This is a genomic window from Bdellovibrionales bacterium (assembly GCA_016714165.1).
In the GTDB taxonomy this organism is placed as follows: domain Bacteria; phylum Bdellovibrionota; class Bdellovibrionia; order Bdellovibrionales; family UBA1609; genus JADJVA01.
The window spans coordinates 2,190,794-2,306,136 of sequence record JADJNU010000001.1; the positions used below are offsets into that span (position 1 = coordinate 2,190,794).

Below are 115,343 nucleotides of genomic sequence, written 5' to 3' on the forward strand. Positions count from 1 at the left end.
TAGGAGTCGTTTACCAGGACTTTCGCTTGTTAAAAAGGCGCACCGTTTTTGAAAATGTTGCTCTCCCTCTCGAAATCAGAGGAGATCGAACACAGTACATACAAAGAAGAGTCAGTGAAATCCTAGATGAAGTGGGCTTAGCTCACAAAATCAGGCAATGTCCTGAACAGCTCTCCGGAGGGGAACAGCAGAGAGTGGCAATTGCCCGCGCTTTGGTCCATCATCCAGACGTCCTTGTCGCAGATGAGCCGACAGGAAATTTGGATCCAGATCTCAGCAAGGAAATTATGAATTTACTTGAAAAAGTCAATGCTCAAGGGACAACCGTGTTTGTCGCCACTCACGATTATTCATTGATCAATCGCCATACCCGTCGAGTCGTTGAAATTCGCGATGGTCATGTCATAAAGGATGCTTAACAAAATATGAATACAATCTGGATAAATGGATTTTTGCGTTCCTGGAAGCAGCAAACTGCAATGCAGCTGGCTACTTTGTCGGTTCTGACAGGAACTTTCGTTGTCGTTGCTATTTTTTTGCTTGTTCATCGAAATCTAAATCACATTCTTACCAACTGGGGAAATTCGGTTCGAATGAGCATTTTTTTAAGAGATTCCATTGGCACTGAGGAACTCAACAAAGTTCAGAAATTCCTCAATGATCTTCAGAAATTTAAAGAGATAAAATATATCTCTAAAGACGAGGCGGCCCGCCAATTCCTGACTCAAATGGCATCGCGCTCACCTGACTTCTTGAATGATCCTGATTTTGGCAATCCCTTACCCCCCAGTTTTGAAACAAGCCTCATCGACGAAATACCCAACCAGGCCCGCCTCTCCACTATGATGGAGCTCAAAGAGTACATTGGTCGACTGGAGGGTGTCGAAGAAATTTACTACGGTCAGGGCTGGGTAGAAAACTATGCAGCCCTCGTTCGCGCCTTTACCCTTACTAGCTGGGTTCTCGTCATTGTGCTATTAGGTGGAAGCCTTTTTGTTGTCGGAAATTCCATTCGCAGCATTTTCTTTCACAGACGTGACGAGATCGAAATATTGGAGCTGGTGGGTGCGACGCCCGAAATGATTCGCATTCCGTATGTGGTTGAAGGCGCACTGATGGGATTGTTAGCTGGGCTTTTAGCTATATTCGTTGTGTATATTCTTTTTGTAGTTCAAACCTCAGTGATCAAATCCCAAATGGGACTCTTAAATTTAGGACGGTATTTGGGATTCCTGGAAATCAAGGATGCTTTTCTTTTGATCTTTCTCGGGGGATTATTTGGTTCTCTCGGAGCCTTTTTCTGCGTCAGAAAAATTTGCAATGGTTGGTCAGCAGCTCAAAATCAGGAGCTATATTTTTGACCCCTGCCCTTCTCATATTCATGGCAAGCATTGCTCCTGCATTGACTTTGGCAATTGGGGGAGAACCTCAAGAATTGACGACGCCTGCAAAAATCGAATCCGCGAATACAATCGAAGAATTGGCGATTGATCTTCACTCTACAAAGGAAAAATTTGTCATTTCAGACGAAAACAGTCGGAAATTGCTTGGAAACCTCTACGATGTTAACGTTAAAATCAAGGACATGAGTAAAAGGAGGAACAGACTGACGGATGAGATGCTATCCGCAAAAGGTGATACGAATAGCCTCGCAAAATCAATTGTTAATTTGGAGGATCGCATAAAGAAACAGCGCAAACTTCTCTCGCGCAGACTGCGGACTCTCTATAAAATGGGAGAGCATGGAACCTTGGAAACCATTTTTTCTTCTCAGACGTCCTTTGAATTGGATCGTAACCTCGCTTTTTTGAGGCGGGTTGCAGACAGAGACTATGAGATTATTCAAGACTTTGAAAGTAATATCAAATCCCTTGAATCCCAGCGCTCAAAGCTAAAACGCAACATCCAAAATCTGGTCCTGGCACAACATCGACTCAAGTCACGAGAATCCATTCTCGAGACCGAACAAAAGTCTAAAAGCAAACTTTTGGTTCAGCTTCGCCAGGTCCGACAAGCTCATCTGGCCCATCTGGCTGGACTGCGCAAAAGAGCAACTGAAATCTCGCACCTCAATGAGATTCCCTCGCTGCTTGATGAAAGTTTTTTTGAAAGGAAAGGAACCCTACCTTTGCCCATGCAAGGCGAAGTCCTGCGAGAATACGGAGTTAGCCAAAATGATCGTTATAGATTCAAAACAAGCCACAAAGGTATATTTTTAGTAGGTGTAAAGGGACTGCCAGTAAAGGCTGTTTTTGATGGACTGGTCCAATTTGCAGGTCTAATAGACGGATACGGAAATACGGTGATCATAGACCATGGAGACCGGTATTACTCTGTTTACAGCCACCAAAGTTCTATTAATGTTAAGATAGGTCAAAAAATTTCCGAGGAGCAGGTGATTGGTCTCTCTGGTGTGAATACACATCAAGAGGCAGGTGTTTACTTTGAAATTCGGCATTTTTCAGGTTCGATTGATCCGAAACCTTGGATGAAGTGGCATGATGATATCGAAAAATTGCGACGATGAGGGACTAAATGAATAGAAGAGCAAACGGCCCGAAATGTGGATCACGAAAATATTGGTTGCTTATCGGTCCCATTTTTTTGGTTTTGTGGCTTGTTGGGTTTTCTGTCGGAGGGATCGGATCCTGGGCTAAGGAGCGCTACGCCGATCTCCAGCTATTTGCCAAGGTTCTCAATTTGGTTCAGCAATACTACGTCGAAGAGGTTGACACTCAGAAACTGATTTATGGCGGCATTAAAGGGATGCTGAGAGAACTTGATCCTCACACCAATTTTCTTGAACCCGACATTTTCAAGGAATTTGAATCCGAAACTTCAGGTGAATTTGGCGGGCTGGGGATTGAAATAACAGTCCAGGATGGCATCCTTACCGTCATCTCGCCAATAGAAGATACACCCGCATATGTGGCGGGAGTGAAAGCTGGAGACAAGATTGTTGAAATAAACGGTGAATCCACGAAAGGAATGACCTTGGTCGAGGCCGCCCAGCACATGAGAGGAAAGAACGGATCAAAGGTAAATCTGGGGATTTATCGCGATGGATTTGAACGCCCAAAAGTATTTTCAATTGTCAGAGCAACCGTCAAAATCAAGAGCGTCAAAACGGCGGACCTCGAGGACGGATATTTCTATGTAAAACTAACAAGCTTCATTGAAAATTCAGCAAAGGAAATGCGCAAAGCAATTGAAGGTCACATCAAAACCAGAAATGCAGTGGCTGGCCTGATCCTAGATCTCAGACGCAATCCAGGTGGGTTGCTTGAGCAGGCAATTGAAATTAGCAATATGTTCTTGGATAAGGGAACTATTGTGAGCACAATGGGACGAAATAAAAAGGAAAAAGAAGTGGTTTATGCAAAAAAATCGGGCGCTCTTCCCACTTTCCCTCTTGTTGTCCTGATTGATGAATACTCTGCCAGCGCCAGTGAAATTTTGGCGGGCGCCTTACAAGACAATAAGAGAGCCTTGATCATGGGGCAAAGAAGTTTTGGCAAGGGTTCCGTTCAGTCCGTGGTTAAATTGGGAGACGGGTCGGGTCTAAAGCTAACCGTTGCTCGCTATTACACCCCAAAAGGAGTTTCCATTCAAGCAGAGGGCATTACTCCTGATGTTATCGTAGAGAATTTCAGCACAGAAATATTGGCAAAGGCGAAAGTCAATCGAGATATCCGACGAGAAAAGGACATGAAGGGACACTTGTTGGGAGAAAGGGAAAAATATCAAAAATAGCAAATCCAAGGAAGGACAATAAAGGCGGAAGCGCATCAGAAACTGAAAGTGCAATTAACTACTGGTGGACAGAATCGAAAGAGGACTCAGCCGAAAAGCTATCATCCAAGGATTTGCTTTTAAAAGAGGATTTCCAGGTCCTCCAAGCCTACAATTATCTGAGGGCATGGAAGGTGATGAATAAACCCGACGAGGTTCCAACAAGTAAATAGGTGATACCTTATCGTTCATCGTGATTGATTATTCTTCAGAATTTCTGCTAATTCGTTGAGTCCGCTTATAATTGGCTTAAGCTCGTCATAATGACGAAGATGACGATTGCCTTCATAGTCGCCCTTTTTCAAATCTTCAATAAATCGACATATAACCAGAGTTGGCCCCGCGATTCGGTGTGAAATTATTAAGGAATAGAAAAAGGAGATAGTAGAAAAGCCCAATAGAGTCAAAAACCCTATCATCGTTATTTCAAATATAGCCCCATCCATATGAGCCTGAAGAACAGTGTCTTCACCGTAGAACTGCAAAATGACCTCACGAAGATCCTGCAAGCGAGTAAAAATGAATGCCACCATCACGCCAACAACTGCGAGAACGCTCACGATAAAATAAACGCTGAACTTCAACTGAAACTGCGGATTAAGAAGGTAATTCCTCCATCTGCGTTTGGGAAATTCTCGCTTTGACGAATCGCTGGCTCCAGTGTTCTGATTATTCATAGTATTCATTTCGACGTCCTTCCGTGGAATCAAAGTTCAGTTTCTATGCTAGCTGTCGATCCTCGCTAGGGCAAGATTTCGAGAGGGGGTTTTTATGTTTCGTCTCTTAAAAATCATATTTTCCATTTTTTTGCCATTTTTGGTCGTTCTTCATTCCTTCGGAAATGAAAGGCCTGGTTTTGGCGACGGAGCGGATTATGAGGCCCAACATTTGGACGCGTTGGTTCAGATCAGCTGCCATGAGAAGGGACACACAGAAATCGTCCATTTCAGATGTCAGGATTGGGTCCTAGATCCTGCCGAATTCACCTATTTCCTCGGGCCTTTAGGCCTACAGGCCGACTCCCTTATCTTAGAATCCGTTCGAGCGGACAGATCATCGGAAACAAAAAAAATGGCATATGATTCTGTCAAAGGTCGAACCTCAAGGCGAATCAATCTTTGGGTAACGACGCTCACACAGCGACCTCTTCTCAAAATTGGAACGAACAAAATTGAATGGGTCCTTTACTCAAAGGGAGTTGAAGTGGCCCATGGATATTTCACATCTGAGGTCAGCTCTGGTCCCAACCTGAGCTGCCCTCCAGGGCGCTATGTATCATATGATCTAAACGACTGTAGATCTCCAAGCAATATCTGCCGACAACACTTTGAAAGGCACAACTACTGTCAAGCCACACCAGCCATCAAGTAAGTCTTTGCTCATTCAGTTGCAGCACTTTTTGGAACTTCTCTGATAATGGCCTTGTCTATCAGATGGGAAACAACTTTCTCTTCCATCAGCTGAAATGAGAGCCGAGACTGATTCTCAGGCTTGTGGTAGTACTCATTCAAGCGGGATTCTTCGAGCCCCGTCTGTTTAGCAATTTCATTGATCTTAGCGTGCAAATCTTGGTGACTGGGACGCAGCGAGAGCTTATCCGCAATCGCGTCGACCAGAAAACTTGATTGCACAATAAACGTGGCCGAATCATTAAAATCCTGATCCCATTTTGTCTTGTATTCCTCAAAATCCATTTCTGAAAGACCTTGCTGATGCATTCTCTTTTTCACGTCCTCGATGAGCAATTCCTTTTGGCGCTGATGGAGGGAGCGAGGAACTTCCACCGGATTTTCAGCCACTAGGGCCTTGAGAATTTTATCTTTTAGCCCGCTTTTAATGTTCTCTTGCTCAGCCTCCTCAAGATCCTTCCGAATTTGAATTTTGAGAGCCTCGAGACTTTCGAAGGGTCCTGCTCGCTTTGCCAGATCGTCGTTAATTTCTGGTAATGCCTTTCTCTTTAGCCCCTTAAGGGTGACGTGAAAAACAACTGGTTTTCCTGCCACATCCGTATTGTGATATTCAGCCGGAAAGGCGAGATTAAGGGAAGTCGTTACACCCACCTTCATCCCAATGACACCCTCCTCGAAACCTTCAATAAACTGCTTGTTCCCAAGTTCCAAAAGATGTTGGTCGGATTGAGCCCCTTCCAGTGGCTTGCCATCAACAAAGCCTTCAAAGGCCACCTCAGCAACGTCGCCACTCTGGGCTGGCCGATCTTCAAAAATTGGAATCATCTCGGCATTGCTTCTTTGAATATTCTCTAAGACTTCTTGAGTTCGAGAATCTTCAACAACGGCTATTTCCTTCTCCACACTCAAACCCTCAAATTTCTTCAGATCAATTTGAGGTCGAATTTCAAATTCAGCGGAGAAAATAAATTCTTCATTATTTGCAAATTTATCAATGCGAATCTGCGGATAACCAATAGGGTCCAAAGAGTGCTCTTTCAGAGCTGACTCATAGGAGTCCGAAACTAGATTTTGGAGGACGTCATCTTTGACGCGGTCGCCATATTGTCTGCGAATCACGCTTATCGGCGCCTTGCCTTTTCTGAATCCCTTTAAGGAAACACTCTTTTGCAATTCCTTGTAGGCCTCTTCAAATGCTTCACTCACTTTATCGGCCGCAATTTCAAAGCTAAACCTGTGCGCCAGACCTTCCAACTTCTCCAAATTCACTTTCATGGACTCTCCTTATTTCCTACCGCTTTAGGAGTTTGAGTTCTTCCAAAACCAACTATATAATACTCGGGTCAGACTGAACCTTTTAAGTGATGCGGCAGCCCCAGGCAAGGAATTAATGCTTCACGTTAATATTTGAGAGGGCAATATCCCCATGAATCGTATCGATCAGCAGATCCTCTTCATCTCTGGCAAAGGCGGAGTGGGTAAATCTACGGTTGCGGCCAGCCTGGCTTTGCGTTTGGCGCAATCAGGCAAAAAGGTGCTTCTAGTCGAACTCAATGAGCAGAGCCATTTTCAGATTCTTTTGGAAAGGCCAATTACCTACTCTCCCATGGAGTGGAGACCCAATCTTTGGGTTTCTTGCTGGAATGGAGAAGCCTGTTTACGAGAATATTTCAAACACTATGTCCGAATCGAAACATTGGTGGACTTGTTCTTTAAAAATGTTGTTATGAGGACCTTTATTCAGGCCGCCCCCGCTCTCAGAGAAATATCCATTCTAGGCAAAGCAACCAGCGGAATTAGAGGCGTCGGTCCGGCCTTTGAGTACGACATCGTCGTTATTGATGCCTTTGCGACCGGACACTTTCGTGCCCTCTTGAGGGCCCCAAAAGGTCTCGCAGAGGCTGTTCGTTTTGGACCCATGGGTGAACAGTCCCGACAAATTGAAGCGATTCTCAAAAATCCAAAAAACTGCCAATACCGGGTGGTCACGCTCCCCGAAGAGCTGCCCGTTTCTGAGTGCCAAGATCTTGTTGAAAATTTGAGAAGCGAATGGGGAATTGCCCCAAAGATTATTTGCAACCGATTCTGGGAAATTCCTGGCACCAAAACAGACCTCAGCGCGCTCAAAGAGGACCTCAGCGCCCGAGAAGAGGAAGGAATTGAATTTTTAAGGTACCTCGAAGTGATTATAGATCGCCAACAAGCAGCCATCCATAAGCTTCGATCCTTTGCCGAAGGCTTTGATATCTTGCCTTTGCAGTTCTGTTCAACAGGCACTAGATTGATTGATGAGCTAGCAGAAAGGATCAAGATCAATGACTTCTTCGTTTCTTGATTCCCACAAAATTATCGTCTGTGCGGGCACGGGAGGCGTAGGCAAAACAACGCTGTCCGCCTGTTTAGGGATTTTTGCCGCAAAACGAGGCCGTCGCGTCCTTGTTCTAACCATAGATCCAGCACGACGCCTTGCTGATGCTTTGGGTATTAGCGCCCAAACAGATCAAGAAATGAAAATTGACCTCAAGGAGGCCTCCGGTTCTCTCACAGCGGTGATGGTAAATCCTTCCTTTATTTTTGATCGTTTTATTGAACGAGCCGCCCGTTCTCCCGAACGTGCACAACGAATTTTAAAAAATAATCTCTACAAACAGATGGCAACCACCTTGAGTGGATCCCAAGAGTTTACCTCTCTCGAGAAACTTTCTCTTAGTCTTGAGTCTGGTCTCTACGATCTTATCATCCTGGATACTCCACCAGCCCAGCATGCAGTTGATTTTCTCTATGCCCCACAGAAGATTTATTCCTTATTTCAGAATTCAATCTCCCAGTGGTTCATTAAGAAACCGGGTTCCATCGGACTGTTGCAAGAACTTTTTAGTCGAGGAACAAAAACTACGTTGACAGCACTTGAAAAAATAACCGGATCCTATTTCATCACTGAGCTATCTGACTTTTTTGAGGGAATGGCTGAGATTCAAAACGAGGTGTGTGCGAGGAGCATTGCCATCCATCGTTTGTTAACTGGGCCCGAATGCGCCTTCCTTCTAATTACCGGATTTGATCGAGCAAATTTGGATGCCACTGAATATTTTGTTTCAGAGTTACGCAAAGGTGGCTACAGCCTGCATTCAGTTATCGTAAATCGTTGCTACCCAAAATGGTCGCCAAGTGATCAGACCAAAGCTGATCCACGCTTTCAAGGAATTGTCGACTTCCACAGAAAACTCTCGTTCTTTAATCAACAAAAGGAGATCGAACTTGAAAAGTTCAATCGGACTCTCGGGCCATCCACAGCGGTTGTTCGAATCCCGGACTTAACAGCAGACATCACTGGAATCGAGGGTCTCGTTCGACTCGCAAACCTCATGGAACCTTATTTGAAGGGATCAATAAAATGAATTTTTTTTTGGTCAGTGTTTTTCTATTCAATCTTGCAATGGCCATCGGCTGCTCTAAGGTATCCCGGCCAGATACAGAAGACCGCTTCGAGAGCCCGACAAAAGACACCGATCAGACAATATTTGGAACAGCTTTAAAATACATGGCGAGCGAGCATTTCGAAGCGGCAATTGTCGAACTAGACAAAATTTTGAAAGGCGATCCGAATTCTGAGTTTGATTTGGTGGCTCTTTTCAACAAAGCTTCCGCCTTGGAAGGATTAGGAAAATGTCAGGAGGCCTCCGTTGTTTATCGTCAGGTCGTGAATCTTTCCGGAAAAAAATTCCCCCGAATTGAGGCTCAGTCTCTTTTTCGCCTGTCTTATTGCTTTGAATGTTTGGATCAAACTGTCAAACAGATAGCAAGCCTCAAGGATGCTCTCAAAAGAAAAAAGTTTTTGTCTTCAGATATCGCTGAAGCGGAACTACCCGCCCGACTGGCCGCTGCATATGCAAAGAATGGAGATCTGAAAACAGCCGAAAAATATTTTTCTCTTTCTCAAAAGGGACTCAAAGACGTCTATCGAGATGGCGAGAGCCCTTCCAATCGCAAAGAACTCCTCGCCAAAACTCTCTACTTTATGGGAAGAGTGCAGCCAAATCTTGAAACACTCCCTCAGCACGCAAATGCTTACGTTGGATCTCTTAGGTATTTACAGGGCTATTTACTTAAAAGCTCGGAGATGGGAAGTCGTGATTGGTCGCCTCGCGCCTCTAAAAACCTCAAGGAGGCCTACGGGGCAATTTGGCAGGCTCTCAATCGCCCTCCAAATTTTTCTCATAGTAAAGATGAAGGAGAAATCGAAAATAATCTCCGATTGTGGAAGACTCGGTTAGCGAGGGGCATCCTGGAGAATATCCAGATCCTTAAGGCGATGCGATTTCCTGACCCAGCAGAAGCCGCCGAAGTCCAAAGCATTTTTTCAGAAATTGAACTACAAGAAAGGAAGGTCGAAATTTACTTGGCCGACTTGGCGATTGGAAACGATTTAACTCCAGATGCAAAACGACGAGAAGGGCTTCGTCGACAAGGACGATTCAAAACCTCTCGATCAATTTTAGAGAAGGCCTCCAACTCTCAAGGTCCTCTCCCCAAAAAAGTGGGAGAAAAATAAATTGGACTCTTTGAAGAGATTTGCTCAAGGATTTTCATTTCTATTTAAAGGGATCGTCTTGCTTATGACCACACCTGATCTCCGGCGCTGGACCTTTGTCCCATTTATCGTCAATTTCGTTTTGTTTGTCCTCGGGTTTTATCTGGGAATAGCTTTTTTGCCTTCGATGGTCGCCTCTGCAATGGCTCTGATTTCTGCGGATCCGACAAGTATTATTGTCACAGCTGCATACTACCTTGCATTTGCTCTTTTCTGGATTGCCTTTGTTATTCTATGGACCTACGTGTTTTTCCTCATTGCAGGTGCTGTCGCTAGCCCCTTCAATTCTGTTTTGGCCGAAAGGGCCCTTATCTCTTTGGGACTTCTCAGCAAAGACGCCTCACAACCAAAGGGATGGTTGGGAACATTCTTCAGAGGCATACCCACTGCGACAGCGAAGCTTGTTTTTTCCTTGCTCCTTGGCGGCTTTATTTTTTTAATGTCGTTTATTCCTGTCTTATTTTTCTGTTCCTCATTCTTAGCTCTTTTGATTCTTGCAATTGACATCCTGGACCATTCGTTCGAAATCTATGAAATGAAATTCTATGAACGCGTTAAATTTGTTCGGACAATTTTTCCAGAACTGCTTGGCATGACTGCTGCCTTGGCTCTGAGCCTCGCTTTTCCAGGTATGATAATTCTGTTAATGCCAATCGCCGTTGTTGGAGGAGCTGCCGTCCTCAAGTCCCTGCCATCGGCAATAAGGAGCCCTCTTGATTCACGATACCATTCACCGTAAAATTGTAGAGAACCGCGCTCGTGTTGACTCCTGGTTTCGAACAAAAAGCACAGGGCTTTCGTTTCCATTTTATTCGAGTTTCGATATTCGTGATTCGGGTGTCATGATTGCCCCTGTCGACGCCAATATTTTTCCGGCAGGTTTCAATAATATTTGCCTAGTAGACAGGGAGCGGGCAGTTGATATTGTGCGTAAGTATTTGGATATTCATTACGGTCCCAAAATCGAAAAGATAGCTCTTTTGACCGAAGAACATACAACAAATCTTTTTTATTGGGATAACGTCGCCGTCCTTTTTGATTTTTTGAATCAATCGGGACATGTGACAAAAATTGCTTTTCCTAGAGCATTAAAGGAGACCATCTCCTTAACAAATGCAGCCGGAAGAAACTTAAAGATATTTGGCGCCGAAGTAGTGAATGGTCAGGTTGTGGTTGATGGAGAAAAGATAGACCTCGTTATTTGCAATAATGACTTTTCTCATTCCTATGAGGGATTCGTCAAGGATCTGAAGACCCCCATGAATCCTCCTCATACTATGGGCTGGCACAGAAGGCGGAAAAGCGAGTTTTTTGACCTCTATAATCGCCTCGCCTTCGAATTCGCCGAGATTATAGACATTCCCACTAAATTCATTCAAGTCGACACAGAACTCTTTCCCCATTTCGATCTCGCAAACAGTGAGAACCTGGAAAACTTGGCTACCTCTGTTGATAATTTTCTTGAACGCCTTGCAATTAAATATGAGGAATTGGGAATAAAACAAAAACCTTTTGCCTTTATTAAAAATAATGCAGGAACTTATGGTTTGGGGGTCGTTCATGTTAACTCTGGAAATGATGTAAGAGAGTGGAATTATAAAGCACGAAAAAAGATGAAGGCCGCAAAGGGAGGACGCGAGATTGTGGAAGTCATTATTCAGGAAGGAATCCCCACTCGAATTGTCACAGAGTCTGAAACCGCCGAACCTTCTATTTACATGATTGGATGTCATCTCGCCGGAGGATTTTTGCGTGCTCACAGCAAGAAGGGACCAAACGAGAGTCTCAACTCTCCCGGAGTCGTTTTCAAAAAACTCTGCGTTTCTGACTTGAGAGTAGCTATCGAGGGAGCCTCAATGGAAAATGTCTATGGTTGGCTCGCAAAATTGGGATTTTTAGCGATCGCCTACGAAGCTAAGCAGTCAAAAGTCGAGTTTGTGGGTTACAAAGCCGGCTGTTCTCTTTAGGGCAAGTTTTTTTGATTCCTTTGGCACGGCCTTTGGTCATGGTTTTTGAGGGGCCCTTATCGAATCTGTTTTTCTTCCCGATAAAAAATCTGTCAGGAGCAACTACGCTCAATGACTCATGAGGGATTTAGGGCAGATGAGAGATTCTAAGATTCTAGTAGGCAGCGCGATTACCATTGTGGCGACAATCGTCGGCATTTGGATTTCGAGCGAGTCTTGGAATGGGATTACCTACTACTATTGGGGCGACAAACGGCAACCTGCCGCCATTCACAAAGCTTTTGATTTTTCGCACCTAGAGGGAAGTGCTCTCCAACTGGCCTCTCAAAGGCGGGTTTTGTCTGAAGCCAAGGTGACTAACCTCGGTGACGGCAAGTTTGGTATCGAACTTGGCCATTTTATCACCCGAGGAGCGGATGGCGCAAAACAGTTCGCCTGCCAAGTCTACGATCGCATTGAGCTTGTATTCTTTGCCGAGGGCATAGCGATTGCTGGAGACAAACCCATAATGGTCGTCGAGGGGAATTGCCAAATTGACAAAGACATAAACCGCATCTCCGCAATTCCAATTCCAGTCAGTAAAATTCTGGCAGAAGAACCAGGTGATTTGGAGCTCAAGTACCTTGAGGAATCACCAGTCAGTATTCGCTTTGATCACATATCTGGACAATGGCCAACGGAATGGTCACTGTTTTCAGTGAAACTCTATGATAAGTCAGCGAATAATAAATTCTTTATAGATCACCAACAAATCAAAGAAACTTCTCCTTCACCAATCAAAATGAATTGGTAAAAGCTTCAGTAACCTCTCGCAAGCTCGACGAAAGTTCGAATCATCGCGCCCGTGGCTCCTTTTGAGGGACAATAAGGAAATCTATTCCCACATGCCCAACTCGTCCCAGCAATATCGAAGTGCGCCCAGGGAATGCCGCTCTCCACAAACTGTTCAAGAAAAGCGGCGGCCGTGGAGCTTCCCCCTCCTTTATATGAGGAGATGTTTGAAAGATCTGAGTACGAACCCTTAATGTCCTCAACATGAAAGTCATGAAGAGGCATCGCCCACAAGAGCTCTCCTGAAACTTCAGCCGCACTTTCGATTTGCTTTCTTAACTTGGCATCGCGAGTAAAAAAACCAGTGTAAATATTTGAAAGTGCCACGACAATAGCTCCAGTCAAAGTGGCCGCATCGACAATAAGAGCCGGCTTTTGCTCAGATGCATAGGCCAGTGCATCAGCTAAAATCAATCTGCCTTCAGCATCAGTGTTTAAAACTTCGGCCGTCTTTCCGTTTCGAAAAGTCAGTACATCCCCCGGTTTATTTGCAAGGGGACCAGGCATATTTTCAGTTGCTGGCACCAGGCCTATCGCATTTATTTTTAGACCTAACTTCGCGATAGCTAACATGGTTCCAATAACATTGGCCCCTCCGCACATGTCATACCGCATTTCATCCATTTGGGCTGATGGCTTAATGCTGATTCCGCCAGAGTCGAAAGTGAGCCCTTTGCCAACAAAGGCAATTGGCTTCTTTGATTTTTCGGCTCCAAAATATTGCATAATGATAAATCGCGGATCTACAGCGCTTCCGAGAGAAACTCCGAGAAGCCCACCCATGCGTTCCTTTTTTATTTTTTCCCTTTCCCAAACGGTCACTTTGAGGCCAGTCCCCTGGGCCGCTTTGACAGTTTGATTAGCTAAAATCTCAGGGGTCATCAAATTTCCGGGGGTATCACCAAGTCGTCTGGAAAAATTTGTGCACTCGGCTAGCACCTTTGCTGTCTCCAACGCTCTTTTCAGATTTCCTTTGACCGAATTTTCGCTCACGAGAGCTGTGATTTTCTCAACAGTCGGCACCTCTGCCTTTTTCTCAGGTTGGCTTAGCATCTTTAAATCGTCGTAAGTATATTCAGCAAGCAAGATGCCCTCAAAAAAGGCTTGGGCAGCTCCCTCAGAGTCTTTGCTTGAAGCAAGGACCGAAGGCAAATGAAAGCAAGCTTTCTTGAACTTCGAAGTTTTAACCTGGTTGTAGGCAACAGCACCTGCCACTCGCAGCGTTTCATTGTCAACCAAATCACTTTCACCCAAACCAATGGCAATAACATTTCTGGCAGAACTCAAATTACAAGACCGAAAAAGAATGCTCTCCTTTGCCTTCCCAGAAAAATATTTCTCCGCAATGGCCCCCTTAATCAGCTCTGATATTTCGGACTGAATTCCCGGAAATTGCATTAAATCCATTTCCTGGACTTTCTTTTTGCCCTTCTTTACTTTTTCGGAAGTACCCTGCTGGATGGATTGCTTGGTTACAAAAATGACCAAGGTCGAATTCTCCATCTTCATTTTTTGTAAAGTCTCGATGCTCAATTCCATTTTAGGGCTCCTTCTCGTAATTAACGCGTCACATAAGGGTCATGTACCAAACAGACGCAAATTTCACCTGCAATTCATTAGCACACAGCGGCGATCGAATAAAGTCTTTTCACGCTGATAAAGTCCAAGATGCGACGACCCGATAGGAACTTGTCATCTGAAGATTAGACCTCAAGTTAGTAGGCAGGTGGGGTTGGACCTCGGTTTTTTTTGCGCCCCCTGTGGCGGAAATGACGGTAAACTGTTCCGCTCAGACGTGTTAGGGTTTAAAGTAGAGTACGGTGGTGGGAAGTAATTCATAATGAAAGAGACTTGCATGGCCTTAGTTCCAATAGTCATAGAGCAGACTCAACGCGGCGAACGCAGCTACGATATTTATTCACGTCTTTTAAAAGACAGAATCATCATTCTGGGGACTCCAGTTAGCGATGATGTGGCCAATAGTATCATCGCTCAGATGTTTTTTTTAGAGATGGAGAACCCTGAGAAAGACATCCATCTTTACATCAATTCTCCTGGAGGAAGCGTTTCTGCAGGACTCGCGATTTATGACATTATGCAATTTGTAAAATGTGACGTCAGCACTTACTGCATAGGTCTTGGGGCCAGCATGGGTTCTTTGTTGCTTTGTGCTGGAGCCGCTGGCAAAAGATTCGTGTTGCCCAATGCTCGAGTCATGATTCACCAACCACACATCATGGGTGGGGGTATCTCGGGCCAAGTGAGCGACATCGAGATACAGGCTAAGGAACTCATACGAACAAAAAATCGTCTTACGGAGATCTATCGCAAGCACACTGGAAAATCCTTCGAGGAACTTAATAAGGCCATGGATCGTGACAATTTTATGACTGCCTCAGAGGCAATGGATTATGGGTTGGTCGATTCAATTGTCACAGATCGCAAGGCCATCAAAAAAGGAAGCGAAAGCTGATGAGTAAGAAAGACAATAATGGCAACAATGCGTATGGCACTCTTTGCTGCAGTTTTTGCGGCAAGAGTCAAAAAGAGGTTAAGAAGCTCATCGCTGGGCCAGGTGTTTATATTTGCGATGAGTGCATTGAACTCTGCAATGACATTATCGCAGAAGAGAGGGACCGCGACGAAGGGGCCAATAAGTCTTTGTTGAAGGTTCCTAAGCCTGTAGATATAAAAAACTTCCTTGATGATTATGTCATTGGTCAGGATTCTGCAAAGAAGTCCCTCGCCGTGGCTGTACACAATCATTATAAGAGAATCAATTCCTCTTCTAAGGGCGTAAAAAAGGACGACGTAGAGATTTCTAAGTCTAATATTCTCCTCATCGGTCCGACTGGTTCAGGAAAAACTTTGTTAGCTCAAACCATCGCAAAAATATTGAATGTCCCCTTTGCAATGGCTGACGCGACAGCGCTGACCGAGGCAGGTTACGTCGGTGAAGATGTTGAGAACGTTGTTCTCAATCTTCTTCAAGCAGCTGATTATGACGTTGAAAAGGCCCAGAGGGGCGTTATTTACGTGGACGAAATTGACAAGATTTCACGTAAATCGGAGAACCCATCAATCACCCGTGATGTCAGCGGAGAAGGCGTTCAGCAGGCGCTGTTGAAAATTTTGGAGGGGACCGTTGCAAATTTACCTCCTAAGGGTGGGCGAAAGCATCCCCAACAGGAATTTATTCAAGTGGATACGTCCAATATTTTATTCATCTGCGGCGGAGCCTTTGTTGGACTTGAGAAAATCATCGAAAATCGAGTCAGTCACAAAGCCATGGGAATTGCGGCAGAAATCAAGACCAAGGACGAGAGACTTGAGGAGCACTCAAATCCCTTAAAAATGGTCGAGCCGGACGATTTGGCTCGGTATGGGCTGATCCCTGAATTTATCGGCCGACTCCCCGTTATTGCTGTTTTGGACTCTCTCGATGAGACGGCCCTCATCGACATCCTTGTTAAGCCGAAAAATGCATTAACGAAACAATACCAAAAATTATTCAGCTACGAGGGAGTAGAGCTTTCATTTACAGACGAAGCTCTCACTTCTATTGCACGTGAAGCCATTAAGCGCAATACCGGGGCTCGCGGATTACGAGGCGTCCTGGAAACGGCAATGCTGGACATCATGTATGAAATTCCTTCCAAGACGGATGTGAAGGAATGTATCATTGAGAAGGGTGTAATTACGCAGAAGGAGAAGCCCCGCCTGGTCTACCGGCCTGAGGGGGAGGAGTCTAGTGCCAAAAAGGCCAGAAGCTCCAATAGCGACTCCGCTGAAAGTGCTTGACCCCTGTTTCATCTGGCCTCAAATGAATGTTCGAGGATCGGACCTTTTTGGTTCGAGTTGGAATGTTTTAGGAAGGGGAATCTATGAGTGAGAATACAACTGAAACAAAAATACACAAGTTACCTCTGCTTCCTCTGCGTGATTTGATTATCTTTCCGCACATGATGATGCCCCTTTTTGTAGGCAGGGAAAAAAGCATCAATGCCCTCGAGGAGGCCATGAGCAAGCAGATTGATATCGTTCTGGCGGCACAACGAGATGCAAAGACAAACAACCCCGAACCCAAGGACATTTATGAAATTGGAACTGTGGGAACAATCATTCAACTTTTACGGCTTCCCGATGGGACTGTAAAAGTTCTCGTTGAGGGTAAGCGTCGAGTTCGAATCAAGGGATTTCTTCCGTCTGATAACTTTTTTATGGTAGAGGCCGAAGATCTTCTGGAAAAAGCTGAAAGCGAGATGGAAGCAAAAGCTCTTGTTCGCTCAGTGAAGAACACTTTTGAAAATTATGTAAAGCTAAATAAAAGAATACCCCCAGAAATTCTCATGCGTGTTTCAACAATTGAAAGCTATGGAGAACTCTCTGATATCATCGTCGCCCAGCTAAATCTCAAAATTGAGGACAAGCAGCGTTTACTGGAAATTATTGACCCGGGAGAGAGGCTTGAAGATCTACTGAGTCTCATGACTTCTGAAATCGAAATCCTTGAAGTCGAGAAGAAGATTCGCAATCGCGTCAAGAAACAAATGGAGCGATCACAGAAAGAGTATTATTTGAATGAGCAAATGCAAGCCATTCAAAAGGAGCTGGGAGAGAAAGACGATTATCAAGCCGAGATCATGGAGCTAGAGGAGCGACTAAAGAAAAAGAAAATGAGCAAAGAAGCTCGAGACAAAGTTTTGAAAGAGATAAAAAAACTCAAAATGATGTCGCCAATGAGTGCTGAAGCAACCGTGGTGCGTAACTACATCGACTGGATACTTGATCTCCCTTGGCAAAACTACTCTCAGGAAAAGCATGATATTAAGGAAGCTGAAGCCATTTTGGATGCTGACCACTGGGGTCTTGAAAAAGTAAAGGAGAGAATCCTTGAACACTTGGCTGTACAGGCACTCAATACCAAATTGAAGGGGCCCATTCTTTGTCTGGTTGGACCGCCCGGGGTCGGAAAAACTTCTCTGGCGCGCTCGGTGGCACGCTCAATGAACCGTCCCTTTGCTCGCATTTCCTTGGGAGGGGTTCGGGATGAAGCCGAGATCCGCGGTCATCGAAAAACCTACGTTGGAGCAATGCCGGGAAAGATTATTCAAGCGATGCGAAAGGTCGATACTGGCAACCCTCTCATTCTTCTGGATGAGATTGACAAAATGAGCACTGACTTCAGGGGGGATCCATCCTCTGCCCTACTTGAGGTCTTGGACCCTGAACAAAATAGCACATTCCAAGACCACTATCTTGAGGTGGACTACGACCTATCAAAAACCATGTTTTTCACTACCGCCAATTCGCTCCATCCCATTCCGCGTCCCTTACTTGACCGAATGGAGATCATTCATCTCGAGGGATATATCGAAAAAGAAAAATTCCATATAGCGAAAAAATATCTGATTCCTAAACAGATAGAAAACCACGGACTGACCTCATATAAGGTGAGCTTCACAGATCAGTCCGTCCATGAAATTATTCGCTCCTACACCAAGGAAGCTGGAGTGAGGAGTCTTGAAAGACAATTGGCTACCGTTTGTCGAAAGGTTGCCAAAGAGATCGTTTCAGATCAAGCTCAAGCAGTCATCTCTCCCTCCGCTTCAGCTAAGGAGGGGAAGGCGAAGAGCAAACCATCCAAAGCATATACGGTTACCCCAAAAAAATTGTCCGTGTACTTGGGCCCTCCCCGTTTCAAATACGGCAAGATCGAAGGACAAAATGAAGTCGGACTGACCAACGGCCTTGCCTGGACAGAGGTTGGAGGGGATTTGCTCGTCGTTGAAGTCTCCGTCGTGCCAGGTAAGGGTAAATTCACAATTACGGGACAGCTCGGAGACGTGATGAAGGAATCCTGCTCAGCGGCTATGAGCTATGTTCGTTCGCGCGGTCCCCTTTTTGGTTTTGATAAAGAGTTTTATTCCAGTATAGATGTGCACATCCATGCCCCCGAGGGAGCCATTCCAAAAGACGGACCCTCTGCAGGAATTGCGATCACAACGAGCATTGTATCGGCAATTACCAAAATCCCAGTGAAGCGAACGGTAGCCATGACGGGTGAAGTCACTTTGCGTGGACGGGTCCTCGCAATTGGCGGCCTTAAGGAAAAAATCCTGGCAGCACATCGCGGAGGGATAAAAATGGTCCTTATTCCAAAGGAAAATGAAAAAGACCTCAAGGATATCCCTGCCGAAGTGCTCAAAGAACTCAAAGTCATTTCGGTTGATCACGTCGATCAGGTTCTCGTCAATGCCCTTGATGTGAAAAATGCAAAGGAGATCTTTAAAGTTCGATCCCAACGGTCTTCCGGAATCAAGGCTCAGTATACAGGACATTCTCTCCAGCATCATTAGACCCCTCTGTGGAATTGGCACGGAGAAGAGGCCCCCACTTCTCATTTGTGCGGGGCTCCAAGGGTGCGCTGTGCTTTGTTTGTGGTCATATTTACCGGGCGTCGCCAGGAGCTCGGGGAATCCCCGGCTATTTGTCCAAAATCCCTGCCACTCAAGGCCTCCAGCCTACTTTTTGACAAAAAATTGACCTTTCCTTCAGCTTTTGCAAGAAATTATGATACAAAATACAGAATCTTAAAAACCTGCAAATGAAGAAATTTGGCGGAAATGACCATGAAAGAGGAGTCAATCTACGAAATCGGAAAACTCTATTTTGATCGTGGAGATTTTCGATTGGCGGCGGAGAAGATTTCTCATGCTTCAACCCATTTTTATGATGAAAGGGATTTCCCGGGATTCCTTAAGTGCCAAAATGTGCTCTTGCGCATCTACGCGGAAATGGAAGATGTCAAAAAAATCGAAGCTATCAAGGAGTCTCTTCAGGACCTCGTCCTACACAAGAACGTGGAACTCAACGCAAAGACCTACTACACCCTCGCTCTTTGCGCTTCTTATAAGGCACAACATACCAGAGCTGTTGAGTTTTTAGAAAAGTCTATGGCGCTCGCTCTCTCCGCAGATAAGAAAGAAGAAATTTGTTATGCGGTCCATGGGCTGGAAAGCGTGTATCATTTCTTAGGTCACTACGAAGATGCACTCAAAGAGATCTATAACCTCCAAGTTTTTTTTCAAGTTCTTGATTTCCCGGATTTGCGCTTATCCAGTCAGGTTTTGAATGGCCATATCTTGCGTAAAATGGGAAAATACGAACAGTGTCTCGACGTTTTTTGGCAATGCTATGATCTTCTGAAAATTCAGAAAAATCTTTACATGTATGTCAGCTTGTTGTTTGCCATGGGTATTACCTACGCAGATTCAGGGGAAGTGGATCTCGGGCGAATGTACTTGAACTTGGCGAAACGTTCTGTCGACCCAGAAAATCTGAAATATCTCTCTCGAAGCATTGACGAACGACTCAAGCTAATTGGGGCTTCGCATGATTCGGACTTCGATATCGTCTTTGATTCTGAAACAAACACTGTGACCGAAAAGAAAAAAGGCAAAGTCGATTTTAAAAATCAATTTATACTCTTAGATATGCTTAGATTATTTTTGAAAAACCCTGGCGAAGTATATACCAAAGAATCCCTCGTTGAGAAAGTCTGGAAGCAAGACTACGATCCGGCAGTTCATGACAATAAGATCTATGTTACGATCAAGAGGCTTCGAAAAATGATCGAACCCGACTACGACAAACCCAAATACATTTATCGAGCTAAAAATGGATATTATTTGAATCGTAACGCTCGGATTTTGTATGATAACAGCATAAGTTGACTGCGAAATATGAAGCTTCTTGGGGGATGGAATGAAAAAGTCCGCGATAATTCTCATGTCAATTCTGATGGTCACGGCATCGGCACTCGAACCAGTGGCGGGTACCGATGACCCCGTCCCGTGGCCCTTTGCTAACCACTGCCCCTTTCCCTGGCAAGAGATTAGCGGACTTTGGAAGGTGATTGACGGGCCCCAGGGGGCACCAACCGACTTTTTTGAGTTCACCACGGGAGGAATAACGCAGAGCGGCTCTTACATTGTTGAAATTCGACGATTCAACAGTGATCTAAAGGAAATTGCCACCGGCCGGGGCATTTCGCCGGCCGGGCAGAGAATCCTTCGATTTGCTATGGTCAATCTCGTACCAAAAGCATCTGAAGAAGCCAGCTACACCGTATTTGTGGGTAACTATGTTGAAAAAAGCAAATTTTCTTGCGACAAAGACCGTGTCTTTACGATTGTTACTATCAGACCCTACCTCGAGGAAAATCCGACAGCTAATGTCTTAGATAAACATTACATAATTGAAAAAAGCAAAGAAGGGAACAGCAAGAATCAAGATGGGAATAAAGAGGCATCCGGCCCTTGAACGAAGTTGATGGAACAAAAAAACGATCTGGACAAGTCGCATGTTTTTCTTTACCTTCCAGCAAGATTTCTCGAGAAAAGGAAATAGGGGATTAGCTCAGTTGGTAGAGCGCCACCCTTACAAGGTGGATGTCGTCGGTTCGAGCCCGGCATCCCCTACCAAATTCCGTTCATACACAAAAAATCGAAATTCAAAAATAAAAACAAAAGCTAAGTCGCGGGAATCATAAGGGTTCCCGCACGTTTATTAACCAACGGGCTTTTTGTTCATCTGGACTTACCTAACGCAAACTAAGCCGAACTAAGGCTACTTTGTAGGACTTTTGTAGTCGTCGCTGTAGGAATCGGCAAAACGAATACAAAATGCGATTCAAGTGCCATTGCGACCTTCACAGACCGCGCGTCTCGAAGCTGCTCAATCAAAAAAATCTACAACAACAAACTACGGCAAATTTTGTGGCATTTGCATTTGGACAAAAAGCGCGCGAATCGCCTGCTTGTCCGCTTCTGAAAGCTGATCTGGATAAGGTAAGTTTTTAAATACGGCGGCAAAGGACCAGAGGCCTTAGAACTTTGAAAGGTTAAATGCATCATAAATAAACTTTGTCGTCCCAGAGGAAATTGGAGAGATTTTGGCCAAGGTAATGATGTAGTTTTCGTTTTTCTCGTCGAACTGTTCTCGTATTGTCTTCTCCGCTCTGCGGATCATCTCTTCTCCCAACTCTGGATGGTCACCTATGATTCTGCTTAAGTGGTCGAGCAAAGGCATTAACACCAATTCAAAGTCCACCAACGGCGTACGCAAGGTCTTTAAGTCTACTTTTTGAAGTGCCTGGTAAAAGGCACTGGTTCCTTTAAATGCAGAATCGTCGACTGTTGTGGTACTCCTGGATCCTTGTGCGTCCCTGGCGATCATCTGAAGAGATTGAGATAGTGAACTAACCGTGCTTTGAACGGGTGCACCAACTCCATACTCATTACTTATGTGTTGGACGTATCCACTAAATACTTTTTGAAAGGCAACATGCACTTGATCTTCCAAAAACGCGACCGTGTGACTTTGCTGATGGGACAGCTCAACCTCCAAATAGACGGCAAAAATCACGAGATAAATACTGTCCTTTGATTTGCATCGAGAGATATTGAGAAAAAAGTTTTCCCAAGTATCTCGCATAGACGCGCCTAGACCCAATTGAACTGCTCTTGATATGTCCCTGGAATCAATGTTGAAGATTTGAGCCAACCGATTCAATGCGATCAAGAATTGATCAAATTGAACTCGATTGGAATAAACTGAAACAAAGTCATTAATCAAAAAATTGGGGGCAATCGTCGAGTTTGGATAAGCCGTCGCCTCTTCCAAACTGAGCCGGCCAGCTGCGAATTCGGCAAGATTTTGGAAAAATGCAAAAACCTCATCTTGATCCCTCTGAGTCTGACGGGCCAGTCTTTGTGGTTCATTTAGGCGTCGAAGATCGCTAGAGCTATCGGCACCTCGCCACAACAGCTGGGCGCAAGGGCTGAGAGATACAGAGGTTGTTGGCCCGGCAGCCCAAGAAACTGTGCATGAGAGGAATAAGGCAGCTGCGGTGAGAAAAATGTTCTTCTTAGCCATATCGAATCCTTGTTTGTAAATTGGTCCTAAAAGCACTTAGCCAGTTCTGAACCTCTTCACTTCAAAATATTCACCATCTATCGATGCCCCCTAAACGCATTAAATGGGCTTTGGCACCTAAAAAGCCCTATTGTTGCCTTGACCGGCGTAACTGTGGAGCCAAATCCTGTCAGATTTTCATGGGGTTGCACCCTGGGGGAGCGTCTGAACGAATCGCAAATTAGTTCGCGAACGCTCCCTGGTCGCATTTTTATGCGATATGAAATGGCCGCTGTAACCCACTAAAATCGGCGACGCTGTGCTAACATTAAAAGTCGAGGAAGGGGTGACGCAATGGAAGAGGAAAAACACAAATCCGCGAAGCCGAAAAAGGGGCGTCCGGCAACTGGTCTTAAGTTGCAGGGAACAGAGCAAACATTCCACCGGGAATATGAAGGACAAGAGCCAAAGGTGGTTGAACATTCGGGACCATCTTCAACTCCCTTAGAGGACGATGACAAAACTGTCAAACTTGCAGACCACAAATATCCTCCGCCAAAGCGCCACCCGACATTTCAGAAAATTTGGGTTGAACACATCGACAACATCACCGCGCGCGAGAATTTTAAAGTTGGACACTTACACTCACTTGAAATTTTGTGCGATCTTTTCGTTGAATACGGGGAGCTAACCAAATTCATCCAAGAAAATGGTCGCTCTTATAAATCAGTTGGTCGCAGTGGCGTTATTTGGAAATTCTATCCTGAAGTTGCACAGATCAAAAATGTCCAATCTCAAATCAAAGATTATATGAAGCTGCTCGGGCTTTTGCTTAAAAAGGACCATTCCATCGAATCGGGCGGTGAGAAAAGTGAATGGGAATTATGATTGGCCAAAAGGAAAGCTAAAGTGGAAGCCATTTAGGTCTGGTTAAAATGTGCAAGGGTTGATGAGTTTCTTGACTCCAGTTCATTAATAATTTTGTTCGCCGCCCTTCTCTTTCTTTCTTTTTTTTCCGGCTCTGAATTATTGGCGCTCCGTCAGGGGCCAATATGGCATTAATTAAACGATACTTAAGATCATTGTTCCACCCACGGTGTTTGTTGGGCGTGCCCAAGGTTCTAGATAAAGTTTTAAAAGAATTTGATTCAAGTCATTCAAGTCTGAGTGGCTTTACCGTCATGACTACAAAACAGAAGCGGAGTTGAGAACCTTGATTTTTGAGTATATTGAAATCTGGTACAACAAAAAGAGTTTGATTGCATTCATCACTTGGCTATCAGAGTCCTTTAGTTAATCTAATCCCAGACGACGATGGTAACTCTCAATTTCGGGTAGCATTTGTGCTTGTATGCTTCTTAAGGCCACCCAGGCGTTAGTGTGACTTTTTGTGATGTCGCTCTGTTGCAATCCTACCTTTTCTGCGAGCAAATTTATCGACTGCTGCAGCGTATGAATGAGACTTGGTGAAGCGAATTCTGATAACAGATTAAGTATCAGGCTGTATGTTCCAACAACCAAATAGATTTTTTGTTTCTTTTCTTGGGTTGTCATTACAGAACTCTGAAAAACGTAATTAAAATCTCCTGCGTTAACAATCTTGTCGGCCAATGCAACGTCGGCTAGTGCTTGAGCTAAATCGGTTTTTCCATTTCGTACAAGCCGTTCCAAATATGCCCTAGACTGTAGAACATAACCCGTTTTTTCTAGCTGCGTTTGACGCTCCTCCTCATCTGCCGCAAATACAAAATCGGATTCAAATTTGTCATAATCTAAGGAGGGTTCTGTTAGAAAAATGGCTGATAAAAATCCGACCTGTGAAATATCATTAGCATTTGAGCGCAAGACATTGACTGAGTCGGCGCTGATACCTGGTCCCTCCTCAAGATAATCGTGCATGATAGCGCCAGCAATAACATCAGAACGTAATGGGTACGGCATCGGCAACAATTCGTTGAGGACTATTGCAAGTCGAATAGGGTGATCAATATATGGGGTTGTATTATCCTTCCGCGTGACGCTGTTTAGGGCTGACATACTGAGTGCAATCGCATTTTGCACGATTCGAGACTGCGTTATCCATGCGGGAAGGTCAGTGTGCTTGGCGCGTAATTTTGCGACGAGGGTTTTTCCTTTTTCAGGTAATTGCTCTAAAATAACACTTTTACCGTTCGTGGCAGACGCGCTTGACGGCATTCGGATTCGAATAGCCCAACCTCTGAATCTATTAATAAGGTCAATTGACCTTCCATCCTCTAGCGGAAAAAACTTGTTTAGATTGCGCCTTGCTGTATCTGCGTCGGCCCAGGTCACAGGCACTTGTTCAACAACACCAGATAACAAAAAAGCAGCTAGTATTCGATGATTAGTGGTCCATATCCGTCCTTGGGTATCTTGGAAAACAACTATTTTGGGAAGCTCGTTTGGACTCAATTGCCCTGCTTGTAACTTTCTAGCGTTATCAACGACGTCATAACTTGAATTCTCTTCGATATCGTCTGTCTTTGGATCTCTTAGTGAAGCCCATCGTGCGGCTCTTTGCATGAAACGTATTTCTTCAATAGATAAATATTCTCTCTTTGTCGCAGATTCCGTCGGCGTTGGAACAATTAGATTCCCACGAAAAGTTTGTCCGTCCACATTAATGGGATCAGGATACTCGTAAAACATTTCAAAAAGTTTTTCTTCCGATTCAAAATAAACGCGTTCATAGTTGAGACCCCTTAATGACGGTAAATTATTGCCAAGAAGAGTAGCGCATACTGACGCGCGACAACTCTCGCCGACGGATAGGCATAACATTAAAGAAAATATCCCGCGGATTGGGATCTTCATCGACGCTTTCTTGCTTGCTGCTGCCGTCGCGCTGTCGTTTCTTGAACAAGCCTTACAAAGCGAGCTTCAAAATCACCAGACACAAATTGTATCAATCGTCTTGTAAGTTCCGAACTTTGAGAAGGATCTAAATTGACGGGACTACTCCTTTGTCCACGCCCTATTTGGGTTTCAGTAGCTCCAAGGGGATAATCCCGCACAGCTTCACTAGGGCTACCCGCATCAGCATTCAGATAGCGCCCACGGTTAAAAAAATCCTGAAATCGTCTGGGTTCAAAAACCCGAACATCCAAAGATTGATCATGTTCGCGAATAGATCCACTAATTGGTATGACGGAATATTCTTTTCTGTTTGGATCATCCACATTTCGATCTATATCTTCGACATGAAAGTATGTTTCAAATAACGCGGTGAAATCGAAGGCCTGAGTATAGCGCGGCCAACTCAAAGCAAATTCCTTCAAATCGCCAAACCCGCGCAAATGATCAGTTATGCGGTAGAACCTATGCAGCCAGAGTTCAGATGCTGCATAATAGGCTTCTGATGTCATAGTTAGACCCAACATGGCCGAGCCATATCCACTTCTTTTTGCAATTGCCAGGAACTCTAGCGTTAACAGCGGTTGGTCGGCCTGATCCACATACATGATATGAAGCCCCTTGCTTATGGCGGCTTCAACGATTTTTCTCGAAATGTCGTAGTACTCCTCCACAAGTAAAGGTGATTTTTCAGGATGCTGGTAGTGACCTCTAATCGCAAACTCTGGCAAAGACATAAAGCTCAATGGGGTGATAACCACGGTATTTTCTAACTTGAGCACCCCTTCGCTCAAAAGCAGTCTCTGCAGATAGGTCATTCCCACTGACATTCCGCCCGCAACACTCACAAATGCCCTTTTCCCTTCTACGGCAACCTTTTTAGACAAAGCCTGTTGTATGATTTGCTCGTGAATGGCCGTGCGCTCTGGCGAATAAATTCTACGTCCAGATGAATCGCGATCGTGAGAATAGATTGCCGAAGTGGGGACTATATCAAGTGAATTCGGATTCAAAGGGTCAATATTTTTTCCTGTATCGACCATATGTTTGGGATATCTCTCAATAAAATCTTGATCAGGCTTTTCAAAATTAACAGGCACAGGTTGTGCCATCAGTTGGGTCAGTCGATGAATGGCCACGGCATGGTCATCTAAGGGAGAAGATACTTGAATCCACTCAAATCCTGGAAAGTGCGTGGCAAAGAAATTTGGATCCTGCTGTAGGACAAGATCCAGAACAGCGGTATCAGTAAGTTCCAAAGTTAGGTATTGAGCAATAAGAATTAATTTTTCAGTCTCAAAAGTCATTCCGACAAATCTATCGTGATAGGCAGATTTCATCTGAGCCTTTTCGTTCAGAAATAAGTCGATAACTCTATTAACGATTTGTTCAAATGGCGCAGTTGTTTTGGCAAAAAGATGAATGCGACTAAATTCAGCAAATTGACGAAACTCGGCCTTCAAATTCTCGGAAAAATCCGCAGTTAAAGATGTTTGTTGCCGCACTTGTTCTGCAACATTTATCCCAAATGTTTCGATGTTGGCTTTGGTTGTCGAGAGAAGGTCACCCATCTGATATTGCCTAAAGGCTACGGCAAATTGACTAAAAATGTAGTCACGAAGAATTGGATCAGATTCAACCACGGATTCAATATCAGATAGATCCATCGGTGTAGAGGCCGTCTGCTTGAATTTTTCAGCAAATTTCCTTAAAAGCCCCTGATAGACTCTAAATGCGCTTGGGAAATGCTGCCGTAGATCTGCTGGAGAAATCCGACCGACACGCAATCCATCTTGAATATCCGTTGCATTGAAGGCAATTCGATCGGACTGTGCTGCTATTTGGCCCTCAATGTGATTGAATTGCGCAATATTCATGCGCGAAAAGTCGGCGTGTTGACGTAAACTTAGGGGAAGTTCCTCGACAAGGTGATTGTCAAAACGCCTCGGCCTAGATGAATCGAATCTCCAAAATCTCTTAGCCAAACCCTCTAGCACTTCAGTGCCTATAAGGGTTGGATCACTCGACCAGTCAGTAACAACATGAAGGCCTGCAGCATCGTGGTCCCAAACAAGACCATGTTTAGAAAGTCGCTTTCTTAGGGCGGTTTCACCCCAATGAGAAAATACGGGATGGCCAATGTCATGAGCTAAACCAATAACAGCAGCTAAACTTTGACTTGCCTCAGAGAGACCTAATTCACGAGTTAATTCACTTGCAATGACTGCGACGTCCTCTGAATGCATTTGTCTGTTTGTTAAGTTTTCATCAGAGTAGTTTATGGCAAACTGATACAAGCCCCTTAAATTCCTAAATTTCTGAAGGCCTCTGATGTAATCAGCTTGCTTTCGATAATGGCTGGCGTTTCTATGAAGGCGATGTGCTATTCCCAGGCTGTATCGCCCAACGTTTGCCGAAACTTCCCGTCTTGATACCTTCGAGACTATTAGTAGCCTGTGACAAATAGGATCGCTTGCTAAAGCCCATTCATTAGCGGTGAATACAAACAAAAAAGCTACAACCCTCAAGCTCATCAGCGCTCTCCAGGTTGCATTTCAATATTGCGTACCAGCCAGCGCGCTGCTGCAGCCGTCCGCTCTGCCAACACATCAATGGAAGTCCACGTGAGTGTGGGGGAATTCATAAATTCTTCATCGGGGACAATTTGGCCAGCACTTGGGCCGACGATGATAGATCGTGGATTATCACTGCCCTCTAATGTTGTGCCAATTTTCACATATCTTCCGTCAGGTAATCGGCCCATAATTGGTTTAGAGTTTTTATCCACAGAAGAACCATGGGACGTCCAAGTTATTGGCGAATGATCATATGCCGTGGCAAATATAACCTTATCATAAATTCGAGACCTTCCATCCGCAGCGGTCAATTGTATTTTTTCTGTACCTTCTTCAATGACCACGTGAACCTTATGTGCACGTCCTAGTAACCTGTTATACTTTTGAAACTCACGATATGTTCCAATGGTTGGCGCGAATCTGTTATTTGTCTTGGCATTGAAGTCAAAATGGGTATCTGATTTTTGTCCCCACCAATCAATGGAAAGTACACCACCGTTTTCTTTGATGCCAGGTCCGAGCTTTTGACCAAGTTGACCGTCTTCTGGCTGGCCATAAATTTTACCTGGACCATAGCCCGAAAGTGCTTCAACAACCGTTCCTCCTGCCCCTCCCGCGCCGATGACCGCTACGCGCTTACCTTCATAGGCGCTCAAGAACGATCTCTCTCTTCCTAATATTGTGATTTGCGAAGCTCGCACAGCTAGTTCTCCATAGTGTTCCACGAGTGGTGCATTTAGTGGGTTCATCGCATTTTCAGATTCTTGCTCAAGTCTTAGCAGCAGTTCCATGGACTCTTGGTCCACAACTCCATAGTTGGCGAGATTCCCAAGCCCAGAAGCTAAAATAACGGCCTGGGTTTCAATACTTATTCCATTGTCGAGCGCTACGGAATATTTTGCTCCGTCGAATGTTACTCCTTTTACTACTTGATGCAAAAGGATTTCACTTGAGGAATACAGATTGAGCGCGATGATATTCCCCAGATCGCGAGCCATAATATAACCTGGTTCGGCAACATCAAGCAATTGAAAGGGTGCATTAGGGAATGGATGTGCACTTCTTTCGATCAACTCAGGAGCATTGAGGCGATAAAATCCGCCAGTCGCTGCAAAAACACCACCGATTTCATCTGACGCAGTTACAACGAGGACTTTGAGCGATGGGTTTGCTAGCCGAATGTTGACAGCAGAGATGGCGGCATGTGGCCCATCGCCAATAACGATCACATCGGGTTTAAAACCGAACGGCGTTGGGCGTTTGAGATTTGCTTCTAAGGTCAGCGATTTACTATTAACTCTCTCAGAGATTTCTGTAGCAGCGGCTTGGAGTTCTCGACCTCGAATAGCGCCTGACTTAATTTTTTCACGGAACTGAAGAATTTTATCTTTCGAAAAACCCGTCTTGAGTTCAGTAATCTGTGCTTGTATCTCTGAAACTGTATCTGGTGGGTGTTGAATGTGAACTTGCCGACTGGAGTAAAGCAAACGGCGGCAAAGGGCGGCATCGCCCGTGCTCGCCCAAGCAGAGAGTGTACCTGTTAAAAGAGCAATAGCCCCAAACAGAGTTAAGATAACTCCCGATCTAATACGGGATTCTCTTGATCGCACTTTAACTTCCTCGAAGAACCTGAATTACTAAAATATTTTCAGTGCAAATTACACGCCAAAGTGGTGGAGTTCTATTAATCTGGCGCGGTAAAAGGCGTAGCGTTCTTAAATGGTTGGTTGGCAGTAAGAGAGGTTCGACAACCTAAATGTCGATTAAGTTGTCGAAGTGACGAGTTTGAGCCTTGTGAAAATTATCTTGTGGCGCATTGCTTTGAATTAAAAGACACCGGTGAAGTGACAGTGAGGGGCCCTTTGGGTTTGTTTTTGGTGCAACTAACGTGAGTCACCGAGACCAAAGTCCAAAGAGAAAAACCATAATACCTAAGTCGAGCATTGGGGCTGAAATAAAAAAGTCCATCAAACAAGACCTTTCGCATAAGCTTTAATTTGCAGAAAAAAACTCGCGGAGGTACAAGGATGGACTTCTCTCATCTCATCACGACGGCCCTTGGTTTACAAGATGTGACTATCGAAAAGTGGACTGCGGGCGGTTGACTGGAAGCCTACTGCCTAAAGTGTAAAGGTCGGCAGTCCAAAGTTTGAATTTGACCGGTCAGAGTTGAGTTTAAGAGAATTCGTGAGGCAAGATAGAGCCTCCTGTCTCTGCCATCAATGCGGCAATCAGATAGGCTATGTACATGAGTGGAAAGAGAGATCTTTGCGTGCCCCGCCGTTTGGGGCCTTTTTGTATGTGGAGGTGATTCTCTTTCAGCTGAGAGGGTACTGACGGTAACGTGGCTGTTGCTGGTAATACGGGCTCCGCTCGCGTCATGCGTGGCGGCAGCTGGAGAGTCAATGCACAATACTTGCGTTCCTCTAATCGCTACAACGACCTCCCTGATAACCGCAACGACCATTTCATTTTCAGTAAAAATGAAGACGGCTGTTTTATGATGAAACATCGAGAGGGTTAACTTGGTGGCAGAATTATAAAACAAAAGAGGGCTGCGTAGCCCCCTTTGAAACGCAATAGTTATTGGGCCTCCGAGACCTTCAGCCATTCCTTGTGTTTCAAATATTGATTAAAAGTTTCCTTATATTGTTTTAATAGTAACTTTCTTTCTTATTGATTTTGGCAATCAACGTATTTCTGCCACAATTCAACGGCCTGTTTATTCAATCGGATTGATAAATCCATTTTCATACCCTCCGTTGCCGTCAACGCTACAGATCGCTTAGAGGGCATCAATTGAGCAGAAATCAGACTCACCCTGAGCCGAGAAACTCGAACTTTTTTGTATAATAATATTGATAACGCAATAAGGCGCTTTTGGTCGTTGAGTCGACCGTCATTAAATCCTATAAATTGGAATGTGTAACTTGGTAGAGCGCTACCCTTACCAGGTGGATGTCGTCGGTTCGAGCCCGGCACCCTTTACCATTTATTTAAAATCAGCGAATAGTGCAGAAACAAAAATTATCAGAAAAATTGATAAATTCGATACGCACTCAACTGAATACATGAGGCGAAGCCATTGAGTACCGTTAGGCCAAGTATCTTTGAAATTGCGGTCGTATTTGCACGAATCGGAATAACCGCATTTGGCGGTCCTGCCGCCCATATCGCGATGATGGAAACGGAGATTGTTAGTCGCCGCGGCTGGATCTCTCAGGAAGAGTTTTTGGATCTTCTCAGTGCTACAAACCTAATCCCCGGACCAAACTCAACAGAAATGGCAATCCATATTGGCCGTAGGATGGCTGGTTGGCGCGGCTTGGTTGTTGCCGGCGCCTCCTTCATTGGTCCAGCCTTTTTAATTGTTTGGGCAATCTCTTGGTTTTATATGAGTTTCAGCTCACTTCCCTCATTTCAATCAATTTTTATCGGTGTTAAACCGGTGATTCTGGCTGTCGTTGCTCAAGCGATTTGGAGCTTATCAAAGACTGCCATTAGGGATCGAGTTCTTGCCCTATTCGCGGCTCTCGCGCTGACCTTATATCTTGTTTTTGGCAATGAACTTTTGATTTTATTATTGATTGCCATTTTAAACCTCCTATTCCGTCTCGAGCTGAAGGTTCCTCGAGGAAAATCCTTTATCATCATTTGGGTGAGTTCAATATTTCTCTATCCCTGGATACAGGCGCTGGCGCAAGCGATGGAGAAGAATAAGGTGGCCATCGAAGACCTCTTTGGATACTTTTTGAAAGTGGGGTCAGTTTTATTTGGAAGTGGCTATGTGCTGATTGCTTTCCTTCAAAGTGACCTCGTATATCGATATCATTGGGTCACCAAGCAACATCTGGTTGACGCAATTGCGGTTGGTCAATTCACTCCCGGCCCTGTCTTCTCCACCGCCACCTTTATCGGTTATGTGATTGCCGGTCACAAGGGAGCCGTGGTTGCGACCATTGGTATCTTTTTGCCAGCTTTTTTGTTTGTCGGACTGAGCGCTCCGCTCATACCTGCGCTTCGTCGGTCCGCATGGACGGCTCCGATCCTTGACGGGCTTAATATGGCCTCTCTCAGTCTCATGGCTGGAGCTGCCCTGATCTTGGCGAAGGGAACCATCAACTCCGTTTATGGTGCTTTGGTCTTCGGATTGAGTTTGATTCTACTGGTGAGGTTTAAAATCAATTCGGCCTGGTTAATACTGATCGCTGGTCTTTTAGGATTCTTCAATTTGACCAACTGATTATAAAGTATCAGTTTGGCGATCCTCCCCACTCCACTGGTCTCAGTGGCTAAAGTTCTATGCCCCATTTGGAGCCAAAAGATTCCGAATAAAATCCTGGGGCTGCACAGGGGTAATCAATAATGGATGATCATTTCGTAAGTGAACGAGGACAAACTCATCGGTTCGTGAAATATACATTCGAAATAAACAGCGCGACGTCTTAAGAAGACCAAATCCACCCCAAAGGCCACCAGCTCCAATTCTCATACCCATCCCATATTCTTTTCGAAATTCTGAACTGGAGATGATTTTGGCACCTAAGATATCAGATTTTTTCCATGACTTATTTCTCATTGGCCATTGAATTGTGAGAAAATCATGGCTGACAATAAATTGCTTGGGGCGAAACCAGGTCCACACAACAAGACAAGCTATGATGAAAACGACACACAGACCAATTGGTGCAATAGAATGCGGCCAACCCACTTTTATTGATACAATGCCAAATACAATAGGAAGTGCCAACACGAAAGCGGTCATTACGGCGATCGGTCTGCACATGGGCGCTAGCGCGTAGCATTCACTTACTGATTCGCCAGATCGTCTCATCACTGATCACTCACTCAGCTATTTCCAGATATTCTCAATCAAGGAAGCCTGAAGGTCGTTTTGATTGAGGGAACCCAGTCCCCATTCATCTTCAATTAACCGCAAAATACTGTAGTGATTGAGTGGGGTTGAATTCTCAATACCCCCGATCACGGAGTCCCCGTAGGCGACCGTGTAGATGTTCTTGCCCCCTCCGGTCACAAATCCGGCCTCGTCAAAAGTCACAATCAACAATAGATCACTCATGAAACGAGAATCATCAAGCAAATCCTTAAAGCGACTAGCAAACCATCGATCCGCGTAGGCAACTCCCGTATCGTGACCATTGCTCTTGTTGTTGGGTATAAATAGCGAATATTCAGGAAGACTACCGTTCTGAATGTCTTTCTCTAATTCTTCAGAACTGTTAATCCGAGCACATCTACTAGAATTTTCCTGAATATTTTTAAAACTTAAGAAGGGAACATGTTTTCTCGCATAGTTTCCCGATTTCGCTCCAAGATAACAATTTCCGGGATAGCTCTCTGCATAGACCTTCCAGCTCAGTCCTTTGGCCTCTAAGAGATCTCCCACGTGCGAAACATCAAGGGTAACAGGCGCGTCCGTCCTTACATCGTAGGTGCTCCCGCTGACCAAAGCGATATAGTTTCCTTGAGAAGGACGCGTTTCAGCAGAAAAATTTTTAAACAAGGCACCTCGTTCAGCAAGGAACTTAAAGAAGGGTTGCTTTATCGTGTCCCGAAAACTGGTATTTTCAAAAACGATAATAAAGACCTTTTTAAAATGAGACTTCCTAGGAAGCTCTTCGGCCCAGCTTGAAAATGAGCCTAGGCCCAGACAAACAATAAAACCAAATCCCACAAACAAGCCCCATTTTTGAAGCCGACGATGAATGACCATACTTCTCCCCAGTTTCAACAAATCAGATAAGAAAATTTGAAAACAAATTCAGCCCGATTAAAATCTCCTTCAATATTGCCCTAGGCCCCCATTTGGCACAAGAATTCTCCCTATTCTCCAAGATATCGGTTTACCTTATAGAGGTTTGATGCGATTGGTGGTGTCCAAACAGAGATACAAAGGAGAGGAATGACACAGCTCATCTATTCGGAAAAGAAGCGAGCCAGAGTCGTCACCTTGTTCATTTTGGTGAACACTCTTATTTACCTTGCCTGGTCTTTTTCCGCCCTTAATCCGAGTGATTCCGAATTTATGATGCAAAATTTTCTTGTCAGCTGGAGAAGCGTAACTAGCGGACAGTATTGGACTTTATTAACTTCGGTGTTTTCACATAATATGTTTTTGCATTTTTTTATGAATATGTACGTCTTGTCCAGTTTTGGACCTATTGTGGAGCGATTGCTTGGATCATTTCGTTTTTTCGCTTTCTATCTTTTTGCAGGAATTGTGAGCTCCTTATCCCACTCTCTCGTGTCGGCCTTTATTCTGAGAGAACCGGATTTACCTGCTCTCGGTGCATCAGGTGCGATAGCTGGTGTAATTCTTCTTTTCTCAATGCTTTTTCCTCGCCAAAAAATTCTCATTTTTGGATTAATTCCAATTCCTGCGGTATGGGGAGCTGTTTTATTTATAGGACTTGATCTTTGGGGACTCGTGGCGCAAGCCGGAGGAGGCGGATTGCCCATAGGACATGGAGCCCACCTTGGAGGGGCATTCACCGGGATCATTTACTACTATTTCTTTCTCAAGCCAAAACTTCGCAGAACTTGAAAAGATTACGAGCCACCCACAAGAACAAGGCGGCGACAATTATTTTGGTCGCTTCTCTTTCCTGAAGGTTCAAAATGGAGGACAGCTCTTTCCCTTCTCACAGGGGAATCGCCATCTAAAATAGCCAAACGTCCGATCTCATAAAATCTATTTTGACGAGGATCCTCTCGCGAAATGAAGTTCCCGTTCTTATCTCTTATCAGTTCATTTAGCATCTGAACGGGAGTTCGCCCTTGCGTTTCTGACAAACGGGCTGCTTCAAGAATAACTCCGAGGGAATACAGAAGCTTCTGCCTCTCTCTTTGCCAATCAAGCAACCCACCATCGCCATCTACCTCACGCGGAACGTATCGAGAATCCACGCCTTCAGCTCGTGCCTGGCTGATTTGAGCCAAATCTTTGAAATACCCCATGGCGTGATCAATCCACAGCATGTTTCTGCGCTGATCCTCCGAACCAAAATCTTTGATATCGTCAATCAAAATGGCTCTTTCCAAATTGATGTTCTTCATGACACTCCTTAAATCTTTCTTGAACCTTGAAGAAAAAGGAAGACTCGAATCAGTGCTGACATTTGTGAGATTGTGTTTCGTCAAAATTTGAAATGCGACATCAAAAGCACTTAAGCCAGGCAATATTTCCAACTGACGTAACATATGTTCAATTCTATCGGTTGAACCGCCACTAAAAAATGAAATGCGAAATCTTGAGTCTCTCGCTAAGCGAAAAATAACTTGGGCGGCGTAATCTGAAAATCGAAAAAAGGTTTTTGAAAAACGAAAGGTTCCCGCATCAAGGGTCGAATGACCCGACGACGGCAATAAATAAGCCAAAGTCCAATCAATATCGATGATTAAATCAATTGGATCACGCTTATGCCCTCGCCTCGTCGTAAAGTCAATTGAGCTGCCAGGACCCACTTGATCAACAAAGCTAGCATACCTCCCATCTCTGATGGCTGAAATGATCCTTGGATATCTCTCATTGCTGACTGTGATGACCTCGTCGAAATCATCAGCAGTTTCGGCGAAAACAATCTTGATGGACTCTGCTTTATCCAAAATATCTTTTGCGGGTACTCTTCGCTGGCTGTCTTGAAATCTCAACTCCTCACGCTTCAGTGCAGAATCAACAGAAGTCCGAATCCTGACCAAAACCAACCGATAATTTCTTCCGCTGGATCTGGCTGCCCTTATCAACTCGCGCTGAGACTGCAAATGGGAGGCCGACCCATCCAAAGTAAAGGAAACTCCCCTTCGAATCGCCAAATAAGTTGCAATGTCAGCTGCTAACAGAGATTCGCGATGCACATACACGGCCGCCTTTGCCGGATCAGAGAGCAGCAGTTCCTGATACTCCCGAAACTTTGGTTTGAATTGATCTGCGGCAATGACCGTTCTTAGGCTATTTGGAATAAAGCCACTGCTGACCAGCGCTTGATGTATTGTCGATTTGCCACTGCCGGGTGTCCCCATCAGAACGTAAATTGTGGGCCTCTGTGTGCCACCAACCTCTAGCGAACCATCTTCTCCTGAAAGACAAGCTCCAACCATCGCATCCAATAGCTGCTGACGCTCAGGAGAGGGAATGCCAAAACTCGCAATATCAAAATCACCTTTAACTTGAGCGGCGTAACCGGTGTATTCTGAGCCCCCGCTGTTCCGGCTGAGGCTGTCTTCTTCATGAGAAAAATCACCCCATGCAGGTAGACTCAAAGTGAGAGTCACCCAGAATATAACCAAACCAGCTATGTCTGAAAATTGCCTTGAAATATGAATGCCAACAAACCAAGTTTTTCTAATCTTCAATCGAGCGCTCCCATCTCTCTCCTTGTATTCAATTCACGTGCCCCACCTAATGACTTAAGAGGAGCCGATTCAACACGGACCACGAGGGGCCTGACAAGGTTTTAAATATATCTTAATATATTAGTCAATACAGATAGTTACCTTCTATTCAGCAGAATGATTAGGTAGGATGAAAGGACTGCTCAGGCTGAGTTTTTCTGGAAGGAAACTCATTCCCTCTAAAAGAATAAGTGTGCCTGAAGTTGTAAAACTTTCTCTTTTGTTTTGACGCCATTGGATTCATTTGACCGGTCAATTCCCAAAAGTTCTAACTCCATTCCAGAGAGCAGAAATGATTTGAAGCCTAAAAACACTTCACTTGATTTTCCAACACCCAATCGCGGGGACCGGGATACATTTGAATAGGCATAACCAAACGGGAAGTAATTTTCGCGCCATAATTTGGCTTTGGCATCAAGGGTCACCACATTCCCCCCGTCCTTCTTGCCCGGCGCGAATTCCTCTTCAACTCTCAGCCATTCAGCATTTGCAATGACAGGCCCAAGCATACCTCCTCCAGAGACCGATATCATTTGTTTGATTAGCTTTTGTCCAGAGGTTTCATTTGTTGTGTTCCAATAAGATAGGTTCGCAGAAAGGGATTTTGTGACGGCCCTTGCGCCCAAGTTCGCCACAAATCCCGTATCTTGAAAGGACGTGGAATTGGCTATGGGTGCGATGGCATGAATATTAAAATAGGGAACATTCGGCGATCCCCCCAAACCTGCCGCCTTGTAAATAACCCGGTATGAGCTGCTTCCAAAAGACAACTCCTGAGCAAGAGAGTTGTGGTCAGGAACATAATTTCCGAACATAGGCCGATACAGACCCGCCATAAGCCAGGTGTTAAACCACAGATCATCGGCAATAAAGTAAGCTGATCTTACTTGTGAACTTGTTGTAACAGCTTCTTCAAGATCCTTGTTTGCGGGAGTATTAAAAAACCTGCTCTCGAGAACCAAAGAGATCTTCTCTCGAACAGGCCTGAATCGTATGCCCATATCTACCGACATGGGAAAACTGAGATCTGTTTTTATTCCATCTCGATCCACATTCCCGTAAATGTACCGAATATCCCCTCCAGCATAAATCCATTCTCGCCTTTCTAGACGATAGGGGTCTTCCTCCGGAATACTTTTTAAAAATGTTTCCCTATCTACCTCAGTCTTCCATTCATTGTAATCCGAGCGATCGTAGTCTTTGAGCCTTGGATTCAAGGTTCTAGATAGAACCAGGGTAGGGACTCCCTTATCGGTACTTAAAACGGGAGCAGACTTTTCTGGCGTAACATCAGCTTTGGATCTTGAAACACGGCCCGCCTTTTTACTTTGCTTCCCTTTCTCTGTTTTTGAACGAGAAGTTTCATCGTCATCCGCCTGCTCGGAACTTTTGGCGTATTTCTGATCCTTAAGAGGCGCTGGCGTGTATTTATTCCGAAGCGTATCGGAATAAAAGGAACGAAGCCAACGCTGTTGATTCCAAACTCCGTATTGGTTACGAATACCGCCGCCATTTGGATTAACGTGACATCCTTGGCAGGACAAAGTGCATCGCCTTTCACTGGCCTTGAGGTTATAGCGGCCGGGAGCGTGGCAGGCAGCACAGTTTTGAGCATATCGATTTGAGACCCAGGGTTCTGCAAGTATTTTCGAAGCGGGCAGTGGCGATGCCAGCACACATAAAATGAGAAATCTTTGAATCATTGACATTCAATTTCAACTTTCAGGCCTGAGCCTAATTATTGTGAACCCCATTGGCTCATTAGCCTATTAGCTTGATCTTAGAAAATTTACTTGTGACCAGTCAATTTGTGCCAGATAAAGACGGACTAAAGACCGACTTTAGTCTCACCGATTTGACCCATTTCGGCTTTGGAAGTTCGAAATCACACACTTATCAGTAATCTTAAACTTCTTCATTTACGATTAGCGAACAGACACAGCCGCCCTGCACGTCAGACCAGGTTTTGAAAATTGAGAAAGCGGCGAAGTTGAACCTCTTGCCATTTCAATTCTGGCCCCCGCCATTTTTTGATCAATATAAAGTTGAGGATTCGGGATTGTACCGTTGAAATAACCAGTGACCGCCTCCACGAAGACAGCCTCAGCCAATTCTTTGGGGAGATCTAGATAGAAAAAATAAAGCCCTTTTTTCGCCCATGCCAAAGAGTCAGAGATGACACCATGATTGTATTGCTGTGCAGCTAATCCTAAATTTTGCATGCAATCTTCTCGAGTGAGATGATCCAACAGTTTCTTAATTCTCTCTCCATGTGAAACCATAGCGACATGAACTCCGCCGCCAACTGCCCAGTGACCATTACCTACAGCATCACCTAAAAGAAATACATTGCCTCCGCTGATCGCTCGAGAAGATATGCTCTGTTGCAATTCGAAAGTAGCTATTGGTTGATTTTCGATAGCACCAGAAATTCTAATTTTATAGTTTCCTTTTTCGTCTTTTGCAAACAGGTATCCCGACGGCAGTCTCATATTTTTTTCAGCAATTTCTCGAAACGTTGTCTCAATCAGAGCTTCCCTTTCTGCTTGATTAGCTGTGGCAGCAAGTCTAGTTTGAACAGATCGCGGAACGTCTGTAACAAGCCAACGTTTTTTGCTACCTCTAGTCGACATAGATCCTGCAACGTAACCCTGGCTTTTATCTTGGCCGTACAATGTGGTAATTTCTCCGGGCTGATCAAGCCAAACGACGCCAGCCATCTGCATACGATCCGGAGATAAGCTGGTTGAAGAAATGCCAATTTCACGACGAGTTGTTCCTCCAACCCCTTCGGCAATAATGACTATGGTTGGTCGATCATCGCGCGGATCAATCTTAACCTCGGCGTATTTTGGTTTACTGCTATTTGAAAATTGCTCTACATACTTGTATTCAATCACGTCATGCATGCCAGTTTGGCGATTAATGCTTCCCAATCTGATATGTCCATGAAAGCGCTTGATATTAGGATGGTTTTTTGTATAGGTTTCTAAAAATGCTTCCATTACTTTAGTTTCTACCATTCCAACTGGAAAATCGCTCAGCATTTCTTCACCTGTTTGGGGAATTTTTCTTGGATCGGGTGGACTGAATTCGCCTATGCTATCTTCTCGGATTGTGAATGCCCCATCAGAATGAACAACTCCATAACCTTTCTCTAAAGGGCGAGCGACAAATTTAATAAATTCTTCAGCTAACTTCATGTCAATTGCGGCCAATGAATCCGACACAGATTGGCGTGAAGACCACTGAATTTCACGGCTGTAACGATCTCTTTTTTCATATACCGTAACTTCAAATCCAGCTTGAGCGGCAAGAGCTGCCGTGTACATTCCCGATACCGATTGGCCGGAAATGACAATACGTGGAAGAGACTCTTTTGGTGGAATGTTGTGAATTACGAGTTTGCTGATCACATTTGCTCTGACCCTCATGAACTCTTCAAAGGCAGAACGGTTTGTCGTATTTAAAAGTGGATCGATTTTCTTAGCATTTGATTTTCCCACTACTTTTTCGGCTTCCCTATAGAAAATTTGTGGGTTCAATTGAATACGTAAGACTGGTTTTTTCGTATATAATTCCGCTAAAATTTCTTCTATATTTCCAAATGAAGTAGACTCAGCAAATGCGAAAGCGCTGGCGATCAATATAAGCAAGATGTTCAAAAATTTAGACGTTTTTGCTCTCACTTCAAGCTCCTTATTGAACCGTTAATGGCATCCTTAGGTGACAGCAACCAATTGCTCGAGCTTGCTGAACCCGCAGGCACGCCTATCCAAGAACAAGCAATATTGAACTGTTCAAGTGGAACCAATGCTAAAGGCGTTCCAGAGCGCCCATCGGTTTAATTGGATTTGGAGGATAAAGAACGCCGCAAATCTCAATTTTTGACTCTTTACGGTGACTGTGAACGTCACTTCTTTTACCCTTCTCCGGTTTTTAGAAGGGTGTATTTTGTGCCAACTTGTTATTTGGCCCCAAACCACCCTACCGTATTGATATGGGTGGAGTTTAAGTAGCCTCATCTTTGGAGGAGGATTTTAATAGATTATCCGCCACTCAACTGATCGGTTTTGATTCAAGATAGGCCTCTGAAACTATTTACCGTGGTACTAGTTTGTTATCATAGATCGAGAAGAGAGGCCCCGCATATCCTTAGGAATTGGAACTGAAAAAATCTCCATGAGTGCTTTCAGAGTTTGAAGATCAACTTCGTCTTTCATCACGGTGTGCATCTGGTTCAAGACAAGGCTGGGATCTCCCACTTCACTCCTTTTACCTATTGCCAGGAGCTCAATAAAGCGATCAACAGTCCCAATAATTTTAGCCAGAGGATGAATCCGACTTCTGTTAAGAGAATGCGGATAGCCGGTCCCCAACATATTCTCATGGTGTTGAAGAGCTACCGCGACAACATCCTCGGGAATTCCTGACGTCTGCAGTAAAAGTGCAGCTCCTCGTGTTGGATGCGTTTGATAAAGCTTAAGTTCCTCCATCGTCATTTGGACTCGATATTTCTGAATCAAGTCTTCGGGCATTTCTTTCAATCCAATATCATGAAAGAGCCCAGCTAAAGAGACCTTGTTCAAAACCATCGTCGAACGCCAACCCCATTGATTGCAAACGGCGACAGCATACATACTGACAGCCAAACTATGGGTATAAGCTGAAACACTGTGTCCCTTGATCATATCAAAGAGGCTAAATAGCTCTTCCTGTTCAAAAACTAAATTTAAAGTTGCTTCCATCAGGCCCTTGGCATCTTCAAATTTTTCCTTGTCTATTCCATTTATATGTACGTCTTGAACTAAGGTTTTCAATGTATGATTAAGAACTTTTAGCTTTTTGTGCTTGGGCACATTCTGCCTGCTAATGGCCTTTGAAAGAGCCAAGTTCATTCCCACATAGGCGGCAAAATCTTGCTTTCTGAGAAACAGATATTGCAAGCCCTTACTCTTATAGTTATTCACTCGTTCAAGAGAAATTGGACTTTCCTTTCTTCCCACACGAATATATTTGTTAGCCCCGACCTTTAGAAAGACATCAGAAAGAGCCTTAGAACCAGAAACAAACTCATCGATAAAAACACGACAATATTCGTGATCTCCATCCACCGAGCCATCAGAGGACGAAGAGCGCCCGGCCTGCATGTGTTCAACAAGATCGATACTGGAGTTAACATCATCGCTCGAATAGGGCTTAGTTAGGAATTCCGTCACACCCATTTGGTAGGCCGATTCCAAGTCCATAATGTCTGAATAACCTGTCATTAAAATAAATGGGAGATGAGGTGATCCTTTTTTCAGATGACTAAACAAAGTCACTCCGTCCATAACAGGCATGCGAATATCAGAAAACACGACAGAGATTTCCTTATGGTCGGCGAAAATGGATAGAGCCTCTTGACCATTCTCGGCCTCAAGAACCGTGTAGCCGCGTTCCTTCAAAAGATCTGATAGAATTTCCCTCAGCATGGGCTCGTCATCTACAACAAGAGCACATTTTACTTTTGAAACAGTCTTGATAGAGTTCAGACTCGGCTTTTCCAAATTGATCAACCCTCATTCATGGTGATAAACACATAGAATTTATACAATAATAGATGCAATTAGAAGTGAAAACTTCATTTCGTTCACCAAAGAAAAACTGACTTTATGATATTATTCAACAATCTTTCAAGGATATTGAGCGATAGCTTTGCCGGGATTTTCCAGTTCGCGCAAAAATAAACCCTACTTTATCAAACTAAGGATTCCATTTTCGATGGTCACATCACCGCCTGATACCCAGTAATCACCTGATCCTGAGTGAGCCGTTTCAACCTCTTTATTTTTAGGAGACAAGATCTTCTTTACCTCAAATATCTTACTTTTCATTCGAGGCCCCAACACCTCCAAAGTTTGTCCCACCTTAAAGGTACCTCGGACCTCAATTGGCAAAAAACCATCACTATTTAATGGTCCCTTCACCAGCCCGGCAAATGTCTGGGTAGAAGTTCTCGACGTCAAATAATTTTGACCCCCAGACGAAGGCTCCTTCATAAGGAACCCATCGTGGTAACCACGGTTTGAAATTTTCTCTAATTCCTGCCGAAGTTCTGGGTTAAAATCCAGTCCCGCAAGAGCGTCATCAATCGCCTGCCGATAGGCCCTCGCCACTTGCGAAACATAGTTCACAGACTTAGTTCTACCTTCAACCTTAAACGAGGAAACTCCCGCATCGATCAGGTCGCGAAGATGTTCAATCAAGCAAAGATCCTTCGCATTAAAAAGATAGGTGCCTTCGTCATTCTCTTCGAGGGAGTAGAATTCTCCCGGAGTACGGAGATCTTCGACTTGAATCTTGTATTTTTCCCGACAAGAATTATCACACACGCCTTGGTTTGCATCCCGATAGCTCATATAGCTCGACATCAAACAGCGGCCCGAATAGGCTATGCAGATAGCCCCATGAACAAAGGCCTCCAACTCTAAATCAGGAACTCTGTATTTAATTTCTGTGATTTCTTCCAGTGATAATTCTCGACTCAATATGACTCTCTCGACATTGAGGCTCTTCTTCCAAAACAAAGCACTCTGCCAATTCATGCAATTGGCTTGAACCGAAAGATGAATGGGTGTGTCGGGATATTTCTCCCGAACCAGCATCATCAAGCCCGGGTCACTCATGATAAGGGCGTCTGGCTTGACCGAAAGCCAATCTGCCAACTGAGGCAAAAATGGCTTCAATTTTCGATTTCGAGAAAAGATATTGGCCGTAACGTACACTTTCTTTCCAAGATTATGAGCAAAGTCTATGCCCTCTTTGAGACCCTCAAGATTTATTTCATTTTCTCTCGCTCTCAAGGAATACTTGGGGACGCCGAGATAGACCGCGTCCGCTCCATAAAAAAAGGCGTATTTGAGTTTCTGGATATCACCAGCCGGCATCAACAATTCAGGGGAGATCATGTGCCCCTGTACACCGAAAGACTAACAAGGACAATCCTTTTATTTCTAGTTATTTTGAGCACCATCAAGTATCCAAATCTTCACCCTTTTAATGAGGTCAGGACCCAGCTTCCCAGTTGGTGGCATGAAGTCTGTGGCGGCCGTCATTCTTTGATAAAGCTCTGAGCCCGCGGGATTTCCCGCAACCACTCGGGCAGAAAGGGAGGCATAGTCACTGATTGTAAATCCGCCACTGATGGTTCCAACCGAATGGCAGCTAAAGCAGTTCTGATTAAAAACTCCATTTGCAGCCAATAGTTTTGAAAGGGGAATAGCCAAAAGCTTGGCATTTCTCAAACAATTGGCAACACTCGCCAAACCGACATTGGTTACACAAGTGTCAATGTTCGCCTGAGTAACGTCAAATGGCAATATGCCACTGTCATTTAAGCACTGAGCAATATTGGCTTGCCCACCTTGAATATTGCAACCGTCGATATGATCCTGAGTTGGGATCAACGGAAGATAACTATTGTTGGCCAAACAGGTTGCAATTTTTGATTCGCCGACTGCTGTCGCGCAATTTTCTAGTATCGCCTGAGTAACTCCAGTTGGGAGAAAAGTATGCGCCGTCAAGCACGAAGCCAAGTTTGCCAGTCCCTTATGTTGAAGACAGGCGCTGATGTGCTCTTGATTAAGAACTTGCGGAGTAAATTTTTTAGTTTTCAAGCAATTTGCCACACTGTCCAAACCCACGCTCGTAATGCACGCATCAATGTCTGCTTGGACAACTCCTGGAGGCAGAAGCCCGTTTTTCTCTATGCAGCCGGCAATTTTCGCATTGCCAACATACATGGCACAACTCTTCACATCAGGCTGGCTCAAAGCCTTTGAAAGGATACCGTTCTTGCGAAGACATTTGACTATATTTTCTGGACCGACGGCCGTGATGCAAGATGCAATTCTAGCGTCGTCAATCCCGGGCATGAGCAAACCATTCGCATTCAGACAAGAATCAATATTTTCGGCTCCGGCAACATCATGACAAAACTGCACTTCCGCCTGAGTGGGAACAGCCGACAGCTGTCCCTGGGTACGCAAGCACTTCGTCAAATTGCCAACTCCAACTGATGTCACGCAATTTTGCGCTACGGCCTTATCGAGGCCGTTTAAAAAGAGGCCGTTATCTTCGAGACAGGTGATCAAGTTAGGCGCCCTGACCTCCTCCACGCAGCGAGTAGCATGTGCCGCCATGAGCGCACGAGAAAGCACACCCGTATTGCGAAAGCATTTTACAACTGAATTCTCACCCACGGCGGTCACGCAAGAATCAATGGTGGCCTGAGTTGCCCCCGGCCGGCAGGAGGCCCGAATTTTCAAGACACTTCGCAGAATTGGCTAAAGTATCCGTTTTAGCGCAGACATGAAATTCATGCTGAGAAATGAAAAGTCGACCCGGAAACACAGCATTTTTAAGCAAACACTTCTCAACTCCAGCCTGCCCCCCAGCACCTGCCAGGCACTGGTCAATATTTGCCTGACTCAGACTATCCGGCTTTATCCCATTTTTTTCAAGACATCCCGCTACTTTCGGGGCTCCGACAGCGGCAACACATTTGTCAACATCACTTTGCTTTGGCAGGCGGTACCCATGAACTGGAAATCCACCCACGGTCAAACAACGAGCAACGTCCCATTCCAACCCGCTGTTATTGGCAACACACTCATCAACCCTCCCTTGCTGCAGACCGCTGACACCAATATTCTTTTTTTGTAGACAGCTCACTAATTTGGAAGATCCATCCGAAGCCCAACATTCCTGGAAGGCCAAATAGGTCAGCTTGTTTCCTGTGGGATCACCACTTCCTGAGCTCACATGAAGTGCATATTTCGACTCAAAACTGCCTCCGCAATTTTGAAACAGAAGAAAAGAACCTCCAAGCATGAAAGCCAACAAGCTACCCAAAAGAATTCGCCTTTGATCTGCAGACATTTCAAGCACCCCTCTCAGTTTCATGCCCTCTCCTAGAAATTCAAAATCGAAACAAGCAAGGAGATCGGCAATCTCTCCCAGATTATACATTCACACGACCATTCAAGGCCAACAAAAACGTATTGCCTGGAGACTCATCGGCATTCCAAGTATAAAATGGATGATTTATCTAACTCACTTGATTCATTTTGGGATTCAAATCAATTCTTACTTTGATACAAGTATTTCGTAGAACCTGATTCGGTTAGGTGGCAATGTAATTATTGATATTGCTGGTCGAGAGAACATTTTCCTCACCAAACGAAGCCTTTTGAATATCAAAAAGACTCAGACCTGATAAGAGCAAACTTGGATAAGGTGTGCGTGGAAGATTAATCACCTGGCCAAACTTGAGATCGGATCCGCCTCCGCACAAGAGAGTGGGAATATTATCAGTGGCATGAACATTACCATCGTTCATGTCCGTGCCATAAAGAACTAATGTATTATCCAAAAGACTATTAGCTTTCAAAAGGTTGAGTAAATTTTTAAGTAATCCTATATGCATTCGATTCATGGTCTTCAATCGCTCGAGAGATGAGGCGTTGCCGCCATGATGAGCGCAGCTATGATGTTCAATTCCCGGACCTATATCGCCGCTGTAGTTAATCTCGCCCGAAACGGCTGGTGCGTACATGATCGTACCAACATTTGTGAGCTCACATTTTAAAGCAAAAACTAACATTTTTTGAAATTGTTGAACGCGATCTACGTAATTGACGTTTCGATTTGAATAGTCCAGTGTCGGAGCGGCTGGTGGCGTACAAACCGGTGGCCCGCTTTGTATTCCGTTTTCAATTTCTCTCAAGCCCGTCGCGTAAGCTTCTAATGCCTGCCGGCCCTCTGAGGAAGTCTTATTTGACACTGATTTTAGCTCATTCAGTGCCAGATCTAACACGCTCTTCTTTCTTGAAGTCAAATAGGCCAAGGACCTTGCCCCCTGTTGTCCCGATGCAAAGAGGTACCTAAAAAGCTCATAAGGATCAGTGTGAGGGGTCAAAGGAAGCTCATCTGTTCGCCAAGAAATTCGATTCATATAGGTATGTGGATAGTTTGGGTGATCTCCAAGGAGATGTTCATGGTAGTAGGGGCCTCCAATTTCGACTGATCGAAATGGCGTGTTCTTTCCGTCGGCTATAAGCTGATCAATACTCTTTCCACAGCGTGGCTGCGTGAGCTCGAGTCGAATGAGATTTCCCGAAAGAAAGCCCGCACAATTTTGCCAATGAGGATCTCTGCTCGGCTGTCCGTTATAGAGGTTTCTAAGAATCATAACGTTCTGATGGACAGCATCCCCCCCTTCTTTAAGAGGGTACAAAACGCCATCGGCAGAATCCCAGTGCCAAGCCCCATTAGGTAATCCCGGCGAAATATAAGTTCCGTTTGGGAAAAAGACTCCAATAAAGTTTTTCCTTTTGCTTGGAGAAGCCGCAAGGGCAGAGAGGGGAGCTAAATTATGAAGAAGCGGAAGTATGAGTTGAATGCCCATTCCTTTTAAAACGAGGCGCCGAGAAATTTCTTTCATTATTTTTTTTCCTGTATGGTGTCGACAATGGTATCGACAGCTAATTCCTTTAAAGGAATATCTGAGGCAATTTGTCTTCCACAAGAAGATCCCTGCGTTGGATCAATACCTTGCACATAGGCAGCGAGCTTGATGCGCACGCAATTGCGAAAATCTTTGGAACTTGACATTGCATCGGCAAGCTCACTCGGGCTGTCGACCTTGTGGCCTTCAAAATCAAGGCCTGACAGAACTGGCTTGCCATTGGAATAATTGCTGCGAAACTGACCTGCCATGTCCCACTTCTCTAGGCCCAGCCCAAGAGGATCTATTTGAAAATGGCAAGCTGCGCACCGACTTCCGTAAGTCCGATGGATCTCCATGCGCTCAACAAGAGACGCATTTGGATCAATTTTATTCTGAACATTAGCTATCTCCTCAAAAGTTGCTGCATCAAGAGCGGGAAGACTGCGACAAAGAACTTTATCGAGAACCCAAGTTCCTCTTTTTATCGGGTTTGTCTGCACGGAGTTTGCCGTTCTCATCAAGAAATGAGCCTGATTGAGCATTCCGCCCCGCTCGGCGGAGCTCACTTTAAGAAAGTTTGTGGCGCTGGCTCCGCCCGCGAGACCGTAGTGCGCACCAAGAATGCTGTTTGCGTAAGTGTATCCTGGTTTTAAAATTGAAGAGATGGGGCTATTTTGCAAAAGTATCTCTTTAAACACCAATCGACCTTCTTCTCCCATAGAAAATTCAAGTGAATTTCGATCTTTCGACAGATTATTTTTGTAGCCAATCCAGTAACCCCCAAAACTCTCAGCAAATCGGTCAGAATATTTGTTTAATAGGCGTGCTGCTTGCACTTTCAATTCGGCCAAATCGAGGCTTCCCTTCTCAGCTTTGTCCGCTAATTCAATATCTGGAAAGGTCGAACCAGTTAACAAAGACAAAATGGAAGCTTTGCGAAAATTTTCTTCATTTTCCTCAAAACCACCCGGATAGTATTCCATTTTAAATAGAAAATTGGGCGAAGCGGCCAATGACACCAAAGTGGCGCTGAGAGCATCCTTGAATGGTTGATCTAACTCGCCCGTTGCCAATGATCCCGAAAGATTTGAAGCTATACTCAGCAGCTTTGGGCTATTGTTGAGCGGTTGGTCCGTCGCTGTTCCGTAACTAAGAGTTGTCACTTCGAAACTTGCCCCGTTAAGATAAGCAACTGGAATGGGAAACAGAAACCCATGATCGCCATCAATCCCAAGGGCTGCATTTACGTCAGGGCGAGGGAAATTGGCTAGCGCCGAACCCAGATATGTTCCCACCCCCCCTGCTCCTTGATTTTTCACATAGATTTTCACTTGAACTGACCTCTCTGGCCAGTCAGGATCGTAGGCCCACCCCGATGCATACACTCCAGCCTGGCCAAATGTCCCCGTTGGTCGATTGCCCACACTATCCAAGAACCCTTGAATTGCGGACACTGAAGTTCGAATTCTCTGGTGACCAAGAGCTAAAGAATCTAAAAAGAATGCTTTGAAATCAGCCACCTCACTCGCCCTCAATGGTCTGCGGTAGAGTGCTCGACCAGCCTTCAAAACAACGGGCAAAGCACAGTTGTCCCAAGTTTTCTCATAGAAGGGAATTTTCATGTTGCAACCGGCGAGCGTACTCTGATCTCTAGTCAATTGAGCGGCCAAAGACTCCGCAACGTTGATGTAAGCTTCAGCTGAAGCCCTGTCAAAAGGGGGATTCGCCAGACGATCAAAACCATACAAAGTCGGAAAGGTCGGCAACGCACGGAGAATAGAAGAGTCAAAATCGCCACCCATCAAGTCATTCACAATCTGACCGTATTCATAAGGAGTCAGACGAGGCAACATCGCCTTTCGCTCGGGGCAGAAATTGTTAATGTTTATGTTTGGCCCTTGCACAAAGGAACTTTCTCGAGAACCAAACTTTCCGCAACTTTGGTAGACGAACACCACGCCAATGGCCGCAAAAAGAAAAATACCAAATCTCAGACTTTTATTTAACTTCTTCAGGGTTCGCACCTCTTCAATTTCAATGGGTTCATCCTAACAACACCTTTTGCAGAGACTTCATCAATCATTCAATATGAGTTCTGCTTTCACTTGATTCTTCTCGGATTGAAACGCTAAATTCTTTAGTGACGAACCCGAAGGGACTCTCTAAGAATAAACTCGCCAACCTGAGATTTCTTGCTTTGAGTTTGTGGCGCTTAAGGTTTAGACATCTCAATCTGGGGCAACCCGTATCGAAATTTGCCATTCGATCCAATCATAGACAGTTCTGAATCCTATTAACTCATTAGCTGCGTCTCAAATCAAAGTGAGTGGCTGCGTCATTGCAAATGTAACTTCCAGGGAGAAATGGGGAGGGGCATTTTAGTGAAGAGATTTAATCATATTTGTTTAATCATTTGCTGTTTAGCGTTTCTGGCTCCATGGTCTTCTTGCTCCTCCTTTACGCCCAAAATTGTCCTCAAAAGCAATAATTCCGCCGGCCCTTCTTCCTCTGGTCCCTCTTCCACTGAGATTGAGAAAATTTCTATCGAACTGAGAGCCATGGATATTATTCAGGCGAGATGTGCTGGATGCCATGGCGTTGACAGCCAAGGCTTTGGCGGTATCAGAAACATTGCCAGCACATCCATTCTCAGAGAAAGAAATTTAATTGTTCCTGGAGACTCAGAAAATTCTCCTCTCGTACGAATGTTGAAATCAGGTTACATGCCAAAGGGCCAAATCATGCCCGTTGAAGAGCAACAAGTGATTGCGGATTGGATCCAGGCCGGGGCGAACGATGTTTCTCCCGACCTGCAGCCGACGGAAACGAGAAGTTCGGCTGAAGTATTGAGTCTTATCCAACAGGATATTTCCGAAATAAAGGGACGGCAGGTTGATTTGGCCAGTCAGAGATATGTTAATTTTTCTTATCTCAACCAGGATAAAATTACCCTCAGCGAAATCCGGCAGCTACGTTTGGCATTGTCAAAAATATTAAACAGCCTATCATGGGCAGACCAAATCTATACCCCGACCTCAATCAGTGAGTCAAATTTGATCTTTCGTATTGATCTTTCAAAGCTTCAGTGGACCCAGGTTACCTGGGGCGCAATTGCAGCAGCCTATCCGTATGCAAGAACTCCATCTAGTTCTGCGGAAACACTCCAAACCAAAGAAATTGCCCTCGAGCTAGGTACTTCTGTCCCTATTGTGAGAGGAGACTGGCTCCTCAAGGCTCTCAGCGAACCCGAATTGTATTATAAAATTTTGCAAATTCCGTCAGAAATAGCGGATCTTGAATTTGCTCTTGGCGTGGACGTGACGAAAAATTTGAATGAAAGAAACGTTGCTCGAGTTGGCATTAAAAATTCCTTTGTTTCAGCTAATAACCGATTGATTGAACGCCACCCAACTCGATTCGGGGCTTACTGGAAGAGCTATGATTTCGCCACAACTAGCGGACGCGCGAGTATCTTCAATTTTCCTGTAGGTCCTATAGCTCTCAATATGAATTTTTTTGAACCGGAGACCTTTATTCAAGATGGAGGTGAAATCATCTTTAATCTTCCAAACGGTTTGCAGGCCTATGTTATCGTAAATGAAAAGGGTCACCGGATTGACGTTGCGCCAGTCACTGTCGTACAGGACCCACTTCGAATTGATCGTGATGTTGTGAATGGTATTTCCTGTATCTCCTGCCACGCTCAAGGAATGAATCGCAACGTGGATTCCGTGCGATCCTCCGTATCGGCAAATTCTGGTCTATTTCGTCCAGATACTTTTGCTGCTGTAAATTCGATGCACAAACTGAATTCTGAAATGAGTGAAATATTCGACCAGGATGATCGTCGCTTTCAAGCGGCCCTTTTGGCTATTGGCGGAGAACAAACCATTGGAGAGCCCATCACTCCGGTCTTTTACAGATACCAATCAAATCTGTCCATCAATGATGTCGCTCGCGAATTGGGTCTGACAACTTTAGAACTAAATGAAAAATCGAATTTAGATCCCGCTCTTAAAACCCTCATTGATTCAATTGAGGACAATGGACTTGTTACAAGAAGAAATTTTGAACTTAAATTTGGCGAAATTAACGATCATTTACAGAATGGAACGGGATCTGCTGGTGTTTCATTTTTAAGGATCAGAGAGATTGACCTTTCTCTGATTCAAAAAAAGTAATTAGTCTCCCAATCTCTTCCTGTCATCAGGTCTGATGCCAGTTATTAAGTAATCTTGAGCTGGTCTCCGCCAGGACTCAGATATAACAGGATTACTTGAAATCAAACCAAGAATATTCTTATCAAATGTTACCAAGAGGGCTTGAATACAGCTCTCAACTGTCAATTGAGGAAATGGCCTCTCCAATAGAATCAGTTTCTGTCCTCTTCTGATTAAACCCTCCCTCAATACCTTATAAAACCAACCCGTCTTTGATTTCTCTTGGGTCAGTCGAGCCAACCCCTTGACTCCAAATTGATGATCTATCGTCGCACAGGGCTTTCGTGGCTCTGTGAGTGCGAGCCGGACTTTTCCGATTTCATAGATATCACCAATGCAGACATCTGATTCGCCCACTCCTCGGGTGGATAGATTTTCTCCCATAGATCCTTCGCTAAATTCCTTGCCGTTATATGTTTCCCTAAAGAACTCATAGTGTTCTCTCGGAAAGTGGTGAATCACTCTTTTGCTTCCACCATGATGAATCCGGTTTGCGACCCCATCACCTTCTATACGATCAAAAAAAACTGTTAATAAGTCTACTTCTGCCTTATTGATCCCAGTAAAGATCTCTGGCCTGTGATTCAAAAAATTCGGCTGCCCCCTGTGCAGACTCAAGACTTTGTATTTCATACATCACCTCCTCCGAACGAGAGATCTAATTCAAACTTTCTCCATCTGTATATCAGCTATTTTTTGACGTCCATTTTCTTCTTCTGAATCCTGGTTAAACTCGTCCGAACTCTTGTGCGGTGCAGATCTAAAAATTTTAGATTAGTTAATTATGGTTCTATCGGATATGCTTGGTTCGAAAATGAAAAATCAATTGGAATGCCCTCAGTGTAAATCAGAAAACATCTACCAGGACGGCAATCTTTGGGTTTGCCCAGAGTGCTCTCATGAGTGGAGTTCCTTTGTAGCTTCAAATGAACCAAATAACGAAGAGTCTGCTTTGCAATTGACCAAGGACGCCAATGGGCATGTTTTAAATTCGGGAGACTCTGTCATTATCGTTAAAGATCTAAAGATCAAGGGATCATCTTCTGTCTTAAAGGCAGGCACAAAAGTAAAAAATATTCGAATTATCGATGCAGTCGACGACCACGACATTGCCTGTAAAATTGATGGATTCGGGGCACTCAATTTAAAATCTTCGGTCGTAAAAAAGATTTAGCGCAACCCACTGCTATCCTTGCTGTTTGTTACTGAACTATTAAGAGTCAACTTCTTGGGGGAGGAATGTCACTTATGGCTTCAAACAAAAATAACATCGCGCAGATTCTACTGAACAAAAAGTATTGGTATGGAGCGAGATTTCGATTCTTGTTTTATTTTTTGGCATCATGTTGGTTTTGTATGTTTATGGCCAAATAAAGGTGATCTTTCCCGATCCGTTCACGGATTCGACAAAGGGAAAGCTTCTCACAACGGTGATCTTGAAAAAACATTGTTTATCCCACTCAAAGATCAACATATAAGTTCTTTGCCCTCGCGATGATACTTTTCGGATTCCAGATTCTGGCTGGAATAATATGTGCCACTGATTTCGTTCGCCCATTTGGAATTTACCTTGGCGATATCATCCCTTTTTCAGTTTCTCGAAGTTACCACACTCTTTTTCAGATTTTCTGGTTCTTCATGTGCTGGGTAGGATACACTATTTTTTTCCTTCCTCGATTGGCTTAGGTACCACGCGGTCAAAGGCAGCTTATCAATCTTCTCTTTTGCATGTGTGTTTTGGTCGGGCTTGGGGCTCTGGTGGGTATCTACCTGGGTCAGAAGGGAATTATTTCCGGAAACTTGGCATATTGGGTTGGAAGCCAAGGCTGGGAATTCATGGAGCTCGGTCGCCTGTTCCAAACCATACTTCTTGCGGCGTTTGCTCTCTGGATCTTGATTATTTATAGAGCGGTGAAGCCTTGGTTGACAAAGAAGAACCTCTGGTCCGTTCCCGCTTGGTTGCTTTATGGCAGCGGTGTGATGGTGTTTTTTCTTTTCTTTGGACTCATGGTTCTTCCGGAATCAAATTTTGCGGTGGCAGATTATTGGCGCTGGATGGTCGTTCACATGTGGGTGGAGGTGACATTTGAAGTATTTACGACAGTTATTGTTGCCTATCTTCTGGTGCAAATGGGCTTTGTTGAGAGAGTGATGGCCGAAAGAGCCATATCTCTCGCAGTCATGATGTTTTTATTTACAGCAACGATTGGGGTCGCACACAATTTTTACTGGATAGCAAAGCCGACAGGAATCATTGCGCTCGGAAGCGTCTTCTCAACTTTGCAAGTTCTCCCTTTGCTGCTTCTCACTCTCGATGCCTGGGGAATGCGGCAAAAAGGCAAACAAGCAGATCACCTCAAGCTCGGCGGCAAACAATCGATCGTGATGAAGGAGATTTGGCTTTTTATTCTCTCTGTAAATTTCTGAAATATTTTCGCAGCCGGCGTTTTTGGCTAACTGATCAATCTTCCTATCGTCAACTATTTTGAGCATGCGACGTATCTCACAAATAACCATGCACATGGCGTTATGTTTGGAGTGAAAGGGAATATTGCCTTGTGTGGAATGCTTTTTTGCTGTCAACATCTGTTTCCTAGGGCCCAATGGAATGAAAAGCTCATTCGAGTTTCCTTTTGGTCATTGAAATTGGAAGGATAGGGGAATGAGATTCATTGTTTTTGCCTTGATGACTGTGAGCGCACCTATCTCGTGGGGACATGGCGAAAGTCAGCCCGGACCTCACGGGGGGTTTATTCGTATGCCGGGAGCTTTTCACTCCGAAATTCTCCCAGTTGGAGACCGTCAGTTTAAGGTTTTCCTTTTGGATATCAATTGGAAAAACCCCTCGATTAAGAATTCCCACCTGGAACTCAATTACTTCGAAACAAGCAAAGTAAAGGCAACATGTGAGACAAAGGAGGAACTCTATTTTCTTTGCTCCTTTCCGAAGAATTTAGATATTGCAAAAGCAAAAAAGGGCACTCTTCTTCTCTTAAGCCAACGAGAAGGGCAGAAAGGCCAGGAAGTCTCATATCGATTGCCTCTAAGACATGAGCCCACAAACAGAGGTCACAAAGACCATTGAAAATCATGAAAATTTGAAATGCTGACTTGATTTTAACTCATGCATAAAAGTTAAATAAGGGATTTTCGTTCAAGGAGCTTTGTCCATCGGCACTTTTTTGCTAATCTTTGCCTGGGGAATTTTTATGTTGACCAACTCAAAATTCAGGGGTTCTTCGGTGGATGTTTTTTTTGGTTTTCTGACTTTATTTGTGATTTTCAGTGCCCAAGCGACGAGAAAGGAAACAACCAAGGAAACACTCCTCTCGTGCTGGCAGGACGAAGGTGACCAGTGGGTCGAAGTGGGCATCACAGCCAAAAATGATTCTGGTCTTTTGGCTTTGGTTGTCAAACATGATGACGATGAAAACTCGGAAAAGCTTGATTCCGCCTATGAAGTCACGGAATCTACCGACAAGAGTTTATATCAAGACTCAAATCAAACTTTTAAACTGACAATTTCCAGAAGTGATCAAGTGGTTACTGGTGACCTGAGTGTTTTGAAAGATGGACCCGGCGGACTCATATTTAGAAATCTGACGTGCCTAGAGAATGATTCAATCACTCACCAATAAATTCCCCGATTAGGTATTAATATCGATATCCCAAGGCAGCTCCTAAAATCAAATTGTTTTCGATTTCAAAACCTGACGAGAGAGAAAAAAGTGAACTTCCTTCTAGCGATAAAAGCCAGCGCGGATTAAACCAATATCTTGTTCCCAAAAAAACCTGCCCATAAACATATTCGCTTTTGCTCACTGCAAATAAAATTTTTCCCGTGTCCTTTTCGCTCAGTTCCACTGGATCATTAGTTACATGAACAACTCTTATCGTCGAGTAGGGCTCCCACGACCCAGCGAGATAACTCGCAATGATATCGCCATAAACGTGACTCCCACCCACAGAGGCTCCCGTGCCCAGTGCCAAAGCCAGTGAGAGCCCATCATCTTTGCCATTGATGACCGCATATTTACCGCGAATCCCAATGCTCAGTGATTCCCACTGAAGCCCCCAATCCAAACGATCTGTCAATCCATAGTTCCACTTTAGAACATAACCCGCTTGTCCAAAGCCACCTATTAATTCATGATGAGACTGACCTACCGTACGAGCCGTTTCATGGCTTACTAAAGGACCTACCGCACACCCACAACACAAATACAAAAATAGGGAGAATAAAAAAAATGGCATTTTGAACATAAACATTTCCTTTCTTATTTACAAAAATGATTTAAGTACTGACTACCAATTCCTCAAAGATAATTATTTGGACACAGGACGGACTAATGATGGATCACAAAGCTTATAAACTGGATTTGATTTATGGTAAGCATTTAATTTTTGTTTTTTTTCTTTTTAGTACGTGTTTGCCTTTTACTAGTCAGGCAAGGATGGAGTACCAAAGCTTAGGGAATCCATCGGGTGCTCAACTAAGAATTTCTCGTTTGATTATGGGAACAGATCATTTGGGAAAAATTCCCCATGATCAAGCAGTGGCTGTGTTAAATGAAGCCGTTGCTCAAGGTATCAACATGTTTGATACGGCACCCATTTACGTTAACTCAATAGAGGACCAACTCGGACGATGGCTTAAAGCGCAAAATAGGGATGATCTTTACGTCATTACAAAGGGAGGATTTCCTTTTGATATTGGGCCGGGAAGTTATGAGAGCCGCCTAAAAGGAAGTAAGGACCGAATCGTATCGAATGTGAAAGAAGAAATTGAGGGGTCCTTCCAGCGTTTAAATGGTCATATTTCCATTTACCTCATGCACCGAGACGACTTGGATTTTTTGAATTACAACAAAATCAATCGACCATTTACTCCAGCACGAAATATCTTGGAGGCTCTCAGTCACCCTGACATCAAAAGTAAGTTTATGATGTTGGGACTTTCCAATTGGTTACCGGAAAGAATTGAGGAGGCTCGAAATGCGGCACACGAGAACGCCCAGTTAGTCATGCCTGTTGTCAGCAGTCCCTATTTTTCAATACTGGAGATGAGCTCAGTCACGATCCATTCGGGAGGAGTTCAGGTTTATCATCGAGAGATGATGGATCCGGAGTTTCAAAAGGGAATCAAAATGATGACCTATTCTCCGCTGGGCGGATTTTCAATTTTCTCTAAAACCTGGGCAGAAGCCAAGGCTCACGCGCGAGACTTGAGAGATCAGGGAGATCGATACTGGGGCCATGTCTATGAGTCTCTATTTCACGCCTCCAATGAAGCCAGGTTTCGGCGGGTGAATGAATTCACCGATGGTTTTAACCTCCTACACAAGTCAAACTACACGCCCGACCAGGTGGCCAACGCCTATGTGCTCGCGCACCCAAGGGCCGACTTTTTAATCATCGGCCCCCGAACCTTGGACCAGCTCAAACGGACAGTTTCAGCTCTAGAACTTTCTAAAATGCTGACTCAAGATGATTTGGATTTTCTTTATGATAATTCTAAAACTCCGGAATTTCGAAAGTAAGCAATTGGACTGAAGGTCCAGAAGGCACAAGGGGACCAAATTGCAAATCAGACTCTTCGAAGCTAACATATTTCTATGTTTTGGAAATGGATTTGTCACTTGCTCTTGCTCTTGCTCTTGGTTGTGCTGCCATATCAAGCTTCGACAGCAAGTGCAGTCTCTGATGAGGTTGATCCATACAACACCTACCAGTGGAAAAGGAAATCTGCACAATCAGGATCTCGCCGCCCTGACACCAGAAACTGGTATGAGTGGTGGTACTATAAGGTCATCGATCCAGCGACCAGTGAGGCATTTCTATTTACCTACGGGGTCATAAATCCCTGGGATGTACAGGGAGGACGCTCCTTCCTTCAATTTGGATCTTTTCGCGAAATGTATTTCTACCAGAAGAATTTTCCCTTGTCTGATTTCTCAGCACAATATGACCGCGTTCGCGTTGATATCTCAAGTAATAGAGCAACTGATCGTTTCATATCCGGAGAAGTTATCGACAAAAAGGGAAGGAGAATTCGCTGGAATTTGGAGTTTGAAAAGGACTGGGCCTTTAATGCGATGGGATGGGGTCTCCAAGTGGCTGGCATTTCTGGAATTTACTGGTATCCAGCACAAGCTTCCGCTCACGCAAGCGGGTGGATTGAAATCGACAAGAAACGAATCTATTTGGAACAAGCCCCCTCTTATCAGGATCGCAACTGGGGTCGCACATTTCCAAAGTGGTGGACTTGGTTGGTGTCTAATCATTTTGAGGGCTCTCCAGGAACGGTCCTCGCGGCGGGCGGAGGAAAGCCGAAGATTTTTAATTCCTTCTATTGGCTAACAGGTTTATGCGTTGGTTTTCGACACAAGGGACGGGAATATGTTTTTCGCAGTACCGATGGTCACCGGGTGAAGTTTGATATCCACTGGGGACTCTGGGAGCTTGCTGCCGAGAATCATAAGGGCGAACGCATTGAAATATCGGCCTCAGCCCCTTCGGGAAAATTCTTACTTTTACCCTTTGAGACTCCTCAGGACTCCCTGTTCTACGATTACGAAGCTCTTCTCGGTAACATTCAGGTGAAGCTCTATGAGCGCGCCTCTTTTATAAAGGGCTGGGAAAAAATAGCGGAAGTCTCTACTTCGGCAGGTGGAATTGAGTGGGGATCTCCTGACCCAATTCCACCTCAAAATCTTGAGTTCCAGTTCGATTCCCATCTTGATCGCAACTTATAGATGGCGAAAACTCTTTTAGAGGGAAATCAATAAAAAAGAATCAACACCTATTCATTTGGTCTTGCTTTGTAGGGACCATTTAAGAGTCCTTGGCTATTGCTCCAAAAAAGCACGTGGCTCGCTTGTTCAGATACCTCATGTGCATGATCACTGCTTGAACTGACGACCTGACTAACAACCGCGTTTACGAGCATGTCAGCTAGTCCTCCTCCACCCGATGAAGAGGACTCAGTTGCAGTCGCGCGACCTTCCCAAAGAACTTCGCCTGACTTAGCGGAAATAAGCTTGCCCGACACAGTCACAGTCGTTTGACTACTCAATAAAACAAACTTTGTACCATACTGCTCTAAATTCAGGTAAAGAACAGCATCAGGACTGATAATTTCTCGAATTTTTTTCAGTGAAGCCTGATGCATTTCATTCGCAGACGGAAGGCCATTTTCCTTCATCATCTGATCGATTAGAGCGACAGGATAGACGTAGTATCCCTTTTCAGCCACTGGCATCGTAACCGTTGATAGATAACTATAAGTTCCCTGAATATCTGTGCTCTGATTGGTAGGAGGCAATATGAGAATCGAGCGAGGCTTGGCCGCTCGAAATTTTTCATAGTTATAAGGAGTGTGGCTTGCACAGCCAGCAAGAACAAGAAGAATCCCGATGACCGAAAATAATACCCCTATGTTGAACAATACCCTTATATTGAACCCCGCCTGCGAAAGTGCTTTAAAACTTCTTTGATACTTCATTCAACATAGTTCCTACTTCAATTTTTTCAAAAACCGATCCATCAGCACCGCCGACTCAGGAAAGTTTCCCTTCTCTGTTTCAAAACACTGTCGAGCCTCACTTGCTTTTCCTAGCTGTAAATATTGATAGCCCAAATGAGCGTAAAATCCTGGTGGTAGGGGCTTGCTGTTGCTTTTTGCCCTTTGAATATCAGCCTGCATTTTTTCAATCTGATATTCTGGCATTGCTTTGCCCGGTTCATGATATTGGGAGTAGATGAGCTCCTCATAATCGCCCCAATAATAAATTGAATGGCTCGCGCACCCACATACAAAAGTAGTCACGATTAGAAATAATGAAATCCTCAGAGAGGAGAGCAAAGGGACAAATACTTTGAACGCATTGTATTTGCGCATTTTCACAATATCGTACGTGTGCATTTTCACTATTTTGTTACGGTCCATTTCTTCTGTTCAAGACCTTCAACCAGACGATCGACAGCTTCACGCATAGCAAGATCTAACACCTTTCCATTGAGGGTGGAGTCATAGGCAGCAGTTCCGCCAAAACCAAATACCTCCCTATTGCTGAGAGTATATTCACCAGAACCTGAAGCTGAAAACACGACCTCTGAAGTAGCCACATCCACCACATTCAAAGTGATTTTCGAATATGCTGCTTGCTTTTTACCACTGCCTACGATTCCAAACAGTTGGCGATCGCCGATCTCTTTGCGACCAAACTCCGCTACGTCACCCGTGATGGTAAAATCTGCTCCCTTTATTTTTTGCTTTTTTCCGGAGAGCTTTGCTTCACCAGAATTTTCTTCCATATTGTCACGATCAAGAACACTAAAGCGTCCAGTGCGCTGTAGGTGCGCAATCAAAACTGTTTTGGCCTGACTTGAAAGACGATCTGGTCCATCGCTGAAAACCCCTCTCATAAAACCTGATCGATTATCAAATTTACCCACGACAACAGGATGCCTTTCGCCCTGATAACTGGAGGCTGTGTTGGCAGATGCAGACTGCTCGACTTTCACTGCTTGATGAGATTCTGTAGCGCAACTCATCAAAATGGCCCCAAAAATTGCCGAAAAAGTACCTGAAAATACAATAGATGACAGACGCATAGGAAATTCCTTTCACTTTATGCTTTGTGTCCTTAGCAGATCTGCAGGGAAGATACTATCAATAAACGAGGGCCCAATATAACGCGATACAACATAAACGACTTTTAATTCATTATTTTAGAATTAGGCTAGTTTTTAGGTCTTATTTATTTTATCGATTTCCATACAAGACATCCGCAAGATCTGCATGGGGGTTTTATTTCAATGAGTGAAGACAAAAGTGGGGCCTTTTTTTTGTGTGCAGGACTTGGTGTCTCTCTCGTTTTTTTTGGGTACATTCTTTTCATTCAAAAACTGCCACATCCTGACGTGCCCGGCAGCGATCCTGCAAAATCTCAAAAAAATGAAGCGTCTTCTCCTGTGCCTGAAAATATTTGGGTGGCAACACCTGAGCTCATCGTGAAGGGAAAAGCCCTTTATGAAACCTATTGCAGCGTCTGTCACGGCGACAAGGGAACAGGGGAAGGCCCAGGAGGGATGAGTCTCAATCCAAAACCTCGAAACTTTACTTCGACTGCAAACTGGAAAAATGGACCAAGCCCGTTTTCCATCCTGAAGACCCTTAAAAAGGGAATCCCAGATTCTGCGATGGTGGCCTTTGATCTTCCCGAAATTGACCAATGGGCTCTCGTTCACTATGTAAGAGAATTGGCTGGACCTGCAGTTGCAACTCTTCCCACACAAAGCGAAATCGATGATTTCAAGGCAGGAAAATAAGAGTGCGGGTTTTTATTTTTTCAATTCTTTTATTTGTTCAGTCAGCAGGGGCGAACCACCAAGGCCAGGCACCCAAAGAACATGCAAATGTAAAAGCTGCTCAGACGGAAGGTATCGGAATAAAGGAAAAATTAGGCGCACATCTCGATCTTTCTCTGAGCTTCCAAGATGAAAATGGCGCCACAGTTCCTCTTTCAAGGTACTTTGATGGAAAAATTCCTGTGGTATTAAATTTTGTTTACTACGGCTGCCCCAACCTTTGTAATTTCTTTTTAAATGGTTTTTTTGAGGTTTTAAAATTGAGCAAATGGACTCCAGGCAAAGAGTTTCGAGTTGTAACGATCAGCATTGATCCAAATGAATCCCCTGAATTGGCCGCTGAGAAAAAGCAAAGCCATCTGAAGCAACTCACAAGGCCCGAGGCAGAGTCTGGGCTTCATTTTCTTGTGGGTAGCGCTGAGAATACCCGGCGTTTGGCTGAACAAGCTGGATTCGGATATCGATTCGAAAAGTCTACGGGAGAGTGGGCTCACGCCTCTGCCGCAATTATTGTAACGCCACAAGGGGAAATATCGAGATATCTTCATGGCATTGCTTTTTCAGAGAACACTTTTCGTTTGTCTTTGGTAGAAGCAGCTAAGGGCAAGATTGGATCACTGACAGAGCAGGTCATGCTTTTCTGTTTTAAGTTTGACCCAAATGCGGGTAAATATTCTTTCTATGCATACAATTTAGTGAGAATTGCTGCGATCTTGACCATACTTGCCCTGGCAGCGGTCTTGATTCCAGCGTGGCGTAAAAACTGGAAGCACCAAGGAGCAAGCTGACATGAGATCCTTTTTGCCACCGCAGGCCTCGACCTTTGCCGGTCAATGGGACCTGCTCTACGATAGTCTACTGTTAGTGAGCTTTTTGGGCGGGGCGATTTTGATCGTGGCAATGCTCTATTTCATTGTCAAATACCGGCGCCGAACCGAGACGGACAAGACGGCATACATCAGCCATAATTACCATTTGGAGTTTCTTTGGACCTTCATCCCCTTGCTGGTTTTTTTAGGCGTTTTCGCCTGGGGTGCCTATGTCTATTATCTCCAACGACAGGTTCCAGAAAACGCGATGGAAATTGGCGTGACAGGATGGCAGTGGCGCTGGGATTTTCAGTACAAATCGGGAAAGAAAACGACGAACGAATTGGTCGTTCCCATCAACACGCCCGTCAAGCTTGTCATGACAAGTGGAGACGTCATTCATAGTTTATTTATTCCATCCTTCAGAACCAAGCAGGATGCAGTACCCGGCATGTACACGATGCTTTGGTTCGAGGCGAATCAACTCGGAACATTTCAGATCTTTTGCACTGAGTTTTGTGGTCTCCAGCATTCAAATATGCTAGCCAAGCTGAAGGTACTTCCCCTAAATGAATTCAATGAATGGCTCTCGCTTTCAGGCGCTGGTCAGGAAAAATCAAATAGCAGCCCAGCTGAGAGAGGAAGCGCCTTATATCAGGCAAAGGCCTGCAGCGCATGTCACAGCCTTGACGGAAAAACTGTCATTGGCCCAAGCTTCAAAGGAGTTTTTGGAAAAACTGAGGTGTTATCGGATGGCAATAGCACACTTGTTGATGAAAATTATATTCGTGAATCCTTATTGAATCCGAACGCCAAGGTGGTCAAAGGATTTACTCCTGGGCAGATGCCACCCTTCCAAGGGCAATTGACAGATGACGAGATAACGGACCTAATCGAATTTATCAAGACAGTGAAGTAAGGAGACGACAATGGCTCATGTTGCAAATGCAACCCACAATGAGGACTACCTGCACCATGGGAAGGGGCTTTGGTCGTGGATGACGACCCTAGACCATAAACGGATCGGATTGATGTACTTCCTTAGCATTCTGGTCTTCTTTTTCATTGGGGGAATTTACGCGCTACTGATCAGGACAGAGCTGATTGCCCCGGGATCCACAATCATGGGACCCGATCAATACAACAAAGTGATGACCTATCATGGATCCATTATGGTTTTCATGGTGATAATCCCTGGGATTCCCGCATTTTTGGGAAATTTCTTGTTACCCATTATGCTTGGGGCCAAGGACGTTGCGTTCCCACGCCTCAACTTGGCAAGCTATTACGTCTTTATGCTGGGTGCCTTCACGTCCGTGACTTCGCTCTTCACAACTGGAGTTGACACGGGATGGACGTTTTATACCCCTTACAGTCTACAAACAAAGAGCGGTGTCATCCTCATGGTTGCCGGCGCCTTCACGATGGGCATGTCCTCGATTCTGACTGGGCTCAACTTCATCGTTACTGTGCATCGCCTCCGGGCTCCTGGAATGACCATGACTCGGATGCCATTGATGGTGTGGGCCCTTTACTCAACTGCTATCCTTCAGGTTTTAGCTACCCCTGTGCTTGGAATCACTCTTCTGTTGCTTATTTTTGAAAGAATATTCGGAGTCGGTATTTTTGATCCCACGCTAGGTGGGGACCCCGTGCTATTTCAGCACTTCTTTTGGTTCTATTCACATCCTGCCGTCTACATCATGATTCTGCCAGCTATGGGAGTCATTTCGGAATTGATTGCTACCTTTTCCCGAAAGACTATTTTTGGCTACACAGCCATTGCTTATTCAAGCCTTGCAATTGCCGTCCTGAGTTTCTTTTGTATGGGGACACCACCTTTTTGTCAGTGGTCAGTCTGAGTGGGCCGGAATTTTGTTTTCATTTATTACCATGCTCGTGGGTGTTCCAACGGCGATCAAGATGTTTAATTGGGTGGCCACAATGTACAGGGGTTCTGTCAAATTGGATGCTCCCATGCTTTTTGCCGTTGGATTTATGTTTCTTTTCTTGATCGGCGGTCTGACTGGAATCATGTTGGCAACAATTGCCCTGGATGTTCATCTGCATGACACCTACTTTGTTGTCGCTCATTTTCATTATGTGATGGTAGGCGGGACTCTCATGGCGTTCATGGGTGGGATTTATTACTGGTTTCCGAAGATGTTTGGAAAAATGGTCAATGAATTTCCGGCAAAATTATCCTGGTTTTTTATTTTTCTTGGCTTTAACGTGACCTTCTTCCCTCAATTTATTCTTGGGAGTCTCGGAATGCCACGACGATATTTTGATTATCTTCCTGAGTTCACAGCTCTCAATCGGATTTCAACCTTCGGCTCTTATTTAATTGCGACTGGCTTTCTGATCGCATTAGGAACAATTATTCACGGTCTCATTGCAGGAAGAAAGGCCACAGCAAATCCCTGGGGAGGGAAAACTCTGGAATGGACGATTTCTTCACCCCCAGTTCATGACAACTTCATTAAAACTCCAGTCATTACGGCGGGTCCTTATGAGTATCGCTAAGACAGCATCTGAACACCATCACGCACATCACTTCGAATCGCCTGAAAAGGAGTTTATTGCCTCTAAGGAAGGAGTTTGGTTGTTTCTTGCCACCGAAATCCTCATGTTTGGTGGGCTCTTTGTTGCCCTCACAATTTTCCGGGGCTTGTACCCTGAGATCTTCGTTAAGGGAGCCACAACTGTGGATTGGCGAATGGGGGCCTTGAATACTGTTGTGCTCATTTTTAGTTCCCTCACAATGGCATTGGGGATTCACTATTTCCAAAAGGGTGATCGACAGAAGGCCATCATAAGTCTCGTCGTAACCGTCTTGTGTGGAGCCGTCTTCATGGTGGTGAAATATTTTGAATATTCTCATAAATTGCATTTGGGTCTGGCCCCAGCAAAATTCTTCACGAATCCGGAAATGGCCAATATTGAACATATCAAGATTTACTTTGGCTTGTACTACACCATGACGGGTCTCCACGGAGCGCACGTTTTAATTGGCATGGGACTGATCAGTTGGATTCTTTATCGGGCTATCGCAAAGGGTGAGTTTGGACCCAAATACTTTACACCCGTGGAGGGCGTGGGCCTTTTTTGGCACATTATTGATTTGATATGGATTTTTCTTTTTCCGCTATTTTATCTGACTTAAGGGAGACCCCATGGAACACGAAAACCACGATACTTCACACCACATTATTCCCAGTCAGGTTTATTTTAAGACCTTTGCGGCCCTCATCACTTTAACTTTGCTGACTGTGCTCCTCTCACCAACGGTCATGGGTGAGGCCGTTCATTTCGGTAAACTTAACATCGTTCTTGCGATGGCTGTCGCAAGCACAAAGGCCACCTTGGTCGTCTTGTTTTTTATGGGATTAAAGTATGATGGCAAGATGAACAGACTTATTTTTGGATCGGGTATTTTCTTTTTGGTCGTATTGTATGGCTTCTCGATTTTTGATATCTTGACTCGTTTTGACCAGTCACCTAAGTAGACACAGCTTCCGATTCCGAATGGTTCGACACTCCAATTTTGGAGCAGTCAGGTGAGGCACCTGTGCTTATTTTTTTAAAGCGCCTAGTGAAATTCAATTTGATCCCGTTTGTCGTGCTCACTGCCGTGGCCGGCTACTGGCTTGGTTTTAGAATCGAATACAGTTTTGAATGGAACCATTTTTTGGGCCTTGTTTTTGGAGTCACGTTGATCAGTGCAGGTAGTTTTGCCCTCAACCAGGTGCAGGAATATCAACTGGACAGGTTGATGCCAAGAACTCAAGCGCGGCCGATTGCTGCTGGCGAATTGACTCCCCAGCAAGGTCTTTTTGTCTCTGTGTCTTTGATGAGCTGTGGGAGTCTTATTTTATTTTGGATACAGCCTCTGTCCGCACTTCTGGGATTGTTGACAATTTTTTGTTACAATGGACTCTACACCGTAGTCTGGAAACCGCGCTGGATTTTTGCTGCCATTCCGGGCGCCATTCCGGGTGCCATGCCAGTGGTGATTGGATATTCCGCCAATAGCCCTCAAATCTTTACTCGTGAATGTGTCTATGCATTTCTCGTCATGTTTATGTGGCAAATGCCACATTTTTGGGCGCTTGCTTTGAAATACAAAGAGGACTATCGAAAAGGAAATATACCCACTCTCCCTGTTGCGATGTCCGACTCTCGCACTCTCTATTTTATTGGAATATACATGCTCGTTTATGTTGCGCTCGCAGTGATCTCTCCGTGGATGATAGATTCGGGTTGGCTCTATCTTCTGATCGTTCTCCCGTTCTCGATTAAGGTTCTTTTGGAATTTGTGAAATTCTTTCGTGCAAAAGGAAAAACGGGTTGGCTCTCCTTTTTTCTGTGGACCAACTTCAGTATGTTGGCTTTTTTGTTTGTTCCCATCCTAGATAGATGGTTGGAGATTTTTCTTGAAATGAGGAACCAATGATCCGACAAGTTCTCTTGACCTGGACCAGTCCACTTTCTTCCCCCTCCCTCTTGATGCTCCGAAGGGGAACCTTCGCTCTTTGTATCTTAATTTTGAGTTTGATTGCCTTGGGTGGTGCCACGCGCGCCATGGACGCAGGCCTTGCCTGTCCTGATTGGCCGCTCTGTTTTGGCCAATTTATTCCTGACTTTGACGTACGAGTCTATTTTGAATTCATACATCGCGTCCTTGCTGGCTTCATTGCTTTGATGACATTGGCACTTAGCATCGCCATGCATGCCAACCCTGCTATACCAAGTCATATACGGAATTTGAGCAAATTCACCCTAGTGATCCTTGGCGTTCAAATTATCATGGGTGGACTCACTGTTCTTAAGCTCTTGCATTTCGGAACTGTCACAGCCCATCTGGGATTGGGTATCGCCTTTTTTGGGTGCTTGGTTTGGATTTATTTGTCCATTCAGCATGAGGAGTCCAATGGCAGTAAGAGGCCCGACCTGAATATCAAAGGATTGGGTCGGGCGAATCTTCCTTATCTCCTTGTTTCCTCAATCATATATATTCAAATCTTGCTGGGGGGCCTCGTGTCTTCCAATTATGCTGGCTTGGCCTGTCCCGACTGGCCAACTTGCCAAGGACGATGGCTCCCCATATTTGGAGGCCTCGTGGGATTACAGATTACTCATCGAATAGGGGCTTACATTTCCATTTTTGCAATTTTTGGAGCCTATTATTTGCTGTCTAAAACGAACGTACCCAAGTCACTGTTGGTCACCGGAAGATGGATGAATGGTCTCATTCTCGCGCAGTTGCTTGTGGGAATTTTCAATGTGAAACTAGGGATTCCACCACTCGTCACAGTAGCACACCTTGTCTTTGCTGCGCTTATTTTTGCGTTCGGACTCAGAATTATCTTTGAATCTCAGCGTCTTTCGAAATTGCTTTGAAGAATACGAGAAGTTATGAAAATTGAATCTCGCCGCGATATTGTCTTTCTTATTCTGACTGGATTTTTTATCACAAATGCTATTTTGGCAGAGGTCATTGGAGTTAAGCTGATTCTTTTTCCTCTGGATCTTCCACTGATTGGCAAGCCCGCAGCCAGTATTGGCGTCATCTTGTGGCCAATTGTATTTCTCTCAACAGACCTTATCAATGAGTACTTTGGACGAGATGGAGTTCGGCGTCTGACCTTGATGACAATTCTTTTGATTTCTTACTCATTTGTTATTTTGTTCCTTGCCATACAAATTCCTGCTGCCTCTTTTTCACCAGTTCAGGATGATGCCTTTCAGAAAGTATTTGGACAGTCCCTTTGGATCATTATTGGAAGCCTGGTGGCTTTTGCCATTTCACAACTGATAGATGTCAGCGTATTTTGGTTTTTTCGCCAAAGAACAGATGGAAAAATGCTCTGGCTGCGGGCAACTGGATCCACTGTGATCTCTCAGTTCGTCGATAGTTTTGTCATCATTGCGATCGCTTTTTGGCTTCCCGGTAAAATAGAAACCAATGATTTTCTTCGCATCGTCGCGACTAATTATTCTTACAAACTCCTCATTGCCATCGGTTTGACACCTTTTATTTATCTATTGCACAATATCATTGATGGCTATCTGGGATATTCGGAGTCTTCACAGCTCATTGAGACAGCGGCCACGAATTCACTTCTTGAATCATCACCAAATCACTCGATGAAGAATTAAAACACAATGGGCTAGTCCTCGGCTACTGTACCACGCTATACAACACTCTCGTCTAAAGCTTAAAATGCTTCTCTATCAAAGAAAAGAATCGAGCTATGCGTTTGGAGTTGGCACCAAAATCTGAACGACCAACCCGGGATTTAGAGCGCATTTGAACTTCGGAACCTCCGGGAGGTACCGGTCTGATTTCTATTACCACGTCATCCTTAAAGCGCAAAAGAAGTGTGGTCACAGTGGCCTCAAGTCGTCTCTCCTTTGAATTGATATTTACAACCGTCCAATCACTCTGGGCGCTCGCAATTTGAGAAACCTGCGCAAAGACCTCTGGCGGCAAACAGTTCTCAATGATTAAGGGCTTAATCTCTGGATATTTGGCTTTTTGGACCACGAAGTTTTCGGGTCTGTAGGCCCAGTTCAGATTTGAAAATTTAGTAGATAGATATTCATAGCGAGGTGGAGAAATCGAGTCAGTGGTAATATCGTTGATAGGGGGTAAGAAAAATGCCAATGAAAACTCCTTCGACTGAGACCTAGTTGGATCTCTTTATTCTCGTGCGATTTGCCCTCTTTGCCCTCTTTGCCCTCTTTGCTTTCTTTGCTTTCTTTGCTTTCTTTGTCTTGGGCACAACCCCGAATAAGGGATCTCTTGCTGCAATTCTCGCCGCCAAACGAAGTGCACGCTCCTCAAAATGAAAATCGGTCGCAGGCAAAAAAAGCCACTTTTTTAGAATCTTGTGTTTCTCCAAAAAAGGATACTGGTTCAGCAGATCAGTATGAGATTGAAGCTCAGTTGGGAGAAGAATTCCATTCCAGACTTCATCCGTGTGGTTCTCCGAAAGAACAGCGACAATCTTCCCATCTAAATAAGCTGCCAGGCTGCCAAACATCCGCTTTTTGATGAAAGTCAGGTCCGAAGCGAAAGATTCAAAAAACCATTCTGTTTCAAAATGCTTGGCCAATCCTACTCCCTCAATCACTGAAGCCTCGACGCCCAGGTTTACTTCGTGATCCGACCATTTTTACGGATGTGCTCAGATTCAATTTGTAAAATTGAGGCTGCGAGAACCCCCGTAAAGCATACGAAAATAACTGTTCCTGTTAACATCATAAATAAGGAAACAACTCGACCTGCGGTTGTGACTGAAGCGATATCGCCCAAGCCTACACCCGTCATGACAGTCACCGTATAATAGAACGAATCAAAAAATGTTAAAACGCCTGGATTCCTGTCAACTTCGATAAAATAGAAAGCAGCGGCAAAGCCAATTTGAAGTGTTATCGAAAGACTCGCCAGATAGATAAAAACAGGCCTTCCTAGACTCAGAACAAAGGATTTACTGAAATTCCACATTAATTTGTGATGTCTATGGAGCATCTAAGTAAAATATTGGAGTGAATTGGCTTTGGCAAGCTGAGGCTAGGCATTTCGCCTAAAATCTCTAAAAGTTAAAGATTGAACATATCTGTCTCCCAGAGACATCGAATCAAATTGATTTTTGTGTGATCTAAGGGGAGGATTTTGAAATGAATACCCTTTTCTTAAAAAAACTTACCTTATTCACTGCTTTTTTCTTTTCCATTTTTGGTGGAGCCCAGGCTCTCGGTAAAATGAATTATCAGAGCCTCATCACAAAAGTTGAACAGCTCATCAGTGAGCAGAAACTTCAAGCCGCCCTTGATGTTTTAAAGAGCGAAGGTCAACGGATCAAGGAACCCCTTGATCAAGCGCGAGTCCTCACAAAAGTCGTGCAACTTGAGACAGGTTTGCACGATTACGAAACCGCAATCAAAAATTTTAGGTCTAAGCCATGGCCTAAGGATCCCAGAGCTTTGGTACTTCTCAATGTTTTCAATGCTTATTCGCTCCAGTACTACGCACAAGCCTACTCCTGGGAAATCCGACAGCGCACAAAGATTCAAACGGCGGCAGCAAAGGACCTCAAATCCTGGACGATTGAAGAAATGTACTTTGAGGCTATTCAAGGCCTAAATTCTGCTTGGAGCAATCGCAAGGAATTGGGTGTTCTTCCTAAGACTGAGTTGAATGACTACATTGCGGCCAATACCTACCCTCCTGGAATCCGAGATACCTTTCGGGATACTCTGACTCATTTGTTCGTCGAGATTCTGAACGACTCAGCCGGTTGGACGCCTGAACAATCCAATGAAATTCACCGTCTCAACTTGTCCGGCCTGATGTTGGGGAAATTTTCTGAGGAGCCTTCATTAACAAGTTTAAAGATCCACCCTCTGCAAAAGGTTGCCTTTATCCTCCACGACCTCAAGAGTTGGCATATGACTCAAAAAAATGCGGGTGCGGCGCTTGATGCCCAACTCGAACTCCTCAAAATACTGTACTCCAGGTTTTCTGAGTCCGAGGATAAGGCCGCTATTATCAAGCACCTCGATACCCTGCTTGCGCAAAATCAGAATACGCCATGGTATTCTATGGGTTCTGGAGTTCTCTCTGAGTTTTGGGAACAATTTGACGATCCCTATGCCCTCTTGAAGGCAAAGAACATTGCTGAGGTGGGAGCAAAAAGATTTCCCTCGTCAGAGGGAGCAAAACTCTGCCGAGATATTATAAATAGAATCAAGAGTCCCAGTCTGGAAATGAATGCCATGCGCGTCGATGGCGTAGGACGGAGATCCATTGGGGTACTGTATAAAAATTTGACTCGATTGCACTTCTTTTCCTTTCGCTATGACATCAAAAATTTCATGATGGCGAACAGGGATTACAACCATTATCCTGACTACCGGGAACTCGAAGTACTTCGAACAAAGGTACCAACAAAGACCTGGTCCGTTGATATTCCAAGCACGACAGATTTCCGCGTACACAAGGCCTTCGTCACTCCGCCGAACCACGAACCTGGATTCTATATCGTGGCTGTTTCTATGAATTCCACGCTCGAAAAGAGTTCGAATATTGTCCGCGGGAGTATGATGGTTTTTGGTGATCTGGTACTTGCCAATCGATCCAAAAATGGATCGGTTGACTTCGAAGTTTACGACGGAGCCACGGGCACACCCGTAAAAGAGGTTGAAATTGAAGTCCTCAAATTCCTATACACCAAACCTTCGGAACTGGCTGAAAAAATAACAACTGACGCACTCGGAAAATCCACTTTCAAATGGACGCAGGCACCTAACTCTTCTGGTCAGTTTGTTGCTTTTGCTAGAAAAAAGGGTCAAATGACCTTTCAGGAATTTTCATCCTACAGCTTTGCCGCTGATGACAAGCCTGCTTCTGCGCGCAGCATGATCTATTCAGATAGATCCATCTATCGCCCACTACAGAAGATCAACTGGAAGGCCGTCTTTTACGCTCCTCTCGAAGGTCCCGGTAAGTTTAAGACTCTCTCCAAAACGCAGCAGGAAGTCAGTCTTTACGACCTCAACGGACAAGTTGTGAGCACTCAAAAAATCATGACCGATGAATTTGGATCAGCTTGGGGCCAATTCGAAATCCCTGTTGGAAGGGCTCTCGGGAGATGGAGCATCCATGCGGGCAGCGACAATCAATACGTCCAAGTCGAAGAATACAAACGACCAAGTTTTGAACTCTCCTGGAAACCTCAGACAAAGCCGCTGCGCCTCAACCAAAATGCTGAAATCATCGGCGAAGCAAAATATTATTTTGGGTCACCTCTGACTTCAGGAAGGGCGCGCTACACTGTCGAGCGCAACATTGTTTTCCCATGGTGGTGTTTTCTTGGCTATTGGGATTTTGGAAATCTTCAAAGAGCTCAAGTCATTTCAACCGGAGAAACAACCGTTCAATCCGATGGCACATTCAAAATTGGCTTCTTTCCGAGAGCAGATAAAAGGCTCAAGGCTGGCGCAAGCGAGGTAAAGTACACTTACGAGATAAATGCCGAAGTGATTGACGACGGTGGAGAAACACGCACAAGCGTGAACTCAGTAACCCTGGGATTGCAGACCATCGAAGCCCATCTCGATCTCAAGAGTCAATTTGTCCTCTCAGGCGAAGATGCTGAAATCACACTTCGACGTAGATTTTTGTCTGGAGACCCGGCACCAGGAACTGGCAACTGGAAATTGGTCCATTTGGCAGAGCCAAAATCGGCAGTCATGCCGGCAGATCTGCCTGCTCCATCTTATATAAAAAAGTTGAAACCGGCTGGTCTCTATTTACCCGACGACGACAAACAGTCTCGATGGTCACCGACTTACAACTGGGCGCTTGTCGTTCGGGATTGGCCGCAGAAGGATTTTGTCAAGACGGCATTGGTTACAACAGACAAGGCGGGTGAAGCAAAAATTCTTCTTCCGCCTTTAAAAGGGGGGGCCTATCGTTTGATTTATGAAACGAAGGACTCCTACGGCACAATCTTTACGACGCAAACCGAATTTTTAGTCGCCAATAATTCTTATCGTCCAGCACTGCCAGGCTTACTGTTGATAAATAAGACAGAAGCCAAAGTCGGAGAAGAAGTCTCGATCTGGTCTCCGACTGGTCTTAAGAATCAAACACTCATACTGGATGTGTTTCAAGATGGAGTCGTCAAAGAATCTCGACGACTCAATTCAAGCAAGGACAATCTTTTGATGAACTGGAAGATCACTGAAGACCAGCGCGGTGGAGTGGGATTTGTTCTGCGGCTCATCAACGACTATCAAAGCTTAATTTTTTCCCAAAATATTTTTGTACCCTGGGACAACAAAGAGATAAATCTGGAATATTCTAGATTTCGAGAGAAACTCACACCTGGTCAAAGTGAAACCTGGTCCCTCAGGCTCAGGGGTCCAAAGAAAGAAAAACAGAGAGCCGGTTCAGTTCAGCTCCTCGCCTACATGTACGATCGGAGTCTCGATCAACTGAGTCCTCATTATTCACACAACTTCCTTTCCATTTATCCGACTCGCTTTGCAAGTAATTCTCCCGATATCGCGCTAGGAAATGGGCAAAATGCTTATTTTGAATCGAATTATTATTTTCCCACTGAATTTTCGCAATTGCAGAATGACCATGCGATTTTTATGCAAAACTATGCCATTGGGGGCCCCGGCCGACGAGGAGGGGGCAACATGGCATTTTCATTGGAAAAGATGATGACGCCCGCTGCGGCCCCTGCAGACGAATCAAAAAGCCCAAAGGGAGGCTCGGCTTCCCTTTTCGCTAATAAGTCCGAATCCAGTAGGGATGAAATCCCCTCTGAGTCAAATCAGTCAGTCCCTCAGACTCCTAAGCAAAACCCCACAGTCAAGTCCGTCGAGCAGCCCAATAAAATTCGTAGCAACTTCTCGGAGACTGCCTTCTTTCAACCCAACCTGAAAAATGACGCCAACGGTATGATCGAAATTAAATTTCAGGTGCCTGACTCGGTCACTTCATGGACTTTGTGGCTTCAAGGAATAACCCAGGATTTAATGGGATTGACTGCAAGCAAACAATTGGAAACTATCAAAGAGCTCATCGTTCGGCCCTATCTTCCGCGTTTTTTACGGGAAGGTGACAATGCCAATTTGCGATTTGTGGTAAATAACACTTCAGACAAGGAAATCTCAGGGCAACTCGACATTGGACTCCTGGGAGAGGATCAAAAATCAGATGCCTCAGGACGTTACAATCTCAAGAAAGCTGAGCTGACTGCTCCCTTTGCAATCCCGGCCAAAAGATCATTTATTCATACGATCAGCTTGAATGTCCCTACAGGTCTTGGAACTCTCTATGTCAAAGCAACTGCTCAATCCAAAGGTCAATCCGACGGCGAGCTTAGAAGTCTGCCCATATTGCCAGGTCGTTTTCACTTAGCCCAGTCCAAATTTATCACGCTCAAAGATCGTGAGCCTCATCATCTCGAATTTCAGGATCTCTTGACCAAGAAAGATAAGACGCTCCTTAACGAAAAGATGACTGTTCAAATTGATGCGCAGTTGTTCTATTCTATGCTTTCATCTCTTCCTTATTTAATGAAATCTCCCTACGAGTGTATCGAGCAAACATTAAATCAATTCATCTCTTCTGGAATCATGACCTCTCTTTTTCACAAGTATCCATCGGTAGAGAAGATGGCCAGAGAAATGTCTGCGCGGAAAACTCAATTTGAGGACTTCAGCGCCGCTGATCCAAACCAACGCATGTCGCTCGAAGAAACTCCTTGGCTTAACGAAGCAAAGGGAGGGGCGAATGCGGCAGATGATTTAATCAATGTTCTGGACTCCCGGATTGCCGATAAAAATCGCAAGTTGGCTCTCCAGAAGCTTGAAAAATGGCAAACCACACTTGGAGGCTTTCCCTGGTTTCCCGGCGGACCTCCATCTCCTTATATCACGCTCTACGTTGTCTATGGCTTTTCAAAAGCAATGGAATTCGGTGTTGAAGTTCCCAAAGTCATGATGGAAAGGGCCTGGGGTTATTTGCACAAACACTATCTTGATGAAATTGTTCGCAAATGCATGTCACACAATGGCTGTTGGGAAACAATTACATTTTTAAATTATATTTTATCTAACTATCCCGATAACGGCTCGGGGACGAGCATTTTTACTGCGGCAGAACGAAAGGCAATGCTGGATTTTAGCTTTAAACATTGGAAACTCCACTCTCCCTATTTAAAGGGCTATTTGGCTCTGACCTTACAAAGGATCAACCGTACGCAAGATGCCAAGCTAGTTTGGGACAGTGTTATGGACTCTGCGAAGTTCAATCCTGACGAGGGAACCCATTGGGCACGTGAAGACCGCAGTTGGCTCTGGTACAATGACACGATTGAAACTCATGCCTTTGCTTTAAGAACTCTCATGGAGTTGCGGTCTGAGGACAGCAAACGTGATGGGATCGTGCAATGGCTTTTCTTGAACAAAAAGCTCAATCATTGGCATTCAACACGCGCAACCTCCGAAGTCCTTTACTCGCTTGCTCACTATCTCACAAAAACCAATCAAATGGGTCAGAGAGAGGCTGTAACAGTTAAGCTTGGAAGCGAAAAACCTATCGAAATGGAATTTTCTCCTGATAGATATTTGGGAAAGGCAAATCAGATTGTCTATGAGGGCGAAAAAGTGAATTCGAATCTTATGCCAATTAGAGTTCAAAAATCCACCTCCGGGCTTATGTTTGCATCGGCCAACTGGCAATATTCAACAGAAGAGCTCCCCAAAGAAAGTAAAGGTGATTTCTTAAATCTAAGCCGAAAATTCTTTTTGCGAGACAAGTCAAAAAAAGAAGTCGCCCTGAGGCCAATAGAGGAGGGCACGCAAATTTCAGTTGGAGACGAGATTGAAGTACACATTTCCTTGAGATCAAAACATCCGGTCGGTTACGTACATTTGCGAGATCCTCGTGGTGCTGGATTTGAGCCCACTGACACAACCTCGAAACACAAATGGGATTTGGGAATCTACTGGTACGAGGAAGTTCGAGACAATGTGACGAATTTCTTTTTTGAACAGCTCCCACAAGGTGAATATAACTTTAAATATCGCCTTCGTGCTGCAACAGCAGGAGAATTTAAAGTGAGCCCTGCGACGATTCAACCAATGTATGCGCCTGAGTTTGCCGCCTATTCAGCGGGAGTTCGCCTAAAGATTAGGGGTACGCACTAGGTATTTGCTAATGGCTATAACAACAGCTCTGAGATTTGGCTGATGGTTTCTTGGTGGGATTTTCCAAATCAATGCAGATTTTTTTCTCCCTATCAAGGCGAGATTCGTCACACAAACAAATGCAAATATGAATATGTTCTGTGGTCGGAATTTAAACGGTCACGATAAACCCTAATTCAGAAATTAATCTGAATCTGTCTCAAATCAACATGATAAGTGAATTTATTACCAACACAGGATAAGCATCCAAATTTATCAGAAGAATAAATACAAAAGACCAGCAAGCACTTGAGAGATTTGCGAATCCCATGTGATCTTATCAATACATAAAAATATAAAAGGGGGAATCCTATATGAGAAACTTAATCATGGTATCCTTGCTTGCTTTTTTTGCCAGTTCGGCCTTAGGCGAAACAAGATGTGGTTGGATTGACAACCCGACCCCAGGAAACTTTTGGCTCACTGACAAAGATGGGGAGTGGATTATTGGTGTGCAGGGCGGATATCAGGCAGAGGGCATTGAGGCCATTGAATTTCCTCCTGATACTCAGTATGTAAATATGAACGGTAATTACGGATATTTCTGTGGATGCATCTCCGGTCAAAGCGATAGAGAGACAATGAGAATCCTCAGCATCAGTAAATCAAAGGCAAAGCTCCTAAAGGACTGCTTAAAAGACGAGAATGTTCCAAAGCCAAAATAAGTGATCGCCGTGCGATCACCTTTGTCTAGTTTTGTTTTTTCCCCGTTCGAGGCCACTTCAAGAATAGAGATAACTTTGTTTACGCCGAAAAGTCATATTGATATCGGGGGCATGCGAAAGTGAATTTACTATTGGTCGAAGACGACCCCGTTCTCGCACGGGGAATTCAAATAAATCTAGAAACTGAAGGGTACCAAGTTTTTCTGGCAAATAGCCTCAGAACAGCTTTTGCCACTAACGAAAATGAGAAACTTTCGTTGGTTCTTCTGGACCTCGGTCTCGGTGACGGAAGCGGAATAGAGTTTTTAATCAAAGTAAGGGAGTCCCAGTCCCGCCTTCCAATTATCATCTTAACAGCCAAGACTGATGAGGACAGTGTCGTTGAGGCTCTTCAGAGGGGAGCCAATGATTATATGAAGAAGCCATTTGGAAACAAGGAGCTAATTGCAAGAATAAAAGCAGTGCTTCGAGAGCCGCAAATGAGAGAAACTCAAACTAGATTTGGAGAACTTCTCCTTCTTATCGACCAAAGAATCGTCATGCACAAAGGAAAGCCCGTCGAAATGAATCGCCGGGAATTTGATATCCTGCTTCTTTTGGTTCAAAGGGCAAACACAATTGTATCTCGAGAGAATATTCTGCAACTCCTTGATAAGGATGGTGAAATCTTCGACCGGACAATTGATTCGCATGTGAGCCACCTGAGGTCAAAATTTCGAAGTTCGGAAATCGCTGACTTGAAAATTTCCTCGGTCTATGGCGTCGGTTATCGGCTGGAGAGGGTGTGATTCGTGTCAAGATCTATCATAAATATTTTCTTCTCGCATTTTTTCTATTAATCATTTTTGTTGTTCTTGGAGTTTTGTTCACCTCCTTTTTAGCTCGCTTGATGTCACCCAATCGCGAGTTGTTTCCCGGAGTAATGATCGCTAGGACAATTGACAAAATTAATCCAAACAATAAGGTGGAAAGTCTTCAAGAATTTCTCGCATGGCATACAAATCAGCCAAAACCGCAACTGACTCTGATTGACCAAAATGGAAACATCCTGTTCACAAATTTGTTCCGCTTCAAATTGGATTGGAGAGGAATACAAAAGCCGAAAGCAGAATACAGTCATCTTGTTTTGGAAGACCTTGAAGATAGAAATTCTCATCCGCCTCCCTTACTTCCAGGGCTAACCGAACCCACCGGACCAAGGACTGGGCCTTCTGGGCCTTCTGGGCCCTCTGGGCCTCCGGGTGGAGACGGGCAATATATGCTCATCCGGCTCGCCAGTGCTCCACCTCAATTTTTACTTGTTGGACCGCCATCATCGGTTGACGGTCCCCCACCGCTCCTTCCACTCTTAAGCCTACTGTCACTCGTTTGCTCACTCATCCTGGGAATCGGGACCACAATTGCCATCGTATATAGTCGTGTCCGCAAGGGCATAGGGATCGCCGACGAAGTGATAACAGAGCTCCAAAGCGGCAATCTCAAGGCTCGATTTCCTATTCATAGAAAAGATGAATTTGGGCAGGCGATGATTAGGTTCAATTTTATGGCGGGCGAAATTGAAAAGCTTGTGATCAACGTACGAGGTATTGAAAAAGCGAGAACAAAATTGCTTCAGGAATTGGCTCATGATCTGAGAACTCCGATGGCCTCTCTAAAAAGTATGGTTGAGACTCTATATTCAAAAAATCACAAGCTGGAACCTCAAGTGCAAGAGGAGCTGTTGAATTTGTCCCTAAAGGAAATTGACTATCTAGGACGTTTGGTTGAGGACTTGCTATTTCTGGCCCAGGTTCAGGAGCCCAGCTATCAAAGAGATCAGCAAATTTTCAATTTATCAGAAATTCTTTTAGAGGAAATCGAAGATTGCCAATTGAGGTCCATTCACCAAGATCAAAGAATTGTAATCAAAAGCGATATTGAGAGCCTTCCCATTCATTTTTCTGGAGATCCCCATCTCATACGTCGCCTCTTTCGAAATGCGCTGGAGAACTCCTTCTCTTTTGCAAAAGGAGAACTCCAAATTTCTTTTAAAACTCTCTCTGAGAACAGGGTTCATCTTTCGATCGAGGACGATGGTCCTGGACTTAGTCAGGAGGGTCTCGCTTCATTTGGCTATCGACGCGTGACTCGCAAGTTAGACCTACTTCCAAATGGACGCGTCTCGGTCGGACTCGGTTCAGTGGTAATGAGAGCTATTTGCGAGGCCTATCGTGGCACTATTGGAATCGCCAATCGATATGATTCTCAGAAAAGCCTTATTGGAGCGAAAGTCGAAATCGTACTTCCACTTTCAAAGCCAAACATTTCCTAGGTATTAAATTGTCCATAAAAAGAGGTGATCCGAGCCAAATAGCTTTGTATATACAAGCGTTTCGCTCGTGTCGATGGCAGTTCAAATGTACCGGGATTATTCTGCGGATATTGATATTTTACAATTGTCTTTCCTTGAGGCAAGTACTCAAAATAGAGCTTGTATCCTCGGTATGATTTTTCACCAGAACTGTAGGATCCATAAGCCTCGCTGAGAATATTGCTTCCGAAAGAAATTGGATCCGAAAGAGCCACCTGCAAGGCGTTTATAGCAGATCTGATTTTTAGAGTTACTTCAATAATATCTCCACAGATTCGATTCCAGCCCCAGAGTTTCCGCACGGAACAAAAGGCTCAATCCTTTTTAAGGCGGTCGTCTTTGATTCCATTAGTCAATTCTGAAAAGATTTGATCAGAGATTAGGGATGGCGCATTGGCTTGAACCTCAAAGAGAATATCGACAAATAAATTATGTTCTATATGCCATTTTATTCTTTTCAAAGATGAAATAAATAATTCTTGGGTCGAAGAATCTGCATTTCTCTCCGTCGCAACGACAAATAGCTGTCGGACCGCTCGCACGTCATGGCCAGATAGCTTAATTAGATGCGGCAACAAAATGGAAAGTAAATGTCTATCTTTAGCTTTGACAAGCTCATAAGACAAATTAAAGAAGGTTTCTAAATTTGAAGATTTTAAATCCTCAATTTTTCTAGCCAGGGCGTTAGTATTACCTTTTTGCGCATCAGTAATGGCTACTTGCAGTTCCTTGGATAAGGGCAAATACTTTATGAGGCCACTTTGGATTTCTCTTGGAGCCATTTTCCAGTTATAATCAAACAATGGGTTATGTGTATTCCCCAGTCGGTCAAATTCCTTTACGTCAAAGGAAATTCGTAAAAAAGTCCGAAACCCTGGCATTTGAGCTGAAGTAGCTTCGTGAACAGTGTACGCATTCATTAAATATATTTTATATTCCTCAGTTAAAAATCTTGCGACATCTGTCTTTTGGAGATCCATTTCAAAAAAATGATCATGGACTCTTTCCTCAAGGTGCTCAAGGTGAAACGGTTGATCGTAAAATGCTGTTGGAGTGAGGTTTGACACAAGATAAGAATAGTTCAATTCATTTTTTGGATGTATTCTCGCCCCTTGAAATCCATCAACATGTGCCCCACCTTTACGTTGACTTGTTCCCGGATCCACCATCCCCTGATCGACGGTAATATATGCGAAAGCTTTTTGAGCAAATCCTGGCGGCGCGATACGATGGAAATGTTCAACTATTTGTTGAATAGTGTCCATAAATGGCAGCAATTCCCTAGGTACTCTGTATTCAGAGCCCCCAGACATTTTGATTGGCATATCTAAAACTCTTAAGCCCTGATTTTTTTGAAAAGGTGCTCTCGCCTGAGCTTCTCCTATATTCAATGGCCTATGATGGATTGCGAACCTTTGCTTTTGCCAAACGCTTCCGATTTCGGCTACCAGAGCGGAATCTCTTGCCATCACTCTGTGATATTCTAAATCAAAGGCGGTTTTTGGGCGAAACTCAATGCCACCATCGCGGCTCATTTCTCTCACCGAAAATTTGTAACCACCATATTCATAGTTTTTCTCAATGGGACTAGATTTCGTCCCAGTAGCAATATTAAGCAGCTCTACACATCTCAGCGATTGGGTCGTAGCTATCGCAGGGGATCCAACTAAGAACATCAGAGCCGTCAATACCGAATATCGATATACAGCTTTCAAGGATCCATACAGAGCTAAGGGGTGCAGTTTTTGTAGATCCATCCTTTATACCTCAATAATGCATGAAGCACAGTTCATGCCAATCTCAAATCTATTGGCGCCATCCAACAGATCCCGGCGAAAGAGTTGACAATGCATTAAATTCCAGCATCTTGGCTAGTAAGGCAACCACAGCAAAAGTTTCCATAACTCAGCCTCTACTCCAAATTTGGTCATAAACTCGTGACTATTTACAAGTTTGGTCAACACGCAAAAAGCCAGAATGCCTCAGTAGCCCAGACGGTTGGCCCCTAATTCTGGAAAAATCACTCTCTTCGACCTAAATCAATATGGGTACTTTTAAGTTGCCCGTGAACGGAGACAATGCACCGGCCTACCTGATCTTAGATACCAACCGGCGGCATGTTGCCCAAAAAGGACGAACAATTTTAGCAGAAACTGGTCTAGCTAGAGGGGCTGGATCAAAGCCAGTTCGCACGTCATGAAATTCTTTGTAAGACCTAAACAAGAGTTGAGGCATCCGCTGTTTCATCACCAGCTTAAATTCATCAAAACTCACCTCAAGCGATTCATATCGCCACCTAAACCGCTCTGCATCACGATGATCGGTACTCCAGCGAAATACAGGCCACTCAAGCCCGGTTGATTCCCGAAACGCGACCTCAAGGACTGACGGATTCAAGTCAATGCTTATGAGGATGCTACTGATAGGGCCATATTCATTGTCTCTTAAATTATCAATTTTACTTCGGTCAGAATTTGAAATGGAACCTAAGGTTATCAGAGATTCACCCTCGAAAGCCAGATTGACCTCATTGGCAATAATCAAAACTCCAGCTCTTCCACCGCTGTATTGCCAATCTAAATTGGCGACAACATGATCTCTGCTATCCGAGCTTGAATAGGACCCAAAAGTCCAAATAATCTTTCCATCATAAACTAATCCCAATATATCAATATCACTATCAATAGCTTGTCCTGGGCGGTTGTTCATTCTCTGAACAAGGACTTCTAAACCAAACGCGTGGTGGGAGAACATACATATCAAAAAAATCGATATGACCTTGAAAGGTGAGAAAATAACACTTAAAAAGTCCACACAAGTTCCTATGAAAAAAGTGAGGAATGCTTATTCGATGCATTATGCGGTGTCAAGCGTCAATCCTCTATTTATGTAAGGAATTCCAATTATCATATAAACTCTATCACATCTTCGATTTCCTGCCTTGGAACCCGCTTCTAAAAAGAATTAGGCAAACATTTCATAAGTTTTAAATTCTCCAAAAAAAGAGGTGGTCCGTCTACGCGACAAACCACCTCAAACAGAGTCCGTTCAAAAAATACCCTTCGAAGCCTACTTCACAACAACAGTACCGTTGGGTACCTCGCCAAATATGCTCGGTATATACAAGCCTTCTGCACGAGTCGGAGGAAGCTTAAATGTACCGGGATTGTTCAATTGATATTGATATTTTACAATTGTCTTTCCTTGAGGCAAGTACTCAAAATAGAGCTTGTATCCTCGGTATGATTTTTCACCAGAGCTGTAGAATCCATAGGCCTCGCTGAGAATATTGCTCCCCGAAGGAATTGGATCTGAGAGAGCCACATGCGAGGTATTTGAAGCAGCGCTAATTTTAAGAGTTACTTCAATAATATCCCCCGGCTGATAGTTGGCACTCGAACCACTTGTTACGTTTTTAACTTCCTTTTCTAGGGACAAGCCTTGACCTAGAGCAGAAGTTAACGGAACAGCCGTCAAACCCTGAACAGAAACCCATGGGTAACCTAGTCCGCTATGGCTGACCACAACCGATTCCCGATCTGATTTCCAAGGAGAGTTGAGAACCCTCATCGGTGAGGTGGCATCCCAATCTACTTGATGAGATTGCCTTTCCTCAACAAGCTCGATTCTTGATTGTCCTTTCACGGCCTCAGACTCATAGGTGCTTCCAAATCCTCTAAGACCTCCCGCGACCCAAGCCATTGTTCGGAGACCATACCACTCACTTCCACTCGCATTTACCAGGCCGGCGGCCAAAGCTCGGGCAATACTTGAATCTCCCTTCAGACGGGCCAATCCATAAAGAAGCTTGGAAGTTTCAAGTGTTTGATCCGAGTAAACCGCATCCCACAAAAACTCAGGTTTCCCTACAAGAGATGCAGAATTCCCGGCATACGCGAGACGAGATGGGTTTGTCAGTTGCACGTAGCGAGGAGACGCAAGAGCACTCTCTGGCAAGGCATGGACTTCAAAAAGCCAAAGGTCTAGCAAGGAACCGTTATTCCAATTCTCAATCACTTCACCAAAGGCAGTCTTGTTAGTAGCAAGGGTTTTAAGAATACTCCCAGCGACTTTCCGAGAAATATCCTCTAGTTTTTGGTCGCCAAATGCGAAAGCCGCAACACCCATGACAGACTGAGCTCGAATCCAATGGGCTGGAGTTTTTCCAACGTAGTCTGGACTGAGTGTCTTGTTCAGAACTGCGGTCACAGCTTGCTTCCAAGCCAAAGTGAGAGACGGTGGAACGTAATTCATCGCCCATTTCTGTGATTGAAGAACATTAATAATAGAGGCTGTTAGCCAAACATCTCCACGTTGAGCTTGTGGAGAATACTTAACAAGACCATTTGAGTCGACGTAGCCAATCAAACTCTCTAAGGCCTTCTTCAACTGTGCGGGATTCTTCGCACTACTTTTCAGGAGCGCCTTATAAACCCTCGACTCAATAAAGAAATCGGCAAAGGTGTTCTGATCGATACGCTTGTCAATTTGATCGAGAGCGCCGCCAACGAGACTGCTGGAGAGCGCAATGTTGATCTCCCCCTGGTTGGGAAGAGCAGTGGCTTCCTTGTTTAGGCTTAGATTGAGAGCTCCACTCTTTTCAATTTGTTGAAGGTAGGAGTGATGAATGGCCAGAGGAACATTCGGCAAAACAACCTGGGCCTCTGGCGACATCGAATCAACCAATTTCCCAGTTTCGTCATAGACTCGGACAAGGTATTCGACTCTTTCAGCTCCCTCAGGAAAAGTCATTTCACCCACTTCAACCGCCACTGAATTGGCCTTTTCCAGGGAAACAATTTTCGAATAACTCTTCGTCTCCAGAGCATTTCCAGAACTATCTTTTGCCGTAGATGTCACCTCTGCTCTGTAGGTCTGTTTTTTGGAGGTGTTATTCTGTAAAGTAACGCGTAAGGGGATTTTGTCCTCAGAATAGGCAACTGACGGAATATTTGAATAGGATTGAGTATCCTTTTCGGTCAGATAAGAAGCCTCTCCCAAACCAAACTTATTGTTCGTACTACTGACGATCGCAAATATCTTATATCTTGTGAGATTGTCATTGGTTTTGAATTTGATTTTCGCCTGCCCATTAACGACGGGAACATTCGATTCAAACGCAACCAAGGCATCAAAGATTCTTCGCTTGAGTTCGTTAGAAGATGATCCATCTCCTCCTTCGTCTCCCCCTTTACGCGCCCTCTCTGCAGCTCCAATAAGAACGTCTGCAGAGTCGCTCGCAGATACGGTCTCAATACGCTCGAGCGGGGTGACGGTAACAACATCATGACTGCGGAGTTGCATCATCGCGTCGAGTATCTTGTAAGAGTCATTGGCCTTTAGTTGAAGAATTTTCTCCTCTAAGGCAACCAGGGTTACGCTTCCAGTCCCAAGTGATCCACTGTCTGATTCAACACTGACCTGGACTTCAACCTCTTCGCGAGGTTCATACTTTTCTTTGTTCGTTTTTACTTCAACCTTTGCCTTGTATTTATTCCAGTCAACTTTCATGTTGGCAAATCCGAGCCGATAATTGGGTCGTCCAAGATCAAGTTCACCTAAGACGACTGGAATTGCGGAAAGTCGACCTGAGACGGCATAAACTGAAACAAAGGCGTTGGGTGCCAAAGTTGCATCAACAGGTATTTCGACTGATCCACGTTCGCAGGCATTGAGCGAGACATAGGCGTCTATCACGTCACTTCGCTCGACGGTCACGAGAGCTGAACATTGCTTGAACGGCGCCGGAAAACTCACCAATGCCTTTTCTCCGCCCTTATAAAGAGGCTTATTGAGGGCAAGCGGAAGTTGTCTCTGAGAGTCTTCATCTCCCTCCGAATAGTAATCCCCTTCATCATAGACTCTTCCTGAGCTATCAACCTTGAATAGAACGTGCGCTGATTGCTTCGTTCCATTGTCAGTCGTTTGAAAGGCATAACTTCCGGCTTTGAGTTTTTGAATACTACAAACCATATTGCCTTGAACAGCACACGAGCCGCCATAGTTCAATGGTTTGAGCTCTCTCTCCACCGTGTTCTTTATCAATCCACCGTAAAGTTCTTCACCGATCACCTTGGATTCAACCGAATAGAGGCTCACAGCAACCGAGGCTCCTGAAGTGATATTCTTTCCGTTTACATCTACCACAGCAACTTGCAGTTGAGCTTTGGCTGGATCGCCGCCTATTAATTTCGATCCAATGAAGGAATGGGCATTGAAAATATCCTTACCCCGAGAAAGCGTTTGATACTCACCCATTTGATCTTGATATCGCAGACGGGTGACTAGTCTTTGGGGGCGGTCGATCGTTTGAAGTATCTCCCCCACAGTCTTGCCACTGCCTAGGACTTCGCTTGCCAAATCTCGAGCAACGGCACCATCCTTGTTCGTGCGAATACCTGAAATTGTTTCTGGTCTATTGCTATCGGGAAGCTCCTTCACGGGATTTTCTTGATTTTGGATTCGAACAAGCCCTGACCCAAATGAAAATCCATCAAACCCATCGAATCTCAAGTTTGTTGGTTCGAAGTAATATGATAAATCAACAGCAAGGTCCTTGGCTCCAACTCCATTGGCGTAACGAATGACCCCATTCACAGAAATAACCTTGGGTAAAACCAGAGGAGCCGTTGGAAAAGAGAGAACACCCGACATCAGGGGAACCCTAAACTCGGCAACCTCAATTCCTCCGTTGGAATTGACTGCCACTTCGCTCTTTCCATTTGGTGCTAGTAAACGAATGTCGTAACGGCCTAACTTTACCGATCCATCATTTGGAACATTCCATGTGAACGAAGCTCGATCAGAATTCCAATTGAGGTCGAATTCATAAAAAAGCTTGTCATCATCAATACTGACAAGTTTTGCATGTTTAGGAAGAGATTCCAAAGGAACACTGAGAAAGCCCTTTTCATTTGGCCATTTCGCGTGTATTTCGACGGGCACTTTTTGACCGGGCTTGACGAGATTTACTCCTATGACGCCATGGTAAAACGGAGCATTCTCGATGATATCGTTGTAAAAATATTCAACGCCCGGAGCTCCAAGGGCATAGGAGCGAGAACTTGACCACGAGGAGTGAGTGAGCGTGAAATCATCAGATGTCTTGGCAACAGCATAAAAATGGTTCTTACTCAAATAGCTTGAATAGTTCTCGTTGGATCCACAATCGGATGCCCACTCTTGATTTTTCACGGTGGCGAGACCGTTCACATCAGATGTGGCACTAGACATCTTTTGTCCAAGGCAGTTGTAGATTTCAATCTGTGCATCTGGCACAGGGAGCCCATCTGACAATCGAGTGACCCAAACGAGAGAATTGCTATTTCCCACTTTAACGTGAGCCGCAAGATCTGTGACCTGAGCGAGAGTATATCGGGGGTTAAAATAGTATCCCTCTCCCATGTCTGCTCCTCTGAGCTTCTCGTAGGAGGGGCTGGAGACTTCAATGGCGTAGAAACCACCTACTTGTCCATTTCCGTTAGATGAAAAGGGAACTTGGATGAAGGTCCCTCTGTTTTTCTGGCCAGATAGAGTCATGTCCACTTGTGTAGACTTAAACTTGATGAGTGGGCTCACATATTGGCTGGTCCTACGATAATCACCGCGAACCTCATAAGCACGAATGACATCAATGATGGTAGGAATGTCGCTGATCGGCTTCCAGTCAGCTTTGTTCTGTCCTGTTTTCCGAATAGAGATTTTCTGATTGAGATTCACAATGGCGACCGGAAGAGATAGTTTCCCGCCAGCTTTTCTTTCAAAAAAAGAAAGTGGCTGGGGTATTCTCATCATTTCGGCCATTGAACCAACGCGGACCCGAAATTTACTGTTATTTTCAGCTAATCGGCGACCTTCAATATCTTTCAAATTGGAGGGAAGAACGACATTGGCGTCCGTTTCCGGCTCGACTTCGACTTCAAAGGAAATCGACTCAACGAGAGTGTCACTAAATCGCGCCAAAATAGGAAGAGTTTCGCTTAAGCTGTTGATAGCTGTATTGAGCCATCCTTCGCCATCGCTTTGTGGAGTCACAGGCGTCGCCCGCACAGGCTTTTTATCTTTTGATTTGTATGGGATATACTCAATATAGGAATCCTTAATATCCGCCCATTTCACTTTTCCATTAAGCGAAACTACAATCGGAGACTTAGGTAAGCATGGAGTCCCTGTTGTCGTTGAACTGGTGCAACTGAGCTCAGCTTTAAAATTGCTTCTAACTTGAAATTTGCGATTAAACTTTTGCTCGGAAACAATATTAGCTTTGTACCCGCTGGTCACATTTTGAATATTGACACTCACTTCAGATCCGGGAATCAACGAACGGTTGAGAGTTGCCAGCACCCAATTTCCGCTTTTGTATTCAGCTCCATAGAGATAATCGTTGGCTTTAAAATGAGCAAATAGCTCCTCAGCCTGCTCCTTTGGAACGGGGGAGAGATTCAATTTTTCAGCTGGGGCATTGCGACTAAGGTAACTCAAATAACCGCTCTGTTTTGAAAAGAATTGATCTCGATCTATGTCTCCATCAAAAACGACAAGGACAACAGGTTCTTTTTCCCGAAGTGCATTGTGAAAACCAGATGCGGGAATCACCTCCTTAACGTTTGGCCCAGCAACATAGAAGGAATAGTTGATCGTGCCAGATTTCCAAACGCGCCCTTTGACAGACTGAAGTTCTTCCGTCTGAAAAACCTCACAGCTTGCTCCGCCAGGCAAGCGAGAACTTTCAAATTCGCGGCCGCTTTCAAAATTATACGTCCATTTGGTATCGTTATCGGCCCAACTCGAGGATCCTTTCGACTCAGGAACACAATTGACTCTAAAGGCATCCTTTTTAACGATCCCTTCGGGAAAATTAATACGCAGTTGCGTGACTGATTCAGAAGTCTTTCCTATGGGAATAGGAATCGCACCTTGCATATCATTTGCGAGCGCCGAAAACGCTGAGATCGACAGCAGTGCGAAACCTAAAAGCCTACTAACATTTTTAGTTTTATCCATTTTTAAAAAACCTCGTTCGTGGTTTGCCTAATTGGAAATCAATTTCGTTTGGTCAACATTGTAGCGGCTATGCTTCGTTGATCGCTTATAGAATTGTCGGATTGCATTTTTTTCTTGGTAAAAAGTTGCTATTCAGAGGGACATTACTAAAAAATTCATATAAACTCGCACGCCAATGATGGGAAGGTCATGAGACGTCGTAAGTTAAACATAATATTGTATTTAATGAGCGCTGCCATTCTGGCTCTGATCGCGCTCGGCCTTCTTCTGACTCCTTCATTTTCGGGAGTTGTTCAACTTGCTGTAGGATCAGATCGAATTTTGCTTTCTCGCGATGGTGATCCTTTACAGATTTTGCGCACTGATTTTAGTCGGCGTCGACTGGGCTGGTATCCTCTCCGCTTATTTTCAGATGATATCCGACAGGCTGTTGTCCAAGCTGAAGATCAGCGTTTTTTTTCCCATATTGGATTTGATCTTCAGTCCCTTTTTCGAGCCTCAGCCGCTCTCTTTAAGGGCAATCGAGCTCAGGGTGCAAGCACCATCACAATGCAACTCAGCGATCTCATTCAACCAGACGTCCTCATTAGTAATCGGCGTATTAAAAAGGGGTCTTGGTTTCATAAACTGCTGCAGATTGCTAGAGCTCCATTTCTAGAATTAAAATGGAGTAAAAGCGAAATCCTGGAGGCATATCTCAATTTGATCCATCTGCGCGGGGAGTTTCAAGGGGTGCCGGCAGCAAGTTATGCTTTTTTTGACAAGCATCCCGTTACACTCGATAAGCGCGAGTCCGTTGTTCTGGCGGCTTCTATATCGGGACCAAATCAGAGCTTTAAGGTCCTCGAAAGAAGAGCTTGTTCACTCATAAGACGGATCGGCGAAAGCTCTTCAGGCCGTTCAAACGACCCGAACAGCGAATGTGACAGTGATGAGTTGAGATCAGCTCTGGAATTGATGAGCCAAAAGCCAAAAGGCTCAATCCCCATGCCAAATGAGGCGCCACATCTAGCTCGACGACTTTTCCGAGATCATCCCACAGAAATGATCGTGCATTCAAGTATAGACCGGAAGTTGCAGCGAGAGGTCTCTGCAATCTTGGAAAGGCAGATTGCCCGGCTTCAGGGCAAGAACGTTCGCGACGCAGCAGCGATCGTGGTAGAAAACCTAAGTGGTAAAGTCATTGCTTATGTTGGGGCTATCAAAAGTTCTCTGAGTCCTCATGTCGATGGGATTCAATCACCTCGTCAGGCGGGCTCGACACTAAAACCATTTATTTACGCCAAAGCGCTCGACAGCAGGATTTTGACCTCAGCTTCTGTTTTAGTGGATGATGCGACAACCATATCTTGGGGAGGATATGTTTATCGGCCCATTAATTACAATCGAACTTTTTATGGCGATGTCTCTGTGAGGGAAGCTCTGGGCTCTTCGCTCAATGTCCCAGCAGTCAAAGTTGCCACAATTCTAGGACTTGAAAAGACCTACGGAATATTAAAGAGTCTTCAATTTTCCACGCTGAAAGAAGCCGATTTTTATGGCGCTTCAATGGTGCTCGGAGCTGTGGATGTACGGCTAGATGAACTAACAAATGCCTACCGAACAATGGCTAACGGTGGCGCTTGGTCAGATCTCGATTTCACTGAGAGAAAGGTGGAAACAGAGAATTGGAACAATCCTAACGCCATTACTCCTCGAAACAATGATAAGGAAAAGGTCGGAGGATTATCTCCTTCATCCACGATGTCCAAAGAGGCCGCCTTTATTGTTTCAAATATCCTTTCTGATGCCAATGCTCGGTCTATTGGTTTTGGATGGGAAAGTCCCCTTGAGACTTCTTTTTGGACTGCGGTGAAAACTGGAACAAGCAAGGATTATCGAGACAATTGGTGCGTGGGCTCAAGCGAGCGCTACACAGTCGGAGTTTGGACGGGAAATTTTGACGCTCAAGCAATGGACGAAGTAAGCGGAGTTTCTGGAGCGGCCCCTTCATGGCAGGAGATCATGGAGCACTTGCACAAAGATGAACCGAGTAAAGCACCTCAACTTCCAAGTAGCCTAGTCACTCAAAAGATTCGTCATCATTGGAAGAGCAATTCCCAAACTGAATTCTTTATTAAAGGCACTGAGCCTTTGGCCGAAGTGATAGAGCTTGCTCCTGAAAAGCGCGTCCAATTTGTATTTCCTGCGGAAGGGTCAACCCTTATCAAGGATCCAAAGATTTCTGATAGCCGCATTGCTTTGTACGTCCGATTTAAAGGGGAAATTCCTGAAAACAGCCTACTGAAATTGAACGGGAATATTTTGGGTCAGGCGATGAGTCCCTTTAAAATTGAGAAACCCGAAACGGGTCATCATCAAATGATGATCATTTCACCGCTAGGAGAGACAGTTGCAAAAGTTAATTTTTTGATCAAGGGAGGATAATCAGTTGGCCTCTCAAATTGGCAATTGCTCTGGCCTCCTCGTCGGGACAAGGAAAAATATATGGGATATATAGGGAGCATGGGATTGGATTTTTTAAATGGATTTTAAAAATTGGACCATTTATAAATTTGGAGGTACCAGCCTTGGCACAACTGAGTGCTTTGCGAATATAGTTAGCTGGGTCCCGGTTGAATCAAAGGGCCGTACTGCCTTGGTTGTTTCAGCCATGGCGGGAGTCACAAGCCGTCTGATCGAGTTATTGACCTTGGCAAAATCCCGCGGCGAAATCTATAAGGATAAACTGCAAGCCATTCAGAATGACCATCTTGAAGTGGTTGACAGGCTTTTGGTTTCTCCTGAAAACAAGAAATTCCTGAGCGAAGTAATCACACATGATGTTAAGGATATTTCGGATCTGCTGCACGCGAGCTTTCTCTCCCAGAGTTATTCCGAGCATATTTTGGATTTGGTGTCGGGATACGGCGAACTTTGGTCGGCTCAAATACTGACATCGGCGCTACAGGAAGCTCAACTCAGCGTTGCCTTTTTGGATGCACGAAAGGTGTTGTTTGTTTGTGATAGTGAGAATGGTCCTGTCGTGGACTGGGAGATTTCGCAAGCGAAAATGGATAGCTGGATCAATCAGTTCAATAATCCTTTTTTGGTTGTCACTGGTTTTGTTGCGTCAAATTTGGATGGGATTCCAACAACATTAAAGCGAAATGGCAGCGACTTTTCGGCCGCTATTTTTGGTGTTTTGCTGGGGGCAAGGGAGATCATTATCTGGAAAGACGTCGATGGTGTTCTCAGCGCAGATCCCAAACGCGTTCCTGATGCGGTCGTCTTAAATGAAATGAGCTATAATGAGGCAAGTGAGTTGGCCTATTTTGGAGCTAAAGTTATTCACCCAAAAACTCTGGCTCCCGCAATTCGCCATCAAATTCCTATTCGTATTCGCAATTCCTTCAATCTCGAGATGCCTGGAACATTGATTCATTCAAAATCCTCTTCGACCTTTCCTGTGAAGGGTTTCTCCACGATCGAAAATGTCGCTCTCATTAATGTGGAGGGCACGGGAATGCTTGGAGTCCCGGGAGTGGCGAGTCGTCTGTTCGGCGCACTTCGCGAAGTGAAGATCTCCGTTATCATGATTTCCCAAGCGAGTTCTGAACACTCCATTTGTTTTGTCGTTCCCCAAGCGCAGGCCGCCGACGCATCAACGGCCGCAAACAAGGCCTTTCACGCAGAAAGACTCCAAGGCTTTGTGCAAAAAATCGATATTCAGGAGAAGTGCTGTGTGTTGGCAGCGGTCGGAGATAATATGGCTTATCATCCTGGAACCGCTGGCAAGTTTTTTTCCGCCTTGGGCGAGGCAAAGGTAAATGTGAAAGCCATAGCCCAAGGCTCCTCTGAACGAAATATCTCTATTGTAATTGACCAGGCAGATGCAACGCGAGGACTTCAAGCTGTCCACTCGGCCTTCTATTTATCGAGGCAAACCGTTTCTATTGGATTGATTGGTCCCGGCCAAGTTGGTGCTACTCTTCTGCAACAATTGGCGAGTCAGACCGATCTATTGCATGATCGCTTAGGTGTCGATTTCCGTCTCCGGGCAATCGCCAATACAACCAAAATGCTTCTTTCGCAAAAACCTATCGACTTGAATCACTGGCAGGAGATCTTTCAAGAGAATCACCAAGCCTTTGATTTGGAAAAATTTCTCCAGCACATTCGATCTGATTCAATTCCTCACGCAGCTTTGGTGGATTGTACGGCTAGCTCAACTGTCTCAGAAAGCTATCCGACGGTCTTCGAGCGGGGAATCCACATCGTGACCCCTAATAAAAAAGCAAACTCCGGACCACTCGAACTCTATTATAAAATTAGAGAGGCCGCTAAGAAAAATCACGTTCACTATCTTTACGAAGGGACCGTGGGAGCAGGGCTGCCTCTGATTAACACTTGTCGGGAATTTGTTCAGACGGGTGATAAGGTCTTCGAGATAGAAGGGATATTTTCTGGCACTCTCTCTTATCTCTTTAACCTTTACGATGGATCAAAGCCCTTTTCGGAATTAGTTTTGGAGGCTCGCTCTAAGGGTTATACAGAGCCTGATCCGCGCGATGATTTGTCGGGAACAGATGTCGCAAGAAAATTGGTCATCCTCGGGCGAGAAGCCCAGTTTCGTCTGAATATCGAAGATGTGGACATTCAGAATCTGATACCTCTGGCACTTCGCGCCGTTGATCTTGATGAATTTATGGTGAAATTAGCTGAATATGACTCAGAGATGGACCAGAAGATCAAGGCATCTTCCCAAAAGGGCGAGGTGCTAAGGTATGTGGGCCGCGTGGATTCTCAAAATCGAGCAGAAGTTGTTCTGAGATCCGTGCCTCAAGAACATGCCTTTGGAAGAATAACTGGGACAGATAATATTGTGGCATTCAAAACCAGACGATACTACGACCAGCCTCTGATCGTACAGGGCCCAGGAGCGGGGCCAGAAGTCACCGCTGGCGGAGTCTTTGCCGATCTTCTTAAATTGGCCTATTACCTTGGAGCACCCTCACAGCTATGAGTACGATTAATAGAGGATTACGAAATAATAGAAGTATTCGCAATAATCCCAGGAAAAGTCTCGCCGCCTTCGCTCCAGCGACGGTGGGAAATGTTGCTGTTGGATTTGACATTCTCGGATTTGCGATTCAGGGAGTGGGCGACCACGTACGAGTGGAGAAAATATCCGAACCAAAAGTTGAGATCGCGAGCATAGAAGGTGTTGTCACGGAACTCCCATTCGATCCTTTACAGAACACAGCTTCTCGATCTTTAATGAAAATGAGAGAGAAATTAGATCTCCCCTACGGGTTTCGGATTTCTATCAAAAAGGGGATTCCGCTTGCTTCGGGAATGGGTGGTTCGGCAGCTTCAGCAGTGGGAGCTGTGGTTGCGGCCAATGGTCTTTTAAGCAAACCTTTGAAGGTCGCAAATCTTTTGGAGTTTGCACTGGCTGGCGAAAATCTCACTTCAAGTCAAGATTCTCATGCCGACAATATTGCTCCCTGTTTATTTGGCGGACTCCAGCTCACAAGTGGAGCGCGCCGTCTGAGCTCTATCCCCTGCCCGCAATCGATCCTCTGTGTTCTTGTCCATCCAGATATTCAAATCGAGACCAAGGCAGCACGTTCTCTCTTGAAATCTGAAATTTCACTTAGACAACATGTTTTGCAAAGTGCTAGATTGGCGGGCTTTTTGGTAGGTTGTATAAATAATGACATGGATCTCATTCAGGAAAGTATGTGTGACATTATTATTGAACCACAAAGGGAGAAATTGATCCCCGGGTTTCAGGAGGTAAAGTCTGCCGCCATTTTGGCCGGAGCTTTAGGAGTCTCCATTTCGGGATCGGGCCCTAGTGTATTTGCTTGGGTGAATGGCCCATCGAAGGCGAAAAAAGTGAAAGTGGCAATGGAGATGGCTTTTGCAGCGAAGGGACTTACCAGCACGAGTTGGATTTCACGTATTTCAAAGAGAGGAGCTCAGATTTCCAAGTGAAGTTTATCAGCACACGTCATCAGGCAAATTCTTTGCCCTTCTCAGAAACGCTCCTTCATGGCATTGCACCTGATGGCGGTCTTTACGTTCCCGAGTCAATTCCGGTTTTTGATTTGAATCTTCTTAAGAGAGATGAAGCCAAGTCTTTATTTCCCAGATTTGCTGTGGATATTCTCAGGCCCTTTTTAAAAGGCGATCTCCTCGAAGAATCTCTTGAAAGCATCTGCCAAGAGGCTTTCAATTTTCCTGTACCTTTTTTAGAACTTGATTCTGAAACCTCAGTTCTTGAACTTTTTCATGGACCGACAGCGGCATTCAAAGATTTTGGAGCGAGATTTCTTGCCTCCTCTCTCAGTCGTTTGGCTCTCCAGCGGAGAATCTCTTTTCATATTTTAGTCGCAACATCCGGCGATACCGGCGGAGCCGTTGCATCGGCTTTTTTTCAAAGACCAAACACTCACGTCACAGTGCTCTTTCCAAAGGGGCGAATTTCGTCTCTTCAGGAGAAGCAAATCACCGTTTGGGGCGAAAATGTGTCGGCACTTGCTGTCAATGGCAGCTTTGATGACTGCCAAAGACTCGTAAAAGAGATGCTCTCTGAAGCAGACTCATTAGCTGCTAAGCTTGCACTGACCTCTGCCAATAGCATCAGTCTTGGGCGACTCCTGCCCCAAATACTCTATTACGCCTCGTCCAGTCTTGAACATCTTCATCGATATGGATATGAGGGCAATTACATTATTCCATCGGGAAATCTTGGTAACGCAATGGGTGCTTTTTATGCGCGAAAAATGGGGTTTCCACTGGGGAAGATTGTTCTCGTCCAAAATGCCAATTGTCCGCTTGTTGACTATTTAAGAAATGATATTTGGGCTACCAGGCCGTCTATTCCAACTTTGGCAAATGCCATGGACGTTGGCAATCCGAGCAACATCGAGAGGTTGAATCATCTGTTTCCCACGAGAAGAGAAGTTCTATCGGCATTTGAGGCCTTTTCAGTCAGTGACGTCGAAATTCGGGAGTCCATTCGCCAAGGATTTAATAAATGGGGACAAATATGGTGTCCCCATACGGCCACTGCTGCGTGGATTCGTCTTAACCAGCAGAAGCAAGGACGCTGGATCATAATTGCCACTGCCCATCCCTCAAAATTTTCAGAAACTGTGGAGCCTTTGCTAGGTCGCAAGATTCCTCTTCCACCCTCTTTGGCTGAGATATATAGTCGTCCTTCTCTTTTTCAGGAGATTGAACCAGAGTTGAAGGCCCTCCAAGCGAAAATAAAGCAAACCCACTCATTTTTTTAACGGCAGGTTTTGAATGAACTTAGAAAAATTGCTGACTCAACCGGAGTCAGTTCGCGATGAAAAATGGGAGATGGAAGTCTTGTCTCTGCTTCCTTACAGTCAGGGGAAAGTCGTTTCGGAGACCCCAAAGAACGGACCTGATGGATGGCCCTATCTATCTGTTCAGCTAGGTGGATCCGACTCCCCGGAATCAATGTCTAAGATTCTTCATTGGCTGTCAGAAGCGGGCGTTGGTATGGTCATCAATCCGCACAAATACATTCCAGACTATGTATTGCCATATGGAATGATTTGGAATTTTAGGCTCACAGGTCGGTTTTTTAGTCCTGAACAATCAAAATTTAGCGGTCTTCAGCAAGTTGAATTTCCAGAAGGAGAAAAGGTCATTTCCGGAGCTCCATCCTTAGATTATTGGCCCGAATATGCACGAAAGGTATTTTGTGAATTTCTTGCCCAGCAAGGAATCATGGAACCCGAGGCCCTGGTCATATCTAGAGACAAAATAAATTATGATTTGTGTTTTTCTTTGGAATGTTTTGGGAATCCACCAGTTAGCGAGCACAAAGATATTTTGGAAGCCTTGTCGTGGTTTTTTCCTGGTCATTACTCCTTGGCACTCATGAGCCGGAGCGGGCTTCCCCCATTTCATCCTTTGAAAGCAAGTTGGCCAGCTAATTTATGTTAGGGCCAGTCATATAAATATAAAATACAGAAAACCTAGAATTTTCACAGATGCGTAACTGGGTCGGACCCCTGGCACCCAAATTGCTGACGCAGACATCTATGAACACGAATACCCTTTTTGCCATTTTTTTTGTCGTCATGCCCTTGATGGCCAGTTCCTCCTCTCTCGATTTCCCCGTCCTCGATAAAGTGGATTTAGAACTCTATCCTGACAGGTATATTGTCTATAAGGGTCGAACGAAAGAAAAGTTAGTTAAGGGAGATGCTAAGATCGTTGGCGTTGATTCAGAACGAAATCTCTATGTAGACCAGGTCGACTTCTATCAAAGCGGTCTTTCATTTGAAGAATTTACCGGCTTGTCACCAAAAGATAAACTCAGGGCGGTCCGAAACAGATTGTGGTTTCATCCCTTTAGATCCTCTTCGGATTCTCGTTCCATGATAGTTTTGATTGACGTAGATACATCTATCATTACCTCCAAAAGGCCCAATGTTGTGGTGTTTGAAAATGGCCTCTTTCGAGCGTCTTTTGAACTCCAATCGGGATCCGAAAGCTCGCAAGACTACATAGAAAAATATTATAACGATCAAGCGACTGATCAGAGAAACATGGACGTTCTCAAAAGGAGAGATCCGGAAATTCACGCCCTTTTCTCTCAGATCGATTCTATTTTTCCTTGCCCAATCTTAGTTAGAGAAAAAATTCATTGAGCTCCCGCCGCTCAAAGTTCGCTTGATTTTGCCGACTTTTGGACCCCTCTTTTTTCCTGCATAGAGGTGGCATCAATGGTGGACTTCGCCTCCAGCGATTTCAAAATCAATGGCGTTTCCCCAGAAATAAAGATACGCCCTAGCCGTTTTCCACTTTTCCAATCTCACCTGGTGAAGGGAGAAGATCAATCAGACATTCCCGCCAATATTCGGGAACCTCTTTGGAAAAAACAATCGCAATTTCAAAAAAGCCACGTCCCTTGTGAGCAGTCCGATTGACTGTCCCATCCAAATCCAAATTCATCTGCGGCAGGAAAAGAACCACTTGCTGGCCAACGAGAGAATCTAGACTCAGATTGGTCTTTAAATCTTCTGGAACAAGGTCTTTGCGCTCAACTCGAATCAACAAACCAGTGATGGAGGCATCCATGATGATTCCCTTTTTAGCGAGCACCCGATAATTTGACAGAGAGGTTAATTCCGACACCTCAATCCCGTCCACCGATTTTCGATCGGCCGCTCTTCTCTCGGATTTAGTGCTCATATAATTTCCCTCTACTGTTTAGGACCAAAGACCTGCCATAAGGGCCTATCGGTGCCGATACAAGAAAATTAAATCCAAGAAAGACATAATCCCATTTTGAGATCATTAATTGTCCACAAAAGGCCATGGGAGTTGTGGAAGTGTTGTGCTGAGGAGATAAGGCCTGAAAAACTGTATAGATTATCCCCAAGTGCTAACCAGTCAACCACCCTGACACCAGATATAGCGGAAGGCTGAATAGAGTCTGGGAGAGACTTATATAGGGACTCCTTTGCTGTCCAAAGTGATGCAGGGTCCGGGCTGTCCTTAAATTCAGATGGCGTGGAAATTCGATTCACAATCTCAGGAGAAACTCTCGAGGCCTGTTCAAGGTCAAATCCAATCGAACGACCAACGAGAGGAGCCTCTTGAAGCACATAGCCACCGGCCAAGGGACAATGACTGATACTAAAAAAACCGCGCTGTAATTCTCCCAACTGACCAGGAACGAGCAGATTGTCGACCGACTCACCCCAATTTGTTTTGCGGGCATCCTTGAGCATCTCTGAACGAAGCTCTTCGCGATACCCGACTTGAATAGAGGACCACTTAGAACTGATTTCAAGGCGGAGAGAGCCCCACTTCCAATGCTTCTCCAGGTCCTGGCTTATGTGGGAAAGATCAAACAAATGAGAGTCCCTCAGAAAATGAAAAGAACTCCGGCCAAACGACCTTTTCGCCCCTGGTTAACATCATCATTCTGTCTAGCGGCACTCTAGCCCTTTCACTCAGGCCTGGCAAAAGCTCTACAACTGGCTGCTGGCTCGACAAGGCCGACTCAATCTTCTCGAGAGTATTGAGTTTCATGTACGGACACTCGTTGCAAGCACAACTTCCTTCTGCAGGAGCTTGTATCAGTTCGGCTTCGGGTCGCAATTTTTTCATTTGATGAAAAATACCTGATTCAGTGGCGACAATAAAAGTACGCGATGAGTTTTCTTGAACTTCCTTGAGGAGCCTTGAAGTCGAACCAATCACATCTGCATACTGGAGAATGCCCTCAAGACATTCGGGATGGGCAAGCACAACGGCTTGAGGATATCGCAATTTAAGTTCAAAAAGCTTGCGCGCAGAAAACAAAACGTGAACCTCACAGGCCCCCGGCCAAAGAATCAATTCTCTTCCGATCTTCTTCGAAAGGTAATGACCAAGATTGTAATCGGGACCAAATAAAATCTGACGCCCCTCTGGAATAGAGTTAAGAATTAGTTCTGCATTACTCGAAGTACAGATGATATCAGAGATCCCCTTAACCGCAGCGCTGCTGTTAATATATGTAACACAAATGGCCTCTGGATGTTGTTGACGCCACTTCAGATACTGATCAAAGGGAGAACTCTCGACGAGAGAGCAGCCTGCCGCAAGGTCAGGAACAAGAACAGTTTTTTCTGGAGAAAGTATCTTCACACTTTCAGCCATAAAATAAACTCCGGCCAAGAGAATTTTTTTTGTTGGCGAGGTCTGACCGACTTGAGCGAGGTATAGACTATCACCGACATAATCGGCGATATCTTGAATATCGCCTTCTTCATAGTAATGGGCGAGAATTGCGGTTTTTGTCTTTTCTTTTATCTTCAGGATCTCTTGAGCTAAAATCCTCATGGGAAATTCCTTTGGTCAGCAGGTGAACCACCCAGCATCGATCATAGAGATGATGCTGTTCCAGCAAAACCTCTAAGGCCCTCCCTATCTAACAGGAATCAATAAATTTCGCCACCCTTGAGCACGGTGATAATTGACTTTGAGACTGTCTTCAGAGCTTCAAATACCCCCTTGCCTTCACGGGCAGTTCCTTCAAAATCAGGTGCATTAAAACGATTCAGAGAACTACGTAATTCGGCGAGAGGAAGAGCGTTAGGAAGGTCCCGTTTATTGTATTGAAAGACGAGCGGCAGATCTGCAATGTCATAGCCTTGCAATTTCAGATTTTTTTCCAGGTCTGCCAAGGACTGAAAATTCTCATCCATTCGTTCGGCCTGAGAATCGGCTACAAAGACGACGCCATCCAGTCCCTTAAGAATAAGTTTACGACTTGGCTCGTAGACCACTTGACCTGGGACTGTATACAGATGAAAGCGGGTTTTGTACCCTCTGATATCACCAATATCGATCGGCAAAAAATCAAAGAAAAGAGTGCGATCCACGTCTCCAGGTAAGGAAACAAGTTCTGATTTTTCTTCACTGATTGCCTTGTGGTAGACCCACTGTAAATTAGTGGTCTTTCCACCCAACGAGGGTCCGTAGTAAACAATCTTACAATGAATTTCTTTGGTATCACGATTTACAAACGACATTAAAGCACTACCCGATTTTCTAAAGCCCGACCCAGTGTCCTAAAATCAATATAGTCGATATCTCCGCCAATTGGAACACCATGAGCAATTCGTGAGATCTGAATGCCCTTTTCTCGGAGCACCTTGGCAAGATAAAGAACAGTGGTATCTCCCTCAAGATCCGCATCTAAGGCAAGAATAATTTCACGAATGCGGGGACGAATTCCATCTAAACCATCCTGAATGCGCTTTAACAGGGGCGGAATCTTTAAATCTTGAGGATGTATGCCGTCAAGAGGGGAGATTGCTCCATGGAGAGCGTGATAGCGACCCTTAAAGACCCCTGAGGATTCAATTCTCAAGATATCGGCAGGATCCTCTACAACGCACAGGATTTCATCATTACGACCCACGTCTTGGCAAAACCGGCATAAATCGACTTCTTCGGTGTATGAAAAACATCCTGGACACTCGTGGACATTGTCTTTAACTGCCTGAAGCGCCTGACTGAGGCCTGCAACATAGTCTTGAGGCGAACGCAAAATATAATAGGCGAGGCGTTGGGCTGTTTTTGGACCAACGCCAGGAAGTTTACCCAATTCGTGAGTGAGCTTTTCGAGGGACGGTACATGTCGAATCATCCGTGATCCCTTGTCTTTTAAAATAGTCCTGGAAAATTCATACCGCCAGTAATCTTCGACATTTCTTGCTGTGAAGTATCTTTAGCCATTTTAATGGCTTCATTGGTGGCCACAACAATCAAATCCTGGAGCATTTCCAAATCACTGGCACTCACGACATCAGGTTTTATCTGTATCGAGAGAAGCTTATTGTCTCCGTTGACCTTAACCAAGACAGCCCCTCCACCTGCTCCCCCTTCAAATTCGCGAGTGGCCAATTCCTCTTGGAGCTTTTTCATGCGAGCCTGCATTTGATTGGCTTGTCTCATCATTTGTTGCAGCCCACCACCAAATCCTTTCATGTTGTCTCCTTAATACCCTTAATCTGAGATTTAAAAATCTTCTGGGTTGATTTTACAAATGGATGATTCTCGACCTGTTGTCGAGTTTGCAATATCTCATCTTGCTTCTTTTTCTCTTCAAGTGCCCGAGGGGAGAGCTTATCCGGAGAATTTTGGGTGGAATTGGTCTCGATACTGAAGCCCGGCCCCCAAAATGTCCCAATATAGTTCAGCAACTTTTTTTGAAATTCCTTGTCCTCAACTTGTCCGGATAAAAATCTCATATTGTCAGGAATGCCCAGACGTATCACTTTTTTATCCACGCCCAAAAGGCAGGTATGCTCAAGCTTTGCTCCCACCATCGGATTGATTCTCTTTACTTTGCTAAGTAAGTCGAGCCATCTGGCTTCTATACCAGAAGACTGATGATTCGCCACAGATATTGTGGGCTCATTGGAAGACTCGGTCGGAGCCGAGGCGAGACCAACCAATGAAACAGAGGCCGCATTTGTTGCATCTGCCGCATTTGCTGCATCTGTTGCGTTTGTTGCGTTTGATTCTCGTGCTGAAGTGACTTTCTCTGCCGACCTTAGGTCTTCTGCTCCTCGAACCGCAGTCTCGTTCAGAGAAAAAATATCAACTATGCGCGGTGCTGAAGTCATTTTCAAAAGGAGCATCTCGAGGACAATTCGCGTGTCTTGGGCTCTCACTAAATCGCTGCCACCCCTTAATGCGATATCAAACAAAAGGTGAATGTCTTCCTCTGATAAATTCCCGGCTATGGATCGTAAGTGTAAGATTTCTGAATCGGGGAGATCCACAATCCCAGTCAAACTTCCTTCGCTTAGCTTAATAAGCAAAAGATTGCGCAATTCCTCGAGTAGATCTTGAATAAAAATTTTGGGGTCGTAACCTGCGGTAAAAATCTTCTCAATAACTTCAATGATTTTTTTTGCATCCTGCCGTGTGAGGCCATCGATAGAATCCAAGAGCAAAGTGCGATCTGTAAGACCCAAAATTTCAGTCGTTTGTGCTTTGGTCACATGAGCACCACAAAACGTGATCACTTGATCTAGCAAACTTTGACTGTCACGCATGGAACCATCACCTTGGCGAGCAATCAACCAAAGGGCCTCTTCATCAGATTTGATCCCTTCCGCATGGCAGATGTCTGTGAGATGGGAGGCAATAGCTCGAACTGGAATTCTTCTAAAATCAAAACGCTGACAACGAGATAAAATCGTATGGGGAATTTTGTGAGCCTCCGTTGTGGCAAGCACAAAAATGACATGGGAAGGTGGCTCTTCCAAGGTTTTGAGGAGTGCATTGAAGGCACTTGTTGAAAGCATGTGAACTTCATCGATAATATAAAGCTTGTATTTGCCCGAAGAGGGCATGTAGCCAATCGTTTCGCGTAGATCGCGAATCGCATCGACTCCGTTATTGGATGCTCCATCAATTTCAATCACATCGATTGAGCGTCCAGCTGCCACGTCCTGACAGTCACGGCAACTATGACAGGGAACAAAGTTCACGGATTGGGCACACCTCAAGGATTTAGCCAAAATTCGCGCTGAGGACGTTTTACCGGTACCGCGAGGACCAGTGAACAATAAGGCATGGTGAAGACGGCCATTGCGAAGAGCGTTGAGCAGGGTCTGGCTAACGTGGGTCTGCCCCACAAGCTCATCAAAAGTCTTTGGTCGCCATTTGCGCGCTATCACTTGATAGGACAAACTCACGCCTCCCAAAAAAGTGGCCAGGCACCCCATATCACATAGAACCCTAGTTACCGTTGCTTCCTTCCGGACCTGGCGGGATTCACTAAGCTAGCTATTGTATGGGACCCGGCCATACGAAGCCTCATGCAAAACAAAAAAATTGCCCAAAAACAAGGCCCAAAAGGCCCGCAGCAGGACATTTTACAGCTAAAACAAAAACGAGCGGCCACTCTAGCTGATGCCGCAGCCCTCTTCAACCCCTGGGACAGCAGAGGGACCATTTATTGCGTGCCGCACAAGAGAACACTGGTCGAGGAGATCTGCAGGCAGAGTAGCGGTCGCGTGCTCAGCTCACATTGGGCAGTCATCTATAAAAAATCAATACCCCCAGGGACCATAAAAAAAACTCGACTTTTTACGCTTTATGTCATAAGTCTGGCGCCCTAATGGAGAAGCCGATCAAACTCCCAATTATGGCCCTCATATTCACTGTTCTCCAGGTCTCTGCTTTAGGCGCTGAAACGACGCCCCCATCCTCCGTCTCCGCCACCCTACAGCCTTCTCTCAGTGGCCAAGTGAATAATGTGCCCGATCATAATCATGCGAGTGCATCGAGTTCTCCATCTCGGTGCATTGCTCAATTAAAGGACGCGAGCCGGGCCTTCTTGCACAACTTAATCGAAAACAATCAAATTGAAGGACTCTCTGCCACTGCAGAGAAATGGAGATCGGAGTTCGTTCGAAGCTATCCAGAGTATGTGAATCTTCCTCAGGACGAACTCTTAAGGATTTCCCATGAAGTCCTTGCGTTGGGAGAAGGCTACATAGAAACCATTTTTTCAATTGGGGAATTAAGTCTTGTTAAGTTCATCAATGCTTGGGGACAAATCACTCTAAAAATGCGGATGCCATCAGAATCCGAAGGACTCGAGGGAGTCTATTACGACAGACCTCTCACTATTGATTCCAAAACGCAAGCTATCGATGCCAATACCCCTGAGGGGGGTCTGCTCGCAGAAGCCTTCGTTAAGTATGCCCCGCTCGGCACAGTTGTTATTTTTGCAGATTTGAATTTTTTGGGAAAGGTCAATTATTTTGAGAGGGAATACATCGCTGGCGACGAGTATCTCATTGCCTTTGGAAAGGCCATGCCTAACAACCTCCGATTGGGTAAAGGGGGAGACCTCATGCTCAAAATAGGAGGCGACGAATTTGTCTTTTTGCTCCCCATTCGTGAGGGCCATTTGGATCAAGCAAAAGGCGTTCAAGCGCTTTTGGATCGAATTGTTCGGTCTGTTCATCAAAGCAAAGAGGCGCAGGCAGTATTCACTGAACAGCGACGTGCATTGGCAAGAGACTATCGCATGGTATATAAAGCGAAGAGTTTTTCAGATCTGCCTCATGACTTTCTCAGAACCATTTTAGGAGATGACCAGGAAAGTGCAGAATACTCCATGAACTTCGACCAACTTAAAGAGATCTACTTAGAGTTACAGCTTAAAAAAATAGTGAACCAATCTCGGTATGCAGCTTCAGTCTCTGTGGGGGGTGCCATTGTTCTGCCTGGAGCAGAGTACAGGTATGGACTCAGGCAAGCCAGATCTGATGCAAAGGCATTTAAGATTCTTTATAAAGAGAGATTGGGCCTCTCCAACGAAGCTATCGAGAAATACGGCGCTCAAGTAAACACGCATGCCGTTACGGCCGGTTCTCATGATAAAGAGGGACAAAATAGGCAACGAAGACGATCAGACAAGCCTCCCACCCCCTTTAGCCCCAAACAAATAAAACCTGATGGAAACTGAGTGGGAGAAATTGACATCTTTTCGCTAGTTGAAATCCGCAGGGCAGAGGCATGAAATCATAACGTCCAGGCAATATTTTCCAGGGCTTCGACTTCGTGAGCCCAATAATTGTAATCTCGAAACGAGGGGAATAGACGAGGAAATGAAGGGTCCTCCCATCTCTTTGCAATCCAGCCTGCATAGTGGATAATACGTAATCCCCTCAACGCAGGTATTAGCTGTAGCTCCTCGTAATTGAAATCCCTCAGCTCTTCATATCCTGATAAGAGGGCATTCTCTTCTTCTTCGAAGGTCTCTAAATCTCCAGAAAAAAGCATCCAAAAATCCTGTACCGCCGGTCCCCTGCAGAAATCATCAAAATCAAGCAGAAAAAATTCCTCCGGCTCATCCCGAACTTGAGTCAAAAGAAGATTCCCTCGATGACAATCACCATGAATTCGAAATTTTTTAATTCCTTGCAATGCCTCATCAAGCCAATTCAGAATCTCGCTCGCGGATTTTTTGTATCGACCCCAAACTTCAGGTGCAACCCAATCCTCCAAAATCTCAAGCGCCGGCCAGCCCATAGAGTCTGAACCAAGCGAAGGACGGTGCCTCGCCTCGCTAAGCTGCCCGATGTTGTGAATTCTCGCGAGTGTTCGACCAATTTTTTTAAAATCGTAAAATTTCAATTCCTGTGGGATTCTTCCAAAAGCTTTAGGAAAAAAACTGACCAATATCTCATCACACAACTGTATCGTTGATTTATTCTCCAATACAAATGGAGCGATCACAGGAACTCCAGACTCGCGAAGTTCACGTAAAAAGGTATGTTCTTCTTGAACAGTCGACCAATCCCAGCGCCCCGGGCGATAGAACTTGGCAATCAACCGATCATTCAATTCAGGAGCACAGGTTCCTTTTTCCAATCTGATATCAAAAACGCGATTTTCATATGAATTCAGTTGAGTGTACTCTCCAGTTGGAAAAAACCCGGCCCTTTCAGCGGATTTCATGACCCGATCGGGTGTCAAATTATAAAATGAGTTATTCATAGTGAAGCCAAACTAAGCATTTCTGAGATTTGATGCAATGAAAATGTGGGGAGACGATTCGAGTACCCCAGAACCTCTACCACAATGTAAAAATTGAGTACCCGAAACACCATTCTTTGACTTGCTACTGAGATGAATTGAAATATAAATTGAAAATGAAAAAACGTGACAGTCTGAACACAAATATATATTGGGTCGAAAGTTACTGAAAATGCAAATCTTAAATCTGAATGGCCGCCAGGTTTACTTGTCGAGAAAATCTCATCGGCGTACAATTCGGGTAAGCATCAGGCCAAATGGGCAAATTCACGTGACAACTGGAAAAATGACATCGCAAAGTGAAATCAAGATTTTCTTATCCCAACATTCAAATTGGCTTGAAGATTCATTGTTTGCATTTCGATCTTTGCGTCAAAAATATCCACCAAAAAGATTTATTCAGGGAGAGGGATTTCTTTATTTAGGAAAGTATCGATTTTTGAATTTTTCTCCAAAGGAATCTATAAAGAATCCGACCTTCAAGGTCAGCGAACTGGAACTTGAATGTTCCATTCCTCAGGCAGAGTGGAATTCGTCCTTTTATGTCCTTTCTCAGTACCAGATACGCTCTTATCTTTTAGGGTTCTTTCAGTCTGAAGGCCGACGCATCATTGGTGATCGAGTCCACTTTTATTCCGAAAGGATGAATCTCCGGCCGGCATTCCTATCGTTTCGCTCACAAAGAACTCGGTGGGGAAGCTGTACGACAATGGGAAATATCAGTTTAAATTGGCGTCTCATAGGCGCGCCGCCGGAAGTTCTTGACTATGTGGTCATTCACGAATTGGCTCATTTGCGATACCCCAACCATTCTAGACTCTTCTGGAGTTTGGTGGAGGAATACTGCGACAAATATCGATACTGCAGGAAATGGTTGCGAAAAAATTTCTATGAATTTGACTTTTTAAGCGAGAAGTCGGAAATCCATCCTGATATGGACGTTTGAGCTCTCTGACCGTTCAAAGTTTATACAGTCAGAGCCAGGATCTGTCTCCAGGAGCTTTTGAATCTCGATTTTTGAAACTGAAACGACCTGAATGCTTGCCACTGGCATAAGTACTGCTTTGGATAAAACCAAGGAGAATTGATTTATGAATAGCTTTCCCCCAATCTTTCGCGCACTCGCAGTACTTTTTGTTCTCGTTCCTGCGCTTTTTGGACGCGCTGATTGGGGAGGCCTGAGCGTTTGGGAGCAACTGCAGTTTAGCGGGAGTTCTCACGTAGGGTTTGTTCAGTCCATTGCGGTAAACGATTCCTCTAACGAAACTATCGTTCGCATTTCAACTCTAGAGTCGAAATCTCTTATTTTTAAGTTATGTCCTAGCTCTTCTCAACTGAAAGATTCAGAGACATTGACCCGAAATAAAATGGAACTCATTCGTCAAGCGATGAGCCAAGGAAAACAAGTTCGCTTCTCAACAGGTTCGGGCCTTTTTGGCTGCCTGTCCCACGTTGAACTGCTGGATAAGCAGATCTAACTCCTGCCCATTTTCGTTACTCGCGCCAAAAATTGGCAAGATTTTGTTATTATTTCATATCTGAACGTATTTGGGCGGAGCGATTGTGGCCTAGTGATTGCTTTCTTGTTTATGGACGGTGTTTTTTAGAATTGGATTGAGAGGGATCTAAAAATGAGCTTCACATTTATTTTCGCAAGCCGAACTCGGTATTTCTCTCGTATTCTGGCCGTCATTTTCTTTGGATTGTTCTTTGGAGCTTGCTCCGGAAAGAAATCCAATACCTCACCGCCAGTCGCTCCGCCACCTCCGCCTCCTATTCAATACTACGGCAACCACCAGGGACGAATTGGAAACTTTGATTATTACGGTAACGGTCACGTGGGATCTTATGATTCCGAACAGGAACGAGCTGAACGACGTCGCAGATATGCTACGAGTCAAGATAGACTTTATCGCTTCAGGCGTGGTGAACAAAATAGACGAAGCGAAGAATCTGACTTTATCGCAGACGATGACAATGATGGCGGCCATGATCGCCCAGACGACTGGTCTGACGAGCAGACAGACTATTCCAGAGGCGACAAGGAAGGCTATCGGCCAAGGTCGCCAGGGGCTCCGACCGTCTTGGGTCAAAACTCCCCTGCAGGATTGGAATCCTCGGGTTCGGATCCACAGCAGAGCAGCGTGCCCTACGGCGGTGCGCCTCCCTCTGTGACAGGAACGATTGATCCCGCGGGAAATTATTTTACTGACAGTCGAGTCGATGTTCTGCTGCCAGTATTGAAGGCCCAAATTGATAAAATTCCTGAACCAATCCGTCAAGAGAGCGAAGCTTTTTCTCTTGCCATTAATTCAATGGGAGTTCAGGCAAACGTCAAAACACGTAGGGTTCTAGTAGAATTTGTTTTTGATGGTCCTACGGGGCCCGTTAGCGCAAAATTTGCTGGATTTTTGGATCGAAATAATCGATCCGTCATGTATGAAACTCATGCAACTGAAGGCGATGAATACCCATTTTCAGTCACCCTTGCTTGTGTCGACGCAGACATGACCACTTGTGAAAATACGATCGTCAGAATTGATCAGTTTACAAACAAGGGAGAAATCTGCAAGACGGCCTTTGTCGTGCATCGCGTGGGCAATGCCCATGTCACATTTAACCAAAGCGATTATCATCGCTCTTTGGAATCTCTCAACCCCAACTTTAAAGAGTTCATGCTTTATTTGAAAAATACAAGCGACGCCGTCAAAAAAGTACTTATATGTCTTAGGTCGGGGCGAAGCAATTGCGCGACTCCCCCTATGCGAGCTCCCGGTGCTAACGATGTAGAATTCCGATCCTGGGCCGCTGCTTACGGTAGATCTTCCTTTGTGGTTTCTCTCTGGTCAGTGACAACAATCAATAATCCGATTCAGGACGCTTTGGTATTTTCAGGCCCTCTCCTTTTGGCAGATAGTCTGGGCCAGGAGTCGTCATCCAACTCCGAAATTCAAATCAACGGATATCAGCGTAATTTAAACGCAGTGAACGTGAATACAGGAATTGTTGATCACGAGGGAAAGTTTGCAAGATATTTATCACGCGCCCAACTTTTGAAAAATGACGGCAATGGTAATATTCTAGCAAGTATTCACTTTAATGGCGTGGCAGAGTCGGCAGAATTGGGCTTTAAAAGCCAGGTGCTGCCTGGACGCGATTTTCTTAAGTTGGTAGAGAGCGGGCCACCGCCACCTTCGAAGCCGTAGTTTCCTTCTCCGGCGAAACGAAGCATTGAGCAAAATTTGCTTTTTTCGAATACACTTTGCTTTATTTGCATTTTCTGATTCACTGTAGCGGTTACTCATTTTTATCTTTTGGGTGCGTGGTGTCTTTGTCTTCTCTGCATGGAATTTCTTTTATAAAAGAGTTCCATGTGGGATGATTCCCCACTCAGTGATAGGACTATTGGTATGGCAAAAACTGGTGGCAATCAAATCGTCGCGAGCGTTGACCGTGATTCAGGAGCGGCAGCGCCAGCAGTGGCTCCTGCCTTAGGACAGTACGCGGATTTTCGCCGATACTTGCGTGACTTCTATGAATTTAAGAAGAAGACTTTGAGCACCGCTGTCCGTTCCTATTCCTATGCCGCCTTCAGCGCAGCAGCAGATATAAAGTCACCCAATTATCTGAAACTCATTATTGAGGGACAGCGCAACCTCTCAATGGACATGGTTAAGAGGTTTATCAGAGCCTTGGGTTTACAAGGGGAAGAAGGTAAGGAATTTAAGGCCCTTGTTCTTTATGGCCAGGCCCGCGACCCTTTGGAGCGAAATCGTTATTTGAAGTCATTGTCTGAATTTAGAGCAAAACGCAAGATTCGGCTTGGCGAAATCAACTCTGAAATCTGGAGCAAGGTTCCCAACTGGGTTTCTTGGGTTCTTTATACTCTTGTCGATCAAGAAGGCGTTGAATTTGATCCGACCCATTTGCGCCGCGTGATGCGCGATCGCGTTTCAATTGATGAAGTAAAACGAGCGCTCAACCTACTCTTGAATTCAGGTGAGCTACGAAAAAATCCTGACGGATCTATTCAAAAGGGACGAGAGCTAATAAATGGGTATGAAAATATCCCTGTCGCTATGGTTAGAAAAATTCAAGCAGAGCTTATTTATCTTGGACTTGAATCTTTGTTTCAAGATGACCCCACAGAAAGAGAATTTGGAGCCTTGACTTTGGCTCTCACTGAGAAAGAATTTGAGCAAATTAAGTTCGAGCTACGCCAGTTCCGTAAGCGCATCTACAAAGACATCAGCATACAGCGTGGCCAAAACAAGGGCCAAAGAGTCTACCAACTCAACATCCAGCTATTTCCGGTTTCAGATCGTGTTCGGTAGGGGCTTGTAAGAGGGGGGGATAAAAGGGTCAACTTGGGGTCTCAGCGCCAAAAAAGGGAAGGAACCTTTCAGTTCCGACAGTCATTCCATTCGAGGGGGGGGAGGGGAATGAAACGATCGCTAAGACCCAAGCATGACCGACAGCAAACGTTCTACATCTCTTATCTTTAGCAAGGATCGAGCCAGTCTGCGAACTTTCGCGGTCCCCAGAAATGGCCGATCAACCTAGATGATCATTTGTGCAAATTGACCTTCATTAGATTCTAGAAAACTTTAACATATTAAAATCACAAAGTTTATTGTATTCCTTGCTGTATTCATCCCAGTCTGCAAGGAACGGGAAATTCTTGACACATCATATCCAATAGAACCTTTTAGCCACATAGACTTAACTGGTTGGGTAAAAACTAAGCCAAGTGGGATAAAAATTTCATGTTTTAGAAAGTGCCTCTTCGAAAAATCTTCCTTTGATGAAGATACTCTCGAAGAGTTTAATGTCAAAAGGCCGCTGTGAAGCGCTGGCTCAACTTGGGGGGGGATCTATGACGGGAAAGAGAAAGTATTTTTTTATTTTGAGTCTTTTTTGGCCTCTTCTTCTTCTTTGGCCCTCGCTAGGTGAAGCAAAAGCCACCGATTTGCCTCTGAGTTTTTCTGCCAAAATTGGTTCAGCTTCCCGCGCTCGGGAAGAGGATTGGCGAATTACTCGACAACGTCATTTCACCTTGTATCGCCTCGCTGGGCCACATGACTTGAGCAGAGATGCTGAGGAAGATGCTGGTCCCATTGAAAAACTAGATTTTCTTCGCGTTCGTGAGTGGCCTAACCTTGAGGAAATTTCTAGCGCATTTGGCTATGTACGTGACGAGCAATTTCTGACGGATCCAATGCAAGTTCCATCTTTTTCTCGTCGATCAACATGGCTATATCCAGATGATGGTTGTTTTGCTCGAGCTGCCTTGATGAAAAATCTGATGAAAATAAGGGGCTATTCCCAACCCAATAGAGTCTTCATCTTTGGAAATTTATTGGTGAAATCTCCCAACGGTCTAAATGGAGAAGTCAGCTGGTGGTATCACACAGCTCCCGTGGCAAGAGTAAGAAACCAAGTTTATGTTTTTGATCCGAGCATCGATCCGAAGCAACCAATTCTTCTGCGGGATTGGGCCAGCCGCCAAACAGATGATTTAAATTCGATTAAAATGGCGTTCTGCGCGCCTGATACATATATGCCTTTCTCTCCATGCGAGTATCCTCAAATCGGAGAAGATGCCAGAGCGGAGGGCGATATCTCCTATTTTCTGGATCTCGAATGGAGGCGCCAATTGGAGTTGGGAAGAGATCCTATCAAGGTGCTTGGAGACGATCCTCCCTGGTAAACGCTTTCATTTGAGATCCTCTTTCTCTCAAAATCCTGCCAGGCAAAAGCAATCCAAGAAAATAAGATCAGAATCGCTCGGTAATAACAGAATCGACAATTGATTAGCAAGCTGTCGATTCTTTGGTCAGTTAGGCCCCATTAGGGCCCTAGTGGGCCTGCGACATTTCTTGCAACCTAGCCTTTCAGAATCCAGTTGGATATCTCCCGTTGGCTGTAATAATTTTCTTTTCACCTGATTTTTCAAAGGGGAATATTCATGAGCAAGAAGCGCAATTGGTCAAAACTCATAAAGGGTAGTAACGGCGAGCGAACATTCAAAGGAGACTCTCTCATACTCGGTTTGATTGGGACGTCTCTTTCTCTGCTTCTCACAATTGCCTATTCCAATTGCGGTGGGATGAAAAGCCTTGATTTAAACTCTTCGACCTCGAGCGGGCTAGTCGGCGCGGACCTATTTGGAACTCAAAGCGGCAACATAACTAAGGATCATCTTGAAGGAAGTATTAGCTTTGGAAAGGCTGAGATTCGTGAGGATGAATCAACAAATCTTTCGTGGGGCTTTAATTGGGGATCCTCAGGTAGCAGTGGAAGTAATTCTGGCTATCGATTGCAGAGTTTTGGCTGCAATCCAGAAGTTTTTGGAGGATATATTAAAAACATGCAGTCGTTTTTGAATGTGAGTGGAGGCTGTGATAACAAAACGGGATCCTGCTCGTATCATGCCGATGGAGAGAAAACCGTTTCGGGCTTGCCTGCTAGCGCGATCCCTTATTCCTGTGAGATCAAGTTCCAGTGGTTTAGCGATGGCAATACGGATTCGATAAATGACGTGAAAATTTCCGTAAGTATTAAAGTCAATCCAAAGCCTCAAGATCCCCCTCCCCCTCCTGCTGAAAAGTGCGAAGGGTCTGAGCTCCTGCAGGGTAATTTTGACCGATGCAATGACACCGAATGTGTAGGATGGGCGTTCGAATACGGACAGGTTGCAACGAAAGTTCAGATCAGAGCTATTCAAACTGGAGCGAAATCCCGAAACACAACCATCATGACGACCACAACCGTCGGGAGATCAGATGTAAACTCTCATCTCGCGCAACAAGGCTGCCTCAATACAGGTAGCTTATTGAGCCAATTTACAGTTTCAAAAAGCACGATCGATGAAGCTCTGCGGGCCGCTACCGCGAGCACGGGCACGGGTTCAGGCAGCAAAATCCAACTTGAGGCTGTGGTTGTGGGACTTAGCGGAGGAAGATCAATCGGCTTTGTGGAAAACTATCAACCGCTCACACCTATTGATCCAGGTGGAGGCGGCGGTGGCGGTGGCGGAAATACCCCGCCTGTTTCGAGTCTCTCGTTCGTCAGTGGTCCATACAATGTGGGTATTTCTGGATCCGCCCAGAATTTTCCAGCCGATACGAAATGGTGTTTAACCACAGGAACCAGTTCGTGCTCACCAACTCTCTCTAACATGCAAGATTGGGTATCAGTTGGACCTGCAGATCCTGGCCGATTCAATTGGAAATATGAAATCCGCCCCTATCAGATTGGATGGTGTCCGGGAACCTTCACGGCCGTCATGCAGGCCCCTAATGAAAGCTCCTACACGGCCTCCTTTACCATTGAATATCCAAATTTTTATGCTGCCACAGGTGGTTTGCAGGTTTACAATGTTCCACCCCCAACCGTTGGAACATTAAAGGGTTGTTTTGAATATGATCAAGATTACGGTCCGTCAAATAAGCCAGGATCTTGCGGCGGCAAAGGACAGACAGCAATCATAGGTTATGGATGGTCCTATAACGAGAGCACTCATTCAGCCTCTTTTGGTGGCGACTCTAGCGTATTCGGAGGCCGCCATGGCACCATATTTTTCACATTTGACTACGTCAAATGTGGGTTCTCTCAAACGACAAGTCAGCGCTTCTAATAGCAAGTTGCCAACCAGATAATCGTGTGAAACACTCATACTAAGTATGGGTGTTTCCATTTCTTTGTTTCTTTTAGGAATTCTTTTCTTTTCACCGGCAACACGTGCAATCACGTTAAGAGAAGCATACGAATCGGCAAAAGATAAAACCGACATCATACGAAATGAAATATTAAATGAAGAAGTCAGTCGCATTCGTCAAGAGCTAGTGACTGGATCCGTTCGACCTAAGCTGTCACTGGTCTCCTTTTAGCTTTTGCGAGACGCGGAAGACGGATATTCCCAATCAAGCCTCATTGAAAAGCACCAACACAGTGCGTATTTGAATTTGACCCAACCCTTGTTTCAGGGAGGAGGAGAGTACCATTTGCTTGAGGCTGCAAAGTTTTACCCAGAAGTTTCTAAGTGGAGCAGAATCCAAGCAGAAATTGATCTCTACACTGAATTGGCCAAACTATTTTACGAAATTCTGTCTTTGAAAAAAGAAGATCAAACTCTAAAGGAACAAGAGAATATACTTGAACGGCGCGTTTCTTATCTTCGTTCGCGAGTAAAAATTGGACGCTCAAGGAAATCAGAGCTATTCACTGCAGAAAGCCAGCTGGCCAATTTGTCAGCTGAAAATCATTCGCTTCAAGGTAGAATTCTAATCTATCAGGAGGCCTTTGTTCGTCGCACCGGCCTTCAGGACTGGAGCTCTGTCGAAGATCCTCTGGCCGAGGATTGGTATGAAAAGCTGAAACTGTCGGACAAGTCAGACAAACCAGACGAATCAGATGATTTTGAAACGAGTCCAAAGATCCAACTCATCAATCACTCTCTCGGGCAAACGAGGGCTGAAATCCTTGCGATAAAGGGAGATTATTGGCCTCAAATTGATTTGAGTGGAAACTACTATTTTGATCGAACTGGAACGCTAAAGAATTCCCAGTGGGACGTGGGGCTCGTAGCAAAATGGGAATTATATGGCGGCGGGGCGACTCAATCTGCGGTACGGGAAAAGGCATTAGAGGCAGAAAAGTTGAATAATGAACTGATAGACACAAAGAGAAATCAACTTGCTGTCACTGAAAGATTGCGAAATTCCTTAGCAACAAAAGTGGAAGAAGTAAAAAAAATAAGTTTGGCTGTAGACATGGCGGAAAAAAGTTATCAGGAAAATATCAATGAATCTCAATCGGGGCTTGTGTCAGATCTCGAGGTTCTCAGATCTCTCGATGACTATCTAAAGATCAAACGATCCTTTGATCGGATTCGATTTGAGCCCAAAATTATTTATTTTGAATATCTCAGGTCGAAAGGTGTTCGACCATGAGCTTATCTGAGATCTCAATTCGTCGACCCGTGCTTGCATGGGTTATCATGTTCAGCTTGGTTTTCTTTGGATTTCTGTCATTTCGCCAAATGGGCATCAACGAAAATCCGGATGTCGATTTTCCCACGATCACGATTCGTTACATCTATGACGGAGCGGCCCCTGATGTCGTCGAGAAAGATGTGATTGACCCGGTCGAGGCCGTACTTGTCTCGATGTCTGGCATTCGGCATATGGACTCTGTTGCAGAAAAAAATGGTGCACGACTCACTCTCGAGTTTGAGTTGGACCGAAAGATCGATTTCGTTCTGCAGGAAGTTCAAACTCTATTGGCCCGAGCCCAAAGTCAATTGCCAGATTCCGTTGAAAGCCCCTCCGTTTCCAAATCAAATGCAGATGATGAACCAATTATTTATCTTTCTTTGGTTGCACCAAACTTATCTCTTCGTGATTTGAACATTCTATTTCGAGATCAAATAGTTGATCAATTTTCCACTATTGATGGAGTCGCTGATGTACGCGCTTACGGATATCATGAGCCTCAGTTGCGAGTGGATCTTGATGCAAAAAAGCTTTCTCAATTTCAATTGACAGCTCAGGATGTCGTTGAAAGCATCCGACGCGAACACAAAGAATTGCCAGCCGGCAAGTTAGAATATCGTGATAAGGAAGACTTGATTCGCGTCATGGGTGAGATCTCAAACCTAGATGGCTTTAATGACTTGATTATTAGTCGTCGCGGTGGAAGCCCAAATTTTGTTCCGATACGGCTGAAGGATGTCTCCAAGGTTTATGAGGGGATTGAAAATATTCGTCGCATTTCTCGGATTAACGGGCAACAGGCAATGAATATGGCGATTAGCAAGCAACGAGGAGTCAATGCAGTCGCCACCGCAGACCGGGTCAAAGAGAGAATCTCTCTCATTCAGAAGGATTTACCTCAAGGAGTTGCGTTGGAGATCATGTTTGATCGCACCAAATTCATTCGAGAGAGCGTGAGTGAATTGATTTTTACTCTTCTTCTTTCTGCCCTCCTTACCTCGCTCGTTTGTTGGATTTTTCTTGGATCTTTGTCAGCAACGGCAAATATTTTACTCGCCATACCGACGGCAATTGTTGGAACCTTTATTGTTATTCATCTACTGGGATTTACTCTGAATACTTTCTCCCTGCTCGGGCTTGCATTGGCCATCGGAGTGGTCGTCGATGATGCCATCATTGTATTAGAGAACATTGTAAGATACGCTCGAATGGGTTTTGATAAGGTCAATGCCTCTTACAAAGGCAGCCGTGAGATCACCCTTGCTGTGGTCGCAACCAGCCTCGCAATCATATCCATCTTTACTCCTGTTGCTTTTATGAAGGGTATTGAAGGCCGATTCTTTTTTGAGTTTGCGGTCACAATTTCTGTAGCGATTGCTCTTTCTTGTCTCGAATCATTAACCCTGGCGCCGATGCGATGCTCACAAATGTTGAATATAGACGCACGAAGGACAGCCTTTGGAAAGGGCTTTGAGAGGTTCATGGATTTTCTTCGAAATTTTTATGCATCTACCTTAAGCAAAGCTCTCGATCACCCCTGGAAGATTTCTCTTGGAGCGATTTTTCTCATTATTGGATCTTTAGCACTCTTTCGCTATTTGGATACAGAATTCGTGCCGACGCAAGATAGGGGCGTTATTTCGGTGTCATTTCAGGCTCCGAACGGAAAATCGATGAGTTACACAGATGAGCGAGTGGGCCAGTTTGAGCAACTTGTTGTGAATCACCCCTCTATTGACCGAGTTTTTATTAGCATTGGTGGATTTGGCCAGGGTGGGCAAGGAAATAAGGGCAATGCAATGGTCGTATTAAAGGAGAGAGGGGATCGCCGGCAATCTCAAGCGGAAGTCATCGATGAATTGCGCGCTAAAACAAAGTCCATCAGTGGTATTAAGTTCTTCTTTCGGGATCGATTTGGATCAAGCCTTGGAGGACGGAGAGGAAATGCTGTTGAATTTTCCATCAGCGGACCGGATCCAAAAAAGCAGATTCAGATCTATGAAGATCTGAAGACTGAAATCGAAAAGCTTGGATTGCTTCAAGATGTTCGCTCAGATGATGCCTCCGGCATATCTGAAGTCCAGGTCATCCCGAATCGAGCGAAAGCAACCAAGTTTGGAGTTGAGATTGCCGAGGTTGCCAGCCTTATCAACGCCACCTTTGGCGGCGTTGTTCCTGCCAGCTACACCAAGG

General features: G+C 44.7%; 91 protein-coding genes, 1 tRNA gene, 1 other RNA gene and 4 pseudogenes (2 of these 97 running past the window's edge). 57 read left to right on the plus strand and 40 right to left on the minus strand.

The genetic code is table 11. The features are described from left to right. From ftsE to IPJ71_10030, 4 genes and pseudogenes are all read left to right on the plus strand, one after another. Positions 1–419: the 3' portion of a cell division ATP-binding protein FtsE gene (gene ftsE, locus IPJ71_10015; GenBank protein MBK7844017.1), read on the plus strand. The gene continues 241 nt to the left of window position 1, outside the view; only the last 419 of its 660 coding nucleotides appear in the window; its start codon lies off the left edge, out of view; it ends in the stop codon at positions 417–419. Between the two features lie 6 nt (positions 420–425). Next, on the plus strand, positions 426–1,361 hold the full coding sequence (locus IPJ71_10020; protein MBK7844018.1) for a hypothetical protein: 936 nt from the start codon (positions 426–428) through the stop codon (positions 1,359–1,361). After that, positions 1,358–2,527 (plus strand): peptidoglycan DD-metalloendopeptidase family protein, encoded by a 1,170-nt coding sequence (locus IPJ71_10025; GenBank protein MBK7844019.1) that lies wholly within the window; start codon positions 1,358–1,360, stop codon positions 2,525–2,527. Before IPJ71_10020 ends, IPJ71_10025 begins: the two co-directional genes overlap by 4 nt. A gap of 8 nt (positions 2,528–2,535) precedes the next feature. Continuing rightward, a pseudogene (locus IPJ71_10030) lies at positions 2,536–3,965 on the plus strand (S41 family peptidase). Between the two features lie 15 nt (positions 3,966–3,980). Here the strand turns inward: IPJ71_10030 and IPJ71_10035 are convergent. Then, positions 3,981–4,478, minus strand: a complete 498-nt coding sequence (locus IPJ71_10035) for a hypothetical protein (protein ID MBK7844020.1) — start codon at positions 4,476–4,478, stop codon at positions 3,981–3,983. Positions 4,479–4,563: 85 nt separating this feature from the next. Between IPJ71_10035 and IPJ71_10040 the strand changes: the two genes are divergently transcribed. After that, entirely contained in the window at positions 4,564–5,163 is a 600-nt protein-coding gene (locus IPJ71_10040) for a hypothetical protein (GenBank protein MBK7844021.1), read from the plus strand. An 8-nt stretch (positions 5,164–5,171) separates the two neighbouring features. Here IPJ71_10040 and tig read toward each other — a convergent pair whose 3' ends face one another. Continuing rightward, positions 5,172–6,476 carry a trigger factor gene (gene tig / locus IPJ71_10045; protein MBK7844022.1) on the minus strand — a complete coding sequence of 435 codons (1,305 nt, stop codon included), beginning with the start codon at positions 6,474–6,476 and terminating at the stop codon, positions 5,172–5,174. Positions 6,477–6,627: 151 nt separating this feature from the next. Between tig and IPJ71_10050 the strand changes: the two genes are divergently transcribed. From IPJ71_10050 to IPJ71_10075, 6 genes are all read left to right on the plus strand, one after another. Continuing rightward, positions 6,628–7,536: an AAA family ATPase gene (locus IPJ71_10050; protein MBK7844023.1), complete on the plus strand. Its 909-nt coding sequence runs from the start codon at positions 6,628–6,630 to the stop codon at positions 7,534–7,536. Beyond that, positions 7,517–8,599, plus strand: a complete 1,083-nt coding sequence (locus tag IPJ71_10055; protein ID MBK7844024.1) for an ArsA family ATPase — start codon at positions 7,517–7,519, stop codon at positions 8,597–8,599. Before IPJ71_10050 ends, IPJ71_10055 begins: the two co-directional genes overlap by 20 nt. Continuing rightward, a complete protein-coding gene (locus tag IPJ71_10060) occupies positions 8,596–9,753 on the plus strand; it encodes a hypothetical protein (GenBank protein MBK7844025.1) in 1,158 nt (385 codons plus the stop codon). Before IPJ71_10055 ends, IPJ71_10060 begins: the two co-directional genes overlap by 4 nt. 1 nt (position 9,754) lies before the next feature. Continuing rightward, positions 9,755–10,531, plus strand: coding sequence for an EI24 domain-containing protein (locus tag IPJ71_10065; GenBank protein MBK7844026.1), 777 nt, complete (start codon positions 9,755–9,757; stop codon positions 10,529–10,531). Next, on the plus strand, positions 10,506–11,759 hold the full coding sequence (gene gshA / locus IPJ71_10070) for a glutamate--cysteine ligase (protein MBK7844027.1): 1,254 nt from the start codon (positions 10,506–10,508) through the stop codon (positions 11,757–11,759). The genes IPJ71_10065 and gshA overlap by 26 nt, the downstream gene beginning before the upstream one ends. Before the next feature lie 136 nt (positions 11,760–11,895). After that, positions 11,896–12,552: a hypothetical protein gene (locus IPJ71_10075; protein ID MBK7844028.1), complete on the plus strand. Its 657-nt coding sequence runs from the start codon at positions 11,896–11,898 to the stop codon at positions 12,550–12,552. 5 nt (positions 12,553–12,557) lie between these two features. On the opposite strand, the gene IPJ71_10080 is transcribed toward IPJ71_10075, so the two are convergent. Then, positions 12,558–14,129 carry a leucyl aminopeptidase gene (locus tag IPJ71_10080; GenBank protein MBK7844029.1) on the minus strand — a complete coding sequence of 524 codons (1,572 nt, stop codon included), beginning with the start codon at positions 14,127–14,129 and terminating at the stop codon, positions 12,558–12,560. Positions 14,130–14,445: 316 nt separating this feature from the next. Here IPJ71_10080 and IPJ71_10085 point away from each other — a divergent pair, with 316 nt between their 5' ends. The 6 genes from IPJ71_10085 to IPJ71_10110 all read left to right on the plus strand — a co-directional run bounded on the left by IPJ71_10085 (position 14,446) and on the right by IPJ71_10110 (position 21,076). Then, complete coding sequence (locus IPJ71_10085; GenBank protein ID MBK7844030.1) at positions 14,446–15,063, plus strand: ATP-dependent Clp protease proteolytic subunit; 618 nt, start codon at positions 14,446–14,448, stop codon at positions 15,061–15,063. Continuing rightward, a complete protein-coding gene (clpX, locus tag IPJ71_10090) occupies positions 15,063–16,391 on the plus strand; it encodes an ATP-dependent Clp protease ATP-binding subunit ClpX (protein MBK7844031.1) in 1,329 nt (442 codons plus the stop codon). Before IPJ71_10085 ends, clpX begins: the two co-directional genes overlap by 1 nt. Before the next feature lie 83 nt (positions 16,392–16,474). Continuing rightward, a complete protein-coding gene (gene lon / locus IPJ71_10095; GenBank protein ID MBK7844032.1) occupies positions 16,475–18,949 on the plus strand; it encodes an endopeptidase La in 2,475 nt (824 codons plus the stop codon). Positions 18,950–19,216: 267 nt separating this feature from the next. After that, positions 19,217–20,326 carry a winged helix-turn-helix domain-containing protein gene (locus tag IPJ71_10100; protein MBK7844033.1) on the plus strand — a complete coding sequence of 370 codons (1,110 nt, stop codon included), beginning with the start codon at positions 19,217–19,219 and terminating at the stop codon, positions 20,324–20,326. A gap of 31 nt (positions 20,327–20,357) precedes the next feature. Next, positions 20,358–20,915: a hypothetical protein gene (locus tag IPJ71_10105; protein ID MBK7844034.1), complete on the plus strand. Its 558-nt coding sequence runs from the start codon at positions 20,358–20,360 to the stop codon at positions 20,913–20,915. Positions 20,916–21,000: 85 nt separating this feature from the next. Next, positions 21,001–21,076, plus strand: a tRNA-Val gene (locus tag IPJ71_10110). A 403-nt stretch (positions 21,077–21,479) separates the two neighbouring features. Here the strand turns inward: IPJ71_10110 and IPJ71_10115 are convergent. Continuing rightward, on the minus strand, positions 21,480–22,529 hold the full coding sequence (locus IPJ71_10115) for a hypothetical protein (GenBank protein ID MBK7844035.1): 1,050 nt from the start codon (positions 22,527–22,529) through the stop codon (positions 21,480–21,482). A gap of 333 nt (positions 22,530–22,862) precedes the next feature. On the opposite strand from IPJ71_10115, the gene IPJ71_10120 reads away from it, so the two are divergent. Beyond that, on the plus strand, positions 22,863–23,396 hold the full coding sequence (locus tag IPJ71_10120) for a P27 family phage terminase small subunit (GenBank protein ID MBK7844036.1): 534 nt from the start codon (positions 22,863–22,865) through the stop codon (positions 23,394–23,396). Positions 23,397–23,658: 262 nt separating this feature from the next. Continuing rightward, a pseudogene (locus IPJ71_10125) lies at positions 23,659–23,805 on the plus strand (IS3 family transposase). Here the strand turns inward: IPJ71_10125 and IPJ71_10130 are convergent. From IPJ71_10130 to IPJ71_10145, 4 genes are all read right to left on the minus strand, one after another. Continuing rightward, positions 23,802–25,343 carry a hypothetical protein gene (locus tag IPJ71_10130; protein MBK7844037.1) on the minus strand — a complete coding sequence of 514 codons (1,542 nt, stop codon included), beginning with the start codon at positions 25,341–25,343 and terminating at the stop codon, positions 23,802–23,804. The pseudogene IPJ71_10125 and the gene IPJ71_10130 sit on opposite strands and share 4 nt — an antisense overlap. Beyond that, positions 25,340–27,916, minus strand: coding sequence for an HD domain-containing protein (locus IPJ71_10135; GenBank protein ID MBK7844038.1), 2,577 nt, complete (start codon positions 27,914–27,916; stop codon positions 25,340–25,342). The genes IPJ71_10130 and IPJ71_10135 overlap by 4 nt, the downstream gene beginning before the upstream one ends. Next, the gene (locus IPJ71_10140) at positions 27,916–29,445 is read right to left on the minus strand and encodes a hypothetical protein (protein MBK7844039.1); all 1,530 of its coding nucleotides are present in this window, start codon (positions 29,443–29,445) and stop codon (positions 27,916–27,918) included. The genes IPJ71_10135 and IPJ71_10140 overlap by 1 nt, the downstream gene beginning before the upstream one ends. A gap of 626 nt (positions 29,446–30,071) precedes the next feature. Next, on the minus strand, positions 30,072–30,569 hold the full coding sequence (locus tag IPJ71_10145) for a hypothetical protein (GenBank protein ID MBK7844040.1): 498 nt from the start codon (positions 30,567–30,569) through the stop codon (positions 30,072–30,074). 456 nt (positions 30,570–31,025) lie between these two features. Between IPJ71_10145 and chrA the strand changes: the two genes are divergently transcribed. Next, positions 31,026–32,201 carry a chromate efflux transporter gene (gene chrA / locus IPJ71_10150; protein MBK7844041.1) on the plus strand — a complete coding sequence of 392 codons (1,176 nt, stop codon included), beginning with the start codon at positions 31,026–31,028 and terminating at the stop codon, positions 32,199–32,201. A 57-nt stretch (positions 32,202–32,258) separates the two neighbouring features. On the opposite strand, the gene IPJ71_10155 is transcribed toward chrA, so the two are convergent. Then, positions 32,259–32,537, minus strand: coding sequence for a hypothetical protein (locus IPJ71_10155; protein ID MBK7844042.1), 279 nt, complete (start codon positions 32,535–32,537; stop codon positions 32,259–32,261). A gap of 273 nt (positions 32,538–32,810) precedes the next feature. After that, entirely contained in the window at positions 32,811–33,692 is an 882-nt protein-coding gene (locus IPJ71_10160; protein ID MBK7844043.1) for a hypothetical protein, read from the minus strand. Between the two features lie 189 nt (positions 33,693–33,881). Here IPJ71_10160 and IPJ71_10165 point away from each other — a divergent pair, with 189 nt between their 5' ends. Further along, positions 33,882–34,523: a rhomboid family intramembrane serine protease gene (locus IPJ71_10165; GenBank protein MBK7844044.1), complete on the plus strand. Its 642-nt coding sequence runs from the start codon at positions 33,882–33,884 to the stop codon at positions 34,521–34,523. A 5-nt stretch (positions 34,524–34,528) separates the two neighbouring features. Here IPJ71_10165 and IPJ71_10170 read toward each other — a convergent pair whose 3' ends face one another. The 9 genes from IPJ71_10170 to IPJ71_10210 all read right to left on the minus strand — a co-directional run bounded on the left by IPJ71_10170 (position 34,529) and on the right by IPJ71_10210 (position 48,886). After that, positions 34,529–36,331 (minus strand): zeta toxin family protein, encoded by a 1,803-nt coding sequence (locus IPJ71_10170; protein MBK7844045.1) that lies wholly within the window; start codon positions 36,329–36,331, stop codon positions 34,529–34,531. Positions 36,332–36,549: 218 nt separating this feature from the next. Then, positions 36,550–38,073: a hypothetical protein gene (locus IPJ71_10175; protein ID MBK7844046.1), complete on the minus strand. Its 1,524-nt coding sequence runs from the start codon at positions 38,071–38,073 to the stop codon at positions 36,550–36,552. A gap of 222 nt (positions 38,074–38,295) precedes the next feature. Continuing rightward, entirely contained in the window at positions 38,296–40,059 is a 1,764-nt protein-coding gene (locus IPJ71_10180; protein MBK7844047.1) for a hypothetical protein, read from the minus strand. Between the two features lie 423 nt (positions 40,060–40,482). Beyond that, positions 40,483–41,919: a response regulator gene (locus IPJ71_10185; GenBank protein MBK7844048.1), complete on the minus strand. Its 1,437-nt coding sequence runs from the start codon at positions 41,917–41,919 to the stop codon at positions 40,483–40,485. A gap of 183 nt (positions 41,920–42,102) precedes the next feature. Continuing rightward, positions 42,103–43,299: a U32 family peptidase C-terminal domain-containing protein gene (locus IPJ71_10190; protein ID MBK7844049.1), complete on the minus strand. Its 1,197-nt coding sequence runs from the start codon at positions 43,297–43,299 to the stop codon at positions 42,103–42,105. Between the two features lie 66 nt (positions 43,300–43,365). Beyond that, the gene (locus IPJ71_10195) at positions 43,366–44,679 is read right to left on the minus strand and encodes a hypothetical protein (GenBank protein MBK7844050.1); all 1,314 of its coding nucleotides are present in this window, start codon (positions 44,677–44,679) and stop codon (positions 43,366–43,368) included. Continuing rightward, complete coding sequence (locus IPJ71_10200) at positions 44,630–45,316, minus strand: hypothetical protein (GenBank protein ID MBK7844051.1); 687 nt, start codon at positions 45,314–45,316, stop codon at positions 44,630–44,632. Before IPJ71_10200 ends, IPJ71_10195 begins: the two co-directional genes overlap by 50 nt. Before the next feature lie 220 nt (positions 45,317–45,536). Next, the gene (locus IPJ71_10205) at positions 45,537–46,856 is read right to left on the minus strand and encodes a DUF1552 domain-containing protein (GenBank protein ID MBK7844052.1); all 1,320 of its coding nucleotides are present in this window, start codon (positions 46,854–46,856) and stop codon (positions 45,537–45,539) included. Then, a complete protein-coding gene (locus IPJ71_10210; protein MBK7844053.1) occupies positions 46,856–48,886 on the minus strand; it encodes a DUF1588 domain-containing protein in 2,031 nt (676 codons plus the stop codon). Before IPJ71_10210 ends, IPJ71_10205 begins: the two co-directional genes overlap by 1 nt. Before the next feature lie 357 nt (positions 48,887–49,243). Between IPJ71_10210 and IPJ71_10215 the strand changes: the two genes are divergently transcribed. Next, on the plus strand, positions 49,244–51,043 hold the full coding sequence (locus IPJ71_10215) for a hypothetical protein (GenBank protein MBK7844054.1): 1,800 nt from the start codon (positions 49,244–49,246) through the stop codon (positions 51,041–51,043). On the opposite strand, the gene IPJ71_10220 is transcribed toward IPJ71_10215, so the two are convergent. Next, entirely contained in the window at positions 51,044–51,715 is a 672-nt protein-coding gene (locus IPJ71_10220) for an MOSC domain-containing protein (protein ID MBK7844055.1), read from the minus strand. Between the two features lie 181 nt (positions 51,716–51,896). Here IPJ71_10220 and IPJ71_10225 point away from each other — a divergent pair, with 181 nt between their 5' ends. The 4 genes and pseudogenes from IPJ71_10225 (at position 51,897) to IPJ71_10240 (ending at position 54,720) form a co-directional block, all read left to right on the plus strand. Next, the gene (locus IPJ71_10225) at positions 51,897–52,256 is read left to right on the plus strand and encodes an alkylphosphonate utilization protein (GenBank protein MBK7844056.1); all 360 of its coding nucleotides are present in this window, start codon (positions 51,897–51,899) and stop codon (positions 52,254–52,256) included. 169 nt (positions 52,257–52,425) lie between these two features. Beyond that, a pseudogene (locus tag IPJ71_10230) lies at positions 52,426–53,740 on the plus strand (cbb3-type cytochrome c oxidase subunit I). A gap of 4 nt (positions 53,741–53,744) precedes the next feature. After that, positions 53,745–54,167, plus strand: coding sequence for a hypothetical protein (locus tag IPJ71_10235; protein ID MBK7844057.1), 423 nt, complete (start codon positions 53,745–53,747; stop codon positions 54,165–54,167). 157 nt (positions 54,168–54,324) lie between these two features. Beyond that, entirely contained in the window at positions 54,325–54,720 is a 396-nt protein-coding gene (locus tag IPJ71_10240; GenBank protein ID MBK7844058.1) for a hypothetical protein, read from the plus strand. Positions 54,721–54,736: 16 nt separating this feature from the next. On the opposite strand, the gene IPJ71_10245 is transcribed toward IPJ71_10240, so the two are convergent. Then, entirely contained in the window at positions 54,737–55,345 is a 609-nt protein-coding gene (locus IPJ71_10245) for a hypothetical protein (protein MBK7844059.1), read from the minus strand. Positions 55,346–55,431: 86 nt separating this feature from the next. Here IPJ71_10245 and IPJ71_10250 point away from each other — a divergent pair, with 86 nt between their 5' ends. Together IPJ71_10250 and IPJ71_10255 are read left to right on the plus strand one after the other, a co-directional pair. Further along, the gene (locus IPJ71_10250; protein MBK7844060.1) at positions 55,432–56,622 is read left to right on the plus strand and encodes an aldo/keto reductase; all 1,191 of its coding nucleotides are present in this window, start codon (positions 55,432–55,434) and stop codon (positions 56,620–56,622) included. A gap of 75 nt (positions 56,623–56,697) precedes the next feature. After that, positions 56,698–57,837, plus strand: coding sequence for a hypothetical protein (locus IPJ71_10255; protein MBK7844061.1), 1,140 nt, complete (start codon positions 56,698–56,700; stop codon positions 57,835–57,837). A 47-nt stretch (positions 57,838–57,884) separates the two neighbouring features. Here IPJ71_10255 and IPJ71_10260 read toward each other — a convergent pair whose 3' ends face one another. From IPJ71_10260 to IPJ71_10270, 3 genes are all read right to left on the minus strand, one after another. Then, a complete protein-coding gene (locus IPJ71_10260) occupies positions 57,885–58,586 on the minus strand; it encodes a DUF799 family lipoprotein (protein MBK7844062.1) in 702 nt (233 codons plus the stop codon). Positions 58,587–58,598: 12 nt separating this feature from the next. Further along, entirely contained in the window at positions 58,599–58,946 is a 348-nt protein-coding gene (locus tag IPJ71_10265; protein ID MBK7844063.1) for a DUF4810 domain-containing protein, read from the minus strand. Between the two features lie 65 nt (positions 58,947–59,011). Beyond that, positions 59,012–59,698, minus strand: a complete 687-nt coding sequence (locus IPJ71_10270) for a CsgG/HfaB family protein (protein ID MBK7844064.1) — start codon at positions 59,696–59,698, stop codon at positions 59,012–59,014. A gap of 204 nt (positions 59,699–59,902) precedes the next feature. Here IPJ71_10270 and IPJ71_10275 point away from each other — a divergent pair, with 204 nt between their 5' ends. From IPJ71_10275 to IPJ71_10315, 9 genes and pseudogenes are all read left to right on the plus strand, one after another. Next, on the plus strand, positions 59,903–60,415 hold the full coding sequence (locus IPJ71_10275; GenBank protein MBK7844065.1) for a cytochrome c: 513 nt from the start codon (positions 59,903–59,905) through the stop codon (positions 60,413–60,415). A 2-nt stretch (positions 60,416–60,417) separates the two neighbouring features. Beyond that, entirely contained in the window at positions 60,418–61,242 is an 825-nt protein-coding gene (locus IPJ71_10280; GenBank protein MBK7844066.1) for an SCO family protein, read from the plus strand. Between the two features lies 1 nt (position 61,243). Next, positions 61,244–62,182, plus strand: coding sequence for a cytochrome c oxidase subunit II (gene coxB, locus IPJ71_10285; protein MBK7844067.1), 939 nt, complete (start codon positions 61,244–61,246; stop codon positions 62,180–62,182). A gap of 112 nt (positions 62,183–62,294) precedes the next feature. Further along, positions 62,295–63,789 (plus strand): annotated as a pseudogene (locus IPJ71_10290) (cbb3-type cytochrome c oxidase subunit I). After that, positions 63,776–64,429, plus strand: coding sequence for a cytochrome c oxidase subunit 3 family protein (locus IPJ71_10295; GenBank protein MBK7844068.1), 654 nt, complete (start codon positions 63,776–63,778; stop codon positions 64,427–64,429). Before IPJ71_10290 ends, IPJ71_10295 begins: the two are co-directional and overlap by 14 nt. A gap of 10 nt (positions 64,430–64,439) precedes the next feature. Continuing rightward, positions 64,440–64,772, plus strand: coding sequence for a cytochrome C oxidase subunit IV family protein (locus IPJ71_10300; GenBank protein ID MBK7844069.1), 333 nt, complete (start codon positions 64,440–64,442; stop codon positions 64,770–64,772). Positions 64,773–64,834: 62 nt separating this feature from the next. Further along, a complete protein-coding gene (locus tag IPJ71_10305; protein MBK7844070.1) occupies positions 64,835–65,719 on the plus strand; it encodes a protoheme IX farnesyltransferase in 885 nt (294 codons plus the stop codon). Next, entirely contained in the window at positions 65,716–66,666 is a 951-nt protein-coding gene (locus IPJ71_10310; protein MBK7844071.1) for a heme A synthase, read from the plus strand. Before IPJ71_10305 ends, IPJ71_10310 begins: the two co-directional genes overlap by 4 nt. Before the next feature lie 15 nt (positions 66,667–66,681). Further along, complete coding sequence (locus tag IPJ71_10315; protein ID MBK7844072.1) at positions 66,682–67,425, plus strand: queuosine precursor transporter; 744 nt, start codon at positions 66,682–66,684, stop codon at positions 67,423–67,425. A gap of 52 nt (positions 67,426–67,477) precedes the next feature. On the opposite strand, the gene IPJ71_10320 is transcribed toward IPJ71_10315, so the two are convergent. The 3 genes from IPJ71_10320 to IPJ71_10330 are packed head-to-tail and all read right to left on the minus strand — an operon-like array spanning position 67,478 to position 68,776. Further along, positions 67,478–67,933, minus strand: coding sequence for a DUF1499 domain-containing protein (locus tag IPJ71_10320; protein MBK7844073.1), 456 nt, complete (start codon positions 67,931–67,933; stop codon positions 67,478–67,480). Positions 67,934–67,955: 22 nt separating this feature from the next. Beyond that, positions 67,956–68,402, minus strand: a complete 447-nt coding sequence (locus tag IPJ71_10325) for a hypothetical protein (GenBank protein ID MBK7844074.1) — start codon at positions 68,400–68,402, stop codon at positions 67,956–67,958. A gap of 20 nt (positions 68,403–68,422) precedes the next feature. Next, positions 68,423–68,776: a two pore domain potassium channel family protein gene (locus tag IPJ71_10330; protein ID MBK7844075.1), complete on the minus strand. Its 354-nt coding sequence runs from the start codon at positions 68,774–68,776 to the stop codon at positions 68,423–68,425. A 173-nt stretch (positions 68,777–68,949) separates the two neighbouring features. On the opposite strand from IPJ71_10330, the gene IPJ71_10335 reads away from it, so the two are divergent. From IPJ71_10335 to IPJ71_10350, 4 genes are all read left to right on the plus strand, one after another. Next, positions 68,950–75,000: a hypothetical protein gene (locus IPJ71_10335; protein ID MBK7844076.1), complete on the plus strand. Its 6,051-nt coding sequence runs from the start codon at positions 68,950–68,952 to the stop codon at positions 74,998–75,000. 353 nt (positions 75,001–75,353) lie between these two features. Beyond that, positions 75,354–75,704 (plus strand): DUF4087 domain-containing protein, encoded by a 351-nt coding sequence (locus tag IPJ71_10340; GenBank protein MBK7844077.1) that lies wholly within the window; start codon positions 75,354–75,356, stop codon positions 75,702–75,704. A gap of 119 nt (positions 75,705–75,823) precedes the next feature. Continuing rightward, on the plus strand, positions 75,824–76,492 hold the full coding sequence (locus tag IPJ71_10345) for a response regulator transcription factor (GenBank protein ID MBK7844078.1): 669 nt from the start codon (positions 75,824–75,826) through the stop codon (positions 76,490–76,492). Then, positions 76,489–78,015, plus strand: coding sequence for a hypothetical protein (locus tag IPJ71_10350; GenBank protein MBK7844079.1), 1,527 nt, complete (start codon positions 76,489–76,491; stop codon positions 78,013–78,015). The genes IPJ71_10345 and IPJ71_10350 overlap by 4 nt, the downstream gene beginning before the upstream one ends. Here the strand turns inward: IPJ71_10350 and IPJ71_10355 are convergent. The 4 genes from IPJ71_10355 to IPJ71_10370 all read right to left on the minus strand — a co-directional run bounded on the left by IPJ71_10355 (position 78,012) and on the right by IPJ71_10370 (position 87,057). Next, positions 78,012–78,356 carry a hypothetical protein gene (locus tag IPJ71_10355; GenBank protein MBK7844080.1) on the minus strand — a complete coding sequence of 115 codons (345 nt, stop codon included), beginning with the start codon at positions 78,354–78,356 and terminating at the stop codon, positions 78,012–78,014. The two genes, IPJ71_10350 and IPJ71_10355, sit on opposite strands and share 4 nt — an antisense overlap. Before the next feature lie 12 nt (positions 78,357–78,368). Then, complete coding sequence (locus IPJ71_10360; protein ID MBK7844081.1) at positions 78,369–79,445, minus strand: hypothetical protein; 1,077 nt, start codon at positions 79,443–79,445, stop codon at positions 78,369–78,371. A 697-nt stretch (positions 79,446–80,142) separates the two neighbouring features. Next, positions 80,143–80,763, minus strand: a complete 621-nt coding sequence (locus IPJ71_10365) for a hypothetical protein (GenBank protein ID MBK7844082.1) — start codon at positions 80,761–80,763, stop codon at positions 80,143–80,145. A 360-nt stretch (positions 80,764–81,123) separates the two neighbouring features. After that, positions 81,124–87,057: a hypothetical protein gene (locus IPJ71_10370; GenBank protein ID MBK7844083.1), complete on the minus strand. Its 5,934-nt coding sequence runs from the start codon at positions 87,055–87,057 to the stop codon at positions 81,124–81,126. A 189-nt stretch (positions 87,058–87,246) separates the two neighbouring features. Here IPJ71_10370 and pbpC point away from each other — a divergent pair, with 189 nt between their 5' ends. The 6 genes from pbpC to IPJ71_10400 all read left to right on the plus strand — a co-directional run bounded on the left by pbpC (position 87,247) and on the right by IPJ71_10400 (position 95,738). Next, positions 87,247–89,484: a penicillin-binding protein 1C gene (pbpC, locus tag IPJ71_10375; GenBank protein MBK7844084.1), complete on the plus strand. Its 2,238-nt coding sequence runs from the start codon at positions 87,247–87,249 to the stop codon at positions 89,482–89,484. Between the two features lie 97 nt (positions 89,485–89,581). Then, a complete protein-coding gene (gene thrA, locus IPJ71_10380) occupies positions 89,582–92,062 on the plus strand; it encodes a bifunctional aspartate kinase/homoserine dehydrogenase I (protein MBK7844085.1) in 2,481 nt (826 codons plus the stop codon). Continuing rightward, on the plus strand, positions 92,059–93,039 hold the full coding sequence (locus tag IPJ71_10385; protein MBK7844086.1) for a homoserine kinase: 981 nt from the start codon (positions 92,059–92,061) through the stop codon (positions 93,037–93,039). The genes thrA and IPJ71_10385 overlap by 4 nt, the downstream gene beginning before the upstream one ends. Further along, complete coding sequence (gene thrC, locus IPJ71_10390; GenBank protein MBK7844087.1) at positions 93,036–94,343, plus strand: threonine synthase; 1,308 nt, start codon at positions 93,036–93,038, stop codon at positions 94,341–94,343. Before IPJ71_10385 ends, thrC begins: the two co-directional genes overlap by 4 nt. Before the next feature lie 13 nt (positions 94,344–94,356). Next, a complete protein-coding gene (locus IPJ71_10395) occupies positions 94,357–95,028 on the plus strand; it encodes a hypothetical protein (protein ID MBK7844088.1) in 672 nt (223 codons plus the stop codon). 98 nt (positions 95,029–95,126) lie between these two features. Next, positions 95,127–95,738 carry a hypothetical protein gene (locus tag IPJ71_10400; protein MBK7844089.1) on the plus strand — a complete coding sequence of 204 codons (612 nt, stop codon included), beginning with the start codon at positions 95,127–95,129 and terminating at the stop codon, positions 95,736–95,738. A gap of 139 nt (positions 95,739–95,877) precedes the next feature. Here IPJ71_10400 and IPJ71_10405 read toward each other — a convergent pair whose 3' ends face one another. The 8 genes from IPJ71_10405 to ffs all read right to left on the minus strand — a co-directional run bounded on the left by IPJ71_10405 (position 95,878) and on the right by ffs (position 101,408). Beyond that, positions 95,878–96,282, minus strand: a complete 405-nt coding sequence (locus IPJ71_10405) for a hypothetical protein (GenBank protein MBK7844090.1) — start codon at positions 96,280–96,282, stop codon at positions 95,878–95,880. Between the two features lie 68 nt (positions 96,283–96,350). Beyond that, positions 96,351–96,950 (minus strand): 4'-phosphopantetheinyl transferase superfamily protein, encoded by a 600-nt coding sequence (locus IPJ71_10410; protein MBK7844091.1) that lies wholly within the window; start codon positions 96,948–96,950, stop codon positions 96,351–96,353. After that, on the minus strand, positions 96,943–97,923 hold the full coding sequence (gene nadA / locus IPJ71_10415) for a quinolinate synthase NadA (protein ID MBK7844092.1): 981 nt from the start codon (positions 97,921–97,923) through the stop codon (positions 96,943–96,945). The genes IPJ71_10410 and nadA overlap by 8 nt, the downstream gene beginning before the upstream one ends. Before the next feature lie 98 nt (positions 97,924–98,021). Then, positions 98,022–98,615: a gliding-motility protein MglA gene (locus IPJ71_10420; GenBank protein ID MBK7844093.1), complete on the minus strand. Its 594-nt coding sequence runs from the start codon at positions 98,613–98,615 to the stop codon at positions 98,022–98,024. Next, on the minus strand, positions 98,615–99,235 hold the full coding sequence (gene recR, locus IPJ71_10425; protein MBK7844094.1) for a recombination protein RecR: 621 nt from the start codon (positions 99,233–99,235) through the stop codon (positions 98,615–98,617). Before recR ends, IPJ71_10420 begins: the two co-directional genes overlap by 1 nt. 17 nt (positions 99,236–99,252) lie before the next feature. Further along, complete coding sequence (locus IPJ71_10430) at positions 99,253–99,576, minus strand: YbaB/EbfC family nucleoid-associated protein (protein ID MBK7844095.1); 324 nt, start codon at positions 99,574–99,576, stop codon at positions 99,253–99,255. Further along, positions 99,573–101,291: a DNA polymerase III subunit gamma/tau gene (gene dnaX / locus IPJ71_10435; GenBank protein ID MBK7844096.1), complete on the minus strand. Its 1,719-nt coding sequence runs from the start codon at positions 101,289–101,291 to the stop codon at positions 99,573–99,575. Before dnaX ends, IPJ71_10430 begins: the two co-directional genes overlap by 4 nt. Before the next feature lie 18 nt (positions 101,292–101,309). After that, positions 101,310–101,408, minus strand: an RNA gene (gene ffs, locus IPJ71_10440) — signal recognition particle sRNA small type. A 341-nt stretch (positions 101,409–101,749) separates the two neighbouring features. Between ffs and IPJ71_10445 the strand changes: the two genes are divergently transcribed. Then, entirely contained in the window at positions 101,750–103,081 is a 1,332-nt protein-coding gene (locus IPJ71_10445; protein ID MBK7844097.1) for a diguanylate cyclase, read from the plus strand. Between the two features lie 56 nt (positions 103,082–103,137). Here IPJ71_10445 and IPJ71_10450 read toward each other — a convergent pair whose 3' ends face one another. Beyond that, complete coding sequence (locus IPJ71_10450; GenBank protein ID MBK7844098.1) at positions 103,138–104,115, minus strand: serine/threonine protein kinase; 978 nt, start codon at positions 104,113–104,115, stop codon at positions 103,138–103,140. Positions 104,116–104,326: 211 nt separating this feature from the next. Between IPJ71_10450 and IPJ71_10455 the strand changes: the two genes are divergently transcribed. The 9 genes from IPJ71_10455 to IPJ71_10495 form a co-directional block, all read left to right on the plus strand. Then, positions 104,327–105,100 (plus strand): M48 family metallopeptidase, encoded by a 774-nt coding sequence (locus IPJ71_10455; GenBank protein MBK7844099.1) that lies wholly within the window; start codon positions 104,327–104,329, stop codon positions 105,098–105,100. Between the two features lie 145 nt (positions 105,101–105,245). Continuing rightward, entirely contained in the window at positions 105,246–105,632 is a 387-nt protein-coding gene (locus IPJ71_10460; protein ID MBK7844100.1) for a hypothetical protein, read from the plus strand. Between the two features lie 153 nt (positions 105,633–105,785). Continuing rightward, a complete protein-coding gene (locus IPJ71_10465; GenBank protein MBK7844101.1) occupies positions 105,786–107,360 on the plus strand; it encodes a hypothetical protein in 1,575 nt (524 codons plus the stop codon). A 165-nt stretch (positions 107,361–107,525) separates the two neighbouring features. Then, the gene (locus IPJ71_10470; GenBank protein ID MBK7844102.1) at positions 107,526–108,488 is read left to right on the plus strand and encodes a TIGR02147 family protein; all 963 of its coding nucleotides are present in this window, start codon (positions 107,526–107,528) and stop codon (positions 108,486–108,488) included. 542 nt (positions 108,489–109,030) lie between these two features. After that, positions 109,031–109,864 carry a hypothetical protein gene (locus IPJ71_10475; protein MBK7844103.1) on the plus strand — a complete coding sequence of 278 codons (834 nt, stop codon included), beginning with the start codon at positions 109,031–109,033 and terminating at the stop codon, positions 109,862–109,864. Positions 109,865–110,122: 258 nt separating this feature from the next. Then, positions 110,123–111,793, plus strand: coding sequence for a hypothetical protein (locus tag IPJ71_10480; GenBank protein MBK7844104.1), 1,671 nt, complete (start codon positions 110,123–110,125; stop codon positions 111,791–111,793). Between the two features lie 46 nt (positions 111,794–111,839). Next, positions 111,840–112,046, plus strand: a complete 207-nt coding sequence (locus tag IPJ71_10485; GenBank protein MBK7844105.1) for a hypothetical protein — start codon at positions 111,840–111,842, stop codon at positions 112,044–112,046. 75 nt (positions 112,047–112,121) lie between these two features. Continuing rightward, a complete protein-coding gene (locus tag IPJ71_10490; GenBank protein ID MBK7844106.1) occupies positions 112,122–113,108 on the plus strand; it encodes a TolC family protein in 987 nt (328 codons plus the stop codon). Beyond that, a protein-coding gene (locus tag IPJ71_10495; GenBank protein MBK7844107.1) for an efflux RND transporter permease subunit crosses the window boundary here: on the plus strand, positions 113,105–115,343 show its 5' portion. It continues 821 nt past the right edge of the window; only the first 2,239 of its 3,060 coding nucleotides appear in the window; it begins with the start codon at positions 113,105–113,107; its stop codon lies beyond the right edge, outside the window. Before IPJ71_10490 ends, IPJ71_10495 begins: the two co-directional genes overlap by 4 nt.

Coding starts and splice junctions, on each gene's coding strand:
- IPJ71_10020 (MBK7844018.1), top strand. CDS start 426: ATGAATACAATCTGGATAAATGGATTTTTGCGTTCCTGGAAGCAGCAA.
- IPJ71_10035 (MBK7844020.1), bottom strand. CDS start 4,478: ATGAATACTATGAATAATCAGAACACTGGAGCCAGCGATTCGTCAAAG.
- IPJ71_10040 (MBK7844021.1), top strand. CDS start 4,564: ATGTTTCGTCTCTTAAAAATCATATTTTCCATTTTTTTGCCATTTTTG.
- tig (MBK7844022.1), bottom strand. CDS start 6,476: ATGAAAGTGAATTTGGAGAAGTTGGAAGGTCTGGCGCACAGGTTTAGC.
- IPJ71_10050 (MBK7844023.1), top strand. CDS start 6,628: ATGAATCGTATCGATCAGCAGATCCTCTTCATCTCTGGCAAAGGCGGA.
- IPJ71_10055 (MBK7844024.1), top strand. CDS start 7,517: ATGACTTCTTCGTTTCTTGATTCCCACAAAATTATCGTCTGTGCGGGC.
- IPJ71_10060 (MBK7844025.1), top strand. CDS start 8,596: ATGAATTTTTTTTTGGTCAGTGTTTTTCTATTCAATCTTGCAATGGCC.
- IPJ71_10075 (MBK7844028.1), top strand. CDS start 11,896: ATGAGAGATTCTAAGATTCTAGTAGGCAGCGCGATTACCATTGTGGCG.
- IPJ71_10080 (MBK7844029.1), bottom strand. CDS start 14,129: ATGGAATTGAGCATCGAGACTTTACAAAAAATGAAGATGGAGAATTCG.
- IPJ71_10085 (MBK7844030.1), top strand. CDS start 14,446: ATGGCCTTAGTTCCAATAGTCATAGAGCAGACTCAACGCGGCGAACGC.
- clpX (MBK7844031.1), top strand. CDS start 15,063: ATGAGTAAGAAAGACAATAATGGCAACAATGCGTATGGCACTCTTTGC.
- lon (MBK7844032.1), top strand. CDS start 16,475: ATGAGTGAGAATACAACTGAAACAAAAATACACAAGTTACCTCTGCTT.
- IPJ71_10100 (MBK7844033.1), top strand. CDS start 19,217: ATGACCATGAAAGAGGAGTCAATCTACGAAATCGGAAAACTCTATTTT.
- IPJ71_10105 (MBK7844034.1), top strand. CDS start 20,358: ATGAAAAAGTCCGCGATAATTCTCATGTCAATTCTGATGGTCACGGCA.
- IPJ71_10115 (MBK7844035.1), bottom strand. CDS start 22,529: ATGGCTAAGAAGAACATTTTTCTCACCGCAGCTGCCTTATTCCTCTCA.
- IPJ71_10120 (MBK7844036.1), top strand. CDS start 22,863: ATGGAAGAGGAAAAACACAAATCCGCGAAGCCGAAAAAGGGGCGTCCG.
- IPJ71_10130 (MBK7844037.1), bottom strand. CDS start 25,343: ATGAAGATCCCAATCCGCGGGATATTTTCTTTAATGTTATGCCTATCC.
- IPJ71_10135 (MBK7844038.1), bottom strand. CDS start 27,916: ATGAGCTTGAGGGTTGTAGCTTTTTTGTTTGTATTCACCGCTAATGAA.
- IPJ71_10145 (MBK7844040.1), bottom strand. CDS start 30,569: ATGGCTGAAGGTCTCGGAGGCCCAATAACTATTGCGTTTCAAAGGGGG.
- IPJ71_10155 (MBK7844042.1), bottom strand. CDS start 32,537: ATGAGAAATAAGTCATGGAAAAAATCTGATATCTTAGGTGCCAAAATC.
- IPJ71_10160 (MBK7844043.1), bottom strand. CDS start 33,692: ATGGTCATTCATCGTCGGCTTCAAAAATGGGGCTTGTTTGTGGGATTT.
- IPJ71_10165 (MBK7844044.1), top strand. CDS start 33,882: ATGACACAGCTCATCTATTCGGAAAAGAAGCGAGCCAGAGTCGTCACC.
- IPJ71_10175 (MBK7844046.1), bottom strand. CDS start 38,073: ATGATTCAAAGATTTCTCATTTTATGTGTGCTGGCATCGCCACTGCCC.
- IPJ71_10190 (MBK7844049.1), bottom strand. CDS start 43,299: ATGCCGGCTGGTGATATCCAGAAACTCAAATACGCCTTTTTTTATGGA.
- IPJ71_10200 (MBK7844051.1), bottom strand. CDS start 45,316: ATGAAACTGAGAGGGGTGCTTGAAATGTCTGCAGATCAAAGGCGAATT.
- IPJ71_10205 (MBK7844052.1), bottom strand. CDS start 46,856: ATGAAAGAAATTTCTCGGCGCCTCGTTTTAAAAGGAATGGGCATTCAA.
- IPJ71_10220 (MBK7844055.1), bottom strand. CDS start 51,715: ATGAAATACAAAGTCTTGAGTCTGCACAGGGGGCAGCCGAATTTTTTG.
- IPJ71_10225 (MBK7844056.1), top strand. CDS start 51,897: ATGAAAAATCAATTGGAATGCCCTCAGTGTAAATCAGAAAACATCTAC.
- IPJ71_10235 (MBK7844057.1), top strand. CDS start 53,745: ATGAGATTCATTGTTTTTGCCTTGATGACTGTGAGCGCACCTATCTCG.
- IPJ71_10245 (MBK7844059.1), bottom strand. CDS start 55,345: ATGTTCAAAATGCCATTTTTTTTATTCTCCCTATTTTTGTATTTGTGT.
- IPJ71_10250 (MBK7844060.1), top strand. CDS start 55,432: ATGATGGATCACAAAGCTTATAAACTGGATTTGATTTATGGTAAGCAT.
- IPJ71_10255 (MBK7844061.1), top strand. CDS start 56,698: ATGTTTTGGAAATGGATTTGTCACTTGCTCTTGCTCTTGCTCTTGGTT.
- IPJ71_10260 (MBK7844062.1), bottom strand. CDS start 58,586: ATGAAGTATCAAAGAAGTTTTAAAGCACTTTCGCAGGCGGGGTTCAAT.
- IPJ71_10270 (MBK7844064.1), bottom strand. CDS start 59,698: ATGCGTCTGTCATCTATTGTATTTTCAGGTACTTTTTCGGCAATTTTT.
- IPJ71_10275 (MBK7844065.1), top strand. CDS start 59,903: ATGAGTGAAGACAAAAGTGGGGCCTTTTTTTTGTGTGCAGGACTTGGT.
- coxB (MBK7844067.1), top strand. CDS start 61,244: ATGAGATCCTTTTTGCCACCGCAGGCCTCGACCTTTGCCGGTCAATGG.
- IPJ71_10295 (MBK7844068.1), top strand. CDS start 63,776: ATGAGTATCGCTAAGACAGCATCTGAACACCATCACGCACATCACTTC.
- IPJ71_10300 (MBK7844069.1), top strand. CDS start 64,440: ATGGAACACGAAAACCACGATACTTCACACCACATTATTCCCAGTCAG.
- IPJ71_10310 (MBK7844071.1), top strand. CDS start 65,716: ATGATCCGACAAGTTCTCTTGACCTGGACCAGTCCACTTTCTTCCCCC.
- IPJ71_10315 (MBK7844072.1), top strand. CDS start 66,682: ATGAAAATTGAATCTCGCCGCGATATTGTCTTTCTTATTCTGACTGGA.
- IPJ71_10330 (MBK7844075.1), bottom strand. CDS start 68,776: ATGTGGAATTTCAGTAAATCCTTTGTTCTGAGTCTAGGAAGGCCTGTT.
- IPJ71_10335 (MBK7844076.1), top strand. CDS start 68,950: ATGAATACCCTTTTCTTAAAAAAACTTACCTTATTCACTGCTTTTTTC.
- IPJ71_10340 (MBK7844077.1), top strand. CDS start 75,354: ATGAGAAACTTAATCATGGTATCCTTGCTTGCTTTTTTTGCCAGTTCG.
- IPJ71_10365 (MBK7844082.1), bottom strand. CDS start 80,763: ATGAACAACCGCCCAGGACAAGCTATTGATAGTGATATTGATATATTG.
- IPJ71_10370 (MBK7844083.1), bottom strand. CDS start 87,057: ATGGATAAAACTAAAAATGTTAGTAGGCTTTTAGGTTTCGCACTGCTG.
- pbpC (MBK7844084.1), top strand. CDS start 87,247: ATGAGACGTCGTAAGTTAAACATAATATTGTATTTAATGAGCGCTGCC.
- thrA (MBK7844085.1), top strand. CDS start 89,582: ATGGATTTTAAAAATTGGACCATTTATAAATTTGGAGGTACCAGCCTT.
- IPJ71_10385 (MBK7844086.1), top strand. CDS start 92,059: ATGAGTACGATTAATAGAGGATTACGAAATAATAGAAGTATTCGCAAT.
- IPJ71_10395 (MBK7844088.1), top strand. CDS start 94,357: ATGAACTTAGAAAAATTGCTGACTCAACCGGAGTCAGTTCGCGATGAA.
- IPJ71_10400 (MBK7844089.1), top strand. CDS start 95,127: ATGAACACGAATACCCTTTTTGCCATTTTTTTTGTCGTCATGCCCTTG.
- IPJ71_10405 (MBK7844090.1), bottom strand. CDS start 96,282: ATGAGCACTAAATCCGAGAGAAGAGCGGCCGATCGAAAATCGGTGGAC.
- nadA (MBK7844092.1), bottom strand. CDS start 97,923: ATGAGGATTTTAGCTCAAGAGATCCTGAAGATAAAAGAAAAGACAAAA.
- IPJ71_10420 (MBK7844093.1), bottom strand. CDS start 98,615: ATGTCGTTTGTAAATCGTGATACCAAAGAAATTCATTGTAAGATTGTT.
- recR (MBK7844094.1), bottom strand. CDS start 99,235: ATGATTCGACATGTACCGTCCCTCGAAAAGCTCACTCACGAATTGGGT.
- IPJ71_10430 (MBK7844095.1), bottom strand. CDS start 99,576: ATGAAAGGATTTGGTGGTGGGCTGCAACAAATGATGAGACAAGCCAAT.
- IPJ71_10445 (MBK7844097.1), top strand. CDS start 101,750: ATGGCCCTCATATTCACTGTTCTCCAGGTCTCTGCTTTAGGCGCTGAA.
- IPJ71_10450 (MBK7844098.1), bottom strand. CDS start 104,115: ATGAATAACTCATTTTATAATTTGACACCCGATCGGGTCATGAAATCC.
- IPJ71_10455 (MBK7844099.1), top strand. CDS start 104,327: ATGCAAATCTTAAATCTGAATGGCCGCCAGGTTTACTTGTCGAGAAAA.
- IPJ71_10460 (MBK7844100.1), top strand. CDS start 105,246: ATGAATAGCTTTCCCCCAATCTTTCGCGCACTCGCAGTACTTTTTGTT.
- IPJ71_10465 (MBK7844101.1), top strand. CDS start 105,786: ATGAGCTTCACATTTATTTTCGCAAGCCGAACTCGGTATTTCTCTCGT.
- IPJ71_10470 (MBK7844102.1), top strand. CDS start 107,526: ATGTGGGATGATTCCCCACTCAGTGATAGGACTATTGGTATGGCAAAA.
- IPJ71_10475 (MBK7844103.1), top strand. CDS start 109,031: ATGACGGGAAAGAGAAAGTATTTTTTTATTTTGAGTCTTTTTTGGCCT.
- IPJ71_10480 (MBK7844104.1), top strand. CDS start 110,123: ATGAGCAAGAAGCGCAATTGGTCAAAACTCATAAAGGGTAGTAACGGC.
- IPJ71_10485 (MBK7844105.1), top strand. CDS start 111,840: ATGGGTGTTTCCATTTCTTTGTTTCTTTTAGGAATTCTTTTCTTTTCA.